Origin of the sequence: Brachybacterium sp., from assembly GCF_036379615.1 — a bacterium.
GTDB lineage: Bacteria > Actinomycetota > Actinomycetes > Actinomycetales > Dermabacteraceae > Brachybacterium.
Window position 1 is genome coordinate 1 of record NZ_DASVGJ010000052.1, and the last position, 113987, is coordinate 113987.

The 113987-nt window shown below is 70.7% G+C and carries 100 protein-coding genes and 1 pseudogene (1 of these 101 running past the window's edge); 49 read left to right on the forward strand and 52 right to left on the reverse strand.

The window, feature by feature from the left end; genetic code table 11:
* Positions 1-231: hypothetical protein (locus tag VF289_RS09790; RefSeq protein ID WP_330883530.1), on the reverse strand; the 231-nt coding region annotated here is incomplete at its 3' end.
* A gap of 364 nt (positions 232-595) precedes the next feature.
* On the opposite strand from VF289_RS09790, the gene VF289_RS09795 reads away from it, so the two are divergent.
* From VF289_RS09795 to VF289_RS09810, 4 genes are read left to right on the forward strand one after another with little or no spacing between them, the layout of a single operon-like run.
* Positions 596-1852 carry a Gfo/Idh/MocA family oxidoreductase gene (locus VF289_RS09795; RefSeq protein WP_330883532.1) on the forward strand — a complete coding sequence of 419 codons (1257 nt, stop codon included), beginning with the start codon at positions 596-598 and terminating at the stop codon, positions 1850-1852.
* Positions 1849-2640, forward strand: a complete 792-nt coding sequence (locus VF289_RS09800; RefSeq protein WP_330883534.1) for a ThuA domain-containing protein — start codon at positions 1849-1851, stop codon at positions 2638-2640. The genes VF289_RS09795 and VF289_RS09800 overlap by 4 nt, the downstream gene beginning before the upstream one ends.
* Positions 2637-3719, forward strand: coding sequence for a Gfo/Idh/MocA family oxidoreductase (locus tag VF289_RS09805; protein ID WP_330883535.1), 1083 nt, complete (start codon positions 2637-2639; stop codon positions 3717-3719). The genes VF289_RS09800 and VF289_RS09805 overlap by 4 nt, the downstream gene beginning before the upstream one ends.
* Positions 3720-3739: 20 nt before the next feature.
* Complete coding sequence (locus VF289_RS09810) at positions 3740-4897, forward strand: Gfo/Idh/MocA family oxidoreductase (protein WP_330883537.1); 1158 nt, start codon at positions 3740-3742, stop codon at positions 4895-4897.
* 52 nt (positions 4898-4949) lie between these two features.
* Here VF289_RS09810 and VF289_RS09815 read toward each other — a convergent pair whose 3' ends face one another.
* Both VF289_RS09815 and VF289_RS09820 read right to left on the reverse strand, forming a co-directional pair.
* Positions 4950-6521 carry an aspartate:alanine exchanger family transporter gene (locus VF289_RS09815; protein WP_330883539.1) on the reverse strand — a complete coding sequence of 524 codons (1572 nt, stop codon included), beginning with the start codon at positions 6519-6521 and terminating at the stop codon, positions 4950-4952.
* A gap of 278 nt (positions 6522-6799) precedes the next feature.
* A complete protein-coding gene (locus VF289_RS09820; RefSeq protein WP_330883541.1) occupies positions 6800-7495 on the reverse strand; it encodes a maleylpyruvate isomerase N-terminal domain-containing protein in 696 nt (231 codons plus the stop codon).
* 305 nt (positions 7496-7800) lie between these two features.
* Here VF289_RS09820 and VF289_RS09825 point away from each other — a divergent pair, with 305 nt between their 5' ends.
* The 4 genes from VF289_RS09825 (at position 7801) to VF289_RS09840 (ending at position 12286) form a co-directional block, all read left to right on the forward strand.
* Positions 7801-8886, forward strand: coding sequence for a Gfo/Idh/MocA family oxidoreductase (locus VF289_RS09825; protein ID WP_330883542.1), 1086 nt, complete (start codon positions 7801-7803; stop codon positions 8884-8886).
* A gap of 301 nt (positions 8887-9187) precedes the next feature.
* On the forward strand, positions 9188-10504 hold the full coding sequence (locus VF289_RS09830; RefSeq protein WP_330883543.1) for an extracellular solute-binding protein: 1317 nt from the start codon (positions 9188-9190) through the stop codon (positions 10502-10504).
* On the forward strand, positions 10501-11454 hold the full coding sequence (locus VF289_RS09835; RefSeq protein WP_330883545.1) for a sugar ABC transporter permease: 954 nt from the start codon (positions 10501-10503) through the stop codon (positions 11452-11454). Before VF289_RS09830 ends, VF289_RS09835 begins: the two co-directional genes overlap by 4 nt.
* Before the next feature lies 1 nt (position 11455).
* Positions 11456-12286 carry a carbohydrate ABC transporter permease gene (locus tag VF289_RS09840; protein WP_330883548.1) on the forward strand — a complete coding sequence of 277 codons (831 nt, stop codon included), beginning with the start codon at positions 11456-11458 and terminating at the stop codon, positions 12284-12286.
* A 166-nt stretch (positions 12287-12452) separates the two neighbouring features.
* Here VF289_RS09840 and VF289_RS09845 read toward each other — a convergent pair whose 3' ends face one another.
* From VF289_RS09845 to VF289_RS09855, 3 genes are all read right to left on the reverse strand, one after another.
* Positions 12453-13313 (reverse strand): sugar phosphate isomerase/epimerase family protein, encoded by an 861-nt coding sequence (locus tag VF289_RS09845; protein WP_330883550.1) that lies wholly within the window; start codon positions 13311-13313, stop codon positions 12453-12455.
* A gap of 156 nt (positions 13314-13469) precedes the next feature.
* Positions 13470-14255, reverse strand: coding sequence for a DUF624 domain-containing protein (locus VF289_RS09850; RefSeq protein ID WP_330883552.1), 786 nt, complete (start codon positions 14253-14255; stop codon positions 13470-13472).
* Entirely contained in the window at positions 14252-15550 is a 1299-nt protein-coding gene (locus VF289_RS09855) for an ROK family transcriptional regulator (RefSeq protein ID WP_330883554.1), read from the reverse strand. The genes VF289_RS09850 and VF289_RS09855 overlap by 4 nt, the downstream gene beginning before the upstream one ends.
* Positions 15551-15733: 183 nt before the next feature.
* Between VF289_RS09855 and VF289_RS09860 the strand changes: the two genes are divergently transcribed.
* The 5 genes from VF289_RS09860 to VF289_RS09880 all read left to right on the forward strand — a co-directional run bounded on the left by VF289_RS09860 (position 15734) and on the right by VF289_RS09880 (position 21236).
* On the forward strand, positions 15734-16738 hold the full coding sequence (locus tag VF289_RS09860) for a sugar ABC transporter permease (RefSeq protein WP_330883555.1): 1005 nt from the start codon (positions 15734-15736) through the stop codon (positions 16736-16738).
* 16 nt (positions 16739-16754) lie between these two features.
* Positions 16755-17678, forward strand: a complete 924-nt coding sequence (locus VF289_RS09865; RefSeq protein ID WP_330883556.1) for a carbohydrate ABC transporter permease — start codon at positions 16755-16757, stop codon at positions 17676-17678.
* Positions 17675-19084 (forward strand): extracellular solute-binding protein, encoded by a 1410-nt coding sequence (locus tag VF289_RS09870; protein ID WP_330883558.1) that lies wholly within the window; start codon positions 17675-17677, stop codon positions 19082-19084. The genes VF289_RS09865 and VF289_RS09870 overlap by 4 nt, the downstream gene beginning before the upstream one ends.
* 104 nt (positions 19085-19188) lie before the next feature.
* Positions 19189-20163 carry a Gfo/Idh/MocA family oxidoreductase gene (locus tag VF289_RS09875; protein ID WP_330883560.1) on the forward strand — a complete coding sequence of 325 codons (975 nt, stop codon included), beginning with the start codon at positions 19189-19191 and terminating at the stop codon, positions 20161-20163.
* A gap of 53 nt (positions 20164-20216) precedes the next feature.
* Positions 20217-21236: a Gfo/Idh/MocA family oxidoreductase gene (locus VF289_RS09880; RefSeq protein WP_330883562.1), complete on the forward strand. Its 1020-nt coding sequence runs from the start codon at positions 20217-20219 to the stop codon at positions 21234-21236.
* A 98-nt stretch (positions 21237-21334) separates the two neighbouring features.
* Here the strand turns inward: VF289_RS09880 and mgtE are convergent, their stop codons facing one another.
* Complete coding sequence (gene mgtE / locus VF289_RS09885) at positions 21335-22654, reverse strand: magnesium transporter (protein WP_414644466.1); 1320 nt, start codon at positions 22652-22654, stop codon at positions 21335-21337.
* A gap of 413 nt (positions 22655-23067) precedes the next feature.
* Here mgtE and VF289_RS09890 point away from each other — a divergent pair, with 413 nt between their 5' ends.
* The 6 genes from VF289_RS09890 (at position 23068) to VF289_RS09915 (ending at position 29317) form a co-directional block, all read left to right on the forward strand.
* Positions 23068-24591: a mannitol dehydrogenase family protein gene (locus VF289_RS09890; protein WP_330883566.1), complete on the forward strand. Its 1524-nt coding sequence runs from the start codon at positions 23068-23070 to the stop codon at positions 24589-24591.
* Entirely contained in the window at positions 24591-25595 is a 1005-nt protein-coding gene (locus VF289_RS09895; protein ID WP_330883568.1) for an L-idonate 5-dehydrogenase, read from the forward strand. The genes VF289_RS09890 and VF289_RS09895 overlap by 1 nt, the downstream gene beginning before the upstream one ends.
* Before the next feature lie 46 nt (positions 25596-25641).
* Positions 25642-26295 (forward strand): bifunctional 4-hydroxy-2-oxoglutarate aldolase/2-dehydro-3-deoxy-phosphogluconate aldolase, encoded by a 654-nt coding sequence (locus VF289_RS09900; RefSeq protein WP_330883570.1) that lies wholly within the window; start codon positions 25642-25644, stop codon positions 26293-26295.
* Entirely contained in the window at positions 26292-27299 is a 1008-nt protein-coding gene (locus tag VF289_RS09905) for a sugar kinase (protein WP_330883572.1), read from the forward strand. The genes VF289_RS09900 and VF289_RS09905 overlap by 4 nt, the downstream gene beginning before the upstream one ends.
* Positions 27300-27522: 223 nt before the next feature.
* A complete protein-coding gene (locus VF289_RS09910) occupies positions 27523-27972 on the forward strand; it encodes a MarR family winged helix-turn-helix transcriptional regulator (RefSeq protein ID WP_330883574.1) in 450 nt (149 codons plus the stop codon).
* Positions 27973-28018: 46 nt separating this feature from the next.
* Positions 28019-29317, forward strand: a complete 1299-nt coding sequence (locus VF289_RS09915; protein ID WP_330883576.1) for an MFS transporter — start codon at positions 28019-28021, stop codon at positions 29315-29317.
* 17 nt (positions 29318-29334) lie between these two features.
* Here VF289_RS09915 and VF289_RS09920 read toward each other — a convergent pair whose 3' ends face one another.
* Positions 29335-31104 carry a gamma-glutamyltransferase family protein gene (locus VF289_RS09920; RefSeq protein ID WP_330883813.1) on the reverse strand — a complete coding sequence of 590 codons (1770 nt, stop codon included), beginning with the start codon at positions 31102-31104 and terminating at the stop codon, positions 29335-29337.
* 606 nt (positions 31105-31710) lie between these two features.
* Here VF289_RS09920 and argS point away from each other — a divergent pair.
* Positions 31711-33378, forward strand: coding sequence for an arginine--tRNA ligase (gene argS, locus VF289_RS09925; RefSeq protein ID WP_330883578.1), 1668 nt, complete (start codon positions 31711-31713; stop codon positions 33376-33378).
* Between the two features lie 147 nt (positions 33379-33525).
* Here the strand turns inward: argS and manD are convergent, their stop codons facing one another.
* Entirely contained in the window at positions 33526-34812 is a 1287-nt protein-coding gene (manD, locus tag VF289_RS09930) for a D-mannonate dehydratase ManD (protein WP_330883580.1), read from the reverse strand.
* 107 nt (positions 34813-34919) lie between these two features.
* Entirely contained in the window at positions 34920-36341 is a 1422-nt protein-coding gene (locus tag VF289_RS09935) for an MFS transporter (protein ID WP_330883582.1), read from the reverse strand.
* A gap of 197 nt (positions 36342-36538) precedes the next feature.
* On the opposite strand from VF289_RS09935, the gene VF289_RS09940 reads away from it, so the two are divergent.
* Positions 36539-37339, forward strand: a complete 801-nt coding sequence (locus VF289_RS09940) for an IclR family transcriptional regulator (protein WP_330883584.1) — start codon at positions 36539-36541, stop codon at positions 37337-37339.
* A gap of 94 nt (positions 37340-37433) precedes the next feature.
* Here VF289_RS09940 and VF289_RS09945 read toward each other — a convergent pair whose 3' ends face one another.
* Both VF289_RS09945 and VF289_RS09950 read right to left on the reverse strand, forming a co-directional pair.
* The gene (locus tag VF289_RS09945) at positions 37434-38033 is read right to left on the reverse strand and encodes a hypothetical protein (protein WP_330883586.1); all 600 of its coding nucleotides are present in this window, start codon (positions 38031-38033) and stop codon (positions 37434-37436) included.
* 79 nt (positions 38034-38112) lie between these two features.
* Entirely contained in the window at positions 38113-38826 is a 714-nt protein-coding gene (locus VF289_RS09950; protein ID WP_330883588.1) for a hypothetical protein, read from the reverse strand.
* A gap of 251 nt (positions 38827-39077) precedes the next feature.
* Between VF289_RS09950 and VF289_RS09955 the strand changes: the two genes are divergently transcribed.
* The gene (locus VF289_RS09955; protein WP_330883590.1) at positions 39078-40316 is read left to right on the forward strand and encodes an MFS transporter; all 1239 of its coding nucleotides are present in this window, start codon (positions 39078-39080) and stop codon (positions 40314-40316) included.
* Between the two features lie 20 nt (positions 40317-40336).
* Here VF289_RS09955 and VF289_RS09960 read toward each other — a convergent pair whose 3' ends face one another.
* The 7 genes from VF289_RS09960 to VF289_RS09990 form a co-directional block, all read right to left on the reverse strand.
* Positions 40337-41179, reverse strand: a complete 843-nt coding sequence (locus tag VF289_RS09960) for a substrate-binding domain-containing protein (protein WP_330883592.1) — start codon at positions 41177-41179, stop codon at positions 40337-40339.
* A gap of 16 nt (positions 41180-41195) precedes the next feature.
* Positions 41196-43727, reverse strand: a complete 2532-nt coding sequence (locus VF289_RS09965; protein ID WP_330883593.1) for a glycoside hydrolase family 2 protein — start codon at positions 43725-43727, stop codon at positions 41196-41198.
* Positions 43724-44584: an ABC transporter ATP-binding protein gene (locus VF289_RS09970; protein WP_330883595.1), complete on the reverse strand. Its 861-nt coding sequence runs from the start codon at positions 44582-44584 to the stop codon at positions 43724-43726. The genes VF289_RS09965 and VF289_RS09970 overlap by 4 nt, the downstream gene beginning before the upstream one ends.
* A complete protein-coding gene (locus tag VF289_RS09975; RefSeq protein WP_414644464.1) occupies positions 44581-45609 on the reverse strand; it encodes an ABC transporter ATP-binding protein in 1029 nt (342 codons plus the stop codon). The genes VF289_RS09970 and VF289_RS09975 overlap by 4 nt, the downstream gene beginning before the upstream one ends.
* Positions 45606-46607, reverse strand: a complete 1002-nt coding sequence (locus tag VF289_RS09980) for an ABC transporter permease (RefSeq protein WP_330883597.1) — start codon at positions 46605-46607, stop codon at positions 45606-45608. Before VF289_RS09980 ends, VF289_RS09975 begins: the two co-directional genes overlap by 4 nt.
* A 9-nt stretch (positions 46608-46616) precedes the next feature.
* A complete protein-coding gene (locus VF289_RS09985) occupies positions 46617-47603 on the reverse strand; it encodes an ABC transporter permease (RefSeq protein WP_330883599.1) in 987 nt (328 codons plus the stop codon).
* Positions 47604-47693: 90 nt separating this feature from the next.
* The gene (locus VF289_RS09990) at positions 47694-49388 is read right to left on the reverse strand and encodes an ABC transporter substrate-binding protein (RefSeq protein WP_330883601.1); all 1695 of its coding nucleotides are present in this window, start codon (positions 49386-49388) and stop codon (positions 47694-47696) included.
* A 311-nt stretch (positions 49389-49699) separates the two neighbouring features.
* Between VF289_RS09990 and VF289_RS09995 the strand changes: the two genes are divergently transcribed.
* Positions 49700-50908: an ROK family transcriptional regulator gene (locus VF289_RS09995; RefSeq protein WP_330883603.1), complete on the forward strand. Its 1209-nt coding sequence runs from the start codon at positions 49700-49702 to the stop codon at positions 50906-50908.
* 29 nt (positions 50909-50937) lie between these two features.
* Here VF289_RS09995 and VF289_RS10000 read toward each other — a convergent pair whose 3' ends face one another.
* Both VF289_RS10000 and VF289_RS10005 read right to left on the reverse strand, forming a co-directional pair.
* Positions 50938-51588: a DinB family protein gene (locus VF289_RS10000; protein WP_330883605.1), complete on the reverse strand. Its 651-nt coding sequence runs from the start codon at positions 51586-51588 to the stop codon at positions 50938-50940.
* An 83-nt stretch (positions 51589-51671) separates the two neighbouring features.
* Positions 51672-52256 (reverse strand): DUF664 domain-containing protein, encoded by a 585-nt coding sequence (locus VF289_RS10005; RefSeq protein ID WP_330883607.1) that lies wholly within the window; start codon positions 52254-52256, stop codon positions 51672-51674.
* Between the two features lie 124 nt (positions 52257-52380).
* On the opposite strand from VF289_RS10005, the gene VF289_RS10010 reads away from it, so the two are divergent.
* The gene (locus tag VF289_RS10010; RefSeq protein WP_330883609.1) at positions 52381-53364 is read left to right on the forward strand and encodes a YafY family protein; all 984 of its coding nucleotides are present in this window, start codon (positions 52381-52383) and stop codon (positions 53362-53364) included.
* Between the two features lie 24 nt (positions 53365-53388).
* Here VF289_RS10010 and VF289_RS10015 read toward each other — a convergent pair whose 3' ends face one another.
* From VF289_RS10015 to VF289_RS10030, 4 genes are all read right to left on the reverse strand, one after another.
* Complete coding sequence (locus VF289_RS10015) at positions 53389-54276, reverse strand: sulfite exporter TauE/SafE family protein (protein WP_330883611.1); 888 nt, start codon at positions 54274-54276, stop codon at positions 53389-53391.
* 100 nt (positions 54277-54376) lie between these two features.
* Positions 54377-55777 carry an MFS transporter gene (locus VF289_RS10020; protein WP_330883613.1) on the reverse strand — a complete coding sequence of 467 codons (1401 nt, stop codon included), beginning with the start codon at positions 55775-55777 and terminating at the stop codon, positions 54377-54379.
* Between the two features lie 96 nt (positions 55778-55873).
* Positions 55874-56626: a DAK2 domain-containing protein gene (locus tag VF289_RS10025; protein WP_330883615.1), complete on the reverse strand. Its 753-nt coding sequence runs from the start codon at positions 56624-56626 to the stop codon at positions 55874-55876.
* Between the two features lie 11 nt (positions 56627-56637).
* Positions 56638-57636: a dihydroxyacetone kinase subunit DhaK gene (locus VF289_RS10030; RefSeq protein WP_330883617.1), complete on the reverse strand. Its 999-nt coding sequence runs from the start codon at positions 57634-57636 to the stop codon at positions 56638-56640.
* A 143-nt stretch (positions 57637-57779) separates the two neighbouring features.
* Between VF289_RS10030 and VF289_RS10035 the strand changes: the two genes are divergently transcribed.
* Positions 57780-58454, forward strand: coding sequence for a histidine phosphatase family protein (locus VF289_RS10035; RefSeq protein WP_330883619.1), 675 nt, complete (start codon positions 57780-57782; stop codon positions 58452-58454).
* 49 nt (positions 58455-58503) lie between these two features.
* On the opposite strand, the gene VF289_RS10040 is transcribed toward VF289_RS10035, so the two are convergent.
* A complete protein-coding gene (locus VF289_RS10040; RefSeq protein ID WP_330883620.1) occupies positions 58504-59955 on the reverse strand; it encodes a sulfatase in 1452 nt (483 codons plus the stop codon).
* A 276-nt stretch (positions 59956-60231) separates the two neighbouring features.
* Positions 60232-61254 carry an aldo/keto reductase gene (locus tag VF289_RS10045; protein ID WP_330883622.1) on the reverse strand — a complete coding sequence of 341 codons (1023 nt, stop codon included), beginning with the start codon at positions 61252-61254 and terminating at the stop codon, positions 60232-60234.
* A 514-nt stretch (positions 61255-61768) separates the two neighbouring features.
* Here VF289_RS10045 and VF289_RS10050 point away from each other — a divergent pair.
* On the forward strand, positions 61769-63112 hold the full coding sequence (locus tag VF289_RS10050) for an alpha-L-fucosidase (RefSeq protein WP_330883624.1): 1344 nt from the start codon (positions 61769-61771) through the stop codon (positions 63110-63112).
* Here VF289_RS10050 and VF289_RS10055 read toward each other — a convergent pair.
* From VF289_RS10055 to VF289_RS10080, 6 genes are all read right to left on the reverse strand, one after another.
* The gene (locus VF289_RS10055; protein WP_330883626.1) at positions 63079-63849 is read right to left on the reverse strand and encodes a sirohydrochlorin chelatase; all 771 of its coding nucleotides are present in this window, start codon (positions 63847-63849) and stop codon (positions 63079-63081) included. The genes VF289_RS10050 and VF289_RS10055 overlap by 34 nt on opposite strands.
* Positions 63846-64718 (reverse strand): uroporphyrinogen-III synthase, encoded by an 873-nt coding sequence (locus VF289_RS10060; RefSeq protein WP_330883628.1) that lies wholly within the window; start codon positions 64716-64718, stop codon positions 63846-63848. Before VF289_RS10060 ends, VF289_RS10055 begins: the two co-directional genes overlap by 4 nt.
* Positions 64715-65551: a uroporphyrinogen-III C-methyltransferase gene (gene cobA, locus VF289_RS10065; RefSeq protein WP_330883817.1), complete on the reverse strand. Its 837-nt coding sequence runs from the start codon at positions 65549-65551 to the stop codon at positions 64715-64717. Before cobA ends, VF289_RS10060 begins: the two co-directional genes overlap by 4 nt.
* 86 nt (positions 65552-65637) lie before the next feature.
* Positions 65638-66123 (reverse strand): nitrite reductase small subunit NirD, encoded by a 486-nt coding sequence (gene nirD / locus VF289_RS10070; RefSeq protein ID WP_330883630.1) that lies wholly within the window; start codon positions 66121-66123, stop codon positions 65638-65640.
* Positions 66120-68720 (reverse strand): nitrite reductase large subunit NirB, encoded by a 2601-nt coding sequence (nirB, locus tag VF289_RS10075; RefSeq protein ID WP_330883632.1) that lies wholly within the window; start codon positions 68718-68720, stop codon positions 66120-66122. The genes nirD and nirB overlap by 4 nt, the downstream gene beginning before the upstream one ends.
* Positions 68717-69679, reverse strand: coding sequence for a formate/nitrite transporter family protein (locus VF289_RS10080; protein ID WP_330883634.1), 963 nt, complete (start codon positions 69677-69679; stop codon positions 68717-68719). The genes nirB and VF289_RS10080 overlap by 4 nt, the downstream gene beginning before the upstream one ends.
* Positions 69680-69932: 253 nt before the next feature.
* Here VF289_RS10080 and VF289_RS10085 point away from each other — a divergent pair, with 253 nt between their 5' ends.
* The 5 genes from VF289_RS10085 (at position 69933) to VF289_RS10105 (ending at position 74684) form a co-directional block, all read left to right on the forward strand.
* A complete protein-coding gene (locus tag VF289_RS10085; protein WP_330883636.1) occupies positions 69933-70913 on the forward strand; it encodes an LLM class flavin-dependent oxidoreductase in 981 nt (326 codons plus the stop codon).
* Positions 70914-71015: 102 nt separating this feature from the next.
* Entirely contained in the window at positions 71016-71885 is an 870-nt protein-coding gene (locus VF289_RS10090) for an NAD(P)H-binding protein (RefSeq protein WP_330883638.1), read from the forward strand.
* 153 nt (positions 71886-72038) lie between these two features.
* Positions 72039-72542, forward strand: coding sequence for a nucleoside deaminase (locus VF289_RS10095; RefSeq protein ID WP_330883640.1), 504 nt, complete (start codon positions 72039-72041; stop codon positions 72540-72542).
* On the forward strand, positions 72539-73840 hold the full coding sequence (gene codB, locus VF289_RS10100) for a cytosine permease (protein WP_330883642.1): 1302 nt from the start codon (positions 72539-72541) through the stop codon (positions 73838-73840). Before VF289_RS10095 ends, codB begins: the two co-directional genes overlap by 4 nt.
* Positions 73841-73844: 4 nt before the next feature.
* Entirely contained in the window at positions 73845-74684 is an 840-nt protein-coding gene (locus tag VF289_RS10105) for an NAD(P)-dependent oxidoreductase (protein ID WP_330883644.1), read from the forward strand.
* A gap of 66 nt (positions 74685-74750) precedes the next feature.
* Here the strand turns inward: VF289_RS10105 and VF289_RS10110 are convergent, their stop codons facing one another.
* Positions 74751-75239, reverse strand: a complete 489-nt coding sequence (locus VF289_RS10110) for a MarR family winged helix-turn-helix transcriptional regulator (RefSeq protein WP_330883646.1) — start codon at positions 75237-75239, stop codon at positions 74751-74753.
* A 120-nt stretch (positions 75240-75359) separates the two neighbouring features.
* Here VF289_RS10110 and VF289_RS10115 point away from each other — a divergent pair, with 120 nt between their 5' ends.
* Positions 75360-76151: an SDR family NAD(P)-dependent oxidoreductase gene (locus VF289_RS10115; RefSeq protein WP_330883648.1), complete on the forward strand. Its 792-nt coding sequence runs from the start codon at positions 75360-75362 to the stop codon at positions 76149-76151.
* Positions 76152-76173: 22 nt separating this feature from the next.
* Here VF289_RS10115 and VF289_RS10120 read toward each other — a convergent pair whose 3' ends face one another.
* The gene (locus VF289_RS10120; RefSeq protein ID WP_330883650.1) at positions 76174-78396 is read right to left on the reverse strand and encodes a hypothetical protein; all 2223 of its coding nucleotides are present in this window, start codon (positions 78394-78396) and stop codon (positions 76174-76176) included.
* Positions 78393-80207 carry an HSP90 family protein gene (locus VF289_RS10125; RefSeq protein ID WP_330883652.1) on the reverse strand — a complete coding sequence of 605 codons (1815 nt, stop codon included), beginning with the start codon at positions 80205-80207 and terminating at the stop codon, positions 78393-78395. Before VF289_RS10125 ends, VF289_RS10120 begins: the two co-directional genes overlap by 4 nt.
* On the opposite strand from VF289_RS10125, the gene VF289_RS10130 reads away from it, so the two are divergent.
* Positions 80206-80409, forward strand: a complete 204-nt coding sequence (locus VF289_RS10130; RefSeq protein WP_330883654.1) for a hypothetical protein — start codon at positions 80206-80208, stop codon at positions 80407-80409. The two genes, VF289_RS10125 and VF289_RS10130, sit on opposite strands and share 2 nt — an antisense overlap.
* A 115-nt stretch (positions 80410-80524) precedes the next feature.
* On the opposite strand, the gene VF289_RS10135 is transcribed toward VF289_RS10130, so the two are convergent.
* From VF289_RS10135 to VF289_RS10145, 3 genes are all read right to left on the reverse strand, one after another.
* Positions 80525-81565 (reverse strand): hypothetical protein, encoded by a 1041-nt coding sequence (locus VF289_RS10135; protein WP_330883656.1) that lies wholly within the window; start codon positions 81563-81565, stop codon positions 80525-80527.
* 212 nt (positions 81566-81777) lie between these two features.
* Positions 81778-82632, reverse strand: a complete 855-nt coding sequence (locus VF289_RS10140) for a protein NO VEIN domain-containing protein (RefSeq protein WP_330883658.1) — start codon at positions 82630-82632, stop codon at positions 81778-81780.
* 99 nt (positions 82633-82731) lie between these two features.
* Positions 82732-84234 carry a hypothetical protein gene (locus VF289_RS10145; RefSeq protein WP_330883660.1) on the reverse strand — a complete coding sequence of 501 codons (1503 nt, stop codon included), beginning with the start codon at positions 84232-84234 and terminating at the stop codon, positions 82732-82734.
* 238 nt (positions 84235-84472) lie between these two features.
* Here VF289_RS10145 and VF289_RS10150 point away from each other — a divergent pair, with 238 nt between their 5' ends.
* Complete coding sequence (locus VF289_RS10150; protein ID WP_330883673.1) at positions 84473-85180, forward strand: DUF6308 family protein; 708 nt, start codon at positions 84473-84475, stop codon at positions 85178-85180.
* Between the two features lie 148 nt (positions 85181-85328).
* Here VF289_RS10150 and VF289_RS10155 read toward each other — a convergent pair.
* A pseudogene (locus tag VF289_RS10155) lies at positions 85329-85556 on the reverse strand (substrate-binding domain-containing protein); the annotation flags it as partial.
* 591 nt (positions 85557-86147) lie between these two features.
* On the opposite strand from VF289_RS10155, the gene VF289_RS10160 reads away from it, so the two are divergent.
* The 8 genes from VF289_RS10160 to VF289_RS10195 are packed head-to-tail and all read left to right on the forward strand — an operon-like array spanning position 86148 to position 95556.
* Positions 86148-87506 (forward strand): DNA (cytosine-5-)-methyltransferase, encoded by a 1359-nt coding sequence (locus VF289_RS10160; RefSeq protein ID WP_330883675.1) that lies wholly within the window; start codon positions 86148-86150, stop codon positions 87504-87506.
* A gap of 36 nt (positions 87507-87542) precedes the next feature.
* Entirely contained in the window at positions 87543-87989 is a 447-nt protein-coding gene (locus VF289_RS10165) for a very short patch repair endonuclease (protein ID WP_330883677.1), read from the forward strand.
* Between the two features lie 53 nt (positions 87990-88042).
* Positions 88043-90763 (forward strand): Z1 domain-containing protein, encoded by a 2721-nt coding sequence (locus VF289_RS10170; protein WP_330883678.1) that lies wholly within the window; start codon positions 88043-88045, stop codon positions 90761-90763.
* Positions 90763-91737 (forward strand): PD-(D/E)XK motif protein, encoded by a 975-nt coding sequence (locus VF289_RS10175; protein ID WP_330883680.1) that lies wholly within the window; start codon positions 90763-90765, stop codon positions 91735-91737. The genes VF289_RS10170 and VF289_RS10175 overlap by 1 nt, the downstream gene beginning before the upstream one ends.
* Positions 91738-91746: 9 nt before the next feature.
* A complete protein-coding gene (locus VF289_RS10180) occupies positions 91747-93648 on the forward strand; it encodes a hypothetical protein (RefSeq protein WP_330883682.1) in 1902 nt (633 codons plus the stop codon).
* Complete coding sequence (locus VF289_RS10185) at positions 93635-94534, forward strand: hypothetical protein (RefSeq protein ID WP_330883684.1); 900 nt, start codon at positions 93635-93637, stop codon at positions 94532-94534. The genes VF289_RS10180 and VF289_RS10185 overlap by 14 nt, the downstream gene beginning before the upstream one ends.
* Entirely contained in the window at positions 94534-95274 is a 741-nt protein-coding gene (locus VF289_RS10190) for a hypothetical protein (protein WP_330883686.1), read from the forward strand. Before VF289_RS10185 ends, VF289_RS10190 begins: the two co-directional genes overlap by 1 nt.
* Before the next feature lie 33 nt (positions 95275-95307).
* Positions 95308-95556, forward strand: coding sequence for a hypothetical protein (locus VF289_RS10195; RefSeq protein WP_330883688.1), 249 nt, complete (start codon positions 95308-95310; stop codon positions 95554-95556).
* Between the two features lie 39 nt (positions 95557-95595).
* Here the strand turns inward: VF289_RS10195 and VF289_RS10200 are convergent, their stop codons facing one another.
* From VF289_RS10200 to VF289_RS10210, 3 genes are all read right to left on the reverse strand, one after another.
* On the reverse strand, positions 95596-96906 hold the full coding sequence (locus VF289_RS10200) for an acyltransferase family protein (protein ID WP_330883690.1): 1311 nt from the start codon (positions 96904-96906) through the stop codon (positions 95596-95598).
* A gap of 93 nt (positions 96907-96999) precedes the next feature.
* Positions 97000-97677: a MerR family transcriptional regulator gene (locus tag VF289_RS10205; protein ID WP_330883692.1), complete on the reverse strand. Its 678-nt coding sequence runs from the start codon at positions 97675-97677 to the stop codon at positions 97000-97002.
* Positions 97677-98891, reverse strand: coding sequence for an MFS transporter (locus tag VF289_RS10210; RefSeq protein ID WP_330883694.1), 1215 nt, complete (start codon positions 98889-98891; stop codon positions 97677-97679). Before VF289_RS10210 ends, VF289_RS10205 begins: the two co-directional genes overlap by 1 nt.
* Before the next feature lie 176 nt (positions 98892-99067).
* On the opposite strand from VF289_RS10210, the gene VF289_RS10215 reads away from it, so the two are divergent.
* Together VF289_RS10215 and VF289_RS10220 are read left to right on the forward strand one after the other, a co-directional pair.
* Positions 99068-99751 (forward strand): class I SAM-dependent methyltransferase, encoded by a 684-nt coding sequence (locus tag VF289_RS10215; protein WP_330883696.1) that lies wholly within the window; start codon positions 99068-99070, stop codon positions 99749-99751.
* Between the two features lie 189 nt (positions 99752-99940).
* Complete coding sequence (locus VF289_RS10220) at positions 99941-100804, forward strand: CPBP family intramembrane glutamic endopeptidase (RefSeq protein WP_330883698.1); 864 nt, start codon at positions 99941-99943, stop codon at positions 100802-100804.
* A gap of 317 nt (positions 100805-101121) precedes the next feature.
* Here VF289_RS10220 and VF289_RS10225 read toward each other — a convergent pair whose 3' ends face one another.
* The 6 genes from VF289_RS10225 to VF289_RS10250 all read right to left on the reverse strand — a co-directional run bounded on the left by VF289_RS10225 (position 101122) and on the right by VF289_RS10250 (position 106144).
* Positions 101122-101829, reverse strand: a complete 708-nt coding sequence (locus VF289_RS10225; protein ID WP_330883701.1) for a GNAT family N-acetyltransferase — start codon at positions 101827-101829, stop codon at positions 101122-101124.
* A gap of 150 nt (positions 101830-101979) precedes the next feature.
* A complete protein-coding gene (locus VF289_RS10230; RefSeq protein WP_330883702.1) occupies positions 101980-102750 on the reverse strand; it encodes a glycerophosphodiester phosphodiesterase in 771 nt (256 codons plus the stop codon).
* Positions 102751-102862: 112 nt separating this feature from the next.
* Positions 102863-103243: a nuclear transport factor 2 family protein gene (locus VF289_RS10235; protein ID WP_330883703.1), complete on the reverse strand. Its 381-nt coding sequence runs from the start codon at positions 103241-103243 to the stop codon at positions 102863-102865.
* 87 nt (positions 103244-103330) lie between these two features.
* A complete protein-coding gene (locus VF289_RS10240; RefSeq protein ID WP_330883819.1) occupies positions 103331-104128 on the reverse strand; it encodes an SDR family oxidoreductase in 798 nt (265 codons plus the stop codon).
* A gap of 94 nt (positions 104129-104222) precedes the next feature.
* Positions 104223-105704 carry a GmrSD restriction endonuclease domain-containing protein gene (locus VF289_RS10245; RefSeq protein WP_330883705.1) on the reverse strand — a complete coding sequence of 494 codons (1482 nt, stop codon included), beginning with the start codon at positions 105702-105704 and terminating at the stop codon, positions 104223-104225.
* A 257-nt stretch (positions 105705-105961) separates the two neighbouring features.
* Entirely contained in the window at positions 105962-106144 is a 183-nt protein-coding gene (locus tag VF289_RS10250; RefSeq protein WP_330883706.1) for a hypothetical protein, read from the reverse strand.
* Between the two features lie 277 nt (positions 106145-106421).
* Between VF289_RS10250 and VF289_RS10255 the strand changes: the two genes are divergently transcribed.
* Positions 106422-107693, forward strand: coding sequence for an amidohydrolase (locus VF289_RS10255; protein ID WP_330883708.1), 1272 nt, complete (start codon positions 106422-106424; stop codon positions 107691-107693).
* Between the two features lie 442 nt (positions 107694-108135).
* Here VF289_RS10255 and VF289_RS10260 read toward each other — a convergent pair whose 3' ends face one another.
* On the reverse strand, positions 108136-108876 hold the full coding sequence (locus VF289_RS10260) for a TetR/AcrR family transcriptional regulator (protein ID WP_330883709.1): 741 nt from the start codon (positions 108874-108876) through the stop codon (positions 108136-108138).
* 80 nt (positions 108877-108956) lie between these two features.
* On the opposite strand from VF289_RS10260, the gene VF289_RS10265 reads away from it, so the two are divergent.
* From VF289_RS10265 to VF289_RS10275, 3 genes are read left to right on the forward strand one after another with little or no spacing between them, the layout of a single operon-like run.
* Positions 108957-109523 carry a dihydrofolate reductase family protein gene (locus VF289_RS10265; RefSeq protein ID WP_330883711.1) on the forward strand — a complete coding sequence of 189 codons (567 nt, stop codon included), beginning with the start codon at positions 108957-108959 and terminating at the stop codon, positions 109521-109523.
* A gap of 1 nt (position 109524) precedes the next feature.
* Positions 109525-110226 (forward strand): DUF899 domain-containing protein, encoded by a 702-nt coding sequence (locus VF289_RS10270; protein WP_330883713.1) that lies wholly within the window; start codon positions 109525-109527, stop codon positions 110224-110226.
* On the forward strand, positions 110223-110789 hold the full coding sequence (locus VF289_RS10275; protein WP_330883715.1) for an SRPBCC family protein: 567 nt from the start codon (positions 110223-110225) through the stop codon (positions 110787-110789). The genes VF289_RS10270 and VF289_RS10275 overlap by 4 nt, the downstream gene beginning before the upstream one ends.
* Before the next feature lie 281 nt (positions 110790-111070).
* On the opposite strand, the gene VF289_RS10280 is transcribed toward VF289_RS10275, so the two are convergent.
* Positions 111071-111724 carry a hypothetical protein gene (locus VF289_RS10280; protein ID WP_330883716.1) on the reverse strand — a complete coding sequence of 218 codons (654 nt, stop codon included), beginning with the start codon at positions 111722-111724 and terminating at the stop codon, positions 111071-111073.
* Positions 111725-111871: 147 nt separating this feature from the next.
* Here VF289_RS10280 and VF289_RS10285 point away from each other — a divergent pair, with 147 nt between their 5' ends.
* On the forward strand, positions 111872-112546 hold the full coding sequence (locus tag VF289_RS10285; protein WP_330883718.1) for a TetR/AcrR family transcriptional regulator: 675 nt from the start codon (positions 111872-111874) through the stop codon (positions 112544-112546).
* 79 nt (positions 112547-112625) lie between these two features.
* Here VF289_RS10285 and VF289_RS10290 read toward each other — a convergent pair whose 3' ends face one another.
* Positions 112626-113987, reverse strand: the 3' portion of a protein-coding gene (locus VF289_RS10290) for a sugar-binding protein (protein ID WP_330883720.1). The gene runs 1377 nt beyond the window's last position; 1362 of the gene's 2739 nt are visible here — the last part of the coding sequence; the start codon falls outside the window, past its right edge; the stop codon is at positions 112626-112628.

Consider the following 113987-nt stretch of genomic DNA (forward strand, 5'->3'; position numbering starts at 1 on the left):
GTAGGGGCGGGTGAGATGGCCCAGCCCTCCCTCGACCGCCGCCTCGAAGGGGTCGCGCCCCGCCTCGAAGGTCGACTGCATGGGGGCGAAGCCCTCGGCGTCGCCGAGGGTGGGCCGCTTCCAGTAGCTGCCGAGCTGGGCGGCCTTCTCCTCGAGGGTCAGTGCGGCCAGGAGGGCGTCGACGCGCTCTTCGGTGCCGCGGCTCCGGTCGTTCCACAGGGGAAGGTTCATGATGCTCCTTCGCTCGTCACGGGACGATCGCGCACGACAGGCCGGCGACGACGCCGGTCTCGTCCGCCGCGGCGCGCGCCTCGGAGGCAGTTCAGTCGAAGTTTAGCAATCTTTTCGATCGCTTTCGGTGGCGTGAGCGTACGACAGGTGGGATCATGCGGTCAACAGATCAAGTTCGATAGGCTTGGCCTCGGAGTCGCACCTCCGTGCGGCTCACGTCGGGAAAGCGCTCGACGACCAGTCGACCTGCTGAGCGAGGATGCCGCCCCTCCAGTGCCGTGGGACGGATGCACACCCTCCCCTGACCACCGACCACACCCCCGACATCGTTCGAAACTTTTACACAGGAGCAGTGCTTCCCACGATGACCACGACGCACGCACCCACCGACGCCCTGCGCGTCGGCATGATCGGCTACGGCTTCATGGGCGCCGCCCATTCCCATGCCTGGCGCACCGCCCACCGCTTCTTCGACCTGCCGCTCACCCCGCAGCTGCACACCCTCGCCGGGCGCACCGAGAGCACTCTCGCCGCGGCCGCGGAGCGCTACGGATTCGCCTCGTACACCACCCGCTGGCAGGACGTGGTCGAGGATCCCGAGATCGACGTGATCGACATCTGCACCCCGGGCGACACCCACTACGAGATCGCGATGGCCGCGCTCGCGGCCGGGAAGCACGTGCTGTGCGAGAAGCCGCTGGCGAACTCCGTGGAGCAGTCCGAGGAGATGACCGCGGCCGCCGCGGCCGCCCGCGCCCAGGGCGCTCGATCGCTCTGCGGCTTCTCCTACCGCCGCACCCCCGCGCTCGCCTACGCGCGCCAGCTGGTCGCGGAGGGGGCGGTGGGCGAGATCCGTCAGATCCGCGCCCAGTACCTGCAGGACTGGCTCTCCGACGCCGACGCCCCCATGACCTGGCGCCTGGACAAGGACAAGGCCGGCTCCGGTGCGCTCGGCGACATCGGGGCCCACATCATCGACCTCGCCCAGTGGATCTCCGGGCAGGACATCGCCTCCGTCTCCGGCACCTTGGAGACCGTGGTGCCCACCCGCCCGGCGGCCGGCGACATGCAGGGCCTGGGCGGCAAGGGGGACACCTCCGGCGAGCGCCAGGACGTGACGGTCGACGACGTCGCCCTGTTCACCGCGCGCTTCGAGACCGGTGTGCTGGGCTCCTTCGAGGCCACCCGCATGGCGCAGGGGCGCAAGAACGCGATGCGCGTGGAGATCAACGGCTCCGCCGGGTCTCTCGCCTTCGACTTCGAGCGGATGAACGAGCTGGAGATCTACGACGCGACCGCTCCCGGCGGCCGCCAGGGCTTCACCCGCGTGCTGACCACCGAGCCCGAGCACCCCTACGCCGCCGCCTGGTGGCCCACCGGGCACGGCCTGGGCTACGAGCACACCTTCACCCACCAGATCGCCGATCTCGTCACGGCGATCGGGGAGGGCACCGACCCCTCTCCCTCCTTCGAGGAGGCGCTGCAGGTCCAGCGCGTGCTCGCCGCGGTCGAGGCCAGTGCGGCCGACGGCAGCAGCTGGACGAGCACCGCCCCCGACGCGCCCTCCGGCACGACCTCAGGCACGACCACGCAGTCCACCACCCAGGAGCACACCCGATGACCGAGCAGTCCCCCGCCCCCGCCGGTGACGGCACCGCACCCCGCATCTGCCTCGTCGTCCGCGGCGGATGGGACGGCCACCAGCCGATCGAGGCCACCGACCTGTTCATCCCGTTCCTCGAGGAGAACGGCTTCTCGGTGCGGATCGAGGACTCGCCGGCGATCTACGCCGACGCCGAGTACATGGCCACGGTGGACCTGATCGTCCAGTGCAACACCATGAACACCATCGAGCGCCCCCAGTTCGAGGGCCTGCGCGCCGCGATCGAGGCGGGCACCGGCATGGCCGGCTGGCACGGCGGCATCGCTGATTCCTACCGCAACGAATCCGACTACCTCACCCTGATCGGCGGCCAGTTCGGCTGCCACCCGGGCAAGCACCCGGACGAGCGCAAGGGCGAGCAGGCGGACAACTACGTCCCCTACACGGTGAACATGCTGCCGGCCGCCGCCTCGCACTGCATCACCGAGGGCATCACCGACTTCGACCTGGTCACCGAGCAGTACTGGGTCCTCGCGGACGACTACTGCGACGTCCTCGCGACCACCACCCAGAAGGTGCGCGAGTGGGATCCGTGGCACCGAGAGATCACCTCGCCGGCGCTGTGGACCCGCCAGTGGGGAAAGGGGCGCATCTTCGTCTCCACCCCCGGCCACCGCGTCGAGGTCCTCGAGGACCCGAACGTCCGCACCGTGATCGAGCGCGGAATGCTCTGGGCCGCGCGCGGATCCGACCAGCCCTACGGCGACCACGGCCGCCCCGCAGTGAAGAAGGAGTCCTCCCTGTGAAGATCGGAATGATCGGATGCGGAGTCATCTCGCAGCAGTACCTGAAGAGCTTCGACCTGCTGCCTGACGTGCAGCTGGTGGCCGTCGCCGATCTGGATCCCGCACGCGCCGCCGCGGCGGCCGAGGGCCGTGAGGGCGTGCGCGCCCTGACCGTCGACGAGCTCATCGCCGACCCCGAGGTGGACACCGTCCTGAACCTCACGATCCCCGCGGCGCATGCCGAGGTGGATCTGACGGCGATCGCGGCGGGCAAGAACGTCTACTCCGAGAAGCCCTTCGCGGTCACGACCGAGGAGGGTGCCGAGGTGCTCGCCGCCGCGCAGGCCGCGGGCGTGCTCGTCGGCTCCGCGCCGGACACCGTGCTGGGCACCGGCACCCAGACCGCCCGCGCGGCGATCGACGAGGGCGTGATCGGCACGCCCACCGCGGCGATGGCGACGATGGTCTGCCCCGGCCACGAGCGCTGGCACCCGCACCCGGACTTCTACTACGTGCCCGGCGGCGGTCCGCTGCTGGACATGGGGCCGTACTACATCCATGCCCTGGTCACGCTGCTGGGCCCGATCACCTCGGTGATCGGTGCGGCCAGCCGCCCCCACGAGGAGCGCACCATCGGCTCGGGCCCGCGTGCCGGGGAGAAGATCCCCGTCAGCACGGACACGCACGTCACGGGCGTGCTGGTGCACGAGTCCGGGGTGCTCTCCACCCTGGTGATGAGCTTCGACGCGGTCGCCACCTCGGCGCATCCGATCGAGGTCCACGGCACCGAGGGCACCCTCGCGGTCCCCGATCCCAACCACTTCTCCGGAGAGGTGTCCGTGCGGCGCCTGGGCGGTGAGGGCTGGGAGGCGCTGCCGGTGACCGGCGGCTACGAGGAGGCCGGGCGCGGCGTCGGCCTGCAGGACATGGCCGTGCGCGGTGCGGAGCTGCGGGCCAGCGGCGAGCTCGGCCAGCACGTGCTCGAGGTGATGAACGCGGTGCTGGAGTCCGCCCACAGCGGCTCCCGGATCGAGATCGCGAGCCATGTGTCCCGCCCGGCGGCAGTTCCCGTGACCACCCACCCCGCCCCCGTCGGCTGACCCACCGGAAGGCGCTGCGCATGCTGTCCATCGGAATCATCGGCACCGGGAGCATCTCGCGGGCCCACCTCACCGCCTATCTCGCGTTCCCGGACGAGGTGCGGATCGTGGGCCTGGCGGACATCGAGCCCGGCAAGGCAGAGGCCACCCGCACCGAGTTCGGCCTGACCGAAGCGCGGGTGCACGACTCGGCGACCGCTCTGCTCGCGGCCGAAGACCTGGACCTGGTCTCGATCGCGACCCCTCCCGGCACGCACTGCGCGCTGAGCGTCGAGGCGCTCGAGGCCGGGGTGCACGTGATCGTGGAGAAGCCGATGGCACCCTCGCTCGAGGAGTGCGATCGGATGCTCGAGGCGCAGCGTCGCTCCGGCAGGCTCCTCTCCGTCGTCGCGCAGAACCGCTTCCGCGACGACATGGCCCGGCTGAAGGCCGTGCTGGAGAGCGGGCGGATCGGCCGCATCGCCCACGCCCGCATCGCCTCGGCGTGGTGGCGGGGACGGGCCTACTACGACCTGTGGTGGCGCGGGACCTGGGAGTCGGAGGGCGGCGGCCCCACCCTGAACCACGCCATCCATCATCTCGACCTCGCACTGTGGCTGCTGGGCCGGCCCCAGGCGGTCACCGCGATGATGACCAACGCGGGGCACGACAACGCCGAGGTCGAGGACCTGTCGGTGGCGATCCTGCAGTACGAGCGCGGTCTGGCCGAGCTGACCAGCTCGGTCGTCCACCACGGCGAGCAGCAGGAGATCGTGGTCCAGGGCGAGCACGCCCGCGTCTCCCAGCCCTGGCAGGTGGTCGCCGAGACCGCCCGCCGCAACGGCTTCCCCGAGACCGGTGGGGACCAGGAGCTGGTCCGCGAGCTCGACGCCCTCGCCGCCGCCGAGCCGCCGCTGACGCACGCCGGTCACACCGGCCAGATCGGCGACGTGCTCGCGGCGCTGCGTGAGCAGCGTGCCCCGCTGATCGACGGCCAGGCGGGGAAGGACGCGATCGAGCTGGTGACCGCGATCTATGCCGCGGCGATCGAGCGGCGCACGATCGATCTGCCGATCCGGCCCGAGGATCCCTGGTACCGCGCCGGCACGCTCGTCCAGCGGGCCCCGCACTTCTTCGAGAAGACCGGTTCCGTGCGCTCGCAGGAGGGCGAGACCATCATCGGCGCGACGCACGCCTGACGCGGCCGACGCCCCCCGGGGCCGACGGGCCACCCCGTCGGCCCCGGAGGCGTCAGAGCGTCCAGATCACCGGCACCAGCAGGATCTTCACCACGATCGAGAAGGCGAAGAGCGTGGCGTAGGCGGCCTCGATGCGGTCGTCGGCCTGTCGGGAGTTGGCCGCCTCGAGCACGGCGGGCTGGCCGAGGAAGCCGGCCACGGCGCCGGCGGCGCGCGGGGCGGAGAGGTCCAGCACCCAGCGCCCCGCGATCACCAGCGCGAGACAGCTCAGCGCGGCGACGACCGCGGAGAGCACGGCCGCGCGCCAGGCATCCGGGGTGGCGAGCATCGCGGCGACGGCGGGTCCGGCGGTGAGGCCCAGCCCGGCGAGGAAGAGCAGCAGCCCCAGCTGGCGCAGGGTGCGGTTCGCGCTGCCCGGCAGCGCCCACACCACGGGCCCGGTGCGGCGCAGGGCGCCCAGCACCATGCCCACCAGCAGCGGGCCCGCGGCGGGACCCAGCGAGAAGGTGCCGCCGCCGGGCATCGGCAGGGTGACAAGGCCCAGCGCGAAACCGAGCACGAGCCCGAGGCCCAGCGAGAGCACGTCCAGCTCACCGGCCTTGCGATCCGAGTCGCCGAGGAAGGTGTGCACGGCATCGAGCCGGGTGCGGTCCACGACCACGGCGATCCGGTCCCCGGGCTCGAGCACGAGGTCGTCGCGGGCCAGCAGCTCGAGGTCACCGCGCCGCACGCGGGTGACCACGGCGCCGAAGCGCACCGGCAGGTTCAGCTCCGCGATGGAGCGGGAGGCGAGATCGGGGTTGGAGACGGTGAGCCGGGTGAACTCCACCAGCGAGCGGTCGTGGGCGATGTGGCGATCGCTGGTCCCGCCGAGCTCGGCGGTCACGGCCCGGACGTGCTCGGGCATGCCGACGGCGACCACCTCGTCCCCGGCCAGGAGGTCCTCCCCCGGCACGATCACCCGCACCCTGCCCTCGCGGCGCAGGTAGGAGAAGCGCACCAGCTGCTGATGCCACTGGGGGACGTCCCGCAGGTTCACCGTGCGGTGCACCGTCACCGTGGTCGAGGCCAGAGCGGTGCCTGCCAGGGCCGGGGTGTCCTTCCGCCCGGGCCAGGCACGGGTGACGATGCTGGAGACCAGCACGATCCCGACGATCACCCCGATCGGATACCCGAAGGCGTAGCCGACCGACGGGCCGGAGGTGCCGGTGAGGCGGGAGGCCGCATCGAGCGCCGGAGCGGCGGTGAGCGCGCCGGTGAACAGCCCCAGGGAGAGGTCACGGGCCAGGCCCAGCACCTGCCCGAGCACGAGCGTCGCGACCGCGGCCAGGAGCGTGCTGAGGGTGGCGGCGGCGAGCAGTGGCAGCTGGCGGTTCAGGGACCCGAAGAAGGCGGCGCCGGCGGAGATCCCGACGGTGTAGACGAACAGGGCCAGCCCCAGGGACTGCACGATCTCCATGCCGGCCCCGAGGTGCGGGGCGAGGGCGGAGAGGGCGAGGCCGGTGAACAGGGCACCGGCCGCGCCGAGCCGGATCCGGCCGAAGGGGATCGCGCCCAGCAGCGCGCCGGTCGCGACGACCAGGAACAGCGTGAGGAGCGGGCTCCCCTCGAGGACGTCGATCACGGTGAACCTTTCCCGTGCCCGCGGCGGAGCACCGGGCCAGGGGCTGCGTGCGCGGGCACCGCAGTGTGGAGTGGCCTCCACGATAGACCCGGCCCGCCGCCCCCGGGCAGTCGAGTTGTGCGAGGTCACGACCGCGGAGAGACGCCTCGGTGCGCGGCCGACGGAGCCGGGCCGGCAGAGCCCGGTCGGCAGAGCCCGGTCGGCAGAGCCCGGTCGGCGGAGCCCGGGCGACGGAGCCCGGCCGGCGGAGCCCGGCCCGCGACCGCAGGCGGCAGCGCTCAGCGGAAGGACAGCGGCAGCATCTCTCCGCGCGGGCCGAGGGAGTCCAGCTCCGCCTGTTCGGCCTCCGTGGCGGGGCGGCGGCCGGTCGCGATGCGCAGCGCGGCGGCGTCGTCCCAGGTGGTGGGCAGTCGCAGGCGCAGTCGTCGCTCGAGCATGTCCCGTGCAGCGGCGAGGGACTCCGCGGGCGGGCCGTCCGTGGGCGCATGCTCCGACGAGGCACCGTCGGCCGGATCCAGGTGGGCGATCAGGTCCAGGTGGTGCAGCGTCCACTCGAGCACATGGGCGTCGAGGTAGTCGCGCACGGTGAGGGTCATGCCCTGGGTGGCGACGGGCAGCTCCGGATGGGCCAGCAGTGCCGCGCGACCTGCGGCGGCGCCGACGTCCTCGAGATGGCCCCGCAGCAGGTCGGGCTCCTCGTACGCCCCGGCGAGGCGCACGGTGAGCGCGTCCAGGGGGTCGGTCCCCTCGGGCGGGGTGGGGCGTGGGGTCCAGTAGCTGAGGGCATCCGCGGTGGGGGCCGTCTCCGCCGGGGTGGACAGGGTGATCAGCACGTCCTGCGCGTCGATGATCAGGTGGCACAGCAGATCCCGCACCAGCCAGCCGCGGCAGCCGGAGGGACGGGACAGCGCGTGATCGGCAAGGCCGGTCGCGGCGGTGCGCAGCGCCGTCCAGCTGAGGGTGAAGAGGTCCACCCGGGCACGGTAGCAATCGGTGCCCGCCGCCGGAACGGATGCTGGACGGCGCCGCGCACGCTGCCGAGACCTGGCAACATCCGGCATACCCCCTCCGTCGGCGGCGTGGTGCAGGACACTGCTGTGCAGTGCGCCGAGGGAATCCGGGTGCCCAGCCCGCGACGGTGCGGCCGCGACCAGCGGCAGCAGCGTCGCCGCTCCGCCCTCCTCGCACCGTGCCGACGCAGTTCCCGGTGCGTCGTTGTTCACCGTTCACCTCGATCGTTCACCCTGATCATCCGCGATCACCCGTTGAAAGGACCCCCATGGCCGTCTCCGAAGGAGCCAACTACGCCCCGGACTCGATGCCGAAGCCGGTCGTCGAGCCCGGAGAGTTCGTCTTCGCCGCGATGCATCTCGACCACGGCCACATCGGCGGGATGACCCAGGGGCTGCTCGATGCGGGCGGCACCCTGAAGTGGGTCTACGACACCCAGCCCGAGCGCGCCGCCGCGTTCATGGAGCAGTTCCCGCAGGTCGAGATCGCGACCAGCGAGGAGCAGGTGCTCTCCGATCCCGCAGTGCACCTGGTCGCGGCCGCCGCCGTGCCCGTGGACCGCGCACCGCTGGGCATCCGCGTGATGGAGGCCGGCAAGGATTACTTCACCGACAAGACCCCGCTGATCACCCGTCAGCAGCTCGACGAGGCGAAGGCCGCCGTGGAGCGCACCGGCAAGAAGTACATGGTCTATTACTCCGAGCGGATCCACGTCGAGGCCGCGGTGCTGGCCGGCCAGCTCATCGAGCGCGGCGCGATCGGCAAGGTCCTGCAGGTCCAGGGCATGGGCCCGCACCGCATGGGCGATCCCGCCACCCGCCCGGACTGGTTCTTCGAGCGTGCCCGCTACGGCGGCATCCTTACCGACATCGGCAGCCACAACTTCGAGCAGATGCTCACCTTCACCGGCTCCGACGACGCGGAGATCCTCTCGAGCTCGATCGGCAACTTCGGCAACCCCGAGCACCCCGAGCTCGACGACTACGGCGATGCCCACATCGCGCTGTCCTCCGGGGCGACGGGCTTCGTGCGCGTGGACTGGTTCACGCCGAAGGGCCTGCGCACCTGGGGCGACGGGCGCACGTTCATCCTCGGCACCGAGGGCTACATCGAGCTGCGCAAGTACGTCGATGTCACGACCGACAACGGCGGCGGCCAGGTGATCCTGGTCGACGGCGAGGGCGAGCACCGCATCAACGCGACCGGCGAGGTGGGCTACCCCTTCTTCGGCGAGCTGATCCTCGACGTCCTGCACCGCACCGAGAACGCCATGACCCAGGCCCACGCCTTCAAGGCGGTGGAGCTCGCTGTCGTCGCGCAGGAGCAGGCGAGGGAGCTCACCGGTCGCGCCTGAGCGCCCGCACCCGCGACCCCCGGGTCGCACCCCCACACCCCCGATTCCCGCCAGTCAGGCGGGAGTCGGGGGTTCTTCATTGCCGTGACGCCGAAAGTTTAGGTTCACATCTCCCCGTGTCGCGAGTGCCACACCTCACCCTTCGTGCAGTGATGCCGCACGTCGTCAGGTATCGCAGCACCCAGCAGCCCAGGAGGCGCCCCCGCTTGACCGCGCGTAGGACGAGTGCTTAACTTACTCTCATCGACATAGTTTCCGAAATCTTTCCGCTACATGTCGGTCCGTGATCCAGGAGGCAGCAATGATGCAACCCACCCGTCGTGCCACTCTCGCAGGCCTCGGCCTGACGATCCCCGCCCTCGCCGGCCTGAGCGCCTGCGGCGGCGGCACCCAGCCCAGCGGAGGCGCGGGCTCGTCGTCGAGCCTTTCCGTCTGGGCTCTCACCGGCGCGAAGCAGGACACCTACCAGGCCTCCTTCGACGCCTGGGACGAGGCCAACCCCGACAACACCTTCGCCGTGGAGTTCTTCGCCAACGACTCCTACAAGGAGAAGATCCGCACCGCCGTCGGCTCCGGGAACGCCCCCACCCTGGTGTTCAACTGGGCCGGAGGCACCCTGGCCGACTACGTCGCCAGCGAGGCGGTCGTGGATCTGAGCGGCAAGGTCGACGACGTGCTCTCGCGCACCATCGAGTCGATCGGCGCGGTCGGCCAGATCGACGGCGCCCAGTACGGGGTCCCTAACAACGACACCCAGCCGGTGATCCTCTACTACAACACCGCTCTGTTCGAGGAGCACTCGGTCACCCCGCCCACCACCTGGGACGAGCTGATGACCGCGGTGGAGACCTTCTCCGCCGCCGGCATCACCCCGATCTCGCTGGCGGGCCAGAGCGTGTGGCCCGAGCTGATGTACATCCAGTACCTCACCGACCGCATCGGCGGTGAGGGCGTGTTCCAGAAGATCGTCGCCGGTGACGCGGAGGCGTGGTCCGATCCCGCGATCACCTCCGCGCTCGAGTCGATCATCGAGCTGAAGGACGCCGGCGCCTTCGGCGAGGCCTTCGGATCGGTCGCGGCCGACGCCGGCGCGGACGCCGCGCTGGTCCACACCGGGCAGGCCGCGATGCTGCTGCAGGGCAGCTGGGTCTACGGCACCTTCAAGCAGGATGCCCCTGACTTCGTGGCCGAGGGGAACCTCGGGTTCCTGAACTTCCCGGCGATCGACGGCGGCAGCGGCGATCCGGCCAACGTGGCCGGCAACCCCGCCAACTACTGGTCCGTCTCCGCAGCCGCCGAGCCCGAGGTCCAGGAGCTGGCGATCACGTACCTCAACGAGTTCAACCTCAACGAGGACATGGTCGACAACTTCCTGGCCATGGGCGCGATCCCGGCCGTTGCCGGGCTCGAGGATTCCTTCGCCGGCCTGGACGACGAGGAGTTCCTCGCCTTCGCCTACGACATGGTGCTGGGCGCTCCGCACTTCCAGCTGTCCTGGGACCAGGCCCTCGCCCCGGCCGCCGCGCAGGAGCTGCTGAACAACCTCTCCCGGATCTTCCTCGGCGAGCTGCAGCCGGAGGACTTCGTCAGCGCGATGAACGCGACCCTGTCCGCATGACCTCCAGCACCTCACCCCCTCTCGTCAACGGTGCTGCAGGCCCCGCGCCGGAGGTGCGCTCACCCCGCCGCCGCTCGCGCCTGAAGACGGAACCGAGCAACTGGCTGCTGCTGCCGGCGCTGAGCTTCTTCGGAGTCTTCGCGCTGCTGCCGCTGGCGGGCGTGGTGCTGCTGTCCTTCTTCGCCTGGGACGGGCTGGGCACGCCGCAGTTCGCCGGCCTCACCGCCTGGTTCCAGGTGTTCCAGGACCCGGTGACCCTCAACGCCATGTGGCTGACGCTGCTGATGACGGCGCTGAGCTTTGCGGTGCAGTTCCCGCTGAGCCTGCTGCTGGGCACGTTCATGGCCGGCCACCAGCGCTACCGCGAGGCCTTCTCGGTGCTGTACTTCCTGCCGCTGCTGTTCTCCGCGGCGGCCACCGGCATCGCGTTCAAGGCGCTGCTGGATCCCAACTTCGGCATCTCCCGGGCCTTCGGGCTGGACTTCCTGCGCCAGGACTGGCTGGGCTCGCCCACCTTCGCCTTCTACACCCTGATCATGGTGATCTCGTGGTCCTTCGTGCCCTTCCACTCGCTGCTGTACCAGGCGGGCGTGCGGCAGATCCCGACCTCGATGTACGAGGCGGCCACGCTCGACGGCGCCGGACGGGTGCGGCAGTTCTTCAACGTCACCCTGCCGCAGCTGAAGTACACGATCGTCACCAGCTCCACCCTGATGCTGGTGGGTTCGCTGACCTACTTCGACCTGGTGTTCATCCTGACCGGCGGCGGGCCCGGCAACTCCACCCGCATCCTGCCGCTGGACATGTACCTCACCGGGTTCCGCTCCTACCAGATGGGTCCGGCCAGCGTGATCGCCGTGATCCTGGTGGCCGTGGGCCTGACCCTGTCGCTGGCTCTGAACCGCATCTCCGGGTCCGACCGCATGGAGAGCCAGATGGAGGGCGCCTGAGATGAGCACGAGAACCCACCGTTCCCCCAACGTCGTCGGCGGCCTGCTGGGCTTCGCCTGGCTGCTGGTCATCCTGGTGCCGATCTACTACATCGTCGTCACCAGCGTGCGCCCGCGCGAGGACTACTTCTCCTCGAATCCGCTGTCGCTGCCCTCGGAGTTCACGCTCGAGCCGTTCCGCTACGTGCTGGAGAACGACTTCCTGCGCTACTTCGCGAACTCCGTGTTCGTCACGGTGATCACCGTGCTGGCCGTGGTGACCGCGTCGCTGCTGGCCTCGTACGTGATCGTGCGCTCCCGCACCCGCCTGGCACGCTTCAGCCAGAAGCTGTTCCTGATGGGGATCGCGATCCCGCTGCAGGCCACGATCATCCCGATCTACTACCTGATCGTGCAGCTGGGGCTCTACGACACCCTGTGGGCGCTGATCCTGCCCTCGATCGCCTTCGCCATCCCGATCACGGTGCTGATCCTGACGAACTTCCTGCGGGACATCCCGGGGGAGCTGTACGAGTCGATGACCGTCGACGGCGCGAGCGACTGGCAGATGTTCCGCTCCCTGGTGCTGCCGCTGGCGAAGCCGGCCGTGGTGACCGTGGGCATCTATGACGCGCTGCAGGTGTGGAACGGGTTCCTGTTCCCGCTGGTGCTCACCCAGAGCTCCGAGATGCGCGTGCTGCCCCTGTCGCTGTGGGCCTACCAGGGTGAGTTCACGGTGAACATCCCGGCCGTGCTGGCTGCGGTCATGCTCTCCGCACTGCCGATCCTGGTGCTGTACATCGCCGGCCGACGCCAGCTGATCAGCGGACTGACGGCGGGCTTCAGCAAGTAGGGCTCGTCTGTGTGCCGGCCGTCTGCGTGCCGGCGCACCGGCCTCGCTCCGTCGACGACGCCCGGGCCTCTCCGGTGGAGAGGCCCGGGCGTCGTCTGTCGGGTCAGGGTGGTTCGCGTGGGCCCGGCGGGCCGGGGCATCCCGCCGCCGGCCCACCAGCCCGACCTCAGGCCTTCGCCGGCCCCGCGACCTCGAGCGAGCGGTCCAGCAGGCCGGAGATCTCCTCGAGCACCTCGTCCACCGGGCGCTCGGCCAGGGACTTCATGAAGGGCTCGACCTTCACCGGGCCGGTGTATCCCGCGGCGCCCACGGCGCCCATGAACCCCTCGAGATCGATGACCCCGGTGGCGAAGGGGAGCCGACGGTCGAGGTCCTGCTGCTCGTCGCGCTCGCGATCGTCGCGCGCGTCGTTGACGTCGACCGAGACGATGTCGGCATCGGTGAGACCGGCCAGGTCGTCGGCATCCTCCCCGGCGGTGTACCAGTGGTAGCTGTCCAGGATCAGGCCCACGTTGGAGGCACCCGATTCGGCGATCAGCTCGCGCGCCTCGCGCAGCGAGTGGATGAACGGGAAGCGCTCCGTGGACCAGAAGGTCTTCGGGCCGATGTACTCCAGGCCCAGGCGGATCCCGGCGTCCTCGAGCAGTCCGGCGACCAGGGAGAGCCGTCCCAGGTGCAGCCGCCAGTTCTGGCGGTGGTCGAGCACGTCGTGCATGGGACGGACCCAGGTGCCCATGCGGGTCACGCCCGCGGCGCTGAGCAGGTCCAGGCTCTCGGGCAGGTCCACGAGCGCCTGGCGGAACTCGGCCGGGGTGCCGTCCAGCGGCACGGGCAGGCCGGCCATGCCCCACTGCAGCCCCTTCTCGCGGACGGCGGCGGCGTGCTCGCGCGTCCCCTCGAGGCCGAGGGTGCGGAAGTGGCCGAGATCCGGGTCCACGCCGCCGAAGCCGTGGCGGGCGGCGAGGTCGACGGCGGTGGGGTGATCCAGCGACAGGCCGAGGGCGCCGGGCGAGAGGGTCGAGAACATGGGTGCTCCTTCTTCGGGTGGGTTCAGCGGTGGGTGGGGGCGAGCGGACTGGATTCGAGGGAGAGCGGGGGCAGGGCGGTCAGGCGGGAGTGGTCGAAGCGAGTGACGGTCGTGGGCGTGGACGGCGGTGCGTACGGTGGGTGCGCGGCCGGCGGATCAGTCGCTCTCCGGCCGACGACCCCCGAGGTCCTCGAGCAACAGGGTGATGCGGCTGCTGAGCAGCGCGACGGCCATGTCGATGGCGACGCCGGCCCCGAGCAGCAGCGCGAGCGGCCACGCGAGGGAGGTCACCACGGTCCAGGCGAACAGGCCCAGCATCAGGCCGAGGCTCCGCAGCGGCAGCGCCCCGGGCATCAGCACCGCGAGCCGCCAGCTGACCAGCAGCTCCTGGTCCCGCACCCGGGGTGACACGGCGAGTGCCGCGAGCGCGACGGTCGCCCAGCTCGCGCTGATCGCGGCGAGGATCCCGAGCGCCAGGATCACGGTCGACTCCCCGGCCATCCCGACGGCGGCCTGCCAGACCATGGCGAGCGAGCCGAGCTGGATCAGGAGCAGCGGGAGCATCCGGACGTTGGAGCTCACCAGCTCCCGCCGGTACACCTCCCACATCAGCGGCATCACCCGCACCTTCTCGTCGCTGCGGAACGCGACCAGCGCTGCGGCAGCCGCCGTGCTCGCCGGGGAGATCCCGACGACGACCAGGCCCAGCAGCGTGAGCCCCAACCACATCAGCTGGACCCGGAACACGACGTAGACGTGCTCGACGGCCTCGGTGATCCGGGTGGCCAGGGCTCGGGGAGCGCGCCGCTTCTCGGGAGCGCCGCTTCCGGCGCTGCGTGCTCCCCGGCTCTGCGCTCCAGGGTCCTGCGCTCCAGGGTCCTGCGCCTCGGGGCTCTGCGCCGTCGGGTTCTGCGCCTCGGGGCGACGGTCGGCATCGATCATTCGATCTGTCCTCCTTCGGTCCCGACGCCGCGCGCCGGTGACAGCTCTCTCTCCAGGAACAGGCAGGCCGCGCCGATCGCGCCGACGGCGTTGCCGAGCTCGGAGGGCTGCAGGATGCCATGGCGCGACTCCGCCCAGCCAGCCAGCTCCTCCCGGATCCTCGGGGCCTCGCGCGGGCGGAACGCCGTCCAGACCGGCCCGCCGACGATGATCCGCTGCGGGTCGTGGATGCTGGACAGGATGCGCAGCGCCGCCGCGATGGCGGTGGTGTGCCGCGAGATCGCCGCCCGCGCCTCGGCATCCCCCTGCTCGGCGGCGGCCGCGAGGGCCTGCACCGCTCCGGGGATCTCGAGCTCGCTGGGGATCGGCACCCCGCGGCTCCGGGCGGCCTCGATCAGGTCGCGCACGTCGGTGTAGAGGCTGAGGCACCCCAGCCGACCGCAGTGGCACGCCTCATCGGTCAGCCCCGTGGGGAGATGGCCGATCTCGCCGGCCTGGGTGCTGCCGCCGCGGTGGACCGTGCCGTCGACGCTGAGCGCCGAGCCGACGCCGTGGCTCAGATAGAGGTAGAGGACGGTCTCGTCGGCCGGGAGGTGGCCGGCCCAGATCTCTCCGGTCAGCGCCGCGTTGGTGTCCTTGTCGAGCATGGCGGGCAGCCCGGTGGCCGCTTCGAGCTGGGCCACGACGGGCACGCCCCGCCAGCCCGGCATCCAGGGCGGCTCCTGCACCACGCCGGTGAGGGAGTCCAGCGGCGCGGGCGCCGCGATCCCGATCCCCAGCAGCACCCTGGACAGCGGGGCATCCTCGGAGCCCGAGCCGGAGTCGGTCTCCGTCGGCACCTCAGGTCCCGACCCCTCGGGCCCCGGCTCGCCCAGCTCTGCCACGGCCGACGGCAGCGGTGCCCCGAGCTGCGCGCACAGCGCCTGGATCTCCTCCGCGATGCGGGCGATGTCCGCCGCCGGATCCGCGGAGGGCGCAGCGAGCGTGGAGCTGGCCAGCGGCTTCGCCTGCAGGTCGCAGACCACCACGGAGATCTCCGCGGGATCGAGGTGGACGCCGACCGTCAGCCGGGCATCGGCGACCACCCGCAGAAGGGTGTTGGGCTTCCCCCGTCCCGAGATCCGCCGGCCCGCCGTGCGGACCAGCCCGTCGGCGAGCAGCCTGCGGGTGATCATCGAGACCGTCTGCCGCGAGAGGTTGCTGCGGCGCACCACCTCGGACTGCGCGATGCCCTCCTCCGAGGCGCGGATCATCGCCAGCACGAGCTTCTCGTTGTAGGACCCGATATCGGTCATCGATGTTCCTCGCACAGCACCCCTCCCGAGGATCGTTCGCGACACCCCTTGATTAAGTCATTCGGTGTGAGTAATCTACCTCACGTCCTCGGGAGCATCTACCCGGCCCATCGCGACGGCAGAGACGCCGATCGCCCGTACACCGCACCACAGAAGATGCGGTACCTAACGGAAGGGAACATCATGAGTGCGAGCGATGCCGTCGCAGTGGGCCGAGCGCCCACCGACACCGCCGCCGCGGGCTCCACACCGCGCAGCGACTCACCGCCCCGCAGTCCCCGGAGCGGCGACAAGAAGAAGCTGTCCCTGCGGGAGAAGCAGAACCTGAAGATCGGTCTGCTGTTCATCTCCCCCTGGGTGATCGGCGTGCTGGCCTTCGTGGTCTATCCGCTGATCTACTCCTTCGCGATCAGCCTCACGCAGTACTCCGGCATGCAGTCCCCGACCTTCATCGGGATCCAGAACTACATCGCCGCGATCGCCGACCCCATGGTCCACACCGCAGTGGGCAACACGGTCTACTACATGCTGATCGCGGTCCCCGTCGGCCTGGTGGTCGCGCTGATGCTGGCGCTGGCGATGAACCGCAACGTGCGCGAGGTGGCGATCTACCGCACCCTGCTGTACCTGCCCTCGCTGATCCCCATGTTCGCGATGTCCTTCATCTTCATCGTGTTCGTGAACCCGCAGTTCGGCATCGTCAACCAGTTCCTGGGCCTGTTCGGGATGCCCACCACGGACCTGCTGGGCGAGCCGCGCTACGCGAAGATCGTCATGATCGTGATGGCCCAGCTGGGTGCGGGCAACGCCGCCCTGATCTACCTGGCGGGCCTGCGGAACATCCCCTCCACCCTCTACGAGGCCGCACGCATCGACGGTGCGGGCCGGATGAGGCAGTTCACCGCGATCACGCTCCCGCTGCTCACCCCGACGATCCTGTTCAACCTGATCACGGGCGTCTCCGGCGCGATGATGGTGTTCACCGAGGCGTTCATCATGACCAACGGCGGTCCGGACAACTCGACGCTGTTCTACATGCTCTACCTCTACCGCAACGCCTTCTCCTACGGGCAGCTGGGCTTCGCCTCCGCACTCGCGGTGATCCTGTTCCTGTTCGGCATGCTCCTGGCCGGACTCATCTACTGGCTCTCCCGCCGGTTCGTCAACTACGACGTCGCGGCCGGCTGAGGGAGAAGGAGACATCATGGTTAGCACTCAGATACCCACCGGGACTCCCACGGCCGGGAACACCCCGGTCATCAAGTCCCGCTCGAACTACGGCCGCAACCCCGACGGCTCCCGGCAGAAGGGCGCCAGCGCCTGGGTCTCGCGACTGGTCATGCTCGCGATCCTCGTCCTGTTCTCGCTGCCGATGTACTGGATGATCATCTCGGCCCTCAAGGGGCCCGAAGAGCTCGCGCTGGTCCCGCCCACCCTGTTCCCGCAGGAGTTCCACTGGTCGAACTTCCGTGACGCGACCACGGTGATGCCGTTCTGGCTCTTCTTCCGCAACAGCGCGATCATCACCATCTCCGTGGTGGTGTTCTCGGTGATCTCGAACTTCATCGTCGCCTACGGCTTCTCCTGCATCGACTGGCCGGGACGCAACAAGGTGTTCTTCATCGTGCTGGCGACGCTGTTCCTGCCGTTCCCCGTCACGCTGATCCCGATGTTCGACATGTGGGCGGCGCTCGGGTTCGTCAACACCTGGGTCCCTCTGATCCTCCCCGCGCTGTTCGCGGGCGGATTCTTCACCTTCCTGCTGCGCCAGTTCATGCTCCAGACCCCGCGCGACATGCTCGACGCCGCACGCGTGGACGGTGCCAGCGAATGGTCGATCGCCTGGCGGATCGTGTTCCCCACGGCCCGTCCCGCCCTCACCGTGGTCGCGATCTTCGCGGCAGTGGGCACCTGGAACGACTTCATGGGCCCGCTGATCTACCTGCAGGACACCGACAAGCAGACGCTCTCGATCGGTATGCAGGTCTTCCGCTCGGTCAACGCCCAGGACGTCCCCTTCAACCTGCTGATGGCGGCCTCGTTCCTCGTGCTGCTCCCGCTGGTGATCCTGTTCTTCGTCTTCCAGCGCTACTTCATCAGCGGCATCTCCCTCGGAGGTTTCAAGTGATCAATCGCAGAACACTCCTGCGCGCCCTCGGCGCCGGCGCCACCGTCTCCGTCGCCGGAGGCTCGATCGTCGGCTGCACCAACCGCCCCACCGGCGAGAGCCGCGACCCCAACGTCGTGCGCCTCTGGGGGATCTGGGCCTCCGACGCTGACATCGAGGCCGAGATCATCGAGGCGTTCACCGAGCAGAACCCGGACGTCACGATCGAGGTCTCCCAGGTCCCCTCCAACGGTCAGGGCGACGCCTCGAGCGTCATCACGGCCGTGCGCGGCCGCACCGGGCCGGACATCTATTTCATGGACCGCTTCAACACCTCGCAGTTCGCCTCCCTGGGGCTGCTCGAACCGATCGACGGCCTGATCGAGGAGTACGAGGGGGTGACCCCCGAGGAGTTCATGGCGGGATGGGTCAAGTTCGCGGCCGACGAGGTGTTCTACGACGGGCACTACTACGGCCTGCCGATGGACACCGATACCCGCGCCATGTACATCAACATGGACCTGGCGAAGGAGGCGGGCATCGATCCCGCCCTGCTGGACCCGAAGAACGGCCCGATGTCCTACGACCAGATGTGGGAGATCGAGGAGAAGTTCAGCGTCCAGGACGATCGCGGCACCTATGAGAAGGTCACGTGGATCCCGTGGGACGACCAGGCCTCGCTGCTGATGTGGGCGATGGCCAACAAGGTCCCCATGTACGACAACGAGAACTGCAGGATGCTGCTGAACGAGCAGCCGATGCTCGACATCGCGACGATGTACGCGGGATGGATCGAGCGGCTGGACTTCGCGCGGCTGGGTGCCTTCAAGGCGACCTACCAGCCGCCGAACGCCCCGCCCACCCAGACGTCCTTCTTCTCGGAACGGCAGCTGTTCCAGATCACGGGCCCCTGGGGCGTGCAGGGCCAGGCGGACTACAAGCCGGACATGGAGTACGCCGTCACCCACCTGCCCGTGCCGAACGAGGGCGATGACCCGTTCACCTGGGCGGGAGGATTCGCGCTGACCATGCCCAAGGGCGCGAGCATGTCCGAGGCGGCGTGGAAGTTCTTCCGCTTCTACGCCGGGTACGAGGGACAGAAGATCCTGATGAACGGGATCAGCCGCATCCCCACGAACCTCGAGTGCGTGGCGGACCCCGAGGGCTGGAACCCGGACATCCGGTTCTTCGTCGAGCTGCTGGACGTCGCCCAGTCCCGTCCCCCGCTGCCCGTGGGCACGAAGCTGTGGGACTCCATGATGACCATGCAGGGCAGCCTCAACCAGGGCTCCGACACCCCGGAGAACCTGGTCGAGGAGGCACAGGCCTACGTGGATCCCACCATGCAGCAGTTCTGTCCGTTCCAGCTCCCGGAAGGGTTCGGCGAACCGGACCCCAACCTGACGCTGCCCGACGCCCCCGCCTGACACCCCGCCCCGTCCGAGGGGCCCTTTGATCCGCGCCGCCCCTGCGGGGGCGGCGTCGGCAACCGCGGCACTGCCGCACCACCGAGAAGAGAATGTTGAGGATCGTGACCGCACCACTGCGCATCGCCACCCTGTCCGCCTGGCATGTCCATGCCGAGGAGTACGCCAGAGAGGCCCAGAACCATCCCGAGACCGAACTGGTCGCCGTCTGGGATGACGACGCCGAGCGCGGGAAGGCTCTGGCTGACACGCTCGGCGTGGAGTTCACCCCCGATCTCGACGCCCTGCTCGCCCGGGAGGACCTCGACGGGGTCACCATCACCACCGCCACCACCGCGCACCTCGACGTGATCGGGCGCGCGATCGCGGCCGGCAAGCACGTCTTCACCGAGAAGCTGCTGGCGCCGACCGTCGAGGAGGGCGAGCAGCTGCTCGCCGCCGCGCGGGAGCAGGGTGTGCGCCTGACCGTCTCCCTGCCGCGCCTGGCCCACGGCTACACCCTCGCCCTGCAGAAGGTGCTCGCCGAGGGCACCCTGGGCCGCCTCACCTACGCCCGGGTGCGCCTGGCCCACAACGGCTCGATCGGCGACTGGCTGCCGGCGCGCTTCTACGAGCCGGCCGGCGCGATCGGCGGGGCGTTCAGCGACCTCGCCGCGCACCCCGTCTATCTCACCCAGCTGATCCTGGGCACCGATGTCACGGTCCGTTCGGCCACCTACACCGACATGACCGGCCGCGGCGTCGAGGACAACGCAGTGGTGACGGTGACCAGCCCCGATGGCGCCATCGGCGTGATCGAGACCGGTTTCGTCACCCCCACCAGCCCGTTCTCGATCGAGGTGCAGGGCACCACCGGCTCCCTGCAGTTCGGTCTCGGGGCCGACGGCGCCTTCACGGTGAACACCGGTGACGGCCCGCAGACCCTCGAGGTCCCGGCCGATGCCGAGAACCCCTTCGCCCAGTGGGTCGAGTCGATCCGCTCCGGCGAGGAGACCACCGAGAACCTCGAGCGGGCACAGGCGCTGACCTCCGTGGTCGTCGCCGCGAACGCCGCCGCGCTCGCACCCGCGGGCGTCTGATCCGACCCCGCACCCCTGCACAGACCAGCACCACTTCCCCCACAGGAGCATCCATGAGCACCAGCACGCCCGTCCCCTCCCCCATCCGCATCGGCATCCTGGGCGGCGGCGGCATCGCCACCGCGCACCTCAACGCCTACGCGACCGTCACCGACCGCGCGAAGGTCACCGCGATCGCCGACGTCGACGAGGAGGCGCTGGCCCGGCGCGAGGCCGAGACCGGCGCCAAGGGCTACACCGACTTCAACGACCTGGTGAAGGACCCGAACGTCGACGCGGTCGACATCTGCCTGCCCCACCACCTGCACACCCCCGCGATCCTCGCCGCCGCCGCGGCCGGCAAGCACATCCTGTGCGAGAAGCCGCTGTGCCTCACCCCCGAGGAGGCGAAGCAGGTCTCCGAGGCGGTCCAGAAGGCGGGCGTGACGCTGATGTGCGCGCACAACCAGCTGTTCATGCCGGCGGTGGCGAAGGCCAAGGAGATCATCGACGCCGGGACCCTCGGCGACGTCTACGAGGTGCGCACCACCGACTCGTTCTACAACGACTTCAGCCCGGAGTCGATGGGCTGGCGCGGCAGCGCCAAGACCTCCGGCGGCGGCGAGCTGATCGACACCGGCTACCACCCCACCTACCTGATGCTGCACCTGGCCGGCTCGGTGCCGGTCAGCGCCTTCTCGATGCTCTCGACCCACCGCCTGAAGTTCATGGAGGGCGAGGACTCCGCCCAGGTGCTGGTGCGCTTCGAGAACGGCGCGGTGGGCCAGATGGTGACCTCCTGGGCCTACCAGGCGGCACCGGGCACGGACCGCTTCTCCGTGGTGGGCGAGAAGGGCTCGCTGAGCTCCGACGGCTCCACCCTGCGCGTGCATGTGCGCGGGGAGGAGGAGCAGGTCATCGAGCACGAGCAGGTGGAGACCTTCTCCGCCGAGGTCGCGCACTTCGTCGACTGCCTGATCAACGGCGAGCGCCCGATCAACACCGAGGTCGAGGGCGTCAGCGTGCTCGGCGTCATCCTCGCCGCCTACGAGTCCTCCCGCACCGGGAAGCTCGCGGACGTCATCCGCCTCTGATCCTGTGCGCCGCCCCGTCCTCGGACGCGGTGGCGAGAAGGACGACGGCCTGCAGGGCCCGGCGCAGCGGTTCACCGATGCGCCGGGCCCTGCGGCCTTCACAGGCCGAGCACGACCGTGGCGATGGTGAAGTAGATGATCAGCCCGGTGGCGTCGCAGAAGGTCGAGATGAAGGGGTTGGAGAACACCGCCGGATCCGCGCCCACCTTCTTCGCGACCAGCGGCATGAGCCCGCCCACGATCGCGGCCATGGTGCAGATCGAGAGCAGGGTCAGGCCCATCACCGTGCCGATCGCGAGCCCGTACACGAGCCCCGAGACCATGAACCCGAGGGCACCCAGCACCGTGCCGAGCACGGCCCCCACTCGCAGCTCCCTCCACACCACGCGCGGCAGGTCCCGCACCCTCACCTCGCCCACGGCGAGCGCCCGTGTCACGGTGGTCGCGGCCTGGTTCCCGGTGTTCCCGCCGGTGCCGGTGAGCAGCGGGATGAACAGGGCCAGGATCACCACCTGCTCGAGGCGGTCCTCGAAGATCTCGAGCACCTGCACGGTGAGGATCGCGGAGATCGCGAGCACCAGCAGCCACACGATGCGGCTGCGCACCACCCGCAGGATCGGTGTGGAGAGGTAGGAGCGCGGCAGCGGCTCCGAGCCGCTGGTGCGGGCGCTGTCCTCGTGGTTCTCGCGCTCGAGGATCTCGATCGCGTCGTCGACGGTGAGGATGCCCACCAGCCGCTCCTCCCCGTCGACGATCGGCATGGCCAGCAGCTTCGCCGCGAAGAACCGCCGGGCGGCGTCCTCGCGATCGTCCGTGGCCTGCGAGCGGACCGCCTCGTGGGCGAGATCGCCGACGAGCGCGTCCTCCTCGGCCAGCAGCAGGCGCCGCAGTCCCACCACGCCGAGCAGCACGCGGGAGCCGTCCACCACCGGCAGCAGGTAGATCGTCTCGGCGTCCTCTGCGTGCTCGCGCACGTGCTCCCGGGCGTCCCGGACGCTCATCGAGGGGCTCAGCGTGAGGACCTCGGGGGACATGTACCGCCCGATCGCGTGGCGGGGGTAGCCGAGCACCGCCGTGGTCATGGCGCGCTCGTCGGCATCCAGGCCGTGCATGAGGCGCTCGGCGACCGCCGCGGGCAGCTCGTCGAACAGGGAGGCGCGGTCGTCGGGGTCGAGGTCGCCGATGAGCTCGGCGACCTGCGGGGTGCGCAGGGCGGAGATCAGCTCGGCCTGGTGCGGGGCCGGCAGCGTCTCGAAGACGGCGAGCGCCGTGCCCTTCCCGAGCACCCGGAACAGCATCGCCGCCTCGGTCGCGGGCCGAGTCTCGACCAGGTAGACGAGCTCGCTCGTCGGCAGGGCCTGTGCTTCCCGGGCGAGGTGCTCGAGCTGCGACTCGCTCCGCGGTGCCTCGCGGAGCAGCGCGAGGACGGTCTCGAGGGTCGCAGGATCCTCAGGGGCAGGCGTGCCCGCTGCGGAAGAACTGCCGGTCGTGGAACTCCCCGCCGCGGAACTGCCGCTCGCGGAACCGCCCGCCGTGGAGTTGCTCGCGGTGGTGCTCCTGGGCTCCGGGTTCTCGTTCACAGGACCCATCGTCCCAGAGCCCGGCCGCGAGGTCGGTGGGGTGCCTGGTGGTGAGCTCAGCGGTGAGCCCGGCGGTGAGCCCGGCGGTGAGCGCTGCACCGAGCCCGGCGGTGACACCGGCGCACCGCCTTGATACCCTGTTGCGACCAGCGGAACCATCGTTCCGCATTCCGAAACACTTGGTGTGGGCATCCACTTCGCGTCATGCTTCGGCGAGTGCTCGATCACCCACCGCTCAGGAGGCTTCCCCGATGGCGTCCCCCCTTCCCGGACTGGACCGCTCCCGCCTGCACGGTCTGCCGCAGCTCGGCGCCTCCGCCCCGCTGGACCCGGCGCGCGCCGGGATCATCCATCTGGGTCTCGGCGCCTTCCACCGCGCCCACGCCGCCGTGCACACGGCGAGGGCCCTCGCCGCCGAGGAGGGCGATTGGGGCATCATCGGCTTCGCGAACCGCTCCCGCTCGGTGGTGGATCCGATGGCTCGTCAGGACGGCCTGTACAGCGTGCTCGAGCTCTCCGACGCCGGCACCCGCGCCGATGTGGTCGACGTGCATCGCGGGTTCGGGGTGATGGCCGAGGATCCGGAGGCGGTGGTGCGCGAGATCGCCGATCCGCACCGTCGGATCCTCACCCTCACCGTCTCCGAGGGCGGATACTTCGTCTCGGCGCGCACCGGCCGCCTCGACGTCGACCACCCGGCCCTTCGCGCCGATCTCGAGGATCCGGCCCATCCGCGCACCGTCATCGCTCTGCTGGCGCGGGGGCTCGCCAGGCGGGCGCTCGGCGGGGAGCCCTTCGCGGTGCTGCCGTGCGACAACGTCTCCTCCGCGGGCACCACCGCCCGGGCGATGGTGATCGAGTTCCTCGAGCTCACCCGAGCCCCGCAGGACGTCCTGGACTACGTGCGGGACCAGGTCGCCTTCCCCAATGCGATGGTCGACCGGATCGTCCCGGCCACCTCCCCCGGCACCTCCGAGCAGGTCGGTGAGCTGCTGGGCAGGCGCGACGAGGCCCCGGTGCGCGCAGAGCGGTTCTCCATGTGGGTGATGGAGGACCTCTTCCCCGCGGGCCGCCCGGCCTGGGAGCACGGCGGCGCGATCATGTCCGTCCAGCCCGGGGACGTCGAGAAGTATGAGCAGGTCAAGCTGCGGATCCTCAACGGGCCTCACTCCCTGATCGCCTACCTCGGAGCGCTCGACGGCCGCGTCACCATCCCGGCCTCCTTCGAGCAGGACTGGATCGCCGAGGCGACGCTCACCCTCATCCGGGACGAGAATCTGCCCACGATCGATCTCCCCTCGGGGTTCGACGTCGACGGCTACATCGAGGACCTCACGCACCGTTGGCACAACCATGACCTGGGCCATCGCACCCGGCAGGTGGGGTCCGACGGGTCCATGCGCCTGCCGCAGCGGATCCCCTCCCCCGCCCTGTTCCACCTCACCAGCGGCCGGATCCCGGCGATGCTCGCCCTCACCGCCGCCGCCTGGTTCGCGTGCGTCATCCCCCCGCGCGGCTTCGAGCCGGGCGAGCAGGCACGGGCGATGACCGATCCCGACCAGGCGCGGCTGCAGGAGATCGTCACGGGCGCCGCTCCCACCACCCCCGCGCAGCATGCTCGCCTCCTGCTCGAGAGCGGCTGCCTCTCCGAGGAGCTCGCCGCGCACGAGAGCTTCGTCGAGCTCGTCGGCGCACTGCTCACCACGATCGTCACCTCGGGACCGCGCGCCGCGACCACCGAGGCCCTCGCCGCATCTCTGAAGGAGAACCGCTGATGAAAGCCCTGTCGATCCACGCCGCCGAGGACATCCGCTGGGAGGACGCCCCCGAGGTCGAGCCAGCACCGCACGAGGTGCGGCTGCGCATCGCGTACGTCGGAATCTGCGGATCGGACCTGCACTACTACTACAACGGCGCGAACGGCGCCTTCGTCATCACCGAGCCGCTCACCCCGGGCCACGAGCTCTCGGCCGTGGTCGACCTCGATCCCAGCGGCGAGTTCGCGCCCGGCACCCCGGTGACCGTGCACCCGGCCCGCTACGGCACCAGCGCCCCCGACATCGAGGACCGCCCGCACCTGTGGGCAGGCGGTGACTACCTCGGCAGCGCGAGCGTCACCCCGCACCGCCAGGGCGCCGCCGCCGAGTACATGCTCATGGACCGCGCGAACCTGCGCCGCCTGCCCGAGTCCCTGCCGCTGCGCCGCGGCGCCCTGGCCGAGCCGCTCGCCGTCGCGCTGCACGCCGTGACCATCGCAGGAGACGTGACCGGCAAGAAGTGCCTGGTCCTGGGGTCGGGCCCGATCGGGCTGCTCGCGGTCGCGGCGCTGCTGCACCGGGGCGCCGCCTCCGTCGACGCGACCGACGTGCGCCCCGAGCCGCTCGAGCGCGCCACCGCGCTCGGCGCCTCCCGCACGCTGCTGGTGACCGAGGAGTCCCCGGAGGCGAACACCTACGACGTGGTGCTCGAGTGCTCGGCCGCCCCGGTCTCGCTCTCCTCCGGGGTGCTGGCCGTGCGCCCGGCCGGGATCCTGGTGCAGGTCGCGATCCTGCCGGATCGGGAGATCCCGGTGAACCTCGCCGCGCTGGTGGCGAAGGAGGTCCAGCTGCGCGGCACCCAGCGCTTCGACGGGGAGATCGACGAGGCGATCGAGATCCTCGCCGCAGATGACCGCTTCGACGAGGTGATCACCCAGGTCCTCCCCGCCTCCGACGCCGTCCATGCGTTCGCGACCGCGCGGGACGCCTCGCTCTCCGCCAAGGTGCTGCTGGAGCTGTGAGGCGGCGCCGCCCCGTCCACCCGTCATCGACCCCCAGGAGCACTCCATGACCACCGCATCCCGCCCCTCCCTCCCCGAGCGCACTGCCGCCGCCCGGCTGATCGTCGTGATCCGCGGCGAGCGGGCCGAGCAGTACGGACCGGTGCTCGAGACCCTCGTCGGGGCCGGGATCCGCTCGGTCGAGCTGACTCTCTCCACGCCCGGAACCCTCGACGAGCTGCCGGCCCTGCGGGAGGCCTTCGGCGACCGGATGGACCTCGGGATCGGCACCGTCACCGACCCCGCTGACCTGCGCACCGCTGCCGAACGGGGCGCCCACTACATCGTCACCCCGATCACCCGCACGGACCTGCTCGAGGCGGCGCAGGAGGCCGGGATCCCGCTCGTGCCCGGCGGCCTCACGCCGAGCGAGCTGCACGCGGGCTGGGCCGCGGGCGCCGCAGCGGTCAAGGTGTTCCCGGCCTCCGTGGTGGGCCCCGGCTACGTCAAGGACCTGCGCGGCCCCTTCCCCGGGATCCGCGTGATCCCGTCGGGCGGAGTGGATCTCGAGGCCGCAGCGGCCTGGCTGCAGGCCGGGGCGGAGGCGGTCTCCGTCGGCGGGCCGCTGCTGGGCGATGCGCTGAAGGGCGGCAGCCTCGACGCGCTCGCGGAGCGGGCATCCCGCTTCGTGGGTGTCACCACGCGCGAGGCGGGGGCATGACCTCAGCTCAGAGCGCGGCCGACGGGGTGCGAGGCGCGGCGGGCGGCGGCCCCCGTGTGGTCACCGTCGGCGAGACGATGGCGCTGATGCGCAGCTCCGCGATCGGCTCCCTCGCCCACCTGCCCACCGTGGACGTCGGCCTCGGCGGCGCCGAGTCGAACCTCGCGATCGGGCTGCGCCGCCTGGGCGTGAGCTCGGCCTGGGTGAGCCGGGTGGGCGATGATCCGCTGGGAGCACGGGTGGTGCGCGAGATCCGCGGCGAGGGGGTCGAGGTGCACTGCGCGGTCGACCCGGAGCGGCCGACGGGCCTCATGGTCAAGTCACGCCCCACCGCGGCCACCACCCGGGTGGACTACTACCGCAGCGGCTCGGCCGCCGCCGCGCTCTCGCCCTCGGACCTGCCGGGCGGACTGATCGAGCAGGCCGAGCTCCTGCACCTCACCGGCATCACCTCGCTGCTGTCCGCGAGCGCGCACGCCACGGTCCTCGCCGCCGTGCACAGGGCGGTGGAGGCAGGGGTGAGAGTGAGTCTCGACGTGAACTTCCGCTCCCGCCTCGGCTCCCGGGAGCACCTGGCCGCGCAGCTGAGCGAGATCCTCCCCCACGTGGACGTGCTCTTCGGCGGGCCGGAGGAGCTCTCGATCCTCACCCCGGGCCTGGACGAGGCATCCCCGGAGGCCCTGCTGCGCGCCCTCGCCACGGAGGGTCGCCAGGTGGTGGCCAAGCTCGGGCCCGACGGTGCCGCGGCCCTCGCCGGCGACAGGATCCATGAGGCGCCCGGCCATGTCGTGGACGCGGTCGACACCGTCGGCGCGGGCGATGCCTTCGTGGCCGGCTACCTCAGCGCCCTGCTCGAGGGGCTGGATGTGCCGGAGCGGCTGGCCCGCGCCAACGCCTGCGGCGCCCTGGCCTGCATCTCCCCCGGCGACTGGGAGGGTGCGCCGCACCGTCACGACCTCGACGCCCTGCTCGCGGGAGGCATCGCGGACCCCGTGACGCGCTGACCGGGAGCCCCGCGCCGCGCCGTCCTCGGGGGCAGCGGAGCGGGGCACGACGACGCAGGACGGCGCGAGGCCCGGCGAAGCGCGGCGGTGCGGGCCCGGCGAAGCGGGGCGGCGTGGGGCGAAGCGCGGCGCGAGGGTGCGGGCGGAGCGGCGTCGAGCGGCCATGTCCGGTGGCACACCCCCGTCTTGCAGTAGTTAGCATTGCGAACTACAGTGGCTCCTCGTGTCGATCACCTCTCCCACCCCCTCCGCTCCCGGCGAGCTCCCCCAGGACCTCGCGCTCGTATGCAGCCAGTTCTCCCGGCTCGCCGCGCGGCGCTCCGAGGTGGGAGTCGGGACGGTGTCCTGGCGGGTGGTGGCCACCATCGAGCGTCACGGCCCGCTGCGCCTGAGCGAGATCGCCGACCGCGAGCGGGTCTCCCGCCCCACGGCCACGACGGTGATCAAGCGCCTCGAGGAGGAGGGTCTGGTGGCTCGCGAGCCGGATCCCACCGACTCCCGCTCCTCGCTGATCAGCACCACCGCGCAGGGGTCCGCGCAGCTCACCGGCTGGCGCGAGCAGCTCGCAGGCGGCGTGGGCGGGCTGCTCGAGCACCTCCCACCGGGCGACATCGCCGCCCTCGAGCGCGCCGCCCGGATCCTCTCGGCCCTCGTCGACGCGCACGACGGGTAGCGCCGCCGCGCCCCGTCCCACCCGCTCGACCGAAGGACTCCCCCGCATGACCTCCTCCACCGCCGCGACGGCCGCCCCGACCCCGGCACGGGACGCCGCTCCCACGCTGCGTGACGCCTTCCACCAGCCGAAGCCCGTCTGGGCGATCGCCTTCGCCGCGACCGTCTCCTTCATGGGCATCGGCCTGGTGGACCCGATCCTGCCGGCGATCAGCACGCAGCTGGACGCCTCCCCGTCCCAGGCGATGCTGCTGTTCACCAGCTACCTGTTCATCACCGCCATCGCCATGTTCTTCACCAGCTGGTGCGCCGCGAAGCTGGGCGTCAAGCGCACCCTGCTGGCAGGCCTGGTGCTGGTGGTCCTCTTCGCGGCGCTGGCCGCCGGGGCCGGCGGGGTGTGGGAGATCATCGGGCTGCGCGCCGGCTGGGGGCTGGGCAACGCCCTGTTCATCTCCACCGCACTGGCCGCGATCGTGGGCGCCACCACCGGCCCCAGTGGCGGCGCGATCGTCCTCTACGAGACGGCCCTCGGGATCGGCATGGCCCTCGGGCCGCTGCTCGGCGGACTGCTGGGCAGCGTGTCCTGGCGAGCCCCGTTCGCCGGCACCGCAGTGCTCATGGGCGTCGGGTTCCTCGCGATCGTGCTCCTGCTGCAGAAGGAGGAGAGGCCGGCCCCTGTCTCCCCGCTGGCCTCGCTGCGCGCCCTGGCCCATCCCGCCCTGCGCACCCTCGCGCTCACGGCGATCTTCTACAACGTCGCGTTCTTCACCCTGCTGGCCTACTCGCCGTTCCCGCTCGAGGCGGCGGCCGCCGCGCGCGGCACGGAGTTCGGCGCGATGGGCATCGGCGGGGTGTTCTTCGGCTGGGGCGTGGCCCTCGCGGTCACCTCGGTGCTCGTCGCCCCGCTGCTCACGCGGCGACTCGGGCTGATCCCCACGCTGCTGACCACGCTCGGGCTGCTCGCCGTGCTGATGCTGGCCATGGCGCTCCTCCACACCTCGATGCCGGGGCTGATCGTGCTCATCGTGATCGGCGGCCTGCTGCTGGGCATCATGAACACCGCCCTCACCGGGACGGTCATGGAGGCCACCGACCTGCCGCGAGGCGTCGCCAGCTCCGCCTACTCGGGCGTGCGGTTCCTGGGTGGAGCGATCGCCCCGGCGGTCGCGGGCCCGCTCGCCGCAGCGACCGCGGCCGGCGCCCCGTACCTGCTCGCCGCCGGCGCGCTGGTGCTCTCCATGCTCATGCTGGTCCTCGGCCGGCGCCACCTGGCCGCCGTCGGCACGCTCCACGAGCTCACTCCCGTCGAGGAGGCCGAGGCGATCACCGCCGGCGACGAGGCCTGACCGCCCGGCCTGAGGGCTCAGCGCCCGGCGGCGTAGCCCTGGGCGCCGCGGGAGTTCGCGGCGGCGCGAAGGATTCCGGTCCCCGGATCGCGCATCACGCAGGAGAGCCGGCCCAGCGCCCAGTCCCCGGCCCGCACCACCTCGTGGCCACGCGCCTCGAGGCCCGCGATCACCGCGTCGCCGAGCCGGTCCTCGACCACGGCCCGGCCCGGGGACCAGGTGCGGGGCCAGAACGACCCCGGCATCGAGAGGGTGTGCAGGGACGGCGCATCGATCGCCTCCTGCAGCGGCATCCCGCCCACCAGCACCCGCAGCAGGAACAGCAGCTGCCACTGGTCCTGCTGGTCGCCGCCCGGGGAGCCGCAGGCCAGGACCGGCACGCCGTCCCGCAGCACGAGCGTGGGGGTGAGGGTGGTGCGAGGTCGCGCACCGGGCCGCAGCGCCGTCGGCAGCGACTCGTCCAACCAGGTCATCTGCAGCCGCGTGCCCAGGCAGAATCCCAGCTGGGGGATGGCGGGCGAGGACTGCAGCCAGCCCCCGGAGGGAGTGGCGCTGATGATGTTGCCCCAGCGGTCCACGACATCGAGATGGCACGTGTCGCCCCTCGCCTCACCCGTGGGGCGGACCGTCGGCTCGCCGGAGCCGCCGAGGTCGATCGCCGCGCCGCGGAGTCGGGCGAGCTCGTCCTCGGTGCGCAGGGGCGGCAGGGGCGCAGGGCTCTGCCCGAGCATGCTCGGGCGGAGCTCGCGGGAGGCGGTCCCGGTGATCAGCGCACGGCGGGAGGCGAGGTGCTCCGGGGAGAGCAGCTGCGCGAGGTCCACGTCCCCGTCGCCGAAGTGGGCGTCCCGGTCTGCGTAGGCGAGCTTGAGCGCCTCGAGGATCGTGTGCGCGCCCTGCTCCGTGGAGGGATCGAGCTCATGGTCCGCGAAGCCCTCGAGAAGGCCGAGCGCCTCGAGCAGCGCCGGGCCCTGCCCCCAGGGGCCGGTCTTGGCGAGGGTCCAGCCGCGGAAATCGCCTGTGGTCGCGGGCTCGAAGCGGGCCACGGCCCCGGCCAGGTCCGAGGCGGTGAGCACACCCGCGTGGTCGGCGCCGTCGGAGTGGCGGTGCGGGGTGCGCACGAACTCGACGATCGCACGGGCGACCGGGCCGGTGCGCCACCGCTCCCGGGCGGCGGCGATCCGGGTCCGGCGTCCGTCGGCCGCCGCTCCCCCGTCGGCCGCGCCCTCGCCCGCGGCGACCAGATCCCGCAGCACGGCGGCGTACTCAGGGTTGCGGAGCAGCTGTCCGGGCTCGGGCGGGACGCCCTCCGGCATCCACAGCGCGGCGGAGGTGGGCCAGTGCTCGGTGAAGGTCCGGGCGACGGCGCCGATCTGGGCGGCGACGCGGGCGAGCACGGGGTGGCCGTCCTCGGCGTACCCGATCGCCGGAGCGAGGACGTCCGCGAGCTCCCAGGTGCCCTTCTCCTCCAGCAGCAGCAGCCACGCATCCACCGCCAGCGGGATGGCGGCGGCGAGGGCGCCGGTGCCGGGCACGGCGTCGAGACCCTCTGCGCGGTAGTGCGCGATCGTCGCGGCCGACGGGGCGGCTCCCTGCCCCATCAGCACCACGGGGGCGGGATCCTCGGCGGTCGCGAGGATCGCCGTCATATCCCCACCCGGACCGTTCAGGTGCGGCTCGACCACGTGCAGCACGAAGGCGCCGGCGGTCGCGGCGTCGAAGGCGTTGCCTCCGCGCTCGAGCACGCTCTGCATGCAGGCGGTCGCGATCCAGTGCGTGGAGGCGCTCATCCCGAAGGTGCCCTCGAGCGTGGGCCGGGTGGTCGGGCCGGGCGGGGCGAGGAACGAGGTGGTGGGGTCAGCGCTCACCAGGGAACTCCTCAGAGGTGCAGGGCCGAGCGCCCGGTCGGAGAGCACGGGAACGGCTCCGGACTCCCGTCGCAGGCCTCGACGACGGACGCTCCCATCGTGCCCTGTGCAGGCAGGTCCTGTCTCCCACCCCCGCCGCTAGACCGGCCCGGGCGGGGAGAGCCGGAGGGGACCGGGCCGGACCCGACCTGGCCAGAACCGACATGGCCGTATCTGGCCGGATCGGATCCGACCTGATGAGAATGTCGCCGCTGGGGTGGGATGCCGGCATATACGGGTTTCACTCCTCATCAGCGACGCAGATTTCGTCGGATCATCTCGCCCGCGAGCGACAGCGGAACACCGCCGGCGCTGTCGCAGACCGCTGTAGGCTTGGCGGCCATGGCGGAGACCACGGGCGGCGCTCACGGGGGATGGCATCACGGCATCGATCAGGACGCCCCGTCCAGCGTCAGGACCTGACCCTGGAACCCCGCCCTTCCGCCCAGAACTGCCCCGTCGACCGCACAGAACTCAGAATCGATGGCCATGCACCAGGACGTTTTCGCACTCTCAGTACTCGACATTCTGACGTCGATCGCTGAGCGACGACGCCGCGACGAGCATCTCGAGCTCCACGCGTCCGAGATCACCGTCGAGCGTCCACGCGATCGAGCCCATGGCGACTGGTCGACGAATGCTGCGATGAAGTTCGCCAAGAGGCTGGGCATGAATCCTCGCGAGCTCGCGCAGGAGATCGTCGGCGGGCTGTCCCACGTCGACGGCATCGCGTCGGCGGATGTCGCGGGACCGGGCTTCGTCAACATCCGCCTCGACACGGCGAGTGCTGGTCGGCTGGCGAAGACGATCGTGGACGCGGGACCTGACTACGGGCGTGGCGACGCCTTCGCGGGCCAGAAGATCAATCTCGAGTTCGTCTCGGCGAACCCGACGGGACCGATTCATCTCGGCGGCACCCGATGGGCAGCCGTCGGCGACTCCCTCGCGCGACTTCTGTCGTCGCAGAAGGGCGACGTCACCCGCGAGTACTACTTCAACGACCACGGTGCACAGATCGATCGTTTCGCTCGAAGCCTGGTCGCCGCCCACAGGGGAGAGCCGACGCCCGAGGATGGCTACGGCGGTTCCTACATCGGCGAGATCGCGCAGCGCGTCGCACGCTCGCACTCCGGCGAAGCTCTTGACGACATGACGCTCGAAGCCCTCACCGAGACGTTTCGTGCGACCGGGGTCGACTTCATGTTCGGCGACATCAAGCAGAGCCTGCGCGACTTCGGTGTGCACTTCGACGTGTACTTCCACGAGAACCAGCTGCACGAATCGGGCGCGGTCACGCGCGCGGTGGACAGGCTGCGCAGCCTGGGGCAGATCTTCGAGAAGGACGGTGCCGTCTGGCTGCGCACGACAGCTTTCGGGGACGACAAGGACCGCGTCGTCATCAAGTCCGACGGGCAGCCCGCCTATGTCTCGGGCGACCTCGCGTACTACCTCGATAAGCGCGAGCGCGGCTTCGACCGCTGCCTCGTCATGCTGGGAGCAGATCACCACGGCTACGTGCAGCGCCTCATGGCGATGTGCTCGGCGTTCGGTGATGAGCCCGGGATCAACCTCCAGGTGCTCATCGGTCAGATGGTGAATCTCGTGCGCGACGGCGACCCCGTGCGCATGTCGAAGCGTGCTGGCACCGTCGTCACGCTCGAGGATCTCGTCGAGATCGTCGGAGTCGACGCGGCGAGGTACGCGCTCGTGCGCAGTTCGGCGGATTCGAACCTCGACATCGACCTGGACCTCCTCGAGAAGCGCTCGAACGACAACCCCGTCTTCTATGTCCAGTACGCCCACGCCCGGACGACCAACGTTGCCCGGAGAGCGTCTGACGAGGGCGTCACCCGCTCAGAGTTCCAACCTCAGCTGCTCGAGCACGACACCGAGTCCGCGCTGCTCGGCGCCCTCCAGGACTTTCCCCGCATCGTCCGATTCGCCGCGGAGTCGCGCGAGCCCTACCGGGTGGCGCACTACCTCGAGGAGCTCGCGGGCCTGTATCACCGCTGGTACGGCAGCTGTCGGGTGACCCCGCTGGGTGACGCACCGATCGAACCTGTGCACAGCACCCGCCTCTGGCTGAACGACGCCTCGGGCCAGGTGTTCCGGAACGGCCTCGATCTGCTCGGAGTCAGCGCGCCCGAGCGCATGTGAGGCCGCACGGGGCGGCCGTGGAAGCACTGCTGCCGACCGCCCCTCCCGCTCCCGCTCAGAATGTCGCCGCTGGTGAGGGGTGAACTCCCTGACGAGCTTCACCCCTCACCAGCGACGCAGAGTTCGTGCGGGCCGACGGCCACGGCCTCACCAGTCGTGGACGGTCCCGTCCCGCAGCCGGTTCACGGGCAGGTAGGCGGGCTGGTACTCGTACCCGGCCGCCGCCTCCTCGTCGAGCTCGACGCCGAGGCCGGGGGCCTCGCCGGGATGGAGCATGCCGTCCGCGAAACGGTAGCTGGTGCGGAACACGGACAGCGTGGTCTCCGAGTGCGGCATGTACTCCTGGATCCCGAAGTTGTGGATCGCGAGCCCGAGGTGCAGGTTCGCGGCCATACCCACCGGTGAGACGTCGGTGGGGCCGTGGAAGCCGGAGCGGATCCCGTAGACGGCGGCGAAGGCCATGATCTGGCGCAGGCCGGTGATGCCGCCGGCGTGGGTGGCGGAGGAGCGCACGTAGTCGATCAGCCGCTCCGTGATCAGCTGCTGGTAGTCGTGGATCGAGTTGAACACCTCGCCGATCGCGAGCGGGGTCACCGAGTGCTGGCGCACCAGGCGCAGCACGGCCTGGTCCTCCCCGGGGGTGCAGTCCTCAAGCCAGAACGGATCATAGGGCTCGAGGGACTTCGCGAGCTTCGCGGCCTCGATGGGGCGCATGCGGTGGTGGCCGTCGTGCAGCAGGTGCAGCGCGGGACCGAACTCCTCGCGCACGGCCGCGAAGACGGTGGGCAGGTGGCGGAGGTAGGCGGCGGTCTCCCAGGTCTCCTCCGACGGCCGCATCGCGGCGCCCGCCGCAGAGCCCGCTTCCGGCCCCGCCGCCGGTCCCGTCCCGCTGCGCGCCTCGACGCGTCCGGCCGGCTCGTACTCGTACTTCCCGCCCGGGGCGGCGTCGTGGACGCCGTAGATCTGGCCCAGCCCCGGCACCCCGGACTGGATCCGCACGGCCTGGAAGCCCTGGTCGACGTAGCCGCGGATCGCGTCGTTCAGCGCGTCGATCGTGGTGCCGGAGGCGTGGGCGTAGGTGAGCAGACCCGTGCGGGAGGCGCCGCCGAGCAGCTTGTACAGCGGCTCCCCGGCCTTCTTCGCGGCGATGTCCCACAGCGCCATGTCGATCGCGGCGACCGCCGCCATGGTCACCGGTCCGCGGCGCCAGTACGGGCTGCGGTAGAGGTACTGCCAGATCGACTCGATCTGGGACTCGTCGCGTCCGATGAGGGTGGGGACCACGTGGTCGCGCAGGTAGGAGACGACGGCGAGCTCGCGCCCGTTCAGGGTGCCGTCACCGAGGCCGGTCACACCCTCGGAGGTGGTGACCTTGACGGTGACGAAGTTGCGGCCGGGGCTGGTGACGTTGACGTCGATGCGGTCGATGGCCATGGGGTGGAACCTCCGGAGTGCGGGGCGGACGGGTCGAAGCTGGGGCGGGGCGGGGGGCCGCAACGTGGAGAGGGCGCCGCGGCTCTCGACGGTACGGCCCCGCTCGCTCACATGGCGGGGCGGGGGTCGGTGAGGTCGCGCCCCGCGACCTCCTTCATCCATAGTGCGGCGAACAGGGCGCAGCCGCTGAAGAACATGATGATCACCGCGACAGGGATCCAGGAGCCGGTGGCCGCGACGATCGCGGCGGCGATCACCGGGGTCGCGCCGGTGGCGACGATGGCGGCGACCTCGCGGACCACGCCGGTGGCCTGGTAGCGGTTCTTCGCACCGAAGATCTCGGGCAGGGCCAGGTTCTCCATCGAGGCCAACGACATCACGCCGATGTTGTGGATGATCACGTAGCCGACGATGACCTGCCAGGTCACGCCCGAGACGATTAGAAGCATGCAGGGGATGGCGACGACCACGCCGACCGCGCTCATGATCGTGTACATCGTCTTGCGTCCGTAGCGGTCGCCGAGCAGCCCGATCACCGGGACCGTCACGAAGGCGACCAGCGAGGAGATGATGACGACCTCGGTGGAGAGCTGCTTGTCCAGCAGCAGGAACACCGTCATGAAGCTGATCAGGTAGGTCTGGATCATGCCGGAGTTGCCGGCCTGGCCGAAGCGCAGCAGGAAGGCGACGGCGACGGACTTCACCGTGAGCGAGCGGGCCTGCACGAACTCACGGGCCTCGTCGGGGATCTCGCCCTCCGGCGCCTCGGCGGTGTCCACGGCCGCACCGTCGACCACGTCGTCACGCGCCTCGAAGACCGGGCTCTCCTTGAGGTTGAAGCGCACCCAGACGGCGAACACCATCACGAGGGCGCTGGCGATGAAGGGGATGCGCCAGGCCCAGTCCAGCAGCTGCTGCTCGGTGACGACCACCAGCAGGATCGCCCAGATCGCGGAGGCGAACAGGGTGCCGCAGTTGGTGCCCAGGGCGACCAGCGAGGCGACCAGGCCGCGGCGGCGCACCGGCGCGTACTCGGCCAGCATCACGCCGGCGCCGGAGATCTCGGCGCCTGCACCGAAGCCCTGCAGCAGCCGCAGGGTGACCAGCAGCGCCGGAGCCAGCAGGCCCACCTGGCCGTAGGTGGGCAGGAATCCGATCAAGGTGGTCGCGACACCCATCAGCACGATCGTGTAGAAGAGGACCTTCTTGCGGCCGATCCGGTCGCCCATCCGACCGAAGTACCAGGCCCCGACGGGGCGCGCGACATAACCGACGCCATAGGTGGCCATCGCGCCGATGACGGCCATGCCTGCGTCCTCGGAGGCGAAGAACAGCTGGCTGAACACGAGCGCCGCGGCGAGGGAGTACAGCTGGAAGTCCATGAACTCCAGCGCCGTGCCGAGCCAGCCGGAGATGGCGGCACGCACCAGGTCCGCGACGGAGCGGGTGGGCTGGGGCGCGCCGAGCGGGGAAGGACCGGCGGACCCTGGCGTCCCCGGGGCGGCGTCATGGGTCGAGGGGGTGGTCATCGTGCTCCTTCGCGCGAGAGGGCAGAGGGCGGAGCCTCCTGGGCTCTCCGCTGCCGGACGATCCACCTCACGGCGATCGACGCTTGCTGTTTCGTCATTCAAAACGTATGTTTCGTAATGCGCGATCACTATAGGGCGTCGTCGTCCCTCACGGCAACGCGGAACCACGGCGGACTCCGCCGGAGAGAATGGACCCCATGACCACGACCCCCGCCACCGAGAACTCCCCCGTCGGCAGCGTCGACAAGGCCCTGGTGCTGCTGGGGATCCTCGCCGAGGCCGGCCCCGAGGGCATGACGCTGCGCGACATCGCCGCCGCCGGCGACCTGAACAAGGCCTCGGTGCACCGGCTGCTGCGGGCCCTCATGCATCGTGGCTACGCCGACCAGTCCCCGAACGATCAGCGCTACCGCCTCGGTGATGCCGCACTCGAGCTCGGGCACGCCTTCGGGGCCGGGGAGAACCTCTCGGCGCTGTTCGCCCCGGCGCTCGCGAGCATCTCCCACCGCACCCAGGAGCTCGTGCACCTGGGGCAGATGGACGGCGTGCGCGTGCTGTACCTCGACAAGGTCGAGCCCGAGCGCACCCTGCGGGTGTGGTCGCGGATCGGCAGCCGCACCCCTGCGGCCCGCACCGCGATGGGGCGCGCGATGCTCGCGGCCGACGGGATCCGCGGGGCCGCCCTGACGGCATATGCGCAGGCCACGGAGGCAGCGGACACCGCTCACGCCGGGACCGCGATCTCACCGGCGCACCTGGCGAGCGTCGTGGACCTCACCGCCGAGCGCGGCTGGTCCACCGAGATCGAGGAGAACGAGCAGGGGATCGCCTGCGTGGGCGCCGCGCTGACCCGGCCGGGCGGGCGCTCGGTGGCGGTGAGCGTCACCGGCCCGATCGAGCGGATGGACGAGTCACGGCGCGCAGAGGTCGCCGCCCTGCTGCGCGAGGAGCTCGACCGACTCGCCCCGGCGGGATTCGTGCTCGCGCCGCTCGGCTGACGCACGCAGCGTCGTCCGCTCTCTGCTCATGCCGACCGTCCACTCCCGGCTACCTGCTGCTCAGGTTGGCCCGCTCCTCGGGGCGGCCCGCTGCTCAGGAGGCGAGGTCGGCGTACTCCTGCGAGAGCGTCATGTACTGGCTGTCCCAGACGTCCATGCCGGGGATCGGACCGCCGGTCACCGCCCCGGTGAGGCGGTCGAGGTACCACTCCCAGCCGGGGCCGACGTAGGCCAGCATCTCGAGGGGGACGTCATGATGGCACAGCACGACCTGTGTGCTGCCGGCGCTGGCCGCGCCGTCGGCCATGCCGCCGAGGGTCACCGTGCCGTCAAGAGTCGCGGTGGCGTCGAGGGTCGCCGTGCCGTCAAGGATCGTGGCGGCGTCGGCCGAGGTCGCCGGGGCGAGCTCGAGGCTGAGTCGCCAGGCACCCTCCCCCATCGACGAGCTGACCGTCAGCAGGCGCTCCGGCTCGCAGTCGTGGATCGTGTACTCGGCGGCGACAGCCTCTCCGGGCTCGGCGGTCATCGTGACCTGGACGGTGCCGGTGGCGGGGTCCCCGGAGAAGGTCCCGTACCAGGTGGCGAGGCCGTCGGACCGGCTGACGTGCTCCCAGATCTGGGCGGCCGGTACGGGCACGATGCGGGTGAGGGCGAGGTCGTGGCCCGAGTCGTCCAGGCGTCCGGAGATGCTCATGCGCTCAGTGTGCCCCGCCTCGACGTCGGTTGTCTCGGCGTGGTGCGCCCCAGCGTGGTCTGCCTCAGCGTGGCCTGCCTCAGCGTGCCGCGTCGGCGGGCGCGACCTGCCGTCGGGACCGCACCGAGATGAGCACTCCGCCCACCACGCTGCCGATCACCAGTGCGGCGAGGGTGGCGACGAGCGTGACCACCTGCGGCAGCTGCGGCACAGGGCCTCCGAGGACCTCGTGGAGCAGGAACAGCACCGTGGCGACCGCGATGAGCACACCGCCGACGATTCCCGCGGCAGCGACACCGATCTGCAGCGCCCACACCCGGCCGGCCAGGGCGACCAGGGCGCCGACGAGGAGCACCAGCGCGACCGCCTCGACCACCACTCCGGCGAACACCACCAGGAACGAGGAGCTCAGGCCGAACATGGCGGGCAGGGTCTGGCCGGGCTCCCCGAGCCCGATCAGCACACAGGCGACGATGCCGACGGCGGCGGAGAGGCCGGTGCCGTCCTTCAGCACGATCACCAGCACTCCAGCGGCGATCGCGCACAGCAGCCCCAGCAGCAGGACGAGGCCGCTGAGGGAGGCGCCCTGCCCCGGGGCCAGGGCCATCGCCCCGGCGGCGGCGGCGATCACCCCGAGCAGCAGTCCCAGACCCATCCCAAGCCCGGCCCGGTTCCAGGTGCGGCGCGGCCCGGCGATCGCGGCGGCGGCGAGGACGAACGAGAGAGGGACGGCCAGCAGCACGGCGATCAGTGCGCTCGCGAGGAGCTCGGCGGGGACCAGATCGAAGGACATGCCTCATCGTCCCCCTCCCTGGCCCCTATGGGGTCGGAGTACGCACAACCGTGACCCAGGATGTCGGTGAGGCCGACGGAGGCGGCGAGGGCGCAGACTCTCCTGGACGGTGCGCAGCCCGACGTGGGTGCCGCACCCGCCCGCTCCCACGACCGCTGGCTCGCCCGATCGCTCGCTTCCACGACCGCTCACCCCACGCCTGCCGACTCCCCCGTTCACTCGCCCCACCATCGCCCGGGAGGGCCCACCCCGTGACCGCCTCCGTCGACCCCACCGGACCGTCCGGATCGCCGCCGGTCCGCGTCCCCTACAGCACGTTGATCTGGCTCGCGGTGGCGATGTTCACCACCGGGATCGACGGGTACGTGCTCGCGGGCCTGCTCCCGGACATCGCCGCGGACCTCGAGGTCACCGCGGCCCTCGCCGGGCAGCTGGTCACCGTCTTCGCCCTGACCTCCGCGGTGGCCGGGCCGATCCTCGGCGCGACCACGAGCGGCTGGGAGCAGCGGCGCGTGATCATGGCGGCGCTGTCCACGTTCGTCCTCGGCAATCTCCTCAACGCGGTCGCCCCGACGTATCCCCTCGCGCTCGGCGGCCGGGTGATCGCGGCGCTCGGCGGCTGCCTGCTCGGCGCGGCCGTCACCGGGTACGTCGTGCACCTCGTGGACGAGAGGCATCGCGGCAAGGCCCTGTCGTTCGTGCTCGGCGGCTGGATGACGGCCACAGCCCTCGGCGTCCCCGTCGGCCTGGTCCTCGGGCAGACCAGCTGGAGGTTGCCGCTGGTGCTCGTCTCCGCCGTGGGTGCCGTCGCCCTGCTGGGGATCGGGCTGCGCCTGCCGCCGCTGCGCTACCCCTCCTCGACCCTCGCCGACAGGCTGCGTCCGCTCGCGCGGCCGCGTCTGGTCGGCGGGCTCCTGGTCTCCACCGGCGTGCTGTGCGCGAGCTACACGTGCTTCACCTACGCGGTGCTCATCCTGTCGCCCACGCACCCCGCCGGCTGGATGATGATCGTGATCATGTGCGCCTACGGCGTCGCGAGCCTGATCGGCAACGCCATCACGGGCCGTCTCGTGGACCGCTTCTCCCCGGTGAAGGTCCTCACCGTCATCCTGTGCGGCCTGCTGGTCGACGCCCTGTTCGGGGCGCTCGCCTTCACGCTCGCCGCCCCGGCCGCCGTCGCCGTGCTGAGCCTGGTGTGGTTCATGCTGGCCGGCATCGGCAACGGCGGGCATGCCGTTCCGCAGCAGGCGCGGCTCGCGGCGATGGCCCCGGCGTCGGTCGCCGTGGTCATGGCGTTGAACGCGAGCGCGGTCTCGCTGGGCGGCGCGCTCGGCGGCGGCGTGGGCGGCATCGCGCTGACCGCCGGCCTCCTCCCAGGCCATCTGCCGTTCGTCGCCGCCGCGGTCCTCGCGATCACGCTGCCGCTGCACCTGCTGGTCGCCCGCTGGTCGCGGAGGGAGCCCTCAGCTGCCCCCGCGAGCGCGTCCTGACCGGCGCTGAGACGGACAGGTCACCCCGAGGTCGCCCCGCGACGCTGCAGGGTGCCCCGGTGCAGCAGACGCGGGACCTCGAGGGCCAGGCGCACCGGCCTCTCCGGCGCCTCGACGAGGGCGACCGCGGCGATGCCGAGGTCGACGCCCAGCTGGTGGGGCAGGTGATCGAGCACCGCGATCGGCGGAGCGTGTGTCTGGCAGGCGGGAGAGTCGTCCCAGGCCACCACGGAGAGGTCCGCAGGGATGCGCAGACCCTCCTCGACGGCGGCGCCCACCCCGCCGATGGCCATCGCGTCGTTGTCGTGCACGATGACCGTGGGGCGCACGGGGGCGCGCAGCAGATCCCGCGTGGCAGCGGCGCCGCTCTCAGCACCGTAGTCGCCCTCGGCGACGAGAGTCGGCAGCCCGAGCTCGTCCACGACCTCCTGGTAGGCCTCGCGACGCCACCGGCTGTGCAGCAGGTGCGCCGGGCCGCCGACGTGCCCGATCGCGCGATGGCCGCACTCGTGGAGGTCCTCGAGCAGGTGCCGCATCGTGCCGGCGTTGTCGATGGCCACCGCGGAGACGTCCCGCTGGCGCACATCGCCGATCATCGTGAACGGCAGGCCGAGGGCACGCACCTGAGCCGGGCGGGGATCCTCGGCGAGCAGGTCCTTGAGGATCACCACGTCGACCATGCCGAGTGCGGCCCAGCTGCGGAGCACCTCGAGCTCCTCCTCGACACTGCCGGTGACACGGCTGAGCACGGCATGGCCGTGGGCCACCGCGGTGTCCTCGAGGCCGTGCAGCACCTGGGCGTAGTACCGCTCCGAGCGCGCCGACCACACCGACTCGGGGATCGTGATCCCGATCGTCGCCATCGACGCCTCCCCTCGGTCAGGCGGTGCGGGCACGGGCCCTGGCCACCAGGTCGTTCGCACTGATCAGCACATCATCGGCCAGGAACGCCTCCGGGTCCATACCGGCGTCGGTGCGCACGCGCACCGTGGTGCTCTCCCCTGCCAGCAGGGTCACCAGCTGACGATCCACCGTGGCGTCGGGATCGACCTTGTCCGCCAGCACGCACAGGTCCCGCACGGTCGAGGAGGCCGCCGCGGTGATCAGCACCCCGCCCTCGACCTTCTCCGCACGCACCGTGAGCGCCTCACCCGCGAGCGCGGAGTCGCGGTCCTCGGCGAAGGGGTGGACGATGCGGATGCCGGTGTCGACCAGTTCGACCAGTTCGACCAGCAGCACCTCGTCGGCGGGAGCATCCGCTGCGGCGAGCGGGAGGGGGACCGGAAGGGTCGCGGCGGAGCGGGCCGGGACCCGCGCGGCGAGGGTGGTCTCGGCCAGGACCTGCCCATCGTGCCGTTGGCGGCGCAGGCGCAGAGTCCCGCTCAGCGGCTCGTCGGTGTCGTTGCCGAGACTGATCGCGGGGCCGTCCGCGCGGGGCTGGATGGTCAGCAGCACGGGGGCGTAGACGTCCCGCAGCGCGTACCAGAGCAGCTTGCGGCGCCGGTCGCCGTCGACGGCCGCCCAGGAGGTGACGGGCCAGCAGTCGTTCAGCTGCCACACGATCGTGCCCGAGCACACCGGCCAGTGGGAGCGGTAGTGACCGATCCCGCTGAGCAGGGCGCGAGCCTGGTTGAGCTGGGTCGCGAAGTGGAAGTCGTCGAAGCCCTCCACCTCCGGCAGGTGCGGGGCCATGCCGCGGCGCAGCTTGTCCTGCCCGCCCACCGCCTTCTGGTGGGAGAGCATCGTCTCGGAGTCCTCGTCCAGGGGCCGCTCGGTGATGGCCCGGGCGATGGTCGCGTGGTTGGCAGGGCCCTGGTACCCGAACTCCGCGGAGAACCGCGGGATGGTGTCGCGATATCGGGTGTAGTCGTTGTCCTCCTCGGAGGCCCAGGCCACCCAGTTGTGCACGGTGCCGTGATCGGGATTGCGGGGATCTGCGGGCAGGGGCCGCGAGTAGGGGCTGGTGGGTGTGTAGCTGCGGGTGGGGTCGAGCTCCGCGAGCAGCGCGGGGAAGAGCTCGGTGTAGTAGCCGAGCCCCCAGGCCGCGCCCTCCGGGATGTGCTCCTGCCAGCCCCAGTGGTGATAGCCCTCGACGTTCTCGTTGCTGCCGTTCCAGTGGACCAGGGAGGGGTGCCAGGCCAGGCGCACGATGTGCTCGCGTGCCTCGGCCTCGATCTCGCTGCGCAGCGGGTCGAGCTCGGAGTAGGCGGCGCAGGCGAGGGTGAAGTCCTGCCAGACCATGATCCCCAGCTCGTCGCACAGCGCGTAGAGGTGCTCGGACTCGTAGAGCCCGCCGCCCCAGATCCGCAGGATGTTCATGCCCGCCTCGACCGCATCGGTGATGCTCGCGCGGTAGTCCTCGGCGGTCAGGCGCACCGGGAAGCAGTCGTCGGGGATCCAATTGGCGCCCTTGGCGAGGATCGGGCGGTCGTTGACGAGGATCGTGAAGGAGGTGCCGATCTCGTCGGGCTCCTCGGCCACTCCGGCGGTGCGGAAGCCGATGCGGTGCTCGCGCACGTCGTGGGGGGTGCCGTCCGCGTCGTGCAGTGCGATCTCCACCGTGTACAGGGGCTGATCGCCGTAGCCGCGAGGCCACCACAGCTGCGGGTCGGCGACGCTCAGGTGCAGGTCGAGCTCGTCGTGCGCGGTCTCGAGGGTGGTCTCGTCCACGAGCTGGCCGGCCGGGTCCCGGAGGCGGGCGGTGACCGCGAGGGCCGAGTCGTCCAGCAGGTCGGCGCGCTCGATGAGGGAGTGGAGGGCCACCTCGCCGCGCCCCTCGGCGACGGTGACGCGGGGTCGCACCTCGGCCAGTCGGGCGGCGGACCACTCCTCGAGCCCGATCGGCCCGGCGATGCCGCTGGTGACCAGCACCGGCCCCCAGTCCCAGCCGAAGTTGCAGGCCATCTTGCGGATCGCGTTGTAGGGCAGGTCGTTGCCGGTGACCGGCATGGTCCCGAGCACCGTCTCGTTCTCGCGGGCGGTGCGCAGCGGGGACGCGAAGCGGATCTCGAGCCGGTTCTCCCCCTCGACCAGCGCGTCGGTGACGTCGAAGCGCCAGGAGCGGTGCTGGTTCTGCACCTCGGCGAGGCGGTGGCCGTTCAGCAGCACGGTCGCGGCGGTGTCGAGGGAGGCGGCGACGAGATCCACCCTGTCGGCACCCGTGGGCTCCCAGGCGAAGGTGGTCGCGTACAGGACGTCGCATTCCCCGGTCCAGGAGAGGTCGTGCTCGTGGCGGTCCAGGTACGGGTCCTCGATCAGCCCGGCGGCGTGCAGGTCGGTGATCAGCGTGCCGGGCACCGTGGCCGGCACCTCACGGACCTCGAAGGGCGCGGGGCCGGCTGTGAGGGTCAGCGTCCATGCCGTGTGCAGGTCGCGGCGCCCGATGGGGGCGAGGGTGCTGGCGATGGTCATGAGGTCTCCTCGGCGGGGGCGAGATGATCGGGCATGGGCACACCGCGGCGCCGTGCCTCGGCGAGGAATCGCGGGTTGCTGCCCGGCTCAGGGGCGGCCACCAGCAGCTGCTTGGTGAACTCCGCCTGCGGGCTGAGGATGACGTCGTCGGCCGGTCCGCGTTCGACCACCTCGCCGCGGTACATCACCAGGATCTCGTCGGAGAAGTGGCGGGCGGTGGCCAGGTCATGGGTGATGTAGAGCATCGCGAGGTTCTCCTCGCGCTGCAGGCGGGCCAGCAGGTTCAGCACGCCGAGGCGGATGGAGACGTCGAGCATCGACACGGGCTCGTCGGCGATCAGCACCGTCGGCTCCGGGGCGAGCGCGCGGGCGATCGCCACGCGCTGGCGCTGCCCACCGGAGAGCTCGTGGGGACGGCGATCGATGAAGCTGTCCGCGGGAGTGAGGTTGACCCTCTCGAGCAGCTCGCGGACCTTCCCGCGCAGGGTCGCGCGGGTGGCCTTGCCATGCAGCAGCAGGGGCCGCTCGAGATGGTGACCGATGGTGTGGAAAGGATTGAGGGAGGCGAAGGGGTCCTGGAAGACCATCTGGACGTGGTCGCGGTAGCGGGTGAGGGCCCGGCCACGGGTGCCGATGGGGTCGCCGTCCAGCATGATGGTGCCCGAGGTGGGCTTCTCCAGCTGGGCGAGGATCTTCGCGATCGTGGACTTGCCGGAGCCGGACTGCCCCACCAGTGCCACGGTGCGACCGGGGCTGAGGTCGAGGTCGACGTCCTTGACCGCCTGCAGCGTCGTCAGCCGCAGGCCGTTGCGCAGGGTGTAGGTCTTGTTCAGGCCCGTCACGGTCAGGGTGGTCATGAGGCGCTCTCCTGGTCGGTGGCGTCGGCCTGTGAGAAGCCGGCCCGCACGAAGTCGCCCGCCTCGCCGGTGAGGGAGGGGAACGATCCGAGCAGCGTGCGGGTGTAGGGGTGCTTCGGCTCGAAGTAGAGGTTCTCGGCGGTGTCGAGCTCCATGATCCGCCCCGCCTTCATCACGGCGATGCGGTCGGAGATCTCCAGCAGCATCGGCAGGTCGTGCGTGATGAACACGACCGCGAAGCCGAGCTCCTGGCGCAGCCTCAGCACCTCCTGCAGGATCTCCCGCTGCACCACGACATCGAGCGCGGTGGTGGGCTCGTCCATGATCATCAGCTGCGGGTCCAGCGCCAGGGCCATGGCGATCATGACTCGCTGTCGCATGCCGCCCGAGAGCTCGTGGGCATATGCGTCGATGCGTCGCTTCTCCACGCCGACCAGCTCGAGCAGCTCCTCGCTGCGCCGGCGGCGCTCCTCCCGATCCATCTGGGGACGATGGGTGGTGAGCACGTCGGCGAGCTGGGTGCGCACGCTGAGCACGGGGTTCAGCGAGTTCATCGCGCCCTGGAAGACCATTGCGACCTTGGACCAGCGGAAGGCGCGCAGCCGTTCGCCCTCGAGGCCGAGCACGTCGATCGCGGTGCCCTCGTCGCGGTCGTGGAAGGTGACCGAGCCGCTGACGATCCGGGCGGGCGGGCGGTGCAGCTGGTTCAGGCCGTAGGCCAGGGTGGTCTTGCCGCAGCCGGACTCTCCCGCGAGGCCGAGGATCTCACCGCGGCGCAGGGTGAAGGAGGCGTCCTTGACGGCGTGGACCCCTTCGCCGACCTCGTAGACGATGTTCAGGCGATCGACGGTGAGCACCGGCTCCTCGAGCACGGGCGAGTCCTCGCCGCGGGCGGCCTCGAGGCTCGCGCCGAGCGTCTCCCCGGCGACGTCGCCGCGGGTCGTGGCGGGCTCCGGCCCGACGTCGGGGTCCTGTCGGCGGGAGGGGTGGTCCGGGGGGACGGAACCGGTGAGAGGGGTGCTCATGCCGCGGTCTCCTTGCTGGGCGTGCTGCGCTGCGTGCCCTGGGCGTCGTCGGTGTCGGGGGTCCCGGCACCCGCATCAGTCGCCTGTTCCGCGCGTCGCACGGAGCGGGCGGCCTTGGGGGCGGTGCGCAGTCGCGGGTTGATGATCCCGTCGATCGAGAAGTTGATCAGCGACAGGCCGCCGCCCAGGATCGCGATCATCGCGCCGGGCGGCACGAACCACCACCAGGCACCGAGGGTGAGCGCCTGCGCGTTCTGGGCGTAGAAGAGCATCGATCCCCAGGTCTGCGTGCCCACCACGCCCAGGCCGATGAAGCTCAGCCCCGCCTCCCCGAGGATCGCGGTGATCAGCGCGAAGACGAATCCGCTGGACATCACCGGCAGCAGGTTGGGCAGGATCTCCACGGCGATGATGCGATGCGGCTTCTCCCCGGCGATCTTCGCGGCCTGCACGTAGTCACGGGTGCGGATCGACAGCGTCTGGGAGCGCAGCACGCGGGCGGCGGCGGCCCAGGAGGTGATCGCAAGGATGAACGCGATCAGCAGCAGGCCGCGCTGCTGGACATAGGAGCCGATCACGATCATCAGCGGCAGGCCCGGCAGGATGAGCACCACATTGGTGAACAGGGAGAAGCCCTCGTCGATCCACCCGCCGAGGTAGCCGCCGAGGATCCCGAAGAAGGCGGAGAGGAACAGGGCCAGCACCGCCACGATCACGCCGACCAGCAGCGAGCCGCGGGTGGCCCAGGCGAGCTGGGCGAGCACGTCCTGGCCGGTCTGGGTGGTTCCCAGCCAGTGCTCGGCCGAGGGCGGCTGCATGCCCGCGCTGGAGATGGCCAGCGGGTCGGCCACGAAGAACGGCGCGATGATCCCGAACGCGAGGATTGCGATCACGAGGCCTGCTCCGATGAGCAGGGAGGGTGTGGCCAGCCGGGTCAGCGCGGCGCGCAGCCGGCCCGGGGAGGGGATGTCGGTGGGGGTGCCAGCAGTGGTGGTCATCGATGCTCCTCAGCCTCGGGCCCGGGTGCGGGGGTCGATCACGCCGTACAGCAGGTCCACCACGAGGTTCGCGGCGAGGACGGAGACGGTGATGATCAGGAACATGCCCTGCATGAGCGAGTAGTCGTTGTTCTGCACGGCCTGCAGCATGGTGAATCCGACGCCCGGGTAGGAGAACACCGTCTCCACCACGATCGACCCGGAGACCACGAAGCCCAGGGAGATCGCGAACCCCGAGACGCTGGGCAGCATCGCGTTGCGGGCCGCATACATGAGCATCACGCGGCGCGGCGACAGGCCCTTGGCCTCGGCGGTGAGGATGTAGTCCTCGCTGAGGGTGGAGACCATCATGTTGCGCATTCCCAGCAGCCAGCCGCCGAGCGAGGACAGCACGATCGTCAGCGCCGGCAGGAAGCCGTGATAGATCGCGTTGGACAGGAAGGGGTAGTCGAACGCCGGCCGCACCAGTGTGAAGTCGTAGCCGCCGGAGATCGGGAACATCCCCAGGTTCACCGAGAGCACGTAGATGAACAGCAGAGCAAGCCAGAAGTACGGCACGGCCTGCAGGATCGTCGTCGCCGGGATGAGGGAGTCCAGCCAGGTGCCGCGCCGCCAGCCGACCACTGTGCCCAGCACCATCCCGAGCACGAACGTGAAGGCGGTGGCCAGGCCCACCAGGACCAGGGTCCAGGGCAGTGACTGGCCCACCACCTCGACGACCGGGGTGGGGAAGTAGGTGACCGAGACGCCGAGGTCACCGGTGAGCAGCCCGCCGAGGTACTCGAAGTACTCCTGGGGAAGCGGCTTCTCGGTGTCGGCCCCGAGCATCACCTCGATGGCCCGTCGGGTGCCCGGATCCACCGGACCGCGCAGGGCGAGCTTGGCCAGCACGGCATCGACCGGGCTGCCCGGGAGGAGGCGGGGGATGAAGAAGTTGAGGGTCACCGCGGCCCAGAGGGCCACCAGGTAGAACCCGAGCTTGCGAAGCAGATGCACGTCCGAGGGATCCTTTCGTCACGGCAGGCGCGGGCCCCGCACCCGGCCCGCCGCCGTGGCGCGGTGGACCGGGTGCGGGGGGCCGATGGGTCAGGTCGCGGGGACGACTGCCTTGAGGACCATGGCGCTGTCGGGCGAAGCCCAGGACATCGGGTAGGCGTAGAGGTCGTCCTGGGTGGGCCACCCGGTGACCTTGGAGGTGTTGTACTGCGTCAGGCTCGAGCCGATCAGCACCGGGATCGCGGGCATCACCTCGACCAGGCGCTGCTGGATGATGAAGTACTGCTCCTTCTTCGCCTCGGGATCATCGGTGGCCGCGGCGGCGGCCACGGCGGCGTCGACGTCCGGGTCCGAGAAGCGGGTGATGTTCTCGTACGGGTTGCCGTTCTCGCCCACGGGAACCGTGTTGTCGGTGGAGAACTGGTTGCGGTACGGGTAGTACGGGTCCGGCGCGGGGCCCTGGCCGACGGCGTCGATCACCAGCTGGAACGTGCCGGTGGCCTTCGCGTCGTTCCACTCGTTCACGGAGACCTGCTGGGGGATCAGCTCGATGCCGACCTGCTTGTACTGCTCAGCGAGGGTGTCCAGCGCGGTGACGTAGTCGGACCAGCCGGTGGGGCAGGAGATCGTCATCGAGACGCGCACATCGCCCTTGGCGTAGACGCCATCGGAGCCGAGCTCGTAGCCGGCGTCCTCGAGGACCTTCTTCACCTCCTCGGGCTGGGCGTTCCAGGGCGCGAGATCGATCGAGGGATCGATGAAGTCGGCATCGCGATCCGGCAGGGCGAAGGACGGGGAGATATCCGCACCCAGATCGAAGAACGCGAGCTTGGACAGCTGCTCGCGGTCCATCCCGAAGTACAGCGCCTTGCGCACGGCAGCATCCGTCTGCGGACCCTCGCTGCCCAGCTCCGGGTTGGAGGAGGCCATCAGGGCGATCTGGGAGATGCCGGTGTTGGTGAAGGTGAGGTCAGGATTGTTCGCGACGTGCTCCTCGAGGTTCGGGATCGCCGCGGACATGTAGTCGATCTCGCCGGAGAGCCACATGTCGGTGGCGGACTGGTTGCCGGCGGTGGTCATCACGCGCACACCGCCGATGGCCGGCTTGCCCTCCTCCCAGTACTTCTCGTTGGCGAGCAGCAGATAGGACTCGGGAGTGAAGTCCTCGAAGCGGAACGGACCGGTGCCCACCGGCTCCTCGTTGGCGTCGGTGGCGAGGTCCTCGACATCGGCGAAGAGGTGCTCGGGGATGATCCAGGTGCGCGACAGGGCGTTGGGGCCCTCGGTGAACGAGGGCTCCGCATAGGTGATCTCGACCGTCGCATCGTCCAGCGCCTCGGCCGTCGGAGCGGAGCCGCCGGCGTTGAGCGCCTCGGTGTCATGGATCTTGGTGAAGGTGAAGGCGACGTCGTGAGCGGTGAAGGGGGTGTCGTCGGTCCAGACCACACCCTGGCGCACCATCACGGTGAGGACGGTGCCCTCCTCGTTCCATTCGAAGCTCTCCCCCAGCAGAGGCACAGGCTCCTGATCGATGGCCTCGAGGGGGTTGAAGTAGAACAGGGTCTCGTAGAGCAGGCCCTGGATCATGTGCACGACGGACGGTGAATGCGGGTTGAAGTTCTTGGCGAGCTGACCGGCGGTGGCATTGACGGTGAGGATCGGCTTCTCGTCGCCCCCTCCCCCGCCTCCGGTCTCCAGGTTGGAGGCAGTGCCGCATGCGGCCAGTGCCACGGGCGCCGCGCCGAGCGCGGTCAGCTTGTACAGGTCTCGACGACTCAGGTGCATCGTTGCTCTCCTTGTCACGCATCGGCGCGTGAGGCCTTGTCACGCATCGATGCGTGAGGATCGATCGCTCCCTCGGAGCTTTCTTCATTTGTTTAATGAAGTAAGAATAGTATGGAGACCTGGGTCACGCCGCGTCAACAGCGTCGACATCACCGGCAGGCAACGAAACAATCACGGCCCGGTCCGTCATGGCGCCGTCGCCAGAGTGCGAGACTGGCTCGACGGACACCCCGAGACCGCCTCACCTGCGGCGGTGGACTTCTGTCCAGAAATCACGGAGGGCGCCACGGCGAGCGCGGAGAGGAGACGGGATGGGCACCACGGGCGAGCGGCGAGCATCGGCCACCGATACCGACACGGCGATCCTCGAGATCGTGCGCCGACGCCACGAGACCAGCCGGGTGGAGATCTCCCGCGAGCTGGGGGTGACCGCGGCGACGGTCACCTACGCCGTGAAGCGACTGCTCGAGGCGGAGCTTCTCCTCGAATCGGGCTTCGCGCGCTCCAACGGCGGCAAGCGCGCCTCCCTGCTGCGACTGAACGACCAGGCCCGCTGGGCGATCGGATGCACGATCGACGCGGACCGGCTCTCGCTGGCCGGCGTGGACCTCACGGGCGCCCTGCGCGCCCGGGTCGCGGTGCCGCTGGGCCCCTCTCCCGAGCTGGCGGAGGTGGGCGGGGCACTGCGCCGGGCCCTGACGATGATCCGCCCGGAGAGCCAGGCGCACTCGGCGACCGGGATCGGCCTGGCGATCCCTCACGGGTTCGGCGACCACGGTCCGGAGCTGCTGCAGGGACTCACCGACGGACTGGAGATCCCCTTCATCAGCGCGAACGCACCGGCCTGCGCGGCGCTGGGCAGCTTCTGGAGCGGCGAGCAGCCCGAGAGCGGCCTGTGCGCGACGGTGCACATGGACGCGGGGCTCGGTCTGGCGATCCTGCAGGACGGCCGGCCCCTGCAGCTCGGCCCGAACAGCTCCGCCTCCCTGGACCATGTGGGCATCGATCCCGGGGGGCCGCCCTGCGTCTGCGGCGGACGCGGCTGCCTGCACCAGTACGCCTCGGCCCGCGCCATCATCGAGCGCGCCTCACGCACAGGCGATCTCGCCCACCATCTGGGGCTGCGCCTCACCGACTCCTCCCTCAGCAGCGATGTCGTGCTGATCGCGCTGGCCGCCGATCGCGGCGACCCCCGGGCACGGGACGTGTTCGTCGCTGCGGTCTCGGCGGTCGCACAGGCGGTGTGGTCGGCGACCAGCTGGCTGGGGATCCGTACGGTGGTGCTCTCAGGGCCGGGCATGCAGGCGGCACCGGCGCTGGTGGGAGAGACGATGGACCGTCTGTTCACCGCCCGCGCCCGCAGTCTCGGCACGGAGGTGTCAGCATCCGTCTCCCAGGTCCAGCCCCATCCCTGCGCGGTGGGTGCCGCTGTGCTCGCTCTGCAGACGTTCATGACGCCGGGTCGGGCCTCGCGCAACGGGCTGGCGGGCGCAGGCGTCCCCGCCGGGCAGGGCGACTGAGCACCTGCGTCCGATCACCGACACGTCGCTCATCCCCGATGCGCCCACAGGTCGCGCAGCAGCGCGATCTCGGCGAGGTGATGGATGAGCTCGCGATTGATGTGCGCGACGAGGGTGGCGCGGGAGTGCTCCGCCCACGGACCCTCTGCCTCGCCGACGGCGACCAGGAGGTCCTCCGCGCTCCAGCTGCGCACGCCCGAGATCCAGCGTTCGTACTCGGCGTCGAACTGGGCGAGCGCCTCCGTCGCGGTGGCGGCGTAGTCCCAGGTCATGTAGTCCGCGGTCGGTCCCCTGAAGTGGGAATGGCTGCGCAGCGCGAGCACGCCGACGATGAGGTGGCCGAGCCGCCAGGCGATCGTGGTGAGCGGCGCGGGCGTGGGCTCCGGCGCCTCGAAGTCGATGACCATCTCGCCGGACCCGCCCTGGAGCCGGGTGGGCGGGAGCTCCGCGTCCGGGATCCGGGGGTGGACGGTCCAGGCGCGGCCCCGTCCGCTCGGGTCGAAGAAGTACTCCTCGTCGGTGAGCCCCTCGAGACGGGGCCGCAGGTGCTCACGGACATGGACCTCGATCTGGTCGATGAGCACCGAGGGCAGGTCGCCGCCCCTTCCGCGGGGTGATGCGGGCGCGCCGCCGTGATCTGCAGAGGGGGCGTCGGCATCCGGTGCACGGTCGCTGGTCATGGGAGATCCCTTCTCGTGGCGGCAGGTGGGGGGTGCGGGCGCGGGGCCCGAGCTCGGAGCCCGGGCCCCGCTCCGGAGAGCTCTCACCAGCCGGCGGGCGGCCAGGTCTCCCCGGCGGCGAGGGCGTTCAGCTCATAGGCCCCCTTGCCGTCGATCGATTCGCGCAGGATGTCCGCGTGGCCGGCGTGACGGGCGTTCTCCTCGACCTGGTGGAGGGCGTACCAGCGCATGCTCCAGGTGGTGCGCCCCTCGAACCAGGGTGCCGCGGGCACGGGGCCGAGGGTGTCGAGCTCGGCCGCGCGGATCGCCGCGGCGAGATCCTGCCCGGCCTGGTGGAGCTCGTCGATGAGCGACTGCGCCGTGTCCTCCTCGCGCAGTGCGTCCGGCGCGAGCCCGCCCTCCCGCTGGGCCTGGTCGGGCGTGCGGTCGGGGTCCAGACCCGGCCCGGGCGCCGCGGCGATGGTCCGGGCCGCGCCGCCCCCGATGAAGATGACGTGCCGGGCGAGCGCCCCGAGGCTCATCCCCGACGCGCTCGGCACGGCGGCGAGCTGCTCGCGGTCCAGCCCGTGCAGGGCGGTGGCGACCTGGTTGATCTGCTGCTGGGCGAAGGTGGCGAGAGTGTCGTTCTCGTCGGTGCTCTCGGGGGTCAGGAAGGGCATCTGGGTCATCTCCTCGGGTGGGCCGCACGGCGGTGCGGCCGGGCTGGTCGGGCTGGTCGGGCTGGTCGGGCAAGAGCAACTCTTCGCGCCATGGCGGACAGCTTCTGTCCGTGAAGTGCGGCAGAGTGCTCCCATGAGCGATGTGACGACGAGGGCGCTGCGGCTGCTGGCCCTGCTGCAGTCGAAGTCGGTGTGGACCGGGCCGGAGCTCGCCCTCGAGATGGGGGTGACCACGCGGACGGTGCGGCGGGACGTGGACCGGCTGCGGGAGCTCGGCTACCCGGTGCTGACCTCCGCCGGCCACGGCGGCGGCTACCAGCTGGGGGCGGGCCGCGCGCTGCCGCCGCTGCTGCTGAGCTCGAGCGAGGCGACCGCCGTGGCCGTCGGCCTGCGCCTGGCCGCCGCCTCCGGGGTGGAGGGTCTGGACGAGGAGGCGCTGCGCGCGCTCGCGGCGCTGGACCGCATCCTGCCGGCACCGGTGCGGGCGGAGGTCGGTGCGATCAGCGAGGCGACGGGCGTGATCTCGCGCCCCGCCGCCGAGATCCGCTCCGAGGTGCTGATGAGGCTCGCGTCCGCCGTGCGCGACGGCGTGCGGGTGCGGGTGGACTACGAGCGGGCAGACGGCGACCGCGCCGAGCGTCGCCTCGAGCCGTACCGGGTGCTCTCGGTGGAGGGGCGCTGGTACCTGTTCGCCTGGGACCTGGGCCGCGAGGACTGGCGCACCTTCCGCCTGGACCGCATGCATGCGGTGCACGCCTCGACCTTCACCTTCACCCCTCGCCCCACCCCTGACATCGAGGCGTCGGTGCGGGAGTCGATCACGGTGGGCGGCTATCCCACGACGGCGACGGTGCGGATCCTCGCCCCGATCGAGGAGGTCGCCCCGCAGGTCCCCGCCCGGTCCGGCACGGTCACGGCCGACGGGTCCGACGCCTGCATTCTGCGGGCGGGGGCCCATGAGATGCACTGGCTCGCGATGCAGCTCGCGCTCATCGGGGCGCCCGTCGAGGTGATCGATCCGCCCGAGCTGCTCACGGCGATCGAGGAGCTCGGCGCCTGGTCGGCCGGGGCGCATCGGGCTCCCGGCGCCCTGTCGGATCCACCGACAGCGGACTGAGCCGAGCACCCTGCTCGGACCGGCTCAGGGGATCAGCAGGCCGATCGACGCGAGCACGGTCAGGCCCAGCACGAGCTTGTCGAAGACGGACTGCGGGATGCGGCGCGCGACCCTCGCCCCGAGGTAGGCGGCGATCAGCACCACCGGGACCAGCAGCAGGTCCAGCACGAGGATCTCGCGCGAGAACAGGCCGAGCCCTGCGGAGAACGGCAGCTTGAACAGGTTGATCACCGCGAAGAACCACGCGGAGGTGCCCAGGAACGTCATCACCGGCATCCGCATCATCAGCAGATACAGCGACATCACGGGCCCGGCGGCGTTGGCGACCATCGTGGTGAAGCCGCCCAGCAGTCCGTAGCCGATCCCCTGCGCGGTCGCGGCGGCGCCCCGCCGACTGCCGGTCGCCGGCTCCTCGCCGGCCGCGCCGCCCCCGCCCGATCCGGCGTTCTCACCCGACGCGGCGGTTCTGCCCGACTCGGCGGTTCTGCCCGACGCGGCGCCCGTGTCCTCCAGGGCACGGCGGCGGGCGCGCAGGCGTCGGCCGAGGGTGAGGGTCACGAGGACCAGCAGGATCACGCCGATGGTGAGGCTGACAGTGCGGTCATCCACCGCGGCGAAGAAGAACGCCCCCAGGACCACGCCGATCATCGCGCTGGGCAGCAGGCGCGCGAGGGTGCGCCAGTCGGGTTCGCGTCGGTACACCCACAGCGCGGTCATGTCGCCGACGATGAGCAGCAGCAGGAGCGCGGCCGTTGACTCCTTCGCCGGCATGGCCAGGGCGAACGCACCGGCAGCGAGCGTGCCGGCTCCGGGGAGGGCCGTCTTCGAGAAGCCGACGATCAGCGCACCGAGCACCACCAGCAGCCACGACGACGCGCTGAGCTCGGGGAGCAGGGTGAGGAGATCCGACACGAAGAGCGAACCTATCAGCGCACCACCCCGGCGGGAGCGGCGGTCCGTCGCGGGCGGTGGGGTCCCGGGTGCAGCGCGGATCGGGCGCCGTGGCCCGGGTTCAGCGCGGGCCGGGCACCGACGCGGGCTCGATGGTGCGGTCCAGCCGCAGGCACAGCAGCGCCGCGATCACGCCCAGGACCGCCGCGCTGGCGAGGGCGACCTGCATGCCGGTGACGAAGCCCCATCCCCCGGCGATGAGGGCCCCGAACACGGCGATGGCGAGCGCCCCACCCACCTGGCGGAACATGTTCGCACTGGCGCTGGCGATCCCTGCCTGCCCCGGCTGTGCGTGGCTGAGGACCACCCCGGCGAAGGGTGGGGTCGCGACGGAACCGCCTGCGCCGACGAGCACCACCAGCAGCGTGATCGCGAGGACCGACTCGCCGCTCGCGGCGAGGATCAGGCCGATCACGCCCAGCGTCATCGAGGTCAGGCCCAGCGCCGTCGGGAAGCGGGTGCCGAAGCGATTGGCGAGGTGGCCGCTGGCGACGTTGCCGAAGAAGCTCACCACTGCGGAGGGCAGGAAGCACAGTCCCGCGATCGCGGGACTGAGCCCGAGCTGCTGCTGGAGGAACAGGCTCGCCAGGAACACTGTCCCGAACCAGGTCAGGATGAACACGAACCCGCCGAACATCGCGATCCGGAGCGGGACCGGCCGGAACAGCGACAGCGGCATCATCGGATGCGCCACCCGAGCCTGGGCGAGCACGAAGCCGAGAATCCCGATCCCGGCGAGTGCGAACAGGGCGAGGATGGCCGGCGACCCGTAGCCGGGCCCGGCCCCTTCGATGAGCGCGACGATCAGCGCCCCGAGGCCCAGGAGCGCGAGCCCCTGACCGAGCCAGTCGAAGTGGCCCGGCCGGCGCGGCGAGGCGTCGATCCGTCGGCCGAGCACCAGCATCACCAGGCACACCGGCACGTTGATCCAGAAGATCAGCCGCCAGTCGAGGGCGGAGAGGGTGCCGCCCAGCAGCGGGCCCGCCGCCGAGGCCACCGCTCCCCCGGATGCCCAGACGCCCAGCGCCGTCGCGCGCTCGCGCGGGTCCTCGAATGCCTCGCGCACGAGCGCCATCGAGGCGGGCAGCATCAGCGCGGCCGCCGCGCCCTGGAGGCAGCGCGCCGCGACGAGCAGCACGACCGACGGCGCGAGCGCGCACAGCACGGAGGAGATCAGGAACACCGCGAGGCCGATGGCATAGGCACGATGCGCCCCGAGACGGTCGGAGAGGTTCCCCGCGCACAGCAGCAGGGCTGCGAAGAAGAGGGTGTACCCGTCGAGGATCCACTGCTGGGCGCTGGTTCCGCCGCCGAGGCCCTGTCCGATGCTGGGCAGGGCGAGGTTGACGATGAGCACGTCGAGGGTGATGAGGAAGAAGCCCGACGAGGCGAGGGCGAGGGTGAGGCGCGGCGACGCCCGGCGGTCGGCGGGGCGCGCCGCGAGCTCCCGTGTGGAATCCATCCGACGAGCGTAGGGCGAGGCGGCCCCGGCAGGGAGGCCCTGGCAGTACCTGTCAGTGGCGGGTGCCGCCTGCGATGGCGGTCGTGGCGGGCGGGGTCAGAGGATCCAGCCGAGGTTCGCGACGCCGGAGCCGTCGGCCCCGGCGCGGGCGGAGCTGATCACCAGGGCCATGGCGGCGGCGCCGGGGTCGATGATGCCCTGGGAGGCGTCGCCGACGTAGCTGGCACGGCCGCGGCGCGCGGTGGTCCGCGCGGTGGCGGTGGCTGCGGCGACCGCCGCATCCTCGGCCGCGAACAGGGCCTCGACGGCGGTGGTCTCCTCGTCGGCCTCGAGGGCCTCGCGCAGGGCGGTGACGGCCGGATCGAGCGCGTCGATCATCGTCTTGTCGCCCACCTTCGCCTCGCCGTAGCGCTGCACGGTGGCCTGGCCGGCGGCGAGCGCGTCGGCGAACTGGGTGATGGTGGGCGCGTCAGCGCTCCCGCCGGCGTCCGGGGCGGCGCTCGCGGCAGCGTCCCCGTCGGCTTCTCCGTCTGCGCTCGCCGCCTCCCCGGCCTTGGCGAGGTCGCGGAAGAACATGCCGAACAGGGGGCCGCTGGTGCCGCCCACGCCGAGCCATGCCATGTACAGCGCGGTCAGCCACTCGCGGTAGCTGCTGGGGTCGTCGGCCTCGAGGTTCTGGTCGAGGTGCTTCATCGCGGTGCGGACATTGGTGCCGAAGTCGCCGTCGCCGGCGCGTCGATCGAGGTCTCCGAGCTCGTCCGCGGAGCCCACGAGCGCCTCGCGCAGGGTGAGGACGAAGGCGCGGCCGAAGCTCGCGGGGAGGGTCCTGCTGGGGGTCTGATCGTTCATGGGGTGGTTCCTTACCAGGTCAGGGCGGGGGTGCGGACGGGAGCATCCCACAGCCCGCGCTGCTCGTCGTCCAGCGGCATCAGGGTGATCGAGATGCCGTGCATGTCCAGGCTGGTCACGTAGGAGCCGACGAGGGAGCGGTCGAGGGAGACGCCGCGGCCTGCCAGGCGATGGTGCAGGGCGCGCGCGACGAGGTTCAGCTCGAGCGGATAGGTGCCGCCGAGCCCGTTGACGATCGCGAGCACGTCATCGCCGCGCTGCAGCCCGAGCTCCTCGACCAGCGGGTCCAGCAGCAGGTCGGTGAGGCCGTCCGCACCGGTGAAGGGCACGCGCCCGCGGCCGCGCTCCCCGTGGATGCCGACGCCCAGCTCCACCTCGTCGTCCTCGAGGGTGAACTGGGGTTCGGCGTCCCCGGGATGGGTGCCGGCGGAGAGGGCGAGGCTCATGGTGCGGGCGCGGGAGGCGGCGCGGCGGCCGATGTCGGCGACCTCGGTGAGGCTCGCCCCGGCCTCGGCGGCGGCGCCGCACAGCTTCTCGACGATGACGGTGGCGGCGGTGCCGCGGCGACCGGGGCCGTCCTGGTCCCCGGTGTCGGTGGCCAGGTCGTCGTCGACCAGCACGATCTCGGTGTCGATCCGGTCGTCGCCGCTGATCTCCCCGGCGATGCGGAAGTTCAGCACGTCGCCGGTGTAGTTCTTGACGATCTGGACCACGCCTCGGCCTGCGTCGGCCGCCTTGGTCCCCGCGAGCACCTGCAGGGCGGTGGGGCTGGCGAACACGGCGCCGGCGACGGCGACGTCGAGCATCCCGGTGCCGACGAACCCGGCGTGCAGGGGCTCGTGGCCGGAGCCGCCGCCGGAGACCAGGCCCACCTTGTCCGTGGCGCGTTCGCGGCGGGTGATGACGCGGTGCTCCTGATCCAGCTCGAGCAGCTGCGGGTGGCTGAGCACAAGGCCCTCGAGGGCTTCGGGGACGAGGTCCTCGGGATCGTTGACGATGCTGCGGCGCATGGAGGTGCTCCCTTGGCGAGGATGCGGAGGTGTGGCGAGCGTAGCCCGCGGGGGACGGCCACGACAGTCCACGACGACGAGACCAGCCCACGACGACCAGGCGACCCGCAGCGACGAGGCCGAGTTCGCGTACGGTGCGAGCCATGCGTCTTCTCCTGCTCCGCCACGGCCAGACCCCCAGCAACGTCGACGGGATCCTCGATGCCGACCATCCCGGGCCGGGGCTCACTCCCCTGGGCCGCGCCCAGGCGGAGGCGGTGCCCGCCGCGCTCGCGCACGAGCGGATCGACGGACTGCACGTCTCTCCCCTGTTGCGAACCCATGAGACCGCCGCCCCGCTGGCCGCTGCGCTGGACATCAGCCCGCGGATCACCCGGGGCCTGGAGGAGATCAGCGCCGGGGACCTCCAGGGCCGACGCGACGAGGACGCCGTCCATCTCTACCGCAGCGGCCAGGCGCGATGGGCCGGCGGCGATCTCACAGGCGCTCTGCCGGGTGGGGAGAGCGGGGAGCAGTTCTGGGGCCGGTTCACCGGCGCGCTGCGCCACATCGCGCGGGTCCACGGGCCGGACGCGACGGTCGTCGCGGTCAGCCACGGCGCCGCGATCCGGGTGTTCGCCTCGGTGGTGGCCGGTCTCGGCGCCGATGCCTGGCACGACCGGCCGCTGTACAACACCGGCATGGTCACTCTCACCGGCGACCCCGAGGAGGGCTGGGAGCTGACGGACTGGATCAGCGACCCCGTCGGCGGCGCCCACCTCCTGGCCGACATCGAGCACGACGTCACCGCGGACGACGACGCCGAGGCCGCGGTCTGAGGAGGGCCGGCAGGCTCGTCGGCTCGGGGGATGGCCTGCGGCGATCGGCTCAGGCCGTCGGCCACTCCAGCCGGGGCGTGTCCGGGCCCTCGTACGGGGCGTCCCCGTACTCCGCCTGCAGCTGTGCGGTGAGGGACCTCAGCTCCTCGAGCACCTCCGCGTACGCGGGATCCTCCACCACGTTGGTCATCTCGCGGGGATCGGCGACCAGGTCGTACAGCTCATCCTCGATCGGCATGATCCGGTCCGAGGAGCCGGGGGTGCCCAATCCGTCGTTGTAGTAGCGGATGTACTTGTGGGTGGGGGTGCGCACGCCGTAGTGGGCGGGGGCGTGGTGCTCGGGGTCGTCGTGCTCCCAGTAGCGGTAGTAGACGGCCTGGCGCCAGTCCTCCACGTCCTCGCCGCGCAGCTGGGTCAGGAAGCTCCGCCCCTGCTGATCGGGCAGGGCCGAGGGCTCGGCGCCCGCGGCCTCGAGCAGGGTCGCGGCGAAGTCCACGTTCGAGACGATGTCGGTGACGCGGGAGCCGGCCGGCACCTGCGCGGGCCAGCGCACCAGCATCGGCATGGTGAGCGACTCGTCGAGCATCAGGCGCTTGTCGAACCAGCCGTGGTCGCCGAGGAAGAACCCCTGGTCGGAGGTGTAGATGACGAGCGTGTTCTCGGCCAGTCCGTTCTCCTCGAGGTAGTTCAGGATCTCGCCCACGGAGTCGTCGACCGCCTGGACGCAGCGCAGGTAGTCGCGCATGTAGCGCTGGTACTTCCACGACGACCGCGCCCGGCGCGTGGCCTCGTCATCGCCCTCGAGCTCGGCCGGCAGCTCGTCCTTGTAGTCGGTGGGCCGCAGGTCGTCGAGCTGCATCGCGACCTCGCGCACCACCTGGGCACGGGAGGCGTGGTCATCCCACATGGTCTCGGGCTCGGGGATGGTGCCGGCCTCGTACCTCCCCTCGTAGCGGGGGTGCGGGACCCAGGGCCGGTGCGGGGCCTTGTGATGGACCATCAGGCTGAAGGGCCGCTCGGGATCGCGGCGGTCCAGGAAGTCCAGGCTCTGCCGGGTGACGATGTCGGTCGCGTAGCCCTCGTGGGTCTCCTCACCGTCCGGGCCGATCATCACCGGATCCACGTAGGCGCCCTGGTCGGGATAGATCCGCCAGTCGTCGACGCCGCGCGGCCGCGAGCGCTCGGAGCGGCCCAGATGCCACTTGCCGTACAGCGCGGTCTGGTAGCCGCACTCGCTGAGCACCTCGGGGACGGTGCGCACCCGATGGTCGAACTCGGAGTAGATCGACGGGGCGCGGTTGATGTGGCTGTAGGTGCCGGTGAGGATCGAGGCGCGAGAGGGGGTGCAGATGGCGTTGGTGCAGTACACCGCGTCCATCCGGGCGCCCTCAGCGGCGAGGCGGTCCATGTGCGGGGTGGTGTTGACCCGGCTGCCGTAGGCGGAGATCGAGTGGGCGGCGTGGTCGTCGCTCATGATGAACACGATGTTCGGACGGGTCATGGGGAGTGCTCCTCAGGGGCGGGCGGGGCCGGACAGGGTCGGATCTGGGGTCGGGTCGGGTCGGGTCCGGGGCCAGGTCGGGTCGGGTCAGGCCGGGGCCGGCCGGGGCCGGGTCGGGGCCGGACAGGGTCGGGGTCAGGCCGGGGCAGGCCGGGTCAGGCCAGGTCAGGCCAGGGCCGGCAGCACGCCATTGTGCGCTCCACTTCCACGACGGGAAGCCAGGCGCACAATCGCGTCCCGACCGACGGGACGGAGCGCCGGCCTCGGCCGACGCTCTCACCAGCGCGGGTGGATGTCCTCGCGCAGCAGCTCGTCGTAGGTCTCGTGCACGGCGGTGCCGAAGCGCTCGAGGACCTGCGCCTGCTCGGCGGTGGGGGCGCTGCCGGCGGCGGCGTTGCGGCGCGCCTGCTCGCCGCTGCTGGCGCCGGGGATGGCGGCGGTGACCCCGCTCTGCGCGAGGATCCAGCGCAGGCTGGCCTCGGGAAGCGGCATCGCCCCGTCGAGGGCCTGCTCGAGCCGTGCCACAGCGGCCAGGCCGGTCGTGTAGTCGACGCCGGAGAAGGTCTCGCCCTGGTCGAAGGCCTCGCCGTGACGGTTGAAGCTGCGGTGGTCGTTCGCGGCGAAGCGGCTGGACGGGGAGAACTTGCCGGTGAGCAGACCGGAGGCGAGCGGGACGCGGGCGATGATCGCGACGCCCTTCGCCTCAGCCGTCGGCAGCACCGTGTCCAGGGGCTTGAGGCGGAACGGGTTGAGGATGATCTGGATCGAGGCGAGGTGCTCCCGCTCGAGGCTGATCAGGGCCTCCTCGCAGGTCTCGACGCTGACGCCCCAGGCGGCGATCTTCTGCTCCTGCGCGAGGGTGTCGAGCACGTCGAACACGCGGTCGTCGCGGTAGACCGCGGGCGGCGGGCAGTGCAGCTGGACGAGGTCCAGGGTGTCCATGGCGAGGTTCTTCCGGGAGCGCTCCACCCAGGCGCGCAGGTTCTCCTCGGTGAAGGTCTCCGGGGCGAAGGGGTCGGCGCGACGGGAGGCCTTGGTGGCGATGAACGGCGCCTCGGCTCCCGCCGCACCCCCGGCCTCGGCGACGCGGGCGCGCATCGCGCCCACCAGCTGCTCGCTGCGTCCGTCGCCGTAGACGTCGGCGGTGTCGAAGAAGGTGACGCCGGCCCCGAGCGCCGCCTCGAGCACGGCGTGTGCGGAGTCGTCGGTGACCTCGCCCCAGTCGGCCCCGATCTGCCAGCAGCCCTGTCCGATCACGGACAGGGGGCGGCCCAGGCGGGCGGGGGTGCGGTACTGCATGGACATCATCGACCTCGTATCTCGTCAGGCGCATCGAAGCGGGCAGCGCTCCGGGCCAGTGTTCCAGACCACGCGGGTCGGGAGCAGGAGCATGGTGCGGAAGCAGGAGCGTAGGCCGACGGAACCTGCCCCTCGCCCGACGTCGCACCATGCGGTACGTCGGCCCCGGCGCTGAGGGGAAGGACCGAGGTGGTGGTGTCACAAAGGTGGTGGATAACGTGAGCTGATAGCCCCGGTTCGTGACAATGGAGGTGGCTCGGGGTGGGGACGCGCGTCGCGCAGGGGGTCGGGGTGGGGTGAGCGTCGCGCAGGGGGTCGGGGTGGGGATGCGCGTCGTGCCGGGGTTGGCGTGCGCACGGTGCGGGGTGCGCGAGCCACGGGGGCTGGGGAGACACCGTCGCGCCCACGAAGAGTACCGACGTCTCGCCCGCACTGCCGAAAGAACCTGCACGCGATCCAAGATTCTTATCCCCCACCCCTCGTAGACGTCCCACCTTTCTGGAACACTTCTCGCATGGCATCTACGACGATCCTCCGCCCCACGCCCCAGCAGCTCGCCTGGCAGAAGTCCGGCCTCGGTGTGTTCTTCCACTTCGGCGTGAACACCTTCGCCGGGAAGGAGTGGAGCGACGGCACCGTCCCCGCCGCCGACTTCGACCCCTCGGACCTCGACGCGGACGAGTGGGTGCGCGCCGCGCGCGACCTCGGCGCCGCGTACGTGATCCTCACGGCGAAGCACCATGACGGCTTCTGCCTGTGGCCCACGGCGACCACCGAGTACTCGGTCGCCTCCTCCCCGTGGAAGGACGCGAAGGGCGACGTGGTGGCCGAGGTCGCCGAGGCCTGCCGCCGCCACGGGCTGCAGCTGGGGCTCTACCTCTCGCCCTGGGATCGCAACGCCGAGTGCTACGAGGACGCCGAGCGGTACGACGAGTTCTACCTGGCCCAGCTGCGGGAGCTGTGCACGCACTACGGCGAGCTGGTGGAGCTGTGGTTCGACGGTGCCGGGTCCGCGGGCCGCGAGTACGACTGGGACCGGATCGGGGCGCTGATCGACGAGCTGCAGCCGGGCGCGATGGTCTTCAACATGGGGCCCGCCACGATCCGCTGGGTCGGCAACGAGGACGGTCTCGCCTCGGATCCCTGCGAGTACGTCACCGATTCCACCGATCTGAACAACTACGACGAGGACGTGGTGGGCATCGGCGAGCGCCGCTACCTGCCGCCGGAGTGCGATGTCTCGATCCGTCGGGGGTGGTTCTGGCAGCCGGGCGATGCGCCCAAGTCCCTCGAGCATCTGCTGGCGATCCACGACAGGTCGATCGGGCTGGGCGCGAACCTGCTGCTGAACATCCCGCCGGACCGGCGCGGACGGATCGATCCCGAGGACCTGGCCCGACTCGCGGAGTTCGGCGACGCGCTGCGGGCGAGGTTCGGCGCCGGGTGCGAGGCGTCGCTCGACCCGTCGGCCGATGTGGCGACCGATGCAGCGACCGACGGTGACGGCGCTGCAGGGTTCGACGCAGTGAACGGCGCCATCACCCACTCCGTGACCGCGAACCTGCCGGGCCCCACCCGTGCCGACCATGTGGAGCTGCGGGAGGACGTCTCCGGCGGACAGAGGGTGCAGTCCCACCGGGTCCTCGCGGCCGATGGGACGGTGCTGGCCGAGGGCGGCACGATCGGCGTGCGGCGGATCCACCGGTTGACGGAGCCGGTCCAGCTGGAGACCCTCCGCCTCGAGGTCGACGGGCCGGAGCCGGTCATCGAGGCCGTCATCGTCCACGATGCGACGGGGGCCCCGGTGCCGGCTCTGCCCGAGGACTACCGCGCCCCGACCGAGGCGCCGGTGGACTGATCCGCGGGCGCCCGGGACGTCACGGCAGTGCCCGGGGCGCTCAGCTCAGCCTGCGCCTCCCGGACCCGCTGCGCGGCCACCCGGATCACCGCGGGATGGTCCCCCAGCGGAGCCGAGACGAGATCTGCCCCGGCGGCGTCGATCAGCCCCGCGAAGTGACCTGGGGCCAGCACATAGCTCGCCGCGATCACGCGGTGCGCGCCGGCATCACGGGCGGCGGCGACGGCCTCGGCGATCGAGGGGGCGCAGCCCGCGCCGTAGCCGATGCTCACGGGGCAGGGCAGGCGGGCGGCGAGCAGGTCGCGCATGTGCTCGACGGCACGGGCTGCGGCCGGGTCCGAGGAGCCGGCCGCAGCGAGCACCACATGGTCGCCGGGACGGTGCCCTGCGTCGCCGGCGCTGACCGCCGCGAGCCGCTCCCGCAGCGCCGCGACCAGCAACGGGTGCGGGCCCAGGGGCGCCGCAGCGGAGGCCGCGGAGTGCGGGCGGACGGCTGCGGCGATGTCCACGACGGTGTGGAAGCCGGTCGAGAGCAGCAGCGGCACCACGATCACGGGGCCCCGCGCCGCGGCGCGGACGACGACCTCCGCGACCTCGGGCTGTTCGACGTCGACGTACGCCTCGCGCACCGCGGCCTCGGGCAGGGCGCGGGCGAGCGCGGCACGGATCCGGGCGATCACGGCGCGGCCCGCCGGGGAGCGGGTGCCGTGGGAGCAGGCGACGAGGGTGAGAGTCATGGCATCTCCTGGTCGGTGGGGGCCGTGATGGGGGCCGGGACCGTGGTGAAGTGCGAGGTCACGGCCTTCACGAGCGCGCCCATCCGGCTGCGGGCGGGGAGCAGGGCAGGCAGTCCGCGCGCAGCGAGGGGCGCAGCGGTGAGAGGGCCGACGGCGGCCAGCAGCAGCTGCCCGGAGCGGGCGCGGGCGGTGATGCCGGGCAGGGCGCCGGCGCGCTCGGCCGCGGCCATCCAGTTCTCGGTGCCGGGCGCGGCGGTGAACAGCACGCCGTCGGCCGTGCCCGCGGCCGCGTCGAGCACCGAGCGGTGCACGGCGGCCGGGTCACGGGGCGGCCCCCAGCGGTAGACGGTCAGCGCCGTGACCTCGGCGCCGGCGCCCAGGAGCGCCTCGTCGAGGCCGTCGGCCCCAGAGCCGTGATGCTGCACGGCGACGCGGAGCCCGCACAGGTCGTGGCCTGCGAGAAGGGTGATCAGCTCGGCGGAGGTGCCGCTGGCGGCGACCGTGTCCACGGCCAGTCCCAGCTGCTGCAGCGCGCCCTGCGCCTTGGCGCCGCGGGCGAGGATCCGGGTGTCGGCGAGCGCGGAGCGCAGGGCGGGGGCGAGCCCCGCGGCCTCGGCCGCCTCGAACCAGCCGCGCATCCCCACCCCGGTGGTGGCGATCAGCAGCTGGGGCGGAGCGGCGATGAGCGCGACGGTGCGCTCCAGCAGCAGCGGGTCGTCGACATGGGGGATCATGCTCATCGCCGGGGCGTGCTGGATCTCGGCGCCGCGTCGCTCGAGGGCGGCGGCGAGCTCGCCCGCCCGGCGGTCCAGGGCCAGCACCAGGCGGAGTCCTGCGAGCGCACCGGGCGCCGCGACGGGACTGCTCATGCGGCGGGGACCTGCACGGGGACGCCTGCCGGCACCGGCTCGAGCAGCCCGGCGCGCGCCACCTCGCCGATCACGATCACGGCCGGGCTGGTGACGCCTGCAGCCGCGGCGGCCTGGACCGCTCGGGCGAGGGTGGTGCGGGTGGTGCGCTGGCGCGGGGTGTGGCCCTGCTCGACCAAGGCGACGGGCCGCTCCCCCGGCACTCCGTGCGCGAGCGCCGCGGCGACGAGCCCGGGCAGGGCGGCGACGCCCATCAGCACCACGGTGGTGACGGTCTCGTCGGCGAGGGCGGCGAGGGTCGCGGCCGACGGGCCCTTCGGGCCACCCACGTCATGCCCGCTCAGCATGTGCACCGTGGAGGCGATGCCGCGGTGGGTGACCGGGACGTCCGCCGCCTGCGGCACGGCCAGCGCGCTGCTGACCCCCGGGACCACCTCGACCTCGATCCCGGCCTCGCGGCAGGCGAGCAGCTCCTCGCCGCCGCGGCCCAGCACGAAGGGGTCACCGCCCTTGAGGCGCACCACGGCGCGGCCGGCGCGTGCGTGCTCGATGAGCAGGGCGTTGATCCGCTCCTGCGGGACGGTGTGGTGACCGGGGAGCTTGCCCACGTCGAGCACCAGCGTGCCGGGGCGCAGCTGGTCGCGGATCTCGGCGGCGGGGCCGAGGCGGTCGGCGACGACCACGTCGGCCCGGCGCAGCAGCCGCAGGGCGCGCACGGTCATGAGATCCAGCGGACCGGGACCGCCGCCCACCAGCGCGACCCGGCCCGCCGCGGGGCCCGTCGGGATCGGCGCCGCAGCGGGGCCCGTCGGCCCCAGCCCCGCCGGGCCCAAACCCGCCGGGCCCAACTCCGCCGGGCCCAGCCCCGCCGGGCCCAACTCCGTCGGCCCCTGCGCCGTCGTTCCCGCACTCACCGTGCTCATCGCGCGCCGCCGCGCAGCACGTAGAGCTCGCCGTCCAGGGTGCGCACAGGCCAGACCCGCAGGCGCCGCACCTCCTTGCCGCGGGTCTCGACGCTCACCCCCGAGCGCAGGTCGAAGACCTGCTTGTGCATCGGGGAGGCGATGGTGGGGCGATTGCCGCGGGAGCCGACGATGCCGCGGGAGATGACGTTCGCGCCCGAGTAGGGGTCGTGGTTGTCGACCGCGCGCACGTCGCCGTCGGCCAGCAGGAACAGGGCCACCTGCTCCTCGCCCACGAGCGCGGCGCGGCCTCGCTCCACCTCGAGCGCGCTGAGCGGGCACAGGCGGATCCAGTTCGCAGCAAGCCCCGGGGCGAGTGCCGGGGCGCCGGTGCGGCGGGCGGCGAAGCGATGCGTCGCCGTCGCGGGCAGCGTGCTCGACAGGGTGCGGGTCGAGGTGCCCGACGGGCTGCTGGTCGGGGTGCTGGTGATCGTGCTGCTCATCGTCGTACCTCCAGGGTCGTGCCGGCGATCAGGACCTTCCGGGTGCCGTTCTCCCCCGGCCGGGCGGGGCGGGGCTGCCCGCGCTCCTCCACATACTCCAGGCCCGGATCCGGGGTGGTGGGGGCGTTGACGAAGGAGTCGAAGCGGGCGAGCTTGGCCGGATCGGCGAGGGTTTCCGCCCATTCGTCGCGGTAGTTCTCGACGTGGCGGGCCATCGCGGCGTCGAGGTCCGGGGCCAGGCCCAGGGAGTCCTCCATGATCACGGCGTACAGGCCGTCGATCCCGCCCTCGAGCGCCTCGAGCCAGGGGGCGGTGCGCTGGAGCTTGTCGGCGGTGCGGAGGTAGTACATGAAGTACCGGTCCAGGGTGCGGATCAGGGTCTCGTCGTCCAGGCCCTCGGCGAGCAGCTGCGCGTGGCGCGGGGTGGCGCCGCCGTTGCCGCCCACGTACAGGCTCCAGCCCTGGGCGGTGGCGATGATGCCGGCGTCCTTGCTGCGGGCCTCGGCGCATTCGCGGGCGCAGCCGGAGACCCCGAGCTTGAACTTGTGCGGGGCGCGCAGTCCGCGATAGCGCAGCTCGAGCTGCACGGCCATGGAGGTGGAATCCAGCACCCCGTACCGGCACCAGGCCGAGCCCACGCAGGATTTCACGGTGCGCAGGGACTTGCCGTAGGCGTGGCCGGATTCGAAGCCGGCGTCGGTCAGGCGCTGCCAGATCAGGGGCAGCTCCTCGAGGCGGGCGCCGAACATGTCCACCCGCTGGCCGCCGGTGATCTTGGTGTAGAGCCCGAAGTCGCGCGCCACCTCCCCCACCGTTATCAGGCCCTCGGGGGTGACCTCCCCGGCGGGCATCCGTGGGACCACCGAGTAGGTGCCGTCCTTCTGGAGGTTCGCCATGACGTGGTCGTTGGTGTCCTGCAGGGCGGCGTTCTCGCCATCCAGCACGTGCTGGCCGCCGAGCACGGCGAGGATGCTGGCGAGCACGGGCTTGCAGATGTCGCAGCCGCGCCCGTGGCCGAAGCGCTCGATGACGGCGCTGAAGGTGGTCAGGCCCGAGACGTGCACGGCGTCGAACAGCTGGCGACGGGAGAGCTCGAAGTGCTCGCACAATCCGGTGCGCACGGCACGGCCGAGCGTCGCCAGCTCCCCGCTGACCAGGGAGGAGACCGTCGCGGTGCAGGAGCCGCAGGTGGCGCCGGCCTTCGTGCAGGCGGCGACCCCGGCGGCGTCGGTGCAGCCCTGCTCGCGCACGGCGTGGCGGATCGCTCCGGCGCTCACCGAGGAGCAGGAGCAGACGATCGCCGCGTCGGGCAGCTCGGCGCTGGGCGCCGCGGTGCCGGCGGGCAGGAGGTAGGCGGCGGGGTCGCCGCCGAGGGGGCCGCCGACGAGGGGTCGCAGCGCCCCGTAGGCGGAGGCGTCGCCCACCAGGATCCCGCCCAGCAGGGTCTGCGCGTCGTCGGAGAGGACGAGCTTCTTGTGCACCCCGCCGACGGGGTCGGTGTAGACCACGTCCAGGGCGCCGGGGGTGGTGGCGAAGGCGTCGCCGAAGCTCGCGACGTCCACGCCGGAGAGCTTGAGCTTGGTGGAGAGGTCGTAGCCGGCGAACGTGGCCCGGCCGCCGAGGATCCGATCGCACACCACCTCGGCCATCGCGTAGCCGGGGGCGACCAGGCCCACGCACTGTCCCTCGAAGGAGGCGACCTCGCCGATCGCGTGCACGGACGGGTCCGAGGTGGTGCAGGCCTCGTCGATCCGCACCCCGCCGCGGTCCCCGCACTCCAGGCCGGCGGCGCGGGCGAGCTCGTCGCGGGGGCGCACGCCGACGGTGAAGACCACCAGGTCCGCGCGCTGCTGCGTGCCGTCGCGGAAGGTGACGGCAGCGGCCTGCCCGTCGGCGTCCGGGAGCACGGCGGTGGTGCGAGCCTCTGTGCGCACCGCGATCCCTCGCGCTTCGATGAGACGGCGCAGCGACGTCCCGGCGGGGAGGTCGAGCTGGGCGGACATCAGCCGGTCGGCGGACTGGACCACCGTCGCCTCGGCGCCGAGGCCCTGCAGGGCGCCGGCGGCCTCGAGGCCCAGCAGCCCGCCGCCGACGACGATCCCGCGCACGGGCCGGTCGGACTGCGCGGGGTTGGACTGCGCAGCGCCGAGCTGCGCGGCGCGAGCCTCGACGTGGGCGCGGAGCGCGGCGACGTCCTCCAGGGTGCGGTAGACGAAGCAGCCGGGCAGCTCCGCGCCGTCGATCGGGGGCCGCGAGGCGGTCGAGCCGGTGGCGAGGACCAGGTGATCGTAGGGGTGGAGGGCCCCGGAAGCGGTGGTGACGGTGCGGGCGGTGCGGTCGATCGCGGTGGCCGGGTCGCTCTCGTGGAGGGTGACGCGGGGGTCCTCGAAGAGGGTGTGCGCGAGGGTGAGCTCCTCGGGGGTCGCGCCGTCGAAGAAGCGGGTCAGGCCCACCCTGTCGTAGGGGCGACGCGCCTCGTCCCCCAACACGGTGATGCTGATGCGGTCCTCGGCGCGGGTGACCAGGGAGTCGACCAGGCGGTGCGCGGCCATCCCGGCGCCGATCACCACGATGCGGGTGCTGGTCGGGGTGCTCATCGGGGTGCTCCCACCAGCTCGGTGGTCTCCGCGGGCCCTTCGGCGGGCGGGGTGAGAGGCGCGGGAGCGCCGCCCGGGGCGGTGTCCGCCGCGGCGGAGGTGGCCGGGGCGGTGATGGCCGGGGCGGGCGCGACCTCGGCGAGGGCGGCTTGGGCGGTGCCGGCGGAGGTGCGGCGGCGGTGGGCGTAGTAGAGCGGGAGGCCCACGAATACCAGCCCGCCCACCAGGTTCCCCAGGACCGTCGGGATCTCGTTCCAGATCAGGTAGTCCATGATCGTGAAGTCCGCGCCGAGCAGCAGGCCGGAGGGGAACAGGAACATGTTCACGATGGAGTGCTCGAAGCCCATGTAGAAGAACAGCATCACCGGCATCCACATGCAGGCGATCTTGCCCAGCACGTTGTCGGTGAGGAACGCGCCGACCACGCCGGTGGAGACCATCCAGTTGCACAGCACCGCGCGCACGAACAGGGTGAGCATGCCGGCGGCGCCGTGATCCGCGTAGCCGACGGTGCGGCCGTGGCCGATCTCGGAGATCGCGAGCCCCACCTCGCTCGGCGGTGTGGAGAAGCCGTAGGTGAAGAAGATGGCCATGAGCACCGCGACGGTGAACGCGCCGAGGAAGTTCCCCAGGAACACGAGCCCCCAGGTGCGCATCATCGAGCCGAACGTGACGCCGGGCCTGCGCGCGATCCACGCCAGCGGCACCAGGGTGAACACGCCCGTGAGCAGGTCGTAGCCCAGCAGGTACAGCAGGATGAAACCGATCGGAAACAGCAGCGCACCCAGCAGCGGCTCCCCGGTCTGGGTGGAGACGGTGACGGCGAAGGCGGCGCCGAGGGTGAGGATCGCCCCGGCCATGGTCGCGCGGAGCACGGTGACCCCGGCGGGATAGGTGACCTTCGAGGCGCCGGCGGCGACGAGCCGGTCCACCAGATCAGCGGGCTGGACGTAGGACATGGCTGCTCCTTCAACGAGGAGGGGAGGGTGGGCATGTCCCGTGCGCCTGCAGCGGGGTGCGGCCATCCTGGGCTCTCGAGGAGCTGGGGCGAAGGGCGGGAGGCCGCCGTGACCTTCTCGTGACGTGGCGTCTCAGGGGCGGGTGGGCGCTGGGCTGACCTTCCAGGGCACCGGGAAGAGAAGCAGCCTGCTGCGCGTTGTCCCTGCTGGTGCCCCCGATACCGGGCGCTCCCCACACGTCGAAAGGTGCCCCATGCCCGTCCCGCTCTCGATCCTCGACCTCGCCACCGTCGCCCGTGACCAGTCCGTGGCGGAGGCGTTGGAGGGCACGGTCGCCCTGGCCCGGACGGCGGAGGAGACCGGGTATCAGCGGGTCTGGTACGCCGAGCACCACAACATGGCGGCGATCGCGTCCTCCGCCACCGCGGTGCTGATCGGCCACGTCGCCGCGCACACCAGCACGATCAAGCTCGGAGCGGGCGGCATCATGCTGCCGAACCATTCCCCTCTGGTGATCGCCGAGCAGTTCGGCACGCTCGAGACGCTCCATCCCGGGCGGATCGAGCTGGGACTGGGGCGGGCGCCGGGCACCGACCAGAACACGATGCGCGCACTGCGACGCAACGGCGCCTCCGCGGACTCCTTCCCCGAGGATGTCATGGAGCTGCAGGCCTACCTGCAAGGACAGTCCCGGATCCCGGGCGTGAACGCCTACCCGGGCACCGGCACCGACGTGCCGCTGTACATCCTCGGCTCCTCGCTGTTCGGCGCGGGCCTGGCCGCCACCCTCGGCCTGCCCTACGCCTTCGCCTCGCACTTCTCGCCGGGCGCCCTGCACGAGGCGATCGCGCTGTACCGCCGCGAGTTCTCACCGTCCGAGCAGCTCGAGAAGTCTCACGTCATCGCCGGCTTCAACGTGATCGCCGCCGACGACCAGGCCGACGCCGAGCGCCAGCAGCAGGAGATGATGCGCAGCCGAGTCGCACTCCTGCTGCGCCCGGGCACCGAGTACACCGACGAGCAGGCCGACGAGCTGCTGGCCGCTCCCCAGGCCCAGCACCTGCACCAGATGGCGACGTACAGCGCCGTCGGGACCCCCGACCTGGTGCGGGACAAGGTCACCGCCTTCGCCGAGAACACCGGCGCCGACGAGCTGATCATCGCCCACCAGGGCCCGCGGGTGGAGCAGCGGCTGCGGTCTGCGGAGCTGCTGGCCGAGGCGTACATGCGCTGAGAGTCGCGTCCCGCCGCGGTGCCGTTGTGCGCCTCTTTCGGGGACAGGATCTGACCGTCCCGCTGCCTAGCGTGACGTCCCCGATCGGAAGGAGACCGCCCCATGCGGATCGCAGTGACCACTCCCAGGGGCCACGTCGGCCATCATCTCGTCCGCATGCTGATCCGGGCCGGCACACGGCCACTGCTGCTGACGCGACACCCCGATGATCTCGACTCAAAGATGCGCGAGCACGTCGACGTCGCGCAGGCGGACTCCTGGGACCAGGACCAGGTGGTCGCGGCGACACGTGGAGTGGACGCGGTGTACTGGGTGAATCCGCCCCCGGCCTCGGGTGACCCGCTCGCCGATCACGCCCTCGCCACGGAGGCGATCGTCGCGGCAGTGGCGGCGAACCGGATCCCGCGCGTGGTGTTCCAGAGCAGCGTCGGGGCCGAGAAGCGCCACGGCGCCGGCGAGATCGACGGGCTCGCGGCGACCGAGATCGCTCTGGATGCGCTCGGCACCGACGTCACGCACCTCCGCTGCGGCTACTTCTTCACCAATCTGGCCCTCGATCTCGACGCCCTGCGTGCCGGGGAGCTGCAGACCGTGCTGCCGCTGGATGCGCCGATGGCCTGGGTCGCACCGCGGGACATCGCCGAGGTTGCCGCCGCGACCCTGCTCAGCCCGTCCTGGAGCGGGCGTCGCGTCCAGGCGGTGCACGGGCCGGAGGATCTCAGCTGGTCGGAGGTCAGCGAGCTGCTCACCGCCGAGCTCGGCCGGGACATCGCCGTGGAGCGGATCGAGGATCAGCGGATGCGCGAGCAGCTGCTCGCCGCCGGAATGCCCGAGCCGATGGCCGACGCGATGCTCGGCATGTCCACCGGGCTGCGCGACGACTTCGTGCCGGAGCAGCCGCGGTCGCTGGTCTCCTGCACACCGACGACCTTGCGGTCGTGGGTGCGGGAGGAGTTGGCGGGGAGGGCGTGAGCTCGGACGACGCTGTCGGACGGGGCCGAGACTCCCGCTCCGCGGACAGCCCGTCACAGGGCGGTCTCACCCCCGGGGTGGGGACGCGGCGGTCGCGCCATTCCTTCTACGATGCCGGGCGACCATCCCGACGACCGCAGGAGCACGCACCCCATGACCTGGACCCCCACCGCCGAGGACGACCGCCGATTCCTCGCCCTCGCCGTCGAGCAGGCCCGCAAGAGCTGGGACGAGGGCGGCGTGCCGATCGGTGCGGTGCTCGTCCATGACGGCGAGGTGCTCGCCGCCGGGCACAACCAGCGCGTGCAGAAGGACTCCGCGATCCTCCACGGCGAGACCGACACGATCGAGAAGGCCGGCCGCCTGCGGGCGAGCGTCTATCGCGAGTCCGTGCTGTACACGACCCTGTCGCCGTGCATCATGTGCTCCGGCACCGCTCTGCTCTACGAGATCCCGCGGATCGTGGTGGGCGAGAACCGCACCTTCGAGATGGCCGAGTCCCTGCTGCGCGAGCGGGGCGTCGTGGTGGACGTGCTCGATGATCCGGAGTGCATCGCCCTGATGGAGCGGATGATCGCCGAGCGCCCCGAGATCTGGAGCGAGGACATCGGCGTGGAGGCCGACGAGCTCGGCGCCGCCGAGGGCCAGGCCCGGTGACCGCCGCCGAGCTGCGCGAGGACGGGGCCGAGCAGCCCGTCGATCCCGACTACCCGGTCACGCCGGTCCCCCGCTCCGCCCGACGCGGCGTGGTCTCGATCTCGGTGGTGCTGATCGGCTTCACGGTCTTCGCGCCGACGCTGATGGCCGGGGCGAGCATCGGGGTGGGCTTCCCCTTCTCCGAGTTCCTCGCCGTGCTGCTGGTGGGCTCCGCCGTGCTCGGCGCCTACGTCGCCGCGATCGGCTTCCTCGGCGCCCGTACGGGCCTGACCACGGTGGTGATGTCCCGATACACCTTCGGGACCGTCGGCTCGAAGGTGGTCTCCCTGCTGCTGGGCGGCACCCAGGTGGGCTGGTACGGGGTGGCGGTCGGCTCGATCGGCCAGATGACCGCGCTCGCCTTCGGGTGGGAGCGCGCGTGGGCACCGGCGCTGGTGATGATCGCCGTCTCCGCACTGATGATGCTCACCGCCCTGTACGGCTACGAGGGCATGTACTGGGTCTCCCTCATCTCCACCCCGCTGATCCTGATCCTCGCATTCTGGATCACCGGCATGGCGCTGACCGAGGTGGGCGGGGTGCGGGGCCTGTTCGACATCGCCCCCACCACCACCATGACCTGGGCCGCCGCGGTGACCACCGTGGTGGGCACCTTCGCCTCCGCCGGCACCCAGGCCGCGAACTGGACCCGCTTCGCCCGGCGCGGCCGCGACGCCGTGATCGCCTGCGCGATGGGCTTCGTGATCGGCAACGGTCTGATGGTGTTCTTCGGCGCCGTCTCCGCGCTCGCCTTCGGCGAAGGAGACTTCACCACCCTGCTGCTGAGCATGGGCATGATCGGCTGGGGCCTGTTCTTCCTGTTCGGCAACCTGTGGAAGTCCAACGCCGACGCCGCCTACGCCTTCGGCGTCGCCGGGGCCGAGATCGCGAACTCCCGCCGCAAGGGCCCCTTCATCATGATCGGCGTCGCGATCGGCACCGTTCTGGCGCTCGCCGGCGTGGAGGGCCACATCGTGGGCTACCTCAGCCTGCTGGGCGTGCTGATCCCGCCGCTCGGCGGAGTGCTGATCGGCGACTGGATCGCCCGCTGGCGGGGCGGGCAGCCGGAGCTGTCGACGCTCACGGAGAAGGTGCGATGGCAGGCGCTGGTCCCGTACGTGCTCGGATGCCTGGTCGCATGGGTCTCGAACGACTTCGGGATCGGGATCGCACCGCTGAACGGGATCGTGGTGGCGCTCGTGCTGGCGTGGGTGCTGGGGCGGCGCAGCGTCGCCGGCCGCGCCGAGGGTGCAGTATGAGCGCATGAGAATCGCAGTGACAGGTGGCTCCGGCAAGCTGGGACGGTCCGTGGTGCGCGACCTGCGCGAGAACGGCCACCAGGTGGTGAACCTCGACCGGGCCGGCGAGCGCGGCCCCGGGTTCGTGCAGATCGATCTGCGCGACGCCGGTCAGGTGCTCGACGCGCTCACCGGCATCGACGAGCAGGCACCGGACGGCTTCGACGCGCTCGTGCATCTCAGCGCGATCCCTGCCCCGGGCCTCGCCCCGAACTCGGCGACGTTCCAGAACAACATGCTCAGCACCTACAACATGCTCACCGCCGCGCTCAAAGCGGGGATCCGCAACGTGGTCACCGCCTCGAGCGAGACGGTGCTGGGCCTGCCCTTCGACACCCCGCCGCCGTACATCCCGGTGGACGAGGGCTACGAGGCCCGGCCCGAGTCCCACTACTCGCTGTCCAAGCACCTCGAGGAGCAGCTCGCGATCCAGCTGTGCCGCTGGCACCCGGACCTGAAGATCATCGCGCTGCGCTTCTCGAACGTCATGGACGAGCAGGACTACGCCCGCTTCCCCGACTTCGACGCCGACCCTGCCGCCCGCAAGTGGAACCTGTGGGGCTATGTGGACGGCCGCGACGCCGCCCAGGCCGTGCGCCGCTCCCTCGAGCACGCCGAGACCGGCTTCGACCGCTTCATCGTCGCCGCGGCGGACACCGTCATGACCCGCGACAACCGCGACCTCGTCGCCGAGGTGTTCCCCGATGTTCCCGTGCACGGCGATATCGCCGGCCACGGCACCCTGCTCTCGATCGACAGGGCCCGGCGCGTGCTCGGGTACGCGCCGGAGCACTCCTGGCGGTAGTCGGCCGACGGGCGAGACCAGGCTCCGCTGCATCCCAGGCAGAAGGGCCTGGGTCGCTTCAGGCGCTCAACTGCTCGCCGTCCACGGCGGAGAGTCCGACGCTCGTGCATTGATGCGCTCGCAGGCCTGCCCGAGGGTACGGACCTGCGACTTGGTGAGGGCACCGAACACGAGGTGCTCCACCAGCGCCAGATGCCCGGGCAGAGCCTCGCGCACCGTGGCCGACCCGGAGTCCGTCAGGGCAGCCAGGGTGTATCTGCCGTCGTCGGGATCAACCTCGCGCCGCAGCCATCCTCGATCCTCCAGGCGCGTCACTCCCCTGGAGAGTCGCGACAGCGTCGCGTTGGAGTACCCGGCGAGCACACTCAGACGGAGCTCCCGCTGCGGCGCCCGCTCGAGCGCGTAGAGCACTCCGAACTCGAAGTGGGTGAGCCCGCTGTCGCGCTGCAGCTGCTGGTCCAGAGCCGCCGGCAGGCGCTCGAGCAGAGTCGCCAGCGGCCCCCATACACCCAGGTCAACGCCGCTTCGGGCAGTGAGTGCCTCTACTGTCTCCATGCCTCAAGGGTACGCCACAGCCCGGCCCCACCTCCTGCGCATTCGCTTGCTCGGGCACGTCATGCTGAGCTACGGTCACTTGCGCAAGCAAGTCAACGAGCACGCACCGGAGGGTCGCACATGGATCTCAACCTCGCAGGCAGGCGGGCCTTCATCAGCGGCTCGACCCAGGGCATCGGGTTCGCCGCGGCAGAGGCTCTCGCAGCCGAGGGCGTGGATGTCGTGCTGAACGGCCGCACGGCCGAGAAGGTCGAGCTCGCGGTCGAGCGCCTCCGGGAGCAGTTCCCGGCGACGAACCCTGCAGGGATCGCCGCCGACTTCGCCGACTCGGAGAGCGTCGACCTCCTGCTCGCCCAGCTGGGGAGCATCGACATCCTGATCAACAATGTCGGGATCTTCGGTCTCGAGGCGTTCGCCGCGATCACCGACGCCGACTGGCAGCGCTACTTCGACATCAACGTGATGAGCGGCGTCAGGCTCTCGCGCGCTCTGCTGCCGCTCATGCTGCAGCGAGGGTGGGGGCGGATCATCTTCGTGAGCAGCGAATCGGGAGTGAACATCCCCGCCGACATGGTGCACTACGGAACCAGCAAGGCGTCGATGATCGCTCTCGGCAACGGACTCGCCAAGCTGACCCGCGGCACCTCCGTCACGGTCAACACTGTCCTCGGCGGGCCCACCTACTCGGACAGCGTCGACGAGACCGTCAGGTCGATCGCAGAGGCGCAGTCCGCTCCCCCGGAGGCGGTCAAGCAGGCCATCATCGCGCAGAATCAGACGACGCTGCTCGAGCGGTTCCTCGACCCCACGGAGATCGCGGATCTTGTGGCGTTCCTGTCCAGCCCGAGGTCGTCGGCCACGAACGGGGCTGCCGTCCGCGCCGATGGCGGCGTTCTCACGGCGATGCTCTGAGGGAGCAGGAGCTCCGGTCACCTCACTCGGTCGGGAAGAACCTCGTGCGCAGCAGCTCGGACTGCACGGTGCTCCCGTTGCGACGGTCCAGCGCCGCAGCCACCTCGCGCGCCTCGTCGCGCAGCCGCGGGCCGCGCTCGTCGGCCGGTGCGTGGTCCAGCAGGACGCGCGCCGCCCCGGCTGCGGTGTCGAGATGGTTCGGGTCCCCCGGGGCCGCGTCCGCGAGTGCGGCATCGACCAGCCATCCCAGCACCCCCGGGACCCGGGCTGTGACCTCGAGCAGGACCGATCCCGGCACGTCCCCGAACTCCTCGAGGTCTCGATCGACCTCCTCGAGCTGCGCAACGACGGCGGTGGCGGCCTCTTCCACGGGCTTTCCCTCGCGCAGCGCCCCCCAGACGGTCCAGGTGAGCGCCGCCCGCTGCTGGGCCGGATCGTTCGACGCACGCAGCACTCCGGCCACGATCCCTGGCACGGCTGTGACGTCCACGGGTGCGAGGATCCGCGCCAGATCGAGCAGCACGTCGAAGGGGTCCACGTCCCCCGCCTCGGCACCGAGCCGAGTGCGGACCTCCTCGAACAGCGCACCGATTTCAGCAGACTGCCCGAGGTGGACCGCCCGGGCGAGCTGCGCCACGGCGATCGGTGTGGTCGGCATCCCCGTCACGGCCCGCAGAGCGACCTCCGCGGTGACGATCTCCTCGATCCGGTCCAGCGGGATCGCGGGCAGATCCAGCGCGGTGAGGATCACCGGGAGGAAGAGCCCCGCGGCGGCCTTCTCGAGGGCCGGGTCGACGCCGTCCGGTGCGAGCGCCTGGGCCCTCTGCGCCCTCTCGTACCGCAGCACCAGCGCCACGTGGTCGCCGGCCTGATAGGCCTGGAAGGCGTGCATGAGGTGGGCGACGAACTCCGCCGCCGGCATCCTCAGCTCGCGGCTGCGGGCGATCGTGGCCGCGACGATCGCCTCGGCCTCCTCCTCGGAACCGGCCTCCAGGACCGACCTCGCCTGCTCATGGAGCGCCATGTAGCGGTCCTTGAGCGAGAAGGGCACGGACTCGACCGTCACCGGCGAGGTGCGCCTCGAGATCCACCCGGCGCGCAGGATCCGCTCGGCCAGCGCCTCGGGGTCGGCGTCGGCTCCGTGCGTCACGGGCGTGGCGGGTGCCAGGCCCGCGAACCAGACGTCCTGCAGCTCCCGGGTGTGGACGTCGGTCCCTCCGCGGGCGTCGTGCGCCGCGGCGGCCTCCGTCGCCAGGGCGCGCAGCAGCTGCGCCTCCTCGCCCGTCGGGTCCTCGAGGGCACGGCTGCGGGCGAGGGCGGCCTGGAGCCGCCACTCGGTGTGGTCCAGGCTGCTGTTCTCGAGACCGAAGTCGGCGGCGACGCGGGCGTCCTCCGGGCGATGCTCCAGCACGAGCAGCAGATCCTGGATCTCCGCGGACCGGACGAGGCGGTCGATGCCGAACTGGGCGACCAGCTCATCCCCGATACGGGCGGCGACGTCCTTCTGCCCCGCGCGCGCGGACAGCGACCCCAGATCCGTCCGCAGCAGCACGAGCTGGATGCTGTCGCGCCGGTCCATGTCGATCGGTCCGGGCGGGACGCCCATCGCCGTGAAGCGGCGGGCGAGAGTCGCCGCGGCGAGGGCCGGATCGAAGTGCTCGAGGAGCATGATCTCGCGAGTGACGGTGTTGGCGTCGAACGGGGGCCAGTCGGGGCTGCCGATGCCCTGCCACTGGTCCAGCAGAGCGAGCGCGCGCTCCTGCTCCCCGAACTCGACGGCGAGCGAGGCACGCGCGAGCGCCACGTTCGCGAGGTCGTCGCCGTGCTTCACCGTCTGCTGCTCGACGAGGTCGACGATCCTCTCGAGCTGCGGGCGCGCGAGGGACGGATCCTTCGCCACCGTGACGACCAGGTCCGCGACGGAGCCGAGGAACCCGCGCCGGTTCTCGGGGTTGATGTGGTCGCCGTAGCGGCCGACGATCTGCATGAGCCGCACGTACGCGTCCAGAGCCTCCGCCGGCATGCCGCCCGTGCTGTAGATCGCGTACTGGCCGAAGCGTGCGCTCGCCGCGAGGTGGGGCACGCCCTCCGCCTCGCAGTCCGCGATCTGCTCCTCCCAGGCGCGGATCGTCTCGAGGTCATCGGGCATGTCCCAGATCTCGCTGCTGCGGTCGATGAGCGCCTGCACGCGCTGCGCCTGCTCGCCGGTGAGATCGGCGACCTCGTCATACCGGATCATCGTCATCCCCTGCCCTCGGTGGTGCGGTTGTCGGTGGCGCGGTTCTCGGTGCGTGCCGCTGCCAGCAGCAGGGTCTCGAGCGCCCCGGCCAGGCTTGCCTGCTCCTCGGCGCGCAGCCGGATGCCGGCCTGCAGCAGGCTCAGCAGATGCAGGGCACGGATCGCCTCGGCCCGGGTGGCCGGGGCGAGCCCGCCGCCGAGGGCGCGCACCGCCTCGGCGCGGAGGTTCAGCACGAGGGTCGGCCGCGGGTCCGCGGGGCCGACGGGGTCCAGGGGCGTCGCGCCGCCGAGCAGGTCGGCCCACGGATCGTCCTCGACCTCCTCGAACACGAAGCCCGCAGCGCGGCCCGGGACATGGAGCACGAGCTGGCTCACCGGGCGGAAGGCCCGCACCTCGGCCGCGACACCCAAGGCGTCGAGCACGGCACGCGCCGCATCGCCGATCTGCCCGGCGAGGACGGCGTCCTCCCCGGGCGGGGCCGGGAGATCCTCCAGCAGCCGCGCCAGCTCGAACTCGCGCGCGATGAGGCGGGTCTGCGCCCCGTCGTACGCCCGCAGCATCGCGGCGCCATGGGTGTAGGTGCCGTTGACGAGCAGCCCGCCCTGCGCCTGCACCAGCGGCGCGTAGGTGGTGAACTCCCGCTCGTCCGTGGTGAAGGTGATCCGCGCCGGCATCTCCACGAGCCGCATCGCCCCGGCGCTGGTCTCCCAGGTGAAGTGACGGGCCACGAACTCCAGCATCTCCGCATGCGCGACGGCCAGCGCGAGCAGGCTCTGCCCGTGCACGGCGACGAACCGCGCGAAGACGACGGGATCCCCGGCGGCGAGCCGTTCGATGCCCGCATGGACCTGACGACCGATCTCCTCACGGGCCGTGGCGAGGGCACCGGAATCGTGCAGCGACTCGCGCGAGGCCGTGAGGCCCAGCGATCCCGCCTCGACGGCGACCCGTGCGAAGGTGACCCACTCGGGCACCAGCTGGGTGTTGTCGGCCGCGACGGACATGCCGTGGGAGAACACCCGATCCCCCGCGCGTCCCCGCCCGGGCGTCGCCTCCCCGGTCACGAAGGCGACGCCTCGGATGCCGAGCATCGGCACGTCCAGCGGGATGCTCGCCAGCGGCGCGAAGCCGAAGGCGTCCTCGCACCAGAGGGCCGAGCCGTGGTCGGGCAGGTCCCACGGGGCAGGATCCCCGCTCACCCGCACCGCGGGCCGCGGATCACCGGCCACGGCGACGGTGATCGGGACGGCCAGGAGGCCCGCATACTCGTGAGCGAGACGATGCACGCGGCCGGCGCCGACCCATTCCGCCTCATCCGGGCGCGCATGCACCCGCACCACGGTGCCCGGCTCGGCGAGCGGCTCCGGCGCGGGCGCCACCGTGAACGTGCCGTCGCCGCGGCCGACCCAGCGCATCGTCTGCGCCCCCGGGTCGCGGGCACTGCGGGAGGTCACCTCGATCTGGTCCGCGACGAGGAAGCAGGACAGCAGGCCGATCCCGAACTGGCCGAGGAACTCGCGCCGGGCCGCGGCGAGCTCCTCCCGCTTGCTGGAGGCGCCGATCGTGGAGAGCAGGCTCCGCGCATCCGCCTCGGTGAGGCCGATGCCGTGATCTCGCACCGTGAGCGCCCCCGCGACCGGGTCCACGACCAGCTCGATCGGCGGCAGGTCTCCGTGCTCTCCGCGCGCCACGACCGCGTCCCGCGCGTTCTGGATCAGCTCGCGCACGTACACGCGCGGACTCGAGTACAGGTTGTGCGACAGGATCTCGACGATACCGCGCAGATCGACCTGGAAGTTCTCGGTGGTGGGCGGCATGGGGAAGAGTATGTGGCTTTTCGGAGTGGAGCACGGGGTGGACTGCGTCCGGAACGCCGGTGGTGTCCTCACGCTGGTGCCGCACGTGCTCGGGTCGCTCAGCGCCTGGATCTCGAACGAGTTCGGGATCGGGGTCGCGCCGCTGAACGGGATCGTGGTGGCGCTGGCGTGGGTGTTCGGAGTGCGGTCGCGGAAGGGGTGAGGTCTGACCAGCGATGCGTGGCGCCCTGACAGGGTGATGGCAGACGAACGCCCTCCCTGCGGCGGAGCCGTAGGGAGGGCGTTGAAGAATGCTCAGCGGCGGAGCAGCCCAGTCGTCACATCGGCAACGAGAGCATCACGTACGCCTCGCAGGTAGTGGCGTCGCCACTTGTGATCAGCGACAGGTCCGTCAACATGAACTCCCCACCGGCCGGGATCATCGTCGGATACTCCGAGCCGCCGCCGGCTATGTCACCGGCATCGTCACGGCAGAGGATCTGAATCCGCGGATCCTCCCAGTTCTCCTCGGTCGTGTTCTGGATGAGGAACTGCGGGGCATCGGCCGACGACTCGATCGGAGCCACAATTGCACGTGCCTCGCTGCTGCTGCCGTATTCGCTCGCGCTCACAGTGGCTTCTACGCGTGCCAGGGTGCTGCCGGAGGGGACCTCGATATGGGTGCCGATCGGGAAGGTCGTGCCTTCGGTCCCGAGCTCCTCGACCTGTTCCTGGGAGACGACCAGGTTGTCCTCGTCGTCGTAGACGTTGAAGAGGACGGTGGCGAACTCGCCGGTCAGGCCCTCGTGCTTCACCATCGCGCTCGCATAGGCATAGTCGCCGTCCACTGCGATCCCCGACTCGAGCACCTCGATCTCGCCCTTCTCGACGGAGGTGACCGCGTCAGCGGGGACCTCCGTCGACGTCAGCTCGAGCGTCACGGTCCCGGACTCGCCCAGAGCCGACACCTCGTAGCTGATCTTCCCGTCCTCGTAGGTGAAGTCCTTGGTGTCGTCGCTGGAGGCCAGCAACTCTGAACCGGTGCGACTGTGGTCATTGGTGGAGGTCCATGTGTACGAGCCCTCTGCCTCGGGGCCCTCGAACGAGCCGGCCCAGTAGAGCCGCGAGTCCGGGGTCCCGTCCTGAGGCACCCAATCGATGGTCATCGCCGTACCCGCGATGGTCGCCCGCTGCACGAAGACGCTGTCCTCGGTGGAGTGCCAGACGCCGCTGAGGTCGGGCGCTTCAGCCTTGTCCTCAACGGACTCGGCCGCTTCGACGGGTTCGTTCGCGCCTGCAGCGGCCGTGGCGGCCGGAGCCTCCGGGGAATCCGCCGAGCCACAGGCCGCGAGAGCTCCCGCGAATGCGACGGCCAGCACGACGCCACCTGCACGACGACCAAGGCGACGGAGCACTGAGTCGGTCCGGCCTCCCACAGTGGTCACGGTCATTCTTCCCCCAAGAGTTGAGCCCGGAGCGCGGGCGAGCAGTGCCGAACCGACGCCGACACCAAAAGCAATTTAACCATCAACTTTACATGTGCCCACAAACGTGTCGTGCATTGCACAGGGCCTGTCACACCGACTTCGTCTCAGTACTCATCCTTCTCGGTGAGAGGGACTGTGCCGACAGCGCCATGGCGCTCGAAGAGTTCCTGGAGCTCGGTGACGTAGGCGGGGTCATCCGCAGTGGGTTCTATCGGCGGGAGCGCAGCAAGGAGCTGATCGGCGATCATCTCGGCGCTCCACCAGGCAGGGATCGAGGTGCCGGCGAAGTCCCGAGCAGGCTCATCGGCGTCGTTCAGCGAGGTGTACGCGATCTGGTCGAAGAACTCCTCGCGCGGGTGCCCGCCCGGCACCTCGCTGTCGCGGCCGACGAACATGCGGACGTTGAGACCGTTGGGCGCCCACATCGCGACGAAACGGATCCGGTGATAGCCGCGCTGGTGGAGGACGGTGACTGCTTCGAGGACCTGAAGGCTGAACTCGGTGCCGGTCGCGGTGGGCGGGCCCATGGCGTCGGCGTGCAGGTCGTCGTAGACGGCAACCGGCATCGGCACTTCGAAGTAGTGCTTTTCCCGCTTCGCCTTCAGTCGTGCGCGCAGCTGCTCACCGGTGAGGTCGAGGACCCGGATCTCCGACGGGTCCGCAGAGCGGACGTTGGTGACGAGGTAGAGGTGGGAGCCGGGGATCTGCTCGAGCGCCTCGACCTGATTCGGCTCGAGCCAGAGGAAGTCGCCGCGGCCGGTGCCGCCGAAGGCTTTGATCTCGATGAGCCGCTTCTCGCCGGTGACATCATCCCTGCTCTCGACGTCGAAGAGGCTGCCTGGGATGTGGCGGGCGTCCTCGGCGGTGCGGCCGGCGGCACGCTCGTGTGCGATGACATAGGCGATCGCGCGGTTCTCGGTCGTGTGGTTGGACATGGCGACGAGCTTCGGCGGCTTCATGAGCAGATGGTGGCACGGAGGGCAGACATCGGAGGTGGCTTCACCGAGATCGTCGAGACGTTCGAGGGCGAGAGGGACGACTCCAGCTTCCAGCGCTGCTCATGCGCCGAAGATGGCCGTCGATGCGTCGCTGAGCCCGTCCCCCAGCTGGAGGCTCGTCCAGATCCGAGAGAATTCATCCCGGTGATACGGATCAGGATCATGCCGCGCGTGCTCCAGCAGGGCAGTACGGGCTTCGCCGACGCGGCCGAGACCTGCCAGCAGATTGATAAGGTCTCCGATCGCGACGTCCGCCCAAGCGGGGTCTCCGGGACGGTCGTCGTGGATGCGGCGAAGCAGCACCTCCTCGATGCGCGGATCACGCGTCAGCGGGATGTCCGAGAGATGCAGATGCTTGCCGCCCTCTCCGGATGACCAACTGACTCGACCAGGATCGTCGGCCCAGCGGAGGCGCCGGGCACGACGCGCCGCCTCGGCGATCGCCAGGCGGAAGGTCAATGACCGCCGGCGCGAAGAGCGGGCGAGGAATTCTCCGTACGGAGCTGCAGGCCAGGACTCGAGGGCTCCTATGAGTGACCCCGACGCCTCACCTGCGTACGCGATCTCCGCACGGAGACGATGAGTGAGGACCCTTCCGGCATAGCCGACTTTCGCGACCGCACCCACCGCCGAAGAGATCGGCATCGGCCTGGCGCCCTCCTCGAGCTCTTCGATCAATGGCCGGAACAGCCGCTGCCCGGTGGGGTCGAGAAGCACCGCGACTCTTCCGAGAAGTGGGAAGTCGAGCGGTGGTGACGCCAGCTCGTCCCAGAGAAGTGCGCGACGAAATGGCTCGGTTGCGATCTCCCCGGCGCCGACCAGTGTTCCCAGCGCTCGACACACTGCGCGGAACGAGGCGAGAAGTTCGCCGGAGCTGACGTCGACATCGGTGAATGCGCGCCGCAATCGCCCGTAGATCTCCATCAGCGCGGGCGCGTTCGCCGAAGGGGCCCGCGGGTCGACCGGCCTGGACAGGTGTTCGCCGAGCACGATGGCGGTCCGGAGTTCCTCGCGCAGGGGCGCCTGTCGCGTCGTCCCCAGCGGGACCTCGATCGCACTGAGCAGGAACCGGCTCAACTGCTCGTCCGTCGCGCGTCCCACCATCGCCCGAGCATGTTCCATAGCCGCCTCGGGTCCGGGGTGGTCCCACAACAGGTCCTCGAGTCCCATCGGGTCACCCGCGTCATCCAGCGCAAGGTAGGTGTCGACGAGCGCAGCACGCGCCGCGCCGAGTGCCGCGATCGCTGATGTGCGCCGTAAGAGGATCTCGAACTCACCGTCCTCGTCGCGCTCGTGCTCCCAGACGAGTCGGGCGGCCACGTAATGAGGACATGGTCTGGCCATGGAGTTCTCCCCGCAGGAGCAGCTCGTGTCGTGCGCGTCCGCCATGGAGAAGCGGACCTGCTGTGGGGGTTCCGTACGGAGGGCGACCTCGACCCTTCGCTCCTGTTCGAGCTCGACGGTGTCCGAGACCAACCCGAGGAGCTGGAGCGCGTCCTCGAGGGCGGGCCAGCTCTCCGCTCTCTCGGTGCCCAGGATGACGTGACGCAGCGCGTAGCTCATGAGGAGGAGTGTGGCGAAGGGGTGGGACGTTCGAGGCGCTTCAGCGTTAGTTGTGGCGTGAGGCGTCGAACTCTCCCGCGATGAGGAGCCTTCTGAGTCGGCAACGCTCGAAGACTCGGAAGTCGCGGGTGATGCAGCGTCATCGCTCCGGACGTCAGGGATTGATCTTAGACTCGTTGTGAGCGTTCGATCTCTGTGCTTCCCTCGACGCCGCTACAACTTCACAAGGAGAACCACTGTGACTGCCGCGCTTCCCGACGAGTTCCAGACATTCCGTCAGCACGTCCTCGATACTGCGAACGAAGAGCAGCTCTTGGACTACCTCAAGACGTACTCCGAGGGCGGGGCCTACACCGGTGCCTATTTCCACGAGCTGACGCACACTGGCCCCGCACATCCCGATCGATTCGACATCAGCGATGTCGCGTCGCTGTCCTTGCTGTCGGTGACGCTGAACGGCCAGATGGCTCACGAGCTCACGAAGAAAGACAAGGAAAGCGATGAGCTTGCGCGAGTGCTCGGACTCGAGCCCGATCGAGATCTCGGTGAACTCACCGTCGATCAGGTGAAAACCTTGAACGGCGACGAAGGGTTGAACCCCGCCTGGAAACTGGTCAATAGAATTCAAGGCGTGGGCCCTACTCGCACATCGAAGCTGCTCGCCCGCAAGAGGCCCCGGCTGATCCCAATCTGGGACAGCGTGATCGCGCGGGTCCTGGGCCTGCCGACGACGAGCTTGTACTGGATCCACTTCCATACCGCTTTGACTCTCGACAATTCCAGCCTCGACAAGAAGCTTTCCGAGCTCGCCGAGAAGGCGGGCGTCGGCGAGCGCTATTCCCGGATACGGGTGCTCGACATCCTCGCGTGGATGTACGGCAAGGACAAGAAGAACTACGAAAGCACCGTCCTCACAGAGCTCGATGCCGAGTCTGATGAGGAGTAGCCGCGGACGCCATCCACACCCGTAGATGCTCAGAGTGCGGATCAAAGCGATCCGGCGGCGCCTGGACCCCCTGCTCAGCGGTGCTCATAGAGACGGAACTGCCGTTGGGAGCCGGCCGAGCGTGAAGTCCTGAGGAACTTGCGGGCACTCAGCCCCGACCCTCACGCCCCGAGCGTGGACTCCCGCACCACCAGGAAACAGGCAGGGTCACCACACCCGTCTCCCTCTCCCCGTTCATCATCCTCAGCAGCGCCTGCGAGGCCATGTGGCCGAGCTTCCGGTACTGCATGTCCACGTTGCTCAGCTGTGGAGTGCACTCGATGGCGGGCACATCCCAGTTGTCGTTGTTGACCACGACGCTATCGTTGGGCACGGTGACGCCGGCCCGGGCCCGCTAGCCCAGGGCGCCGCGTCCGAGTTGGTCGACGGGGATGCGGCCGCCGCAATCACCGGCCATATCGTGGCCGAGAGCATTGGGGTCCACGTCTCGAACCCGCGGCGGGGACCACTCTCGAGGAAGCTCGCCAGGAGCGACTGCAGCCGTAAGGCGAGCTGGCCAGCCGTGGCGCCGGGACGATGCGTGTGTTCCTGTCGACGGCGTGCGCCAACCCCTCCACCGAGCACGATTTCCAGAGCCCCCGCCGAGAACAAATGGCCATGGACGCCGCTGAGACGCTGTGCCCATGGTTGTCTCCAATATTGCGTCTCGCCGATTCTCGACTCCGTTCGTTTCGGCACGTCGAGCCATCGCTCCATCCTGCACACGCGAGCCGCCCCTCTGCGGTCGCAAGACTGAGGATGCTCACCATCCGGGCCTGGCCTGGCCATTTCTATCATTTGTCAGTGGCACGAAGGAGTATGCTGCCAACAGTGGAGCGGCCATCCACCGCTGAGTTCCGAGCCCAGCAGGACCAGCGAGTTCGGGATAGGCTGCAGAACCAAGAGATGAGAACAGTGGAGGTGCTTCGTGCCGAGCTACGTGCTGGGGGAGATGTTCAGCGGTCCCGGTGGGATCGCGCTCGGCGCAGAGCGGGCCAGTACGCAGATCTCGCGTGAGGGCGGCTCGTCGGTCTCGCACGGCTGGGCGGTCGAGTACCACCCCGACACCGCGGACACCTACAGGCGGAACATCCGTGGTGCGAGCGAGGACTCGGTCTTCACCGCGGACGTCCGTGAGTTCGACCTGCGGCAGGTGCCGGAATTCAACTCCTTCGCCTTCGGCTTCCCCTGCAACGACTTCAGCACCGTCGGCGAGCATCGTGGGCTCGAAGGGGACTACGGCGCCCTCTACACCTACGGCGTCCACGCCCTTGCTCTTCACTCACCCGACTGGTTCGTCGCCGAGAACGTCTCCGGTCTGTCCCGAGCGAACGGGGGCATGGCGTTCGGGAAGATCCTCTCCGCTCTCCGCCGGCCCGGCCGCGCCGCCCGTACTGACGGGAACTTCCGAGAGTTCTACGGGGCCGAGGCCGAGGCGGTGGACCCTGACCTCGAGTACGAGCTCGTCGCCAACCTGTACCGCTTCGAGGAGTACGGACTCCCCCAGCGGCGTCACCGATTCATCATCACCGGCATCCGCAAGGATGTGCGCCGGACGCTCCAGAAGGGCTTCCAGGTCCCCGCGCCCACAACGCCCCAGAAATGGCAGCAGACGACCGCTCGCGACGTGATCGAGACGGATCCCATCCATCCTGATGCGTACAACAACCACCAGATCAAACATCGGCAGAGCGTTGTCGATCGACTCAATGCGATCGCACCGGGCAAGAACGCCTTCAACACAGAGTTCGAGGATCCCTCGCTGAGGCTCAATGTGAAGGGCGTGACGCTCAGCAACATCTACCGCCGGCTGTCCGCTGATGAGCCGTCCTACACGGTGACCGGCTCTGGGGGCGGCGGAACCCACATGTACCACTGGGAAGAGCCTCGGGCGCTGACGAACCGGGAGCGAGCACGGCTCCAGACGTTCCCTGACGGCTTCCGCTTCCTCGGGGGCAGTCCGAGTGTCCGACGGCAGATCGGCATGGCGGTGCCGCCGGATGGAGCGCAGGTCGTGATCGAGGCGATGCTCCGGACGATGGACGGCACCGACTACGACAGCGTCCGTCCCAGCCTCGACGCCGACGAGCTCGCCCTCGCCTACGAGCTGTCCGAGCACGCGGAGGAAGCCCAGAAGCACCTCGACATCGCGTTCGCCCCTGCCGCTGCAGCAGACGAGGATTCCACCGGACATCCTCCGCTGGAACTCATCCGCGGAGAGCGCGAGTTGACGGAAGGCGATCCTGCGGTCGCCCGCTCCGCCGGGGCCCAGCGGGCCTCCATCTGAGCGCTTCCTGAGTTCACGTCCGAGGGCATCTACCCCATGAGCCGGAAGTCGCCGAAGGCCAGCAGCGAGAACGCCCGCAGGACGATGCGCGCGAACAAGCGCAAGGACACCTCGATAGAACTCGCGATCCGTCGCCGACTGCATGCATCCGGTCTGCGATATCGCGTCGATCACCCCGCCGACGCCTCTGACCGACGACGTCGGGCCGACATCGTCTTCACACGTGCACGCATCGCGATCTTCATCGACGGTTGCTTCTGGCACGGATGCTCGGAGCATTACGTGGAGCCGAGAGCGAACTCGGAGTATTGGCGGCCCAAGATCGCCAGGAACAGAGAACGCGATCTGGATTCGACACGGCGGCTCCAGGAAGCAGGCTGGAAGGTGATGCGGTTCTGGGAGCACGAGGATCCGGATCTCGTCGCAGCCGAGATCTCCACTGCCGTTCGGTCTCGAGATGAGAAAAAGTCACCAAGTGTCTGACTACCTGGCTAACCTGGGGGAAAGCGCGCGACGAGACGATACGGAGGCCTTGGATGGTGGACGTGGTACTGGAGGGTGGACGGTTCGAGCAGGCGCTCGCCGCGTACGAGGGGATGTTCAGATCCCGAGCCGGCGAGCTCAACCAGGATGTCGCGCACAGAGAATGCCTCGCGCTCATCGAGCAGATATTTCCCGGGTTCCACACGGCCTTCGAGTCCTACGAGGACGAGAAGCGCAACAGCGTCGAACGGATCAAGGTCGGAAGCCTCATCCGCAAGGATGGGGGACGACCCGACTGGTACAGCGGCGCCAAGACACAGGTCGGCGAATGGCCCGACTACAGGGATCGACTCGTGAAGTCCGGTCTCCCTGCGGCCGCCATCGATTCGATCCACTCATCGACAGAGCGGATCCTTTCGCGCAGCGCGAACCCCAAAGCCGTCGGCGATCGGCGCAAGGGTCTCGTCATCGGCTACGTGCAGTCGGGGAAGACAGCGAACTTCACGGGTCTCATCTCCAAGGCGGTGGATGAGGGGTACCGAATCGTCATCGTTCTTGCCGGGATGTACACGAACCTCCGCGTCCAGACGCAGCTTCGACTCGAGAAGGACCTCGACCTCGCGACGGTTCGCGACAGACGCGGCCTCGCGCTGCACAGGTTCACCGGTGCTCACGCCGACATGGGGAAGAACACCAGCCCAGACCTCATCTCGACCACGAGCAATGTCGCCATCATGGTGGTGAAGAAGCATGAGATGCGACTGGCCAACGTCACGAAGTTCCTGAGATCCATTCCGGATGACCTCCTCGGCCATCGCCCCGTGCTGATCATCGACGACGAGTCGGACCAGGCCACCCCCAACACGATGGGATCCAAGGACCTCGTCTCGACGATCAATCGGAGGATTCGAGATCTCTGGGCCGCCGTGCCGACGGGTACCTACGTCGCATACACCGCGACTCCCTTCGCGAACGTCTTCATCGATCCCTCCGATGACGGCGACCTGTACCCGGAGGACTTCGTATCCGTCCTTCCGAAGCCGAGCGGCTACATGGGGTCAGAACTCTTCTTCGACGTGCACCAGACCTTCAGCAACGACGAGGACGAGATGATCCATCGCCTCGCCCACGAGGTTCCGGAGCACGAGGCGTCGGTCTTCACCCCCAAGCCGAAGAAGATCGACGAGTTCGAGCCAGAGATGACCGAGTCACTGGCAACGGCCATCCGCTGGTTCATCCTCGCCACCGCCGTCCGCGAGATGCGTTCGGGAGGCGTCAATGACTCCTCGATGCTGGTCCACACGTCGCAGCTGATCCGTGTCCATGAGCGCACCAAGGAGGTCATCGCGCAATTCATCTCGGAGATGGCCCTCGAGGTTGACGATCAAGAAGGCACTTTCCGAGAGCTCTTCGAGACAGAGATCGACAACGCGGCGCCGTTGCGCGGTGACGAGACCGTCCCAGAGTGGACGGATCTCTGGCCGATTGCGAAGAAGGTTCTCGAAGGGGTCGTCGTCAAGATCGACAACGGAGCTTCCGACGACCGCCTCATCTACGAGCCCGGGAGTCCCAAGACCGTCATCGCCGTCGGTGGCGGCACCCTGTCCCGAGGGCTCACCCTCGAGGGCCTGGTGGTCTCCTACTTCCTCCGCTCCAGCAACTCCTACGACACGCTGCTGCAGATGGGGCGATGGTTCGGATTCCGCCCCGGATACGCCGACCTCGTCCGAGTCTGGATGGGGCCGGGGCTTCTCGATGAGTATGCGCACCTCGCGGCGGTCGAGAAGCAGCTCCGCGACGAGGTCGTCGAGATGGAGAAGGAACGACGCACACCACGGGAGTTCGCGATCAAGGTGAGGAGCCACCCCGGCCGCCTCGAGATCACGAGCAAGAACAAGATGGACTCCGTGAAACTCGTCCGTGCCGGGCTCGGCGGCACTCGCAGGCAGACGATCTACCTTGATCGCTCCGCCCCTGGCAGGAACGTCGGCTATCAGGCCGCGGCAGATCTGGTTCGACGGGCTCTCGACCGGGGCGTCCCGACGCTCACCCGCGGTGCACATGTCTCGCGCAAGTACCCGTCACTCATGTTCCAGGGCCTGACGAACGACGATGTCGTGAAGTTCCTCGAGGACTACTGGGTCGCTCCGACGGACAGGTGGCTGCAGCCCGACGGAATGCGCGGATGGCTGGACCGCCACGGAGACGGGGCCGCGTGGAACCTCGTCCTCGTCTCAGGCTCGGGCGGCGGCGAGAAGATCCATGAGTACGCCGACGGAATCACGGTCGCCACATCTCGGCGCACCCCTCTGAAGCCCGAATACTGGTCGCCGGACCGCCTCGACGCGGATCTCCCTCCGGAGTCCGACCTGGTCAACATCCGCGCCCTGATGTCTGGAGATGATTACCTCCTCGATCTCAGGATGCTCGCTGACCAGGGGCAGCTCACGGCGGAGGACATCAAGATCTTGGACGCTGTGGACAAGAGTTCGGCAGGCGCGGTGAAGGCCGCTCGCTCACTGATCCGCCCGCGGGAGGGCACAATCCTCCTCTATGCGATCGACGGAGATTCTCAGCCGGCTCCGAAGTCGACGACGAGGACCGGGATGGGCTCCGCCGGGCCTCTTATCGGCCTCGGGGTGGTCTTCCCCCATGCAGAAGCTGAGGACCCGGGAGAATACTGGGCCGTGGATCTCGACGATCAGGACCCCGATCTGGAGCCGACGACGCTGAAGGATGAAGAGGGCGATTTCGAGCCGGAGCGTGAAGGCTGATGCCAGGAGGACATTCTCGGGTCCAGTCGGCGTACGAGAAGCTTCGCGTCGAACACGTCGCAGAGGGAGAGTCAGCGAGCACCCTGCTCGGGCCTTCTGGCCGACTCCGGGACGCGATCCTCGTGAAGGATCACGTCGGGCTCATCCATCTGATGGCGCACCTTCCCGAAGATCGCGAACGGTTCGATGTCCCTCTGGGTCGGGTTCTCCGCGCGACCTGGGTGGAAGCTGACGGCGGCGACGGCCCCGCAATAGCCCTGGACATCGTGTGTCTCGATGCTCGGCTGATCCGCACCTTCCTCTCTCTCGTCGGCGAGATGCTCGACCGATCCGACACGAGCGGCCGCCCATGCATCGATGAGCTGATAGAGGTGCTCGAGTCGTGGCGCGCGGCTCTGGCCCGCGCCCGCAACGTGATGGATCGGAACCGCATCGTCGGAATATTCGGCGAGCTCACGGTCCTCGAGCAGCTCGCCCGAAGAGATCCACAGGCCGCTCTGGCGGCGTGGGGAGGCCGGAAGGGGGCGAGGCATGACTTCGCTCGCACCAACGCGCTCGAGGTCAAGACCCTGACCGGTTCCGGAAGCCCTGCCGTCACGATCCATGGCGAGTCACAGCTCGAACCACCGACGAATGCTCAACTCCATCTGGTCGCCTTCAGGGTCGTGGACAGCGCCTCCGGGGAGTCCGTCGAGGAGCTCACGGATCGCATCACCTCTCATGGCGTGCCCCGCGAGGAGATCCTGAGGACCCTGGGGGATGACGCTCCGGGCGAGGAGGACAGACGCCGACGCTTCGAGATCGAGGAGACGCGACTCCATGTCGTAGGGGATGACTTCCCCGGTATCCGGGCGACCCGGTTGGATGCCTCCACACTTCGCGGGGTGTCGGAGCTGAGTTATCGACTCTCGCTCGATTCCTGTCCCGGCGAGCTCGTTCCGAGCGAGCTCGTACGAGTGCTCGAGGAGCTCTGACCCGACCTGATGATCCAGCCCCTGCAGTGGTTCCCGAAGCGCTTCTCTCCCGGTGACATGGACGCCTCCGGCGGAGATCGGTTGCTCGGGAAGACAGAGCTCTCCCGCCTCGCCGTCGTGGTCCGCGAGACGGCCCAGAACAGCTGGGACGCGAGGCGCCCGAACGGGAGACCGGTCTTCGGCGTCAGCCTCCGTCGGACGGACTTCCGTCTCCGAGAGGACATCGCGACGCTCCTCTCCGAAGGCCGCATCAAGGACCTCAACACACTGAGTCGCCGCTCCAACTTCAGGATCCTCGAGATCTACGACCGCGGGACGAAGGGCCTCGACGGGCCCGCAGACCTCTCCCCCACCGGCAAAGGGCGGTCCGCGCGGTTCCAGGACCTGATCCTCAAGTTCGGCGTCTCGCACAACAACGGCACCACCGGTGGCACCTACGGATTCGGCAAGACGGCCGCCTTCGCGTTCAGCGGGATCGGTACTGTCGTGTACTGGACGCGCTGTCGGAATCCGGAGGGCGAGATCGAGGACCGTCTGATCGTCTCCGCGTTCGGCGAGTCCTACCAGGACAAGGGGATCCAGTACACCGGTCGCCACTGGTGGGGAGCCACCTCCGAGGACGGAGACTCTGTCGTCCCTCTGATAGGGCCGTCGGCCGTCGAGCTGGCGGCGAAGCTCTTCGAGCGCGGATTCGAGGACGGAGAGACCGGAACCTCGATCCTGATCCTCGACCCGACGATCGCAGACGAGGACGACCACGAATCGTCGACCGGTGAGCCGCTCGACCGGTTCGACAGCGACGCCGTCGAGATGGAGACCGACTTCGCCCGTCGCGCCCGCCACGCGATCCGGGCGAACCTCTGGCCGAAAATGGTCCCCGCACCCGGCGAGACGGATGCACCGATGAAGATGGAGCTGCGCGTGAACGGCGAGCCCGTCGATCTCGGCGATGCCGACACTGGGGCTCTCTCGCTCTGGGGAGCCGGCTTGAACGCGATCCGCTCCACGCGTGCCGGGGCCGGGGCCGAGCCCCAGGGGCTGCCGGTCAAGGTCATCGAGATCATCCGGAATCGTAAGGTCATCGGCCATCTCGCAGTGGTCAGACGAGTGCCCGGGATCGAGCCGTATCTCGAGTTCGATGATCTCGATCCCTCCCGGGGGGACGACTCCCGGTTGCTGCGCATCGCCCTGATGCGCGGGCAGGCAGAGTTGGTCGTCACGACTGTGGACTGGGTGCAGCGGGATGCTCCGGCCGGCATGGACTGGCTGGCCGTCTTCAAGTCCGCCGATGACTTCGACGAGTACTACGCCGAAGCCGAGCCGCCCGCCCATGACAACTGGGTGACTGAAGGCTCCAGCAGCGAGTCGTCCAAGATCATCCGTCACACGAAGACGCGGGTGCGTCAGCGCATCACGGAGGAGATCCACCCCGAGCCCGAGGTCTTCGAGTCGGTGCCCGCCGGCAGATCGCTCTCCACAGGAGGACTCTCCCGTCGGCTCGGCGCGATCCTCCCTGCCCTGGCGCCGCAGTTGTCAGGTGATGGCAGAGATCGCCCGACCGGTCGCCGCCGAGCGAGCACGAAGCAGCGCTGGACCGTCGAAGCGGATGCTCCTCGCCTGATGCACACGGACCCTGAGGGTCGACAGCTCCAGGAGATCAGGTTCGTCGTCAAGGGCGACGGCCCGTTCGGACGGGTCAAGCTTGGTGTGAGCCTCCTGGGCGATGAAGGCCTCCATGAGCGAGTGCCTCCCGAAGAGCTGGGCATCTCCTGGAGCCCCGCACTGGTCCCGGACAGCGTCGATTCCGCACGGGTTCGAACGGACGAGATCGCCGCGGTGAAGTTCTTCGGCGCCCCCCGCCGCGCTCTGCGTGTCGAGCTCACAGCAGGAGGAATCGATGGCCGTTCTTGAGTCGAGGCCCTTCCTCGCCCCCGCCCGCACAACGGTCACGACCGAGCTCGAGGTGATCGAGCCCGTCTCCACGGTCGAGGACCTATCCGAGGTGTGGGAGCCCGGGCAGCGCATCGTGCTGAGATGCCGAGCCGAGCTCGCTCCAGAGTTCTGGTCCCAGACCGGGATTCCGAGCACGGAACCCGTCATGCTCGTCGGCAATGCCACGTGCCTGCCTGCTCGAGCTACCTGGCGGTCAACGGCGACCTTCGCCGAGAGTGATGGACGATGGACCGCGGAAGCCCTGGTCGAGATCGACGGCGGAGTCATCGCAGTCGAGGTCCTCGCGGACATCTGGATCGTGGGTCCTGCCCGCACCGGAAGCAACGATCCCAACAACGCGATCCACTCCGGAGCGAAGCTGTGGCAACGAGCAAGCCCCGTGAAGATCCAGCTCGAGAACGACGACGCGGCGTTCCCCACGACCGCGATCTCCTTCTCCCAGACCGGCCGCGGGGACGTCCCCTGGATCGTCGAGCCCAGCCTCGATGCCGACCCGACGCACAGCGTGAGCTCGGCGATCCGTCTCTACATCAACAGCGACTCGCACCTCGCCGAGGACATCCTCGACGGCACCGCGACCGAGGACATCTACGCCCTGATCCAGAGCGACATCCACCTGGTCGTGTTCCACCGGCTGGCCAACTGGCGCGATGCGATGCCCCCGCAGCAGATGGAGGACATCGCGGAGCATGACCACGAGACCCTCGCCGCGCTCGGGGCCGCACTGGCTCGTGACATCGGACTGCCGCTCAGCGAAGCGCTGAGACTGGCCAAGGAGGAGCCCACGAAGCTGATCGCCCGATCCCGTGAGGCCCTGCGTTTCGGAAGGACGGATGAGCCCTGATGAGCAGGATCTACCCGCAGCTCGCACGCGATGAGGCCGTCGTGACCCTCAAGGAGCTCGAGGACCGACTCAAAGGTGGATCGCAGCCGAAGTCGCTGCCGGATGGAACGCTCCACCCGAAGACCAGCTTCAACGGCTTCGGAGGTACGCCGGTCAACGTGAGCCGCCTCCGCGAGATGCACCGTTCCTTGAAGCAGGTCCTGGATGCCGTCCCCGAGGGTGGGCGCGACGCCGACCGGAAGTTCGATGCGACCGCCGGTCGCTTCCTCGTCGACTGGTTCGAGACCGACGGCAGGGGTCAGGCGTCCAACCCCGAGATCTGGCCTTACCTGACCATCCTGGTGCTCCCCGACCTCGCGGTGCGACGGTTCGGTCCTGACAGCTCGGGCAAGCTCCCAAAGGACCGCTACCTCTCCGGACGGCGGAACATCTTCTACCGCGCCTATTTGCGGTCCTGGATCCTAGGCGACCTGCTCTCGGACCCCGATCTGCCTCTGTACGAGGACGACCTCGTCGGACTGGTGGATCGCAATCTCTCCGCAGACCATCGGGTGTCCCGCATCATCGCGGAACAGATCCGGTCCCTTGCCGGGAACGAGAACCGACGCGACCTGGTTCGCGGCGGCCTCAAGGCCATCCAGTTCGAGCTGCGGGTCACCGATCTCTCCTCGCTGGATGATTCAGGTGTCCGCGACGCCGTCGGGCTCGCCTTCCTCGGCCCGCGGGTCCGAACGCACTGATCGTAAGAACCACACTTCCTCGGAGGCATTGCTATGGCGCTCATCCGCGAGTTCATCCCTCTCAACGGCCAAGGATCCGTGCACCAGAAAGAAACAGACGCAGGTTGGGCGAAAGTGCTGAACGGCGATGAGACTCTCCTCTACATCGCAACCTACGGTTCCCAAGAGAGGGTCTCGAAGCCCAAGCCGAGCCAGGTAATCCAGCTGGATCGTGCACGAGCGGCTGAGCTGATCAAGATCATCGAAGGAGTCTTCCCCGGCGTCCGCGCCGCGGACGACTGACCAGCAGTCCTCGTGGCGTGACGTAGCTCGAAATCCCGCTCAGTCTTTCTCGGACCGCTTCCGCGCACCCAGTACGCGTAACGCCACCATCCCCACTCCAGGCAGCAACGGCCACACCCACGCCACGCCGCCCTCCCCCACGGTGCCCACCGACGCCATCACCGCGAGCGAGGCGATCACGAGGACCGACGCCACGACAGGCATCCACACGGGCGGTGCAGGTCGCGCATCGGCCCGCGGCGTCTCGAACCGCCCCATCACCAGCACCACCACCCCGGTGAGCCCCAACAGCACCAGCGCCCACAGCGGCCGAGTCGCCCACCACGCCCCGCTCAGCGGCTCGGGCAGCAGCGCCCGGGCATCCAGCGCGAGCAGCAGGTGCGCCACCCCCACCATCACGGTGAGGTGCCACAGGAACCAGGTCATGATCCGCTGGTTCACGAGCACGGTCACGAACCACAGCCAGGGCCGCCGCAGAGTTGCCGTGAGCGGCTTCTCGAGCAACAGCACGAGACCCGCCTGCAACATTCCCAGGAACGCCATGGTGATTCGAGTGGGGCTGGAGTTGGAGATCTCGTCGGCAGCGGAGGTGACCATCGAGACCGGATACGGACCCACCAGCACGAGCAGCAGCAGGCCCACCAGTCCGATCGCGGCGAGCAGCAGGCGTCGGCCTGACCCGGCGAGCCGCCCGTCGAGCCAGGCGTAGCCGACCTGGTGGAACACCGCCCAGACCAGCAGATAGTTCGGGTAGCCGAGCAGCGGCTGCTCGGCGGCGATGCTGAGGGCGTCCACGGCGCCGGCGAGCGCGATGCCGCCCACGATCGACCACCACCCGAACCGCTCCCACAGCACGAGGCATGGGGGCGCGACCAGGATGACCATCAGATAGGCGGCGAGGAACCAGGTGGGGATCAGCGCCATCTGGGAGGCGATCTGCACAGTGGCGTTCGGGGCCCCGGCGAGAACCGCGACGATGCTGATCACGAGCCAGGCCAGCAGCAGTGGGATCAGGGGGATGCCGAGGCGGCGCAGCCGGGTGCGCAGCCACTCGGCGTAGCCCACGTCCTTCCGTCGGGCGGAGCGCCAGGAGAGCGCGTTGGAGTAGCCGCCCACCAGGAAGAAGATCGGCATCACCTGGAACACCCAGGTGAGCGGGTGGGTCCAGGCGGCGCCGTCGAGCACGCCGTGGGGCAGGATCCCGCCGTCGGCGTCGACCGCGATGATCGTCCAGTGCCCGAGCACCACCACGGTGATCGCGGCGGCGCGCAGGAAGTCGACCACGCGGTTGCGGGACTCCGGGGTGGCGGCGTCGATCCGCTGGGCGCGGCTGAGGCCGGAGGTGGTCACGGGCGTGTCCCTTCGTCGTCCGCCGGCGTAGGCCGAGGAGACGGGCCACGAGATCCGCTGGTGGTGGCCGAACTGTACCGGAGGCGGACCCGCTCAGGCCTGGCGTCGCAGGAACTCGCACTGACGCGCGTTGAGACTGCGTTCGACGAGCTCGAGCAGCAGCTGCTCTTGAGCCCGAGGCAGCGACGGCAGCTCCTCGCCGAGTCCGGCGAAGAACCCACGGATCCGGTCCCAGAGCTCCTCGAGCTCGGCCTCGGGGGTGTCGGCGTCGAGCGCGTCGAAACGCTCCTGCAGGGCGGCTACCGCCTCGCGCGTGCCCGGCTCGGTGAGCGCCTCGACCAGGCGGAGGAAGGGCTCGTGGTCGCGGTACAGGTTGGCGAGCAGGATCGCCGGGGGCACGTCGGTCGCCTCGTTGGTCAGGGCCGCTGCCTCGCGGGACAGCCCCACATGCCCGCCCGCGCGGGCCTGTGCCAGGCGTTCGCGACGCTCCGTGAGCAGCTCGATCTGGGTGGCGAGGTCGCGGTCGGCTGCCTCCAGCACCTCCTCGTCGGCCTGCGGGGAGGGGCCGGCGGCGAGCGCGCCGGCCGCGGCGAGGCTCAGCCCTGATGCAGTCAGCTGGCGGATCCTCAGTGCCGTGACCAGGTCGTCGGCCGAGTAGTCGCGGTACCCGTTGGCGCGCCGGGGTGGCTCCGGCAGAGCCCCCGCCTGGTGGTAGTAGCGGATCGTGCGCACGCTGACGCCTGCGAGATCGGCGAGTTCGGCGATGCGCATCAGGGTCTCTCCGTTCCGAGTCGGCGAAGGCGGCGGGTGAACAGGGCGGCCACGACGGTGAGCAGCCACAGCCCGGCGAGCACCGCCGCGGTGAGCCCCAGGCTGCCGAACTCGATGAGGACGGACGCGAGGCCGATGCCCACGGCGGGCACCAGGGTCATGATGGCGTTCTGGGCGCCGAGCACGGTGCCCCGTCGGCCCTCGTCGACCGCCTCGACGAAGGTCAGGCCCACCACCGCGTTCATGGACCCGGCCCCCAGGCCCACGATCGCCGCGCCGATGAGCACGATCACCGTGGACTCCAGCGTAGCGAGCACGGCAAGACCCGCCGCGATCACCAGGATCCCGGCGATCAGCCAGGCCCGGCGGGGCAGCCGGGCACCAGCCGCGGCGAACAGGCCTCCGCCCACCAGCATTCCGGCGGCCAGGGCGCTGAGCACGAAGCCCACCGCCTCCCCCTCACCCCGGAACGCGAAGTGGACCGGGATCACCATGCCCTGGAAGGCGGCGAGCACCACCGCGAGCGCCAGGAGCAGCAGCACCAGGGCGCGCAGCAGCGGGGTGCGGACGATGAGACGGAGACCGTGGAGCATCGCGCCGGCGCTCGAGCGGAGCCCGTCGGCCGGGGTCTCGGACCGCTCGTGCGCGGCGGCGCGGGCGGGGATCAGCAGGGTGATCAGGGCGGCGAGCGCGGCGATGCCCGCGGTCACCCACATCACGGCGACGGGTTCGAGCGTGGCGACCAGCAGTCCGGCGGCGGCGGGACCCAGCAGCATCGAGATTCCGCCGAGCGATTCGCGCAGCCCGATGAGGCGCGCGGGGTCGATGCCGCCGGCACGGGCGAGCGACGGGAGCATGGCGTCGCGGGCGGTGACCCCGGGGACGTCCCCGAAGGAGTTCAGCACCGCGATCGCGATGAACCATCCCAGGTTCAGGCCGATCGTCAGCTCGATGAGCGGCAGCAGCGCCAGGGCCAGCGCGGAGATCACGTCGGCGAGGATCGCAGCGGTGCGGCGGTTGATGCGGTCCACCAGGGAGCCCATCAGCAGCCCGGCGAGCGCCGACGGCACCGCGGCGGAGAACGCCACCGCTCCGGCGCCCAGAGGGCTGCCCGTGGTGAACAGCACCAGCAGCGGCAGGGCGATCGCAGTGACCGAGTTGCCCAGCAGAGACGTTCCATAGGAGGCGAGGTACGGGAGGACGATGCGAGTCATGACAGGAAGTCGACACGTTGACAACGCGTCAGGGTCAAGGGCCGACGGGGCCGGCCGATGCCCGGGCGTGGCGGACGTCTCCCCGCGGTGCGCCGCGCGCAACACAGCATCCCCGCAGCGGGGCGCTCCCGGCACGCACCCTGTCCCGGGCGATCGTCGTCTGGAAGGCTCCTGCCATGACCACACACCAGCACCAGCACTCCGCCGCGCACGCCGGCCACTCCGCCCCGGATCCGTCCCTCACCCCCGTCGAGCACTGGGAGCAGCGCTACTCCGGCAAGGAGCGCGTCTGGTCCGGGCGGGTGAACGCCACGCTCGCGGACGTGGTCGGCGGCTTCGAGCCCGGCACCTCGATCGACCTCGGCTGCGGAGAGGGCGGGGACGTGCTGTGGCTGGCCGAGCAGGGATGGCAGGCCCGGGGCCTGGACATCTCCGAGACCGCCGTCAGCCGCGCCCGCGCCGAAGCCGACGCGCGCGGCCTGGACGGCGCTGTCTTCACCGCGACGGACCTCGACGCCTGGCAGCCGGAACCGGGCACCGTCGACCTCGTGACCGCGTCGTTCTTCCAGTCGGAGGTGGCACTGGAGCGGATCGAGGTGCTGCGCCGCGCCGCCACCGCGCTGCGCCCCGGCGGGCACCTGGTGACCATCTCCCATGCGGCGCCGCCGTCGTGGGCCCACAATCCTCCCGCCCTCCTGCTCGAGCGCATGATCGACGTGCACACGGAGGCGGAGAAGCTCGCCCGGCCCGTCGAGGACTGGGAGGTGGAGGTCGCCGAGGAGCGACGGCGCCCCGCCGCCAGCCCGGATGGTGCGCCCGGGGAGCACGTCGACGCGGTGCTGGTGCTGCGTCGGCGCTGATCAGCCGCAGCCGTCAGTGTGTGATGGTCTCTGGTGAGGCAGTCCCCGCATGATGCCTCCCCCTCCTTTCGGAGGTGGTGCGGCGGCATGCGCGCTCCGTAGGCTCCTCGACGTCGCCTCGGTGCCGGCTCCGTCGCACCCTGGCGCACTGCCCCTCGACGCGCCCACCACCGGAAGGCGACCGCTCCCGTGCCACGGATCGACGAGTCCGCGTCCGCGCGACCCCGTGGGATCCCCTCCGCGGCATGGCGGATCGCGCTCGCAATGCTCCCGCTCGGTGCGGGGCTCGCCGTCCTGCCGTCACTGCTGCCCGCCGCGCCCGACCCCTCGGACTCGACCACGCTCATGCTCCGGATCGCCGCCGGGTGCGCGCTGAGCGCGCTGACGCTGGCGGTGATCCTGTGGCTGGTCCGTCACGGACAGGGCCTGCGGATGCATGACGCCGGGCTGACGAGCCCGCGCGCCGGGTGGCTGCTCGCCCTCTGGGGAGCGCTGCTGTGGAGCGTACCGGCGGCGGCGACGTTCGGCGTGCTCGGGCTCCTCGGCGCCCCGCTGACCCTCACCGTTCCGGGGCCCGACCTGGTGCGGACCGTGCTCCTGCTGCTCCTCGCCGTGCTGGCCGTCGAGGCGGTGCCCGAGGAGGCGGTGTTCCGCGGCTACGTCACGCATGCGCTCGGGACGCTCACCCGGGGCTGGAGGGTCATCCTCGTCCAGGCGCTGCTGTTCACGCTGTTCGGAGCGCTCCTGCGCCAGAGCTGGGACCCGGTGGACCTCTCCCTGTTCCTCGTGATGGGGCTCGGGTTCGGCTGGCTCCGCTTGGTCACCGGCTCGATCTGGATGTCCGTCGGCTTCCACGCCGCCTTCCAGACCGGAGCCCAGCTGGTCCTCACCCACGAGGGGGTCGCCTTCGCGGCCGGCACCGGCACGGCCATGCTCGCCCTGGGCATGGTCCCCTTCACCGTCGCGGCGGTCGTCACCTCGACGCTCGGGATCCCCCGTGCGGTGCAGGAGGGGTCGCGCACACCGCACGAGCAGACCGGTTCGACGGCCTGAGTGCACCGGTCGAACAGACCCGCGGGGCGCCGTCGGTCCGCGCCGCGCCGGGTAGATTCCGTGGCACGAACTCCGCCGGGGGCGAGGCTCGGTACCTCAGAGGGGGTCGAAGTCCTCAGGCAACGGCCACGCATCGCGATGGCGAGTCGTGCGGTCTGCAGTCACCGGGGCTGGTCATTCTCGGGCGCGCTCGTGCCATCTCCTTCGATGCGGCAATGCCCAGATTGGCCGGTATGGATCGTCGGGTGTCCAGAGCCCGTCAGCACCAGGACCAGAGCCGACGAGACCGAGGTGACGCCCGCGGTACGACGCCCCGCTCAGTCCCCGTCCTCGAGCCCTTCCCAGAGCCCGAACCGGGCGAAGCCCGCAGCGCGGGCAAGGGCGGCGGAGGGGGCGTTGTTGAGGTCGCAGCGGTACTGCGGCTCGTATCCGCGCTCGAGCGCCGCGGCACTGATCGCGCGCACGGTCGCCCGGCCCAGGCCCTGGCCGCGGAACTGCGGCAGGGTGATCACGCCGAGGTCCGCGATCGTGGTCCCGCCCCACGGGTACATGCTCGAGACGGAGGCCAGCTGCCCCTCACAGAAGGTGCCCACCACGAGCCAGTGGTCGAGCTCGACGAAGGCCTCGTCGAGATCGTCCTCGGGGGCCCGCTCGGTGAACTCGGCGAAGGCGTCGGCATCGGCGGCGGTGAGCTCGCGGGTGCGATCACCCCACGGCTCTGCACGCAGCGCCTCCTGCTCGGTGAGCGGCAGATGGAAGAGGTGGTCGGCGCTCGCGAGCTCGAGCCCGGCCTGCTCGAGGCGGGACTCGAACCCTGCACGATCCAGCCGCTCATCGGAGGCGAGGCCCAGCTGCTCGGCCAGGTACGGAGCGAGGGAGAGGATCCCTGCCGCATCGTCGAGGCGCAGCAGCGAGAGCGGGAGCTTCTCCGAGCGTGCGGGGTCGATGACCACCACCATCTCGCCCTCGGGGCAGGGGGCGAAGGCGGCCGGGAGCCGCTGGCTGGAGATGAGGGGGGAGAACATGGCGGCGGCCCTTCGCAGCGGATGACGAGATCGTCTCCGGAACCTATCGGAGGGCGCTGCGACCTGGAAGTTCTTTTCGTCGCCGCTGAGCCCGGCGCCGCGGCCCACGCCCCGAGCCGTGAGGCTCCCGGGCACACGCGGCGGCGCTCGTCACCCCCGCTGTGCGAGGGCCTCGTCGTACCAGGCGAACGCCGCCTGCGGGTCATCGACCGTGACGCCGTCCGCGCCGAGCGCCACGGCCTCCGCCATCGCCTCCGCGGAGCGGACGGGCCAGACGTGCACGCTGCGACCTGCGGCCTGCTGGGCCGCGACCACGTCGGCGGTGAGTCCGGTGCGGCCGCAGTGGAGGCTCGTGGCGCCGGTGCGCTCGAGCAGCTGTTCCAGCCCGCCCGGGTGCTTCTCCTCCACCGGCAGGCCGTGGACGATCATGCCGCGGCGCAGCCGGGGCACCTGCTCGCGGGCGCGGACGAGGGCGTCGGCCGAGAAGCTGGTGAGGTAGATCCGGCTCTCCACCTCGGGGTGCGCCCGCAGGAAGCCGGGCAGCAGGTCCACCACGGCCGGGTCCTTGATCTCCACCTGCAGCCTCACCGTCGTCGCCGCGCACGCCTCCTCGAAGGTGTGCAGGCGGTGCCCGTCCCGCAGCTTCACCTGCTGGAGCTCATCGAGGATCATCAGGGACACGTCGCCGAGGTCCTGGCCGGAATCGTCGGCCGCGAGGCGGTCCAGGGTCGCGTCGTGGACCACCACGATCCGATCGTCGGCGGTGGGGCGGATATCGAGCTCGAGCTCCGGGCAGCCCGTCTCCTCCGCCTGCCGGAAGGAGGCGAGGGTGTTCTCCAGGGTGTGGGCCATCGCGCCGCGGTGGCCCACGATCGTGAAGGACTCCGTCGCGGTGCTGGTCGCGGACTCGGTGCGGCTCATGGGCGTCATCGTGCCAGGTCTCGTTGCTGCGGTCGACGGCGGCCCAGGAGCGGCCGTGCCAGCCCACAGCTCTCCACGCGTGCTCACCAGGCGCCGCCGAGGGCATCGCTCGTCAGTGTGTGATCGTGGTCTGCTGATACAGCGTGAGCGCGGGCTTGCCCTGGCGCAGCGTGTAGTGGCTCGACATCAGGGCGACGAAGGGCTCGTCCTCGCCGTCCCGCGAGGCGGTCGCCCGGTAGACCAGGGCGGCACTGCCCTCCCCCGTCGGGACCAGGCGGGCGTCCTCGAGGGCGAAGGCGCTCCAGGCCGGGGAGTCGTCCAGGGACGCGGCGATCGTCGGCCGATCCAGCACCGTGCCGTTGACCAGGATCATCAGCGCATCGGCCATCATCAACTGCCCGTAGAAGGTGCCGCCCTCGTGGCGGGTGAGGGCCTCCCAGCCGCGGCGTTCCAGGGCGAGCAGGGCATCGAGGGTCAACGGATGGTCGCTCATGAGATCGCCTCGTCTCTCGGGGGCGTCGTCGTCCTGGCTCCGCACGGTATCGCGGACGCCCTCCCTGACCAAGGCGCGGGTGCCCCCTCAGGGCAGGATCGCGTCCGTGTACCCGCCGTCCACGCGCAGCGCCCCACCCGTGGTGGCCGAGGCCAGCGGCGAGGACAGGTAGACGACCATGTTCGCGATCTCCTCGGGGCGGATCAGGCGCTGGATCAGCGACTGCGGGCGGTGCAGCCGCATGAACTCCGCCTCCGCCTCCGCCCACGGCAGCGCCGGATCCACCAGCTGGTAGACGAAGTCCTGCACGCCCTCGGTGTAGGTGGGGCCGGCGATCACGGAGTTCACCGTGACGCCGGTGCCGGCGGCGTCCTTCGCGAAGCCGCGGGAGACGGCCAGCAGCGCCGTCTTGGAGACGCCGTAGTGGATCATCTCCGCCGGGGTGACGATCGCGGAATCGCTGGCGATGTTCAGCACCCGGCCCCAGCCGGTCTCCTTCATCCGCGGCAGGACGGCGCGGATCAGCCGCACCGCGGACATGACGTTCACGTCCCAGTAGCGCTGCCACTCGGCGTCCGTGACCTCGAGCGCCTGCGCGGCGCCGAAGATGCCGAGGTTGTTGACCAGGATGTCCACCTCGCCGGTCGCGTCGAGCGCGGCGGTGAGGCCGTCATCGGTGGTGACGTCTCCGGTGGCGGCGAGCAGCTGGTCGCGGTGGATCCCCGCGTCGGCGAGCGCGTCGATCGCCTCCTGGACCCTCTCTGAGGTGCGTCCGTTGACGGCGACGCGCGCGCCCGCCTCCGCGAGCTGCTGGGCGATGGCGAGGCCGATGCCCTGCGTGGAGCCGCTGACGAACGCGGTCCTGCCGGTCAGATCGATGCTGATCATGCGGGTCCTCCCTGTGGATGCGTTCCCGCTGGAACGCGCCGGGACGGAGAATCCTTCCGCGCTGGTCAGGGTCGGCCTGCGCAGTCAGGGGCTACTCGCATCCCACCCCGTCGCCATCGCGGTCCAGGTGCCGGGCGTAGCCGGGGTCACCCACCCGCACCGGGGCCGCACCAGCGGCTCGGGCGGCATCGCAGTTCTTGAAGTGGACGCTGCCGCCCGCCGAGCCGTTGTCCTCCTGGGGCGCGGGCTTCGGAGCGGGAGCCGGGTCGGGCTCCGGAGCCGGCTCCGGCTCGGGCTCGGGCTCCGGTGTGGGCTCGGAGTGCGTCGCCACCACGTCGCCCTCCCCCGTTGCAGGCCAGTCGTCGTCATCCTCGAAAGCGGCGAAGCCCTCGCAGTCTTCGAGCACGCGCTCCATGGCATCGGCCTCGGCGGGCTTGACCCAGAGGTCGTATTTCGCCTTCACCGCGATCTGCCGGGCGACGTACTCGCAGCGGTAGTCCTTCTTCGGCGGCAGCCAGGTCGCGGCGTCGCCGGCGCCCTTCTGCCGGTTCAGGCTCGCCTCGACCGCGAGCAGGTTCAGCGGGTCGTTGGCGAACTCGCGGCGCGTGTCCTCGTCCCAGGTTCCGGCACCCGTCTGCCAGGCGTCGGAGAGCGCCACCACGTGGTCGATGTCGATCGTGGAGTCGGTGCGGTCGAAGTCGACGGAGTCGCCGCTGTACGGGGAGTCCAGGGTGCCCAGCAGCACCACGCAGCCGCCCGTACCGCCCTTCAGCGTGATCTGGTCCAGGTCGCGGCGGAGGATGTCGTTGCGGGTGTCGCAGCCGTTGCGGTCCAGGTCTTCGCGCCACCCGAAGCTGTCGCGGTCGTAGCCGGTCTTCGGGGCACGGCCCTTCTCCTCGAGCTCGGCCAACATCGCAAGCGCTGTGCCTGGTGCCGCCTCCACCACCTCGGGCTCCGGCATGGGCGCCGGAGTGCTGGTGGCCGCCGCCGTCGGCTCCGACGTCGGGGAAGCGCTGGCGACAGGATCCGCAGTCGCTGCATCCTCGGCCTCCGTCGGTTCCTCCTCCGGGCTGCGCACGTCGTCCTCGACAGCTCCCGCGGCCTCGATCTCCGCGGGTGGCGGCGTCGGGGAATCGATCGAGCTGCCGAGGACGAACATGGCGAAGAACCCGGCGACGACCACACCGGAGATGATCCGCGAGGGCCACTTGATCGTCTCGAACTGCCGAAGAGGACGCCCTCTGGCATCCGTCGGCTGCCGCATCGTCAGAAGAGCGATGTCGACGGCCCACCAGACGAAGAGTCCGCCCGCCGTGAAGAACTTGAGCAGTCCCGTCTTCCAGCGACCGAGATAGAAGCGATCAGCGCCCCACAGACCGAAGAAGAGCGAGAGTGCCCAGGCGAGCGGGAAGCTCTTGGCCGACTCCGGAGCGGGTCGCTGCAAGGTCGCGAAGCCGGGCGCGGAGTGGCGCTCGTGCCGACCTCCCCTCTGCGGTGCCTGGCCGTAGCGGGGTGCCGTGGGCCAGTTCCTGGCGTCGCCGGACGGCGGTGGGTTGGGGTGTTCAGTGGGCATGCCGACTCTCCGATGCTGTCGCCGAAGTCCACGCGAATCGTGGACCGGGCCGTCGGCACCAGCCGCCCGCCCGTCGCCCGAGCGGGCTCACAGGAAGATTACGATTCAATCAGCGAGCGCGGCCGGAAAATCGCCCCTTGGTCAGCGACATCACACGGGTGTGCGGAAAAACGGCGGCGCGGACGCCTCGCTCTGACCCCTGTGGACAACAGCGTGTCGGCAGCAGCGTCTCGGCGCCACCCGTGAAAGAACTCGGCTCAGAGACCCACGAGGGTGACCACCACGAAGGTGACCACGAGCGCGAGCGCCACACCGAGGCTGCTGCGCCAGGTGGACTGCTGCTGACCCGCATCCGGGGTCTCGGGGACCACCGGAATCTGCGTAGTCTCGGCCGCGGCCTGCACTTCCTGGCCGACGGTGACGTCATGACGCGTTTCCATACGGGGGTCCCTCCTTCTCGCTGTTGGGGGAGCACATCGCACAGGCCTGGACACGGCCTGATCGGGCGCGGGATGCTCACGCGCCTGTTGTCCTCGCGACAAGAGTAGAGCCGCAGGTAGGCTGTGAAAAGGGGTGTCCAGCACGGGTCAGCGGGATCACACGGACAGTCCCCGCGCAGCACCCGCAATAGCTAGGCTCGGGAGCATCCGCCGACCCTGCTGCACCCCTTCCCGTCGGCCTTCGGGTGTGCGGCGGAGCACCGGGAAAGGATCCCTCATGACCTCTGCGACCGCACCGATCCCGACCCCACCGATCCCGACCACGCCCCTCCTCACAGCACCGATGGCCGCCGCTCTGGAGCAGTACGCCTCCTGGCAGGAGCCCCTGTTCGAGGATCTGCACCGCCATCCCGAGCTGTCGATGCGCGAGGAGCGCACCCGCGGGATCGTGGCCGAGCAGCTGAGCGAGTTCGGCTACGCGGTCCAGGAGATCGGCGGCGGCGTGGTGGGCGTGAAGGAGAACGGCGAAGGGCCGACGGTGCTGATGCGGGCGGACATGGACGGCCTGCCGGTGACGGAGGCCTCCGGCCTGCGCTACGCCTCCACCCACACCCAGCAGGACGCCGACGGCCGGACCCAGCCGACGATGCACGCCTGCGGGCACGACGTCCACATGGTCGCGGGGCTCGGTGCGGCGAGGCTGCTGGCCGAGCACCTCGGCGACTGGTCCGGCACCTATATCGCCCTGTTCCAGCCCGGGGAGGAGATCGCGGCCGGGGCGAGGGCGATGATCGAGGACGGCCTGCTCGACAAGGTGCCGGCGCCCGACGTCTGCCTGGGCCAGCACGTGCTCACCACCCCCGTGGCCGGGAAGGTCGCGATCGCGCCGGGACCGGTGATGAGCTCCTCGGTGTCGATGCGGGTGAGGGTGCACGGCTCCGGCTCCCACGGCTCGATGCCGCACCTGGGGATCGACCCGGTGGTGCTCGCCGCAGCGATCGTCACCCGGATCCAGACCCTGGTCGCGCGCGAGATCGCGCCCGGCGACTTCGGGGTGGTGACCGTGGGCGCCCTGCACGCCGGGACCAGCGCGAACATCATCCCGGACCGTGCCGAGATGTCGCTGAACGTCCGCGCCTACAGCGAGGAGATCCTCGAGCAGCTGGTCCAGGGCGTCCAGCGGATCGTGCGCGCGGAGTGCGAGGCGGCCCGCTCCCCGCAGGAGCCCGAGTTCGAGCAGTTCCACCACTACCCCGTCACCGACAACGACGAGGAGGTCACCCACGCGGTGCGCACCGCGCTGGTGGCGCAGCTCGGCGAAGAGCGCGTGGAGCACATGGACCCGGTGACCGCCTCCGAGGACTTCTCGATCCTCCCGGACGCCTTCGGGGTGCCGTACTGCTACTGGGGATTCGGCGGCTACGCCGAGGGGCGCGAGACCGCCCCGAACCACTCCCCGCTGTGGGCGCCGGACATGCAGCCGACGCTGCGCACCGGGACCGAGGCCGCGGCGAGCGCTGTGCTCGCACTGCTGGACGGGACCGGCTGAGAGGCGGCGGATAAGCGCGGGGCGCTGAGCACAGACGGCCCCACGCGCTGCGGGGCTGCTGGTGCTGCACTGGGCGATCCCTGCACCGGGTGCGGGGCGGAGGCGGGGGCGGCCCGGGCCCCTCGCCCGTGCCGCACCACCGCCCCTCCACCGGTCCGATCACCGCGCTCCGCCCTGCGGAGCCGGCATCGGCCCACCCCTGAGGGTCGAGAAACAGCCCGGGACCGGTGCCGCCGCGGCCCCTTCGCCCGGACGGCCCCCACCGTCCTGAGCGATTCCCGCAGCGGGCCGATCCCGCACCCTGTCCTCGCGTCCCCTGTGGGGCCCGCACCCAGTACCCGCACTCTATGAGCCCCTGACCTGGAGCGCGATGGGCTGAACTGCCTGGGCAGCACTCCCCGGGGAGAACTCCCCATGGCCTCCCCGGCGGAACTGCGGACGCTCAGCGGATCCCGGCGATGGCGTCCTCGACGACGCGTCCCGCGAGCTGCTGCACCGTGGCGGGCGGGACGCCGTGCAGGGGCCCGTGCAGCACCAGTTCGGCGAAGCCGTGCACTGCGGACCAGCACACGAACTCGGCCCCTGGCCTCCGTGCAGGAGCCAACGCTCCCGCCTCGACGCACCGATCGAGCGCCTCGACCAGGAGACGGAACGGCGGGACGGTCGCCGAGGGGCCGGCCCCGGTGCCCTCGCCACTTTCGCCGTCGCCGTCACCGTTCTCGCCGTCACCGTTCTCGCCGTCACCGCCCCCGTCGGCCGCCGACGTCGCCCGACGGGACCCCGCCCCGTCGGCCGGAGCCGGCTCCTCGCGCAGCGCGCCGAAGAAGCCGGTCTCGAACCAGCCGGGCTCCTCGAGCGCGAAGCCGATGTAGCCCAGGCCCACACCGCGCAGGCGCTGCAGGGCGCGCTCCGGCGGCGGGGCATCCGACGGGGTGGCCATGCCCTCGCGCATACGTGCGGCCATCCGCTCCTGGATCTGCCGGGCGACGGCATCCAGCAGGTGGGAGCGATCGCGGAAGTGCCGGTATGCGGCAGGCGGGGTCACGCCGGCACGCCGGGTCGCCTTCCGCAGCGACACTCCTGCCGGCCCGTCCGCGCGGGCGAGCTCCAGCGCCTGCTCCACCAGCGCGGCCCGCAGGTCGCCGTGGTGATAGGGACGTGACGCCGCGGGAACTGCCGGCACTGTTGACCTCCTGGGCCGTGAAGTTTACGGTGTTCACACCAATGTACACGGCATGCACAACGAAGTGAGTCGAGGACGTCATGAGGCCCCTGGTCATCACCCAGAACATCACCGCCGACGGCGCGATCGAGATGCTCGACGACTGGTTCGACCCCCTCGCCCAGGACGCGGACATGCTCGAGATCCTGCAGCGCGACAGCGACCGCTGCGATGCCCTGCTGCTGGGCAGGCAGACTTTCGAGGACTTCCGCGGCTTCTGGCCGGAGCAGACGGATGACCCCACTGGCATCACCGACGAGCTGAACACGCTCGAGAAGTACGTGGTCACGGCCACGATGACCGACCCCGCCTGGCAGCACACACAGCTGCTGGCCGGCGACCCGGTGGGGACGGTGCGCGAGCTCACGGCGAGCGGCGGCGCCGAGCCCACCGGCAAGGAGATCTCGCTGACGGGCTCGATCACGCTGTGCCACGCCCTGATCTCCGCAGGACTGGTGGACGAGTACCGGCTGTGGACCTATCCCTACGTCCAGGGCCGCGGGCGCCGGCTCTTCCCGGACGGCCACCGCGAGCACCTCGAGCTGCTCGAGCACCGCGCCTTCGACTCCGGAGTCACCTACACCCGCCTCGCCCCCAGGAAGGACTGACATGTCCATCACCCCCGCCCCTGCCCTGCCTCCCGTCACCGATCTCGAGACCTGGCAGCACGAGCTCGCCGCCCTGCGTGTGCGGGAGAAGGCAGCCACCCGCGAGCTCGACGCGATCGCCGCCCAGCGCCGACAACTGCCGATGGTCGAGCTGCCCGAGTACACGCTGCAGGGCGCCGAGGGGCCCGTGCGCCTGGTCGATCTGTTCGACGGGGCCTCCCAGCTCGTCGTCTACCACCACATGTGGCACGACGGCGCCGAATGGCAGTGCGGCGGCTGCACCGGCTACACCTCGCAGTTCACCCGCACGGACTTCCTGCACAAGTACGACGCCCGCTTCGTGATCGTCACCCAGGGCCCGATCGACCAGGCGCTGGCCTACAAGGAGAAGGTGGGCAACCGGATGGACTGGTACTCCACCGCGAACAGCGAGTTCGGGGCCGACGTGGACGCCCCGCCCGGAGGCGGCTTCGCCCTGAACGTGTTCCTGCGCGACGGGGAGACGGTCTACCGCACCTGGCACAGCAACGGCCGCGGCACCGAGCAGCTCAGCCACACCTTCCCCTTCGTGGACGTCCTCCCCTATGGCCGGCAGGAGGAGTGGCAGGACTCCCCCGAGGGCTGGCCGCAGTCGCCCACCTACGACAAGTGGCTGGACAGCGAAGAGGTCGCAGCGCTCTACGGGACGGAGAAGCAGGCATGACTGAGCACACGACAGACCACACGCCCGAGCACCAGGCTGATCGGGGGACCGCTCAGGAGCCCCGCGCGGTCGCGCCCCAGGAGGGGACCCGCTACGTCGTCTCCCGCACCGTCGGCGCCGACCCGTCGGCAGTGTTCGCGCTGCTCGCCGACCCCGCCCGTCATCACGAGACCGAGCCGACGGACTGGGTGCGCGGCCCGCTCGAGGCGGACCCGGCACCGCTGACGGAGGTCGGTCAGGTCTTCGGCATCGAGATGTTCCACAAGAACGCGAACGGCCGCTACGACATGCACAACCGCGTGATCGCCCTCGAGCCGGGCCGCACCATCGCCTGGCTGCCGGGCCAGTACGGGCCCGACGGCACCTGGGGCTCCGGCGGCTGGAGCTGGCGGTACGACCTCGCTCCCGAGGGCGAGGGCACCCGCGTCACCCTCACCTACGACTGGGGCGAGGTCCCCGCGCCGTTGCGCGAGGAGTTCGGCCTGCCGCCGTTCCCGCCGAGCTTCCTCGAGCAGTCCCTCGCGGCGCTCGAGAAGGCGGTCACCTCGGCGACAGCCGGCTGACCGCCGCCCGCTGCCCGACGCCCGGCGCCCGCCGCCCGGGCGAGCGCCGCCCGCCGCCTTCCGCCCGCCGCCTGCTGCCCGCTGCCCGGGCGAGCAGCGATTCTGCGCTGAGGACCGATGTCGCGCCCGACATCGGTCCTCAGCGCACAATCGCCGGGCAGAACCCCAGCCGGGCCGCGCACGCCGGGCGACGCACGGGACGGCGAGCAGCCCGGGACGCCCGGGACGCTAGGGAACGTAGGGACGCCAGGGACCGACGGTCGCAGCGGATGCCTCCCTGGTCAGTTCCCCGCCGCGTCGAGCAGCCAGTGGTAGCGCAGTCGCAGCGCACGTTCCGTGCTGGCGATCGCCGCCGCGAGGCCGAGGCTGATGGTCAGCCACAGCGGCAGACGGATCAACGGTTCGACCGGGCCGATCTGCTCGGCGATCGGCGGGATCTGCAGGATCGGTACGGCGATCTGCTGGAGCAGGAGCACGACGCCCACCAGCAGGGCCATGATCGAGACCGCTCCGACCACGCGACTCAGCACAGGCCGGCGACGCTCGAAGCGGGCGCGCCGGCCCTCCGGGGACCGGGGGTCGGGGGTGAGCTGGCGCGCGGCACCGCCGTCCTCGACGTAGTGGCAGCGCTTCAGACCGAAGCTGCTCATGGCGACCTCAATCGTGCCGCCCTCGACGGGGAAGAGCGCGGGCGCCCGGGAGACGGCATGCCGGCGGCCGTCCCGATACAGGTGGATCATGACGTAGCCGTTCTCGTCGGTCTTCCACTTCCGGGCATCCACCGAGTACCGCACTGCGCGGCCGTCCGGCTCCGCGAGGTCGAGGTGGAACAGGGAGCGTCCCAGCAGCTGCCACCACCGGAAGCGACCCAGGGCCGCCCCGTCGCCGGGCTCGATCCGTGCGACCGCCCGGCGCCGCCTCCACTGCTCGAACATCTGGCGCCTCCTCGGGGCTCCGTCTCCGACCAATACGTTGCACTGGTCCCGCTCGCAACACGCTAGTACACTGTGCTAGTACGGCGTATCGGAGGAAAGTAGGGGGCTCGGATGGACCACGGTCGAAGCTCGGGTGACGGTCGAGGATTGGGTGACGGTCGAGGAGCGGCCGAGCACAGCCAGGACGGCACGACCCCTGAACGGATCCTCGCCGCCGCAGCGGCGATCCTCGGCGAGGACGGGATCACCGCCCGCCTCAGCGTGCGGGCCGTCGCGGCTCGCGCCGAGGTGAGCATCGGCTCGCTGCGCCACCACTTCCCCACCCAGCAGGCGCTGCGGGACGAGGTGATGCGGCGGGTCTACGACTGGATGCTGCCCGAGAGCAGCATCGAGGACCGCTCGGTCCCGGCCCGGGACCGGCTGGTGGGCTGCCTGCGCGGGGTCCTCGACATGTCCGGGGCGGGCGCCGAGGCGCGGTCGAGCATGATCACCGTGACCAGCTCGTTCATCGCCGTGGAGCCCACCGAGCCGGTGCGGGAGGCGTATCTCGCGATGCAGCGCGACGGCCAGCAACGCATGGAGCAGTGGTTGCGGGCGCTCGCCGCGGAGAGGGCAGAGGACGAGGTGCTCGCGGCGGACGAGGGCGTCGGGGATCTCGTCGCCGAACGGGACATCGTCCGCGACGCCCGCTTCCTGGCCACCGTGCTCAACGGCCTCGCCCTGGAACGCGCGCTCCCCGCGGAGGACTCCCTGGCTCACGCCGAGACCGAGGCGCTGTACATGGCGGCCGACGCGGTGCTCGAGCCCCGTCCCCCACGCTGACCGGCCCGGCCGGCACGGAAACGTCCGACACGGGCGGGCGGCGGGCGCGGCACCGTCGGCCGCACCCGCCGCCGCAGGCTCACTCCACGACGGCGCTCGCCGCAGACGTGCCCTCCTCGGTCTCGACGGAGAGCACGAGGTGCACCGCCGCGCCGTCGGCCGCCTCACCGGAGAGCGGCACCTCGACGATGTCGCGCCCGGCCCCGATCTCGCGCGGATCGAGCGCGCCGACGATCGACGCGCCGTCCCACAGGAAGGCCCGCAGGGTGCCGGCCCGGTCGGTGCGCACACGGGCGGTGACCCCGCCGTCGGCCCTCGCGAGCTGGTCCACCCGCAGCGCCTTCGAGGGCAGGGCCGCGGCACCGCCGAGACCGGTGCCGTCGCCTGCGGCCTGCAGGATCGAGGCCGGGGACTCGACCGAGCGGGCTGCGGTGTCCGGGATCCGGGGCTCCACCGGCGCGGACTCCCCGGCCGGCAGATCCGGCAGCTCGAGCACGCCCCAGCGGGAGGGATCTGCCTGGATTCCCGGGAAGGTGGACCAGCCGATCCGGGACTGGCCGGTCTGGTCCTGGGTGTCGGAGTCGTAGACCACCACGTTGAAGCCCATGTGCGTGGGGTCGATGCCGTCGGGCAGCTCCGCGAAGGGGATCCGCGTCTCGAACAGGTAGCCGCCGTAGGGATCGGAGACCTCCGCGGCGATCCGCACGCCCGGGGCGGTGTCCGCGATCGGGCCCTGACGGTTGTCGTGGTCACGGCCGGCCACCGGAGCGCCCACGCCGCCGTTCACCGCGGTGCCGGGCAGGGCGCCGAGGATGAAGGTGGTGGCGGTGTTGTCCGAGGTGCCGCGCGGGTCGATCATGATCTCGATCGAGTCGGTGCGGAAGCGCTGCTTGTTGTCCTCCGGCGGCAGCAGGGCACCCAGCACATCATCAGTGACCTGCACGAACACGTACAGGTTCTCCTCGTCGTAGGTGACCCAGGTCCGGCCCGAGGCGTCGGCGGGCTCCACCGGGTCCCCTTCCCAGAGAGTGCCGATGTCGATCCCGTCCCCGGGGTACTCGCCGCTCCCCCTCGCGGCATCCACCTCCACCCCCTCGGTGCGGGCGGCGACCAGGCTCGGCACCAGGTACAGGCCCTGGGCGACGGGGGCGGTGACGCCGGCCGCGGTGGCGGTGACCGTCACCGGGTACACCCCGCCGTCCGGGGCGCGGTTGGCGGTGGGGAGCGACTCGTCCGTGTTCTCCAGCCGCACCTCGACGCGCTTCTCGCCCTGAGCGGGGACGCCCTCGACCCTCAGCTCCGCCGGCTCCGCGGTGATGCCGTCCGGCAGCTCGAGCATCACCTCGGCGTCCTGCACGTCCGCGGAGTGGTTGCGCACCACCACCTCGACGGTCTCGGCGCGGCCGGAGCCGAGGGTGTACCGGGCGGGGACCAGGGCGTC

Excerpts from the sequence above, each read along its gene's own strand:
- VF289_RS09795 (WP_330883532.1), top strand. The coding sequence starts at position 596 with ATGACCACGACGCACGCACCCACCGACGCCCTGCGCGTCGGCATGATC.
- VF289_RS09800 (WP_330883534.1), top strand. The coding sequence starts at position 1,849 with ATGACCGAGCAGTCCCCCGCCCCCGCCGGTGACGGCACCGCACCCCGC.
- VF289_RS09810 (WP_330883537.1), top strand. The coding sequence starts at position 3,740 with ATGCTGTCCATCGGAATCATCGGCACCGGGAGCATCTCGCGGGCCCAC.
- VF289_RS09825 (WP_330883542.1), top strand. The coding sequence starts at position 7,801 with ATGGCCGTCTCCGAAGGAGCCAACTACGCCCCGGACTCGATGCCGAAG.
- VF289_RS09830 (WP_330883543.1), top strand. The coding sequence starts at position 9,188 with ATGATGCAACCCACCCGTCGTGCCACTCTCGCAGGCCTCGGCCTGACG.
- VF289_RS09835 (WP_330883545.1), top strand. The coding sequence starts at position 10,501 with ATGACCTCCAGCACCTCACCCCCTCTCGTCAACGGTGCTGCAGGCCCC.
- VF289_RS09840 (WP_330883548.1), top strand. The coding sequence starts at position 11,456 with ATGAGCACGAGAACCCACCGTTCCCCCAACGTCGTCGGCGGCCTGCTG.
- VF289_RS09845 (WP_330883550.1), bottom strand. The coding sequence starts at position 13,313 with ATGTTCTCGACCCTCTCGCCCGGCGCCCTCGGCCTGTCGCTGGATCAC.
- VF289_RS09850 (WP_330883552.1), bottom strand. The coding sequence starts at position 14,255 with ATGATCGATGCCGACCGTCGCCCCGAGGCGCAGAACCCGACGGCGCAG.
- VF289_RS09855 (WP_330883554.1), bottom strand. The coding sequence starts at position 15,550 with ATGACCGATATCGGGTCCTACAACGAGAAGCTCGTGCTGGCGATGATC.
- VF289_RS09860 (WP_330883555.1), top strand. The coding sequence starts at position 15,734 with ATGAGTGCGAGCGATGCCGTCGCAGTGGGCCGAGCGCCCACCGACACC.
- VF289_RS09865 (WP_330883556.1), top strand. The coding sequence starts at position 16,755 with ATGGTTAGCACTCAGATACCCACCGGGACTCCCACGGCCGGGAACACC.
- VF289_RS09880 (WP_330883562.1), top strand. The coding sequence starts at position 20,217 with ATGAGCACCAGCACGCCCGTCCCCTCCCCCATCCGCATCGGCATCCTG.
- VF289_RS09890 (WP_330883566.1), top strand. The coding sequence starts at position 23,068 with ATGGCGTCCCCCCTTCCCGGACTGGACCGCTCCCGCCTGCACGGTCTG.
- VF289_RS09895 (WP_330883568.1), top strand. The coding sequence starts at position 24,591 with ATGAAAGCCCTGTCGATCCACGCCGCCGAGGACATCCGCTGGGAGGAC.
- VF289_RS09900 (WP_330883570.1), top strand. The coding sequence starts at position 25,642 with ATGACCACCGCATCCCGCCCCTCCCTCCCCGAGCGCACTGCCGCCGCC.
- VF289_RS09905 (WP_330883572.1), top strand. The coding sequence starts at position 26,292 with ATGACCTCAGCTCAGAGCGCGGCCGACGGGGTGCGAGGCGCGGCGGGC.
- VF289_RS09915 (WP_330883576.1), top strand. The coding sequence starts at position 28,019 with ATGACCTCCTCCACCGCCGCGACGGCCGCCCCGACCCCGGCACGGGAC.
- VF289_RS09920 (WP_330883813.1), bottom strand. The coding sequence starts at position 31,104 with ATGAGCGCCTCCACGCACTGGATCGCGACCGCCTGCATGCAGAGCGTG.
- argS (WP_330883578.1), top strand. The coding sequence starts at position 31,711 with ATGCACCAGGACGTTTTCGCACTCTCAGTACTCGACATTCTGACGTCG.
- manD (WP_330883580.1), bottom strand. The coding sequence starts at position 34,812 with ATGGCCATCGACCGCATCGACGTCAACGTCACCAGCCCCGGCCGCAAC.
- VF289_RS09935 (WP_330883582.1), bottom strand. The coding sequence starts at position 36,341 with ATGACCACCCCCTCGACCCATGACGCCGCCCCGGGGACGCCAGGGTCC.
- VF289_RS09940 (WP_330883584.1), top strand. The coding sequence starts at position 36,539 with ATGACCACGACCCCCGCCACCGAGAACTCCCCCGTCGGCAGCGTCGAC.
- VF289_RS09945 (WP_330883586.1), bottom strand. The coding sequence starts at position 38,033 with ATGAGCATCTCCGGACGCCTGGACGACTCGGGCCACGACCTCGCCCTC.
- VF289_RS09950 (WP_330883588.1), bottom strand. The coding sequence starts at position 38,826 with ATGTCCTTCGATCTGGTCCCCGCCGAGCTCCTCGCGAGCGCACTGATC.
- VF289_RS09960 (WP_330883592.1), bottom strand. The coding sequence starts at position 41,179 with ATGGCGACGATCGGGATCACGATCCCCGAGTCGGTGTGGTCGGCGCGC.
- VF289_RS09965 (WP_330883593.1), bottom strand. The coding sequence starts at position 43,727 with ATGACCATCGCCAGCACCCTCGCCCCCATCGGGCGCCGCGACCTGCAC.
- VF289_RS09970 (WP_330883595.1), bottom strand. The coding sequence starts at position 44,584 with ATGACCACCCTGACCGTGACGGGCCTGAACAAGACCTACACCCTGCGC.
- VF289_RS09975 (WP_414644464.1), bottom strand. The coding sequence starts at position 45,609 with ATGAGCACCCCTCTCACCGGTTCCGTCCCCCCGGACCACCCCTCCCGC.
- VF289_RS09980 (WP_330883597.1), bottom strand. The coding sequence starts at position 46,607 with ATGACCACCACTGCTGGCACCCCCACCGACATCCCCTCCCCGGGCCGG.
- VF289_RS09990 (WP_330883601.1), bottom strand. The coding sequence starts at position 49,388 with ATGCACCTGAGTCGTCGAGACCTGTACAAGCTGACCGCGCTCGGCGCG.
- VF289_RS09995 (WP_330883603.1), top strand. The coding sequence starts at position 49,700 with ATGGGCACCACGGGCGAGCGGCGAGCATCGGCCACCGATACCGACACG.
- VF289_RS10000 (WP_330883605.1), bottom strand. The coding sequence starts at position 51,588 with ATGACCAGCGACCGTGCACCGGATGCCGACGCCCCCTCTGCAGATCAC.
- VF289_RS10005 (WP_330883607.1), bottom strand. The coding sequence starts at position 52,256 with ATGACCCAGATGCCCTTCCTGACCCCCGAGAGCACCGACGAGAACGAC.
- VF289_RS10010 (WP_330883609.1), top strand. The coding sequence starts at position 52,381 with ATGAGCGATGTGACGACGAGGGCGCTGCGGCTGCTGGCCCTGCTGCAG.
- VF289_RS10020 (WP_330883613.1), bottom strand. The coding sequence starts at position 55,777 with ATGGATTCCACACGGGAGCTCGCGGCGCGCCCCGCCGACCGCCGGGCG.
- VF289_RS10025 (WP_330883615.1), bottom strand. The coding sequence starts at position 56,626 with ATGAACGATCAGACCCCCAGCAGGACCCTCCCCGCGAGCTTCGGCCGC.
- VF289_RS10030 (WP_330883617.1), bottom strand. The coding sequence starts at position 57,636 with ATGCGCCGCAGCATCGTCAACGATCCCGAGGACCTCGTCCCCGAAGCC.
- VF289_RS10035 (WP_330883619.1), top strand. The coding sequence starts at position 57,780 with ATGCGTCTTCTCCTGCTCCGCCACGGCCAGACCCCCAGCAACGTCGAC.
- VF289_RS10040 (WP_330883620.1), bottom strand. The coding sequence starts at position 59,955 with ATGACCCGTCCGAACATCGTGTTCATCATGAGCGACGACCACGCCGCC.
- VF289_RS10045 (WP_330883622.1), bottom strand. The coding sequence starts at position 61,254 with ATGCAGTACCGCACCCCCGCCCGCCTGGGCCGCCCCCTGTCCGTGATC.
- VF289_RS10050 (WP_330883624.1), top strand. The coding sequence starts at position 61,769 with ATGGCATCTACGACGATCCTCCGCCCCACGCCCCAGCAGCTCGCCTGG.
- VF289_RS10055 (WP_330883626.1), bottom strand. The coding sequence starts at position 63,849 with ATGACTCTCACCCTCGTCGCCTGCTCCCACGGCACCCGCTCCCCGGCG.
- VF289_RS10060 (WP_330883628.1), bottom strand. The coding sequence starts at position 64,718 with ATGAGCAGTCCCGTCGCGGCGCCCGGTGCGCTCGCAGGACTCCGCCTG.
- nirD (WP_330883630.1), bottom strand. The coding sequence starts at position 66,123 with ATGAGCAGCACGATCACCAGCACCCCGACCAGCAGCCCGTCGGGCACC.
- nirB (WP_330883632.1), bottom strand. The coding sequence starts at position 68,720 with ATGAGCACCCCGACCAGCACCCGCATCGTGGTGATCGGCGCCGGGATG.
- VF289_RS10080 (WP_330883634.1), bottom strand. The coding sequence starts at position 69,679 with ATGTCCTACGTCCAGCCCGCTGATCTGGTGGACCGGCTCGTCGCCGCC.
- VF289_RS10085 (WP_330883636.1), top strand. The coding sequence starts at position 69,933 with ATGCCCGTCCCGCTCTCGATCCTCGACCTCGCCACCGTCGCCCGTGAC.
- VF289_RS10090 (WP_330883638.1), top strand. The coding sequence starts at position 71,016 with ATGCGGATCGCAGTGACCACTCCCAGGGGCCACGTCGGCCATCATCTC.
- VF289_RS10095 (WP_330883640.1), top strand. The coding sequence starts at position 72,039 with ATGACCTGGACCCCCACCGCCGAGGACGACCGCCGATTCCTCGCCCTC.
- VF289_RS10105 (WP_330883644.1), top strand. The coding sequence starts at position 73,845 with ATGAGAATCGCAGTGACAGGTGGCTCCGGCAAGCTGGGACGGTCCGTG.
- VF289_RS10110 (WP_330883646.1), bottom strand. The coding sequence starts at position 75,239 with ATGGAGACAGTAGAGGCACTCACTGCCCGAAGCGGCGTTGACCTGGGT.
- VF289_RS10115 (WP_330883648.1), top strand. The coding sequence starts at position 75,360 with ATGGATCTCAACCTCGCAGGCAGGCGGGCCTTCATCAGCGGCTCGACC.
- VF289_RS10120 (WP_330883650.1), bottom strand. The coding sequence starts at position 78,396 with ATGACGATGATCCGGTATGACGAGGTCGCCGATCTCACCGGCGAGCAG.
- VF289_RS10130 (WP_330883654.1), top strand. The coding sequence starts at position 80,206 with ATGGGGAAGAGTATGTGGCTTTTCGGAGTGGAGCACGGGGTGGACTGC.
- VF289_RS10125 (WP_330883652.1), bottom strand. The coding sequence starts at position 80,207 with ATGCCGCCCACCACCGAGAACTTCCAGGTCGATCTGCGCGGTATCGTC.
- VF289_RS10140 (WP_330883658.1), bottom strand. The coding sequence starts at position 82,632 with ATGAAGCCGCCGAAGCTCGTCGCCATGTCCAACCACACGACCGAGAAC.
- VF289_RS10145 (WP_330883660.1), bottom strand. The coding sequence starts at position 84,234 with ATGAGCTACGCGCTGCGTCACGTCATCCTGGGCACCGAGAGAGCGGAG.
- VF289_RS10165 (WP_330883677.1), top strand. The coding sequence starts at position 87,543 with ATGAGCCGGAAGTCGCCGAAGGCCAGCAGCGAGAACGCCCGCAGGACG.
- VF289_RS10170 (WP_330883678.1), top strand. The coding sequence starts at position 88,043 with ATGGTGGACGTGGTACTGGAGGGTGGACGGTTCGAGCAGGCGCTCGCC.
- VF289_RS10175 (WP_330883680.1), top strand. The coding sequence starts at position 90,763 with ATGCCAGGAGGACATTCTCGGGTCCAGTCGGCGTACGAGAAGCTTCGC.
- VF289_RS10180 (WP_330883682.1), top strand. The coding sequence starts at position 91,747 with ATGATCCAGCCCCTGCAGTGGTTCCCGAAGCGCTTCTCTCCCGGTGAC.
- VF289_RS10185 (WP_330883684.1), top strand. The coding sequence starts at position 93,635 with ATGGCCGTTCTTGAGTCGAGGCCCTTCCTCGCCCCCGCCCGCACAACG.
- VF289_RS10190 (WP_330883686.1), top strand. The coding sequence starts at position 94,534 with ATGAGCAGGATCTACCCGCAGCTCGCACGCGATGAGGCCGTCGTGACC.
- VF289_RS10195 (WP_330883688.1), top strand. The coding sequence starts at position 95,308 with ATGGCGCTCATCCGCGAGTTCATCCCTCTCAACGGCCAAGGATCCGTG.
- VF289_RS10205 (WP_330883692.1), bottom strand. The coding sequence starts at position 97,677 with ATGCGCATCGCCGAACTCGCCGATCTCGCAGGCGTCAGCGTGCGCACG.
- VF289_RS10210 (WP_330883694.1), bottom strand. The coding sequence starts at position 98,891 with ATGACTCGCATCGTCCTCCCGTACCTCGCCTCCTATGGAACGTCTCTG.
- VF289_RS10215 (WP_330883696.1), top strand. The coding sequence starts at position 99,068 with ATGACCACACACCAGCACCAGCACTCCGCCGCGCACGCCGGCCACTCC.
- VF289_RS10225 (WP_330883701.1), bottom strand. The coding sequence starts at position 101,829 with ATGTTCTCCCCCCTCATCTCCAGCCAGCGGCTCCCGGCCGCCTTCGCC.
- VF289_RS10230 (WP_330883702.1), bottom strand. The coding sequence starts at position 102,750 with ATGAGCCGCACCGAGTCCGCGACCAGCACCGCGACGGAGTCCTTCACG.
- VF289_RS10235 (WP_330883703.1), bottom strand. The coding sequence starts at position 103,243 with ATGAGCGACCATCCGTTGACCCTCGATGCCCTGCTCGCCCTGGAACGC.
- VF289_RS10245 (WP_330883705.1), bottom strand. The coding sequence starts at position 105,704 with ATGCCCACTGAACACCCCAACCCACCGCCGTCCGGCGACGCCAGGAAC.
- VF289_RS10250 (WP_330883706.1), bottom strand. The coding sequence starts at position 106,144 with ATGGAAACGCGTCATGACGTCACCGTCGGCCAGGAAGTGCAGGCCGCG.
- VF289_RS10255 (WP_330883708.1), top strand. The coding sequence starts at position 106,422 with ATGACCTCTGCGACCGCACCGATCCCGACCCCACCGATCCCGACCACG.
- VF289_RS10265 (WP_330883711.1), top strand. The coding sequence starts at position 108,957 with ATGAGGCCCCTGGTCATCACCCAGAACATCACCGCCGACGGCGCGATC.
- VF289_RS10270 (WP_330883713.1), top strand. The coding sequence starts at position 109,525 with ATGTCCATCACCCCCGCCCCTGCCCTGCCTCCCGTCACCGATCTCGAG.
- VF289_RS10275 (WP_330883715.1), top strand. The coding sequence starts at position 110,223 with ATGACTGAGCACACGACAGACCACACGCCCGAGCACCAGGCTGATCGG.
- VF289_RS10280 (WP_330883716.1), bottom strand. The coding sequence starts at position 111,724 with ATGTTCGAGCAGTGGAGGCGGCGCCGGGCGGTCGCACGGATCGAGCCC.